The 115,343-nt window shown below is 71.8% G+C and carries 90 protein-coding genes and 2 tRNA genes (1 of these 92 running past the window's edge); 47 read left to right on the top strand and 45 right to left on the bottom strand.

The genetic code is table 11. The features are described 5' to 3' along the window. Positions 1-1,155: the 5' end (the start) of a hypothetical protein gene (locus tag VMR06_RS06960; RefSeq protein ID WP_325374482.1), read on the bottom strand. Its footprint begins 2,094 nt before the window's first position; the window shows 1,155 of its 3,249 coding nt (coding positions 1-1,155); its start codon is at positions 1,153-1,155; its stop codon lies off the left edge, out of view. Positions 1,156-1,187: 32 nt separating this feature from the next. Further along, complete coding sequence (locus tag VMR06_RS06955) at positions 1,188-1,853, bottom strand: hypothetical protein (protein WP_325374480.1); 666 nt, start codon at positions 1,851-1,853, stop codon at positions 1,188-1,190. 550 nt (positions 1,854-2,403) lie between these two features. Between VMR06_RS06955 and VMR06_RS06950 the strand changes: the two genes are divergently transcribed. After that, the gene (locus VMR06_RS06950) at positions 2,404-3,495 is read left to right on the top strand and encodes an ionic transporter y4hA (RefSeq protein WP_325374478.1); all 1,092 of its coding nucleotides are present in this window, start codon (positions 2,404-2,406) and stop codon (positions 3,493-3,495) included. Between the two features lie 98 nt (positions 3,496-3,593). Here the strand turns inward: VMR06_RS06950 and selD are convergent, their stop codons facing one another. The 8 genes from selD to fdnG form a co-directional block, all read right to left on the bottom strand. Next, positions 3,594-4,646, bottom strand: coding sequence for a selenide, water dikinase SelD (gene selD, locus VMR06_RS06945; protein ID WP_325374476.1), 1,053 nt, complete (start codon positions 4,644-4,646; stop codon positions 3,594-3,596). Between the two features lie 151 nt (positions 4,647-4,797). Continuing rightward, positions 4,798-4,893: transfer RNA gene (locus VMR06_RS06940), tRNA-Sec, on the bottom strand. Between the two features lie 27 nt (positions 4,894-4,920). Further along, positions 4,921-6,894, bottom strand: coding sequence for a selenocysteine-specific translation elongation factor (gene selB, locus VMR06_RS06935; RefSeq protein WP_325374473.1), 1,974 nt, complete (start codon positions 6,892-6,894; stop codon positions 4,921-4,923). Continuing rightward, on the bottom strand, positions 6,891-8,300 hold the full coding sequence (selA, locus tag VMR06_RS06930) for an L-seryl-tRNA(Sec) selenium transferase (protein WP_325374471.1): 1,410 nt from the start codon (positions 8,298-8,300) through the stop codon (positions 6,891-6,893). The genes selB and selA overlap by 4 nt, the downstream gene beginning before the upstream one ends. Further along, positions 8,297-9,265: a formate dehydrogenase accessory protein FdhE gene (gene fdhE, locus VMR06_RS06925; RefSeq protein WP_325374469.1), complete on the bottom strand. Its 969-nt coding sequence runs from the start codon at positions 9,263-9,265 to the stop codon at positions 8,297-8,299. The genes selA and fdhE overlap by 4 nt, the downstream gene beginning before the upstream one ends. Before the next feature lie 74 nt (positions 9,266-9,339). Next, positions 9,340-9,984, bottom strand: coding sequence for a formate dehydrogenase subunit gamma (locus VMR06_RS06920; protein WP_325374466.1), 645 nt, complete (start codon positions 9,982-9,984; stop codon positions 9,340-9,342). Continuing rightward, the gene (fdxH, locus tag VMR06_RS06915; protein WP_325374463.1) at positions 9,981-10,883 is read right to left on the bottom strand and encodes a formate dehydrogenase subunit beta; all 903 of its coding nucleotides are present in this window, start codon (positions 10,881-10,883) and stop codon (positions 9,981-9,983) included. The genes VMR06_RS06920 and fdxH overlap by 4 nt, the downstream gene beginning before the upstream one ends. 8 nt (positions 10,884-10,891) lie before the next feature. Next, complete coding sequence (gene fdnG, locus VMR06_RS06910; protein ID WP_325374460.1) at positions 10,892-13,960, bottom strand: formate dehydrogenase-N subunit alpha; 3,069 nt, start codon at positions 13,958-13,960, stop codon at positions 10,892-10,894. A gap of 569 nt (positions 13,961-14,529) precedes the next feature. On the opposite strand from fdnG, the gene VMR06_RS06905 reads away from it, so the two are divergent. Then, on the top strand, positions 14,530-15,234 hold the full coding sequence (locus VMR06_RS06905) for a GIY-YIG nuclease family protein (protein WP_325374458.1): 705 nt from the start codon (positions 14,530-14,532) through the stop codon (positions 15,232-15,234). Positions 15,235-15,241: 7 nt separating this feature from the next. Here VMR06_RS06905 and nadD read toward each other — a convergent pair whose 3' ends face one another. From nadD to leuS, 4 genes are all read right to left on the bottom strand, one after another. After that, positions 15,242-15,886 (bottom strand): nicotinate-nucleotide adenylyltransferase, encoded by a 645-nt coding sequence (gene nadD / locus VMR06_RS06900; RefSeq protein ID WP_325374456.1) that lies wholly within the window; start codon positions 15,884-15,886, stop codon positions 15,242-15,244. Beyond that, positions 15,886-16,908 carry a DNA polymerase III subunit delta gene (holA, locus tag VMR06_RS06895; RefSeq protein ID WP_325374454.1) on the bottom strand — a complete coding sequence of 341 codons (1,023 nt, stop codon included), beginning with the start codon at positions 16,906-16,908 and terminating at the stop codon, positions 15,886-15,888. The genes nadD and holA overlap by 1 nt, the downstream gene beginning before the upstream one ends. Positions 16,909-16,921: 13 nt before the next feature. Beyond that, on the bottom strand, positions 16,922-17,422 hold the full coding sequence (gene lptE / locus VMR06_RS06890; RefSeq protein ID WP_325374452.1) for an LPS assembly lipoprotein LptE: 501 nt from the start codon (positions 17,420-17,422) through the stop codon (positions 16,922-16,924). Positions 17,423-17,711: 289 nt separating this feature from the next. Continuing rightward, complete coding sequence (leuS, locus tag VMR06_RS06885) at positions 17,712-20,423, bottom strand: leucine--tRNA ligase (protein WP_325374450.1); 2,712 nt, start codon at positions 20,421-20,423, stop codon at positions 17,712-17,714. 300 nt (positions 20,424-20,723) lie between these two features. Here leuS and VMR06_RS06880 point away from each other — a divergent pair, with 300 nt between their 5' ends. After that, positions 20,724-22,961, top strand: a complete 2,238-nt coding sequence (locus tag VMR06_RS06880; RefSeq protein ID WP_325374448.1) for a trypsin-like serine peptidase — start codon at positions 20,724-20,726, stop codon at positions 22,959-22,961. Positions 22,962-23,248: 287 nt separating this feature from the next. Further along, on the top strand, positions 23,249-23,764 hold the full coding sequence (locus tag VMR06_RS06875) for a hypothetical protein (RefSeq protein ID WP_325374446.1): 516 nt from the start codon (positions 23,249-23,251) through the stop codon (positions 23,762-23,764). 23 nt (positions 23,765-23,787) lie between these two features. On the opposite strand, the gene rlmH is transcribed toward VMR06_RS06875, so the two are convergent. Both rlmH and rsfS read right to left on the bottom strand, forming a co-directional pair. Continuing rightward, complete coding sequence (rlmH, locus tag VMR06_RS06870; protein WP_325374444.1) at positions 23,788-24,258, bottom strand: 23S rRNA (pseudouridine(1915)-N(3))-methyltransferase RlmH; 471 nt, start codon at positions 24,256-24,258, stop codon at positions 23,788-23,790. Positions 24,259-24,270: 12 nt separating this feature from the next. Further along, on the bottom strand, positions 24,271-24,606 hold the full coding sequence (gene rsfS, locus VMR06_RS06865; RefSeq protein WP_325374663.1) for a ribosome silencing factor: 336 nt from the start codon (positions 24,604-24,606) through the stop codon (positions 24,271-24,273). Between the two features lie 660 nt (positions 24,607-25,266). Here rsfS and VMR06_RS06860 point away from each other — a divergent pair. After that, complete coding sequence (locus VMR06_RS06860; protein WP_325374442.1) at positions 25,267-27,612, top strand: winged helix-turn-helix domain-containing protein; 2,346 nt, start codon at positions 25,267-25,269, stop codon at positions 27,610-27,612. A 124-nt stretch (positions 27,613-27,736) separates the two neighbouring features. On the opposite strand, the gene VMR06_RS06855 is transcribed toward VMR06_RS06860, so the two are convergent. Beyond that, positions 27,737-30,730 carry an Ig-like domain-containing protein gene (locus VMR06_RS06855; RefSeq protein ID WP_325374438.1) on the bottom strand — a complete coding sequence of 998 codons (2,994 nt, stop codon included), beginning with the start codon at positions 30,728-30,730 and terminating at the stop codon, positions 27,737-27,739. A gap of 242 nt (positions 30,731-30,972) precedes the next feature. After that, the gene (locus VMR06_RS06850; protein ID WP_325374436.1) at positions 30,973-31,599 is read right to left on the bottom strand and encodes a response regulator transcription factor; all 627 of its coding nucleotides are present in this window, start codon (positions 31,597-31,599) and stop codon (positions 30,973-30,975) included. A 172-nt stretch (positions 31,600-31,771) separates the two neighbouring features. Here VMR06_RS06850 and VMR06_RS06845 point away from each other — a divergent pair, with 172 nt between their 5' ends. The 5 genes from VMR06_RS06845 (at position 31,772) to VMR06_RS06825 (ending at position 35,090) form a co-directional block, all read left to right on the top strand. Next, complete coding sequence (locus tag VMR06_RS06845) at positions 31,772-32,113, top strand: hypothetical protein (protein WP_325374433.1); 342 nt, start codon at positions 31,772-31,774, stop codon at positions 32,111-32,113. 250 nt (positions 32,114-32,363) lie between these two features. Continuing rightward, on the top strand, positions 32,364-32,801 hold the full coding sequence (locus tag VMR06_RS06840) for an AraC family transcriptional regulator (protein WP_325374431.1): 438 nt from the start codon (positions 32,364-32,366) through the stop codon (positions 32,799-32,801). A gap of 217 nt (positions 32,802-33,018) precedes the next feature. After that, on the top strand, positions 33,019-33,570 hold the full coding sequence (locus tag VMR06_RS06835) for a glutathione peroxidase (RefSeq protein ID WP_325374429.1): 552 nt from the start codon (positions 33,019-33,021) through the stop codon (positions 33,568-33,570). 25 nt (positions 33,571-33,595) lie between these two features. Beyond that, complete coding sequence (locus VMR06_RS06830) at positions 33,596-33,805, top strand: hypothetical protein (protein ID WP_325374427.1); 210 nt, start codon at positions 33,596-33,598, stop codon at positions 33,803-33,805. Between the two features lie 175 nt (positions 33,806-33,980). Further along, positions 33,981-35,090, top strand: coding sequence for an ROK family protein (locus tag VMR06_RS06825; protein WP_325374425.1), 1,110 nt, complete (start codon positions 33,981-33,983; stop codon positions 35,088-35,090). 92 nt (positions 35,091-35,182) lie between these two features. Here VMR06_RS06825 and VMR06_RS06820 read toward each other — a convergent pair whose 3' ends face one another. Both VMR06_RS06820 and VMR06_RS06815 read right to left on the bottom strand, forming a co-directional pair. Next, positions 35,183-37,771, bottom strand: coding sequence for a S9 family peptidase (locus VMR06_RS06820; protein WP_325374423.1), 2,589 nt, complete (start codon positions 37,769-37,771; stop codon positions 35,183-35,185). A gap of 203 nt (positions 37,772-37,974) precedes the next feature. Further along, on the bottom strand, positions 37,975-39,300 hold the full coding sequence (locus tag VMR06_RS06815; RefSeq protein ID WP_325374422.1) for an alginate export family protein: 1,326 nt from the start codon (positions 39,298-39,300) through the stop codon (positions 37,975-37,977). Positions 39,301-39,651: 351 nt separating this feature from the next. On the opposite strand from VMR06_RS06815, the gene VMR06_RS06810 reads away from it, so the two are divergent. The 10 genes from VMR06_RS06810 to VMR06_RS06765 all read left to right on the top strand — a co-directional run bounded on the left by VMR06_RS06810 (position 39,652) and on the right by VMR06_RS06765 (position 51,108). Next, complete coding sequence (locus tag VMR06_RS06810; RefSeq protein WP_325374420.1) at positions 39,652-42,054, top strand: winged helix-turn-helix domain-containing protein; 2,403 nt, start codon at positions 39,652-39,654, stop codon at positions 42,052-42,054. A gap of 146 nt (positions 42,055-42,200) precedes the next feature. Further along, positions 42,201-42,674, top strand: coding sequence for a hypothetical protein (locus VMR06_RS06805; RefSeq protein ID WP_325374418.1), 474 nt, complete (start codon positions 42,201-42,203; stop codon positions 42,672-42,674). Between the two features lie 176 nt (positions 42,675-42,850). Beyond that, entirely contained in the window at positions 42,851-43,507 is a 657-nt protein-coding gene (locus VMR06_RS06800) for a hydrolase (RefSeq protein ID WP_325374416.1), read from the top strand. A 348-nt stretch (positions 43,508-43,855) separates the two neighbouring features. Further along, positions 43,856-45,682: an amidohydrolase gene (locus tag VMR06_RS06795; RefSeq protein ID WP_325374414.1), complete on the top strand. Its 1,827-nt coding sequence runs from the start codon at positions 43,856-43,858 to the stop codon at positions 45,680-45,682. A 13-nt stretch (positions 45,683-45,695) separates the two neighbouring features. Next, entirely contained in the window at positions 45,696-47,342 is a 1,647-nt protein-coding gene (locus VMR06_RS06790) for an MFS transporter (RefSeq protein WP_325374412.1), read from the top strand. Positions 47,343-47,573: 231 nt separating this feature from the next. After that, complete coding sequence (locus VMR06_RS06785) at positions 47,574-47,804, top strand: DUF1427 family protein (protein WP_325374410.1); 231 nt, start codon at positions 47,574-47,576, stop codon at positions 47,802-47,804. Then, complete coding sequence (locus tag VMR06_RS06780) at positions 47,801-47,959, top strand: XapX domain-containing protein (RefSeq protein ID WP_325374408.1); 159 nt, start codon at positions 47,801-47,803, stop codon at positions 47,957-47,959. Before VMR06_RS06785 ends, VMR06_RS06780 begins: the two co-directional genes overlap by 4 nt. Positions 47,960-48,256: 297 nt before the next feature. Then, entirely contained in the window at positions 48,257-49,678 is a 1,422-nt protein-coding gene (locus VMR06_RS06775; RefSeq protein WP_325374406.1) for a bifunctional enoyl-CoA hydratase/phosphate acetyltransferase, read from the top strand. Beyond that, positions 49,675-50,910 (top strand): acetate/propionate family kinase, encoded by a 1,236-nt coding sequence (locus VMR06_RS06770; protein WP_325374404.1) that lies wholly within the window; start codon positions 49,675-49,677, stop codon positions 50,908-50,910. The genes VMR06_RS06775 and VMR06_RS06770 overlap by 4 nt, the downstream gene beginning before the upstream one ends. Positions 50,911-50,913: 3 nt before the next feature. Further along, the gene (locus tag VMR06_RS06765) at positions 50,914-51,108 is read left to right on the top strand and encodes a hypothetical protein (RefSeq protein ID WP_325374402.1); all 195 of its coding nucleotides are present in this window, start codon (positions 50,914-50,916) and stop codon (positions 51,106-51,108) included. 213 nt (positions 51,109-51,321) lie between these two features. Here VMR06_RS06765 and VMR06_RS06760 read toward each other — a convergent pair whose 3' ends face one another. Continuing rightward, on the bottom strand, positions 51,322-52,026 hold the full coding sequence (locus tag VMR06_RS06760; RefSeq protein ID WP_325374400.1) for a pirin family protein: 705 nt from the start codon (positions 52,024-52,026) through the stop codon (positions 51,322-51,324). Positions 52,027-52,174: 148 nt separating this feature from the next. Beyond that, the gene (locus tag VMR06_RS06755; RefSeq protein ID WP_325374398.1) at positions 52,175-52,561 is read right to left on the bottom strand and encodes a lipid A 3-O-deacylase; all 387 of its coding nucleotides are present in this window, start codon (positions 52,559-52,561) and stop codon (positions 52,175-52,177) included. A gap of 404 nt (positions 52,562-52,965) precedes the next feature. Here VMR06_RS06755 and VMR06_RS06750 point away from each other — a divergent pair, with 404 nt between their 5' ends. From VMR06_RS06750 to VMR06_RS06735, 4 genes are all read left to right on the top strand, one after another. Then, positions 52,966-53,652 carry an SDR family oxidoreductase gene (locus tag VMR06_RS06750; RefSeq protein ID WP_325374396.1) on the top strand — a complete coding sequence of 229 codons (687 nt, stop codon included), beginning with the start codon at positions 52,966-52,968 and terminating at the stop codon, positions 53,650-53,652. 243 nt (positions 53,653-53,895) lie between these two features. Next, positions 53,896-54,021 (top strand): type B 50S ribosomal protein L36, encoded by a 126-nt coding sequence (ykgO, locus tag VMR06_RS06745; protein ID WP_017355593.1) that lies wholly within the window; start codon positions 53,896-53,898, stop codon positions 54,019-54,021. 257 nt (positions 54,022-54,278) lie between these two features. After that, complete coding sequence (locus VMR06_RS06740; protein ID WP_325374391.1) at positions 54,279-54,584, top strand: hypothetical protein; 306 nt, start codon at positions 54,279-54,281, stop codon at positions 54,582-54,584. A 2-nt stretch (positions 54,585-54,586) separates the two neighbouring features. Then, positions 54,587-55,639, top strand: a complete 1,053-nt coding sequence (locus tag VMR06_RS06735; protein ID WP_325374389.1) for an agmatine deiminase family protein — start codon at positions 54,587-54,589, stop codon at positions 55,637-55,639. Positions 55,640-55,805: 166 nt separating this feature from the next. Here the strand turns inward: VMR06_RS06735 and VMR06_RS06730 are convergent, their stop codons facing one another. After that, complete coding sequence (locus VMR06_RS06730) at positions 55,806-56,633, bottom strand: universal stress protein (protein WP_325374387.1); 828 nt, start codon at positions 56,631-56,633, stop codon at positions 55,806-55,808. 377 nt (positions 56,634-57,010) lie between these two features. Here VMR06_RS06730 and VMR06_RS06725 point away from each other — a divergent pair, with 377 nt between their 5' ends. After that, positions 57,011-58,777 carry an ATP-binding protein gene (locus VMR06_RS06725; protein ID WP_325374385.1) on the top strand — a complete coding sequence of 589 codons (1,767 nt, stop codon included), beginning with the start codon at positions 57,011-57,013 and terminating at the stop codon, positions 58,775-58,777. Here VMR06_RS06725 and VMR06_RS06720 read toward each other — a convergent pair. The 7 genes from VMR06_RS06720 to VMR06_RS06690 form a co-directional block, all read right to left on the bottom strand. Then, positions 58,707-61,106 (bottom strand): ligand-binding sensor domain-containing protein, encoded by a 2,400-nt coding sequence (locus VMR06_RS06720; RefSeq protein ID WP_325374382.1) that lies wholly within the window; start codon positions 61,104-61,106, stop codon positions 58,707-58,709. The two genes, VMR06_RS06725 and VMR06_RS06720, sit on opposite strands and share 71 nt — an antisense overlap. Then, the gene (recD, locus tag VMR06_RS06715) at positions 61,103-62,839 is read right to left on the bottom strand and encodes an exodeoxyribonuclease V subunit alpha (protein WP_325374380.1); all 1,737 of its coding nucleotides are present in this window, start codon (positions 62,837-62,839) and stop codon (positions 61,103-61,105) included. Before recD ends, VMR06_RS06720 begins: the two co-directional genes overlap by 4 nt. Continuing rightward, on the bottom strand, positions 62,836-66,501 hold the full coding sequence (locus tag VMR06_RS06710; protein ID WP_325374377.1) for a UvrD-helicase domain-containing protein: 3,666 nt from the start codon (positions 66,499-66,501) through the stop codon (positions 62,836-62,838). Before VMR06_RS06710 ends, recD begins: the two co-directional genes overlap by 4 nt. Next, positions 66,498-69,926 carry an exodeoxyribonuclease V subunit gamma gene (gene recC, locus VMR06_RS06705; RefSeq protein WP_325374375.1) on the bottom strand — a complete coding sequence of 1,143 codons (3,429 nt, stop codon included), beginning with the start codon at positions 69,924-69,926 and terminating at the stop codon, positions 66,498-66,500. Before recC ends, VMR06_RS06710 begins: the two co-directional genes overlap by 4 nt. Positions 69,927-70,177: 251 nt before the next feature. Beyond that, entirely contained in the window at positions 70,178-71,059 is an 882-nt protein-coding gene (locus VMR06_RS06700) for an NAD(P)-dependent oxidoreductase (protein WP_325374373.1), read from the bottom strand. A gap of 145 nt (positions 71,060-71,204) precedes the next feature. Beyond that, positions 71,205-71,960, bottom strand: a complete 756-nt coding sequence (locus VMR06_RS06695; protein ID WP_325374661.1) for an SDR family NAD(P)-dependent oxidoreductase — start codon at positions 71,958-71,960, stop codon at positions 71,205-71,207. Between the two features lie 327 nt (positions 71,961-72,287). Continuing rightward, positions 72,288-72,425: a hypothetical protein gene (locus VMR06_RS06690; RefSeq protein WP_325374671.1), complete on the bottom strand. Its 138-nt coding sequence runs from the start codon at positions 72,423-72,425 to the stop codon at positions 72,288-72,290. Between VMR06_RS06690 and VMR06_RS06685 the strand changes: the two genes are divergently transcribed. Continuing rightward, a complete protein-coding gene (locus VMR06_RS06685; RefSeq protein ID WP_325374659.1) occupies positions 72,364-73,137 on the top strand; it encodes an AraC family transcriptional regulator in 774 nt (257 codons plus the stop codon). The two genes, VMR06_RS06690 and VMR06_RS06685, sit on opposite strands and share 62 nt — an antisense overlap. 186 nt (positions 73,138-73,323) lie before the next feature. Here the strand turns inward: VMR06_RS06685 and VMR06_RS06680 are convergent, their stop codons facing one another. Together VMR06_RS06680 and VMR06_RS06675 are read right to left on the bottom strand one after the other, a co-directional pair. Then, a complete protein-coding gene (locus VMR06_RS06680) occupies positions 73,324-76,251 on the bottom strand; it encodes a serine/threonine-protein kinase (RefSeq protein WP_325374372.1) in 2,928 nt (975 codons plus the stop codon). A 46-nt stretch (positions 76,252-76,297) separates the two neighbouring features. Further along, positions 76,298-76,858 (bottom strand): ECF-type sigma factor, encoded by a 561-nt coding sequence (locus VMR06_RS06675; protein ID WP_325374369.1) that lies wholly within the window; start codon positions 76,856-76,858, stop codon positions 76,298-76,300. 123 nt (positions 76,859-76,981) lie between these two features. On the opposite strand from VMR06_RS06675, the gene VMR06_RS06670 reads away from it, so the two are divergent. Beyond that, positions 76,982-79,324: a hypothetical protein gene (locus VMR06_RS06670; RefSeq protein WP_325374367.1), complete on the top strand. Its 2,343-nt coding sequence runs from the start codon at positions 76,982-76,984 to the stop codon at positions 79,322-79,324. 130 nt (positions 79,325-79,454) lie between these two features. Here VMR06_RS06670 and VMR06_RS06665 read toward each other — a convergent pair. Further along, positions 79,455-79,531 (bottom strand) — tRNA-Arg (locus VMR06_RS06665). Between the two features lie 225 nt (positions 79,532-79,756). On the opposite strand from VMR06_RS06665, the gene kbl reads away from it, so the two are divergent. Then, complete coding sequence (gene kbl / locus VMR06_RS06660; protein ID WP_325374365.1) at positions 79,757-80,947, top strand: glycine C-acetyltransferase; 1,191 nt, start codon at positions 79,757-79,759, stop codon at positions 80,945-80,947. An 84-nt stretch (positions 80,948-81,031) separates the two neighbouring features. Here the strand turns inward: kbl and VMR06_RS06655 are convergent, their stop codons facing one another. After that, complete coding sequence (locus tag VMR06_RS06655; protein ID WP_325374363.1) at positions 81,032-82,672, bottom strand: NAD+ synthase; 1,641 nt, start codon at positions 82,670-82,672, stop codon at positions 81,032-81,034. A 108-nt stretch (positions 82,673-82,780) separates the two neighbouring features. Here VMR06_RS06655 and VMR06_RS06650 point away from each other — a divergent pair, with 108 nt between their 5' ends. After that, entirely contained in the window at positions 82,781-84,517 is a 1,737-nt protein-coding gene (locus VMR06_RS06650; protein ID WP_325374361.1) for a hypothetical protein, read from the top strand. 90 nt (positions 84,518-84,607) lie between these two features. Next, a complete protein-coding gene (locus VMR06_RS06645; protein WP_325374359.1) occupies positions 84,608-84,985 on the top strand; it encodes a hypothetical protein in 378 nt (125 codons plus the stop codon). A gap of 8 nt (positions 84,986-84,993) precedes the next feature. Here the strand turns inward: VMR06_RS06645 and VMR06_RS06640 are convergent, their stop codons facing one another. The 3 genes from VMR06_RS06640 to sucC form a co-directional block, all read right to left on the bottom strand. Further along, positions 84,994-87,147 carry a protein kinase domain-containing protein gene (locus VMR06_RS06640; RefSeq protein WP_325374357.1) on the bottom strand — a complete coding sequence of 718 codons (2,154 nt, stop codon included), beginning with the start codon at positions 87,145-87,147 and terminating at the stop codon, positions 84,994-84,996. A 396-nt stretch (positions 87,148-87,543) separates the two neighbouring features. After that, positions 87,544-88,413: a succinate--CoA ligase subunit alpha gene (sucD, locus tag VMR06_RS06635; RefSeq protein WP_325374355.1), complete on the bottom strand. Its 870-nt coding sequence runs from the start codon at positions 88,411-88,413 to the stop codon at positions 87,544-87,546. 14 nt (positions 88,414-88,427) lie between these two features. Then, entirely contained in the window at positions 88,428-89,594 is a 1,167-nt protein-coding gene (gene sucC / locus VMR06_RS06630; protein ID WP_325374351.1) for an ADP-forming succinate--CoA ligase subunit beta, read from the bottom strand. Positions 89,595-89,832: 238 nt separating this feature from the next. On the opposite strand from sucC, the gene VMR06_RS06625 reads away from it, so the two are divergent. Beyond that, positions 89,833-91,434 carry a sensor histidine kinase gene (locus VMR06_RS06625; protein WP_325374349.1) on the top strand — a complete coding sequence of 534 codons (1,602 nt, stop codon included), beginning with the start codon at positions 89,833-89,835 and terminating at the stop codon, positions 91,432-91,434. 161 nt (positions 91,435-91,595) lie between these two features. Beyond that, entirely contained in the window at positions 91,596-92,933 is a 1,338-nt protein-coding gene (pepQ, locus tag VMR06_RS06620) for a Xaa-Pro dipeptidase (protein ID WP_325374347.1), read from the top strand. A gap of 123 nt (positions 92,934-93,056) precedes the next feature. Here pepQ and VMR06_RS06615 read toward each other — a convergent pair whose 3' ends face one another. Beyond that, on the bottom strand, positions 93,057-93,953 hold the full coding sequence (locus tag VMR06_RS06615; RefSeq protein WP_325374343.1) for a DnaJ C-terminal domain-containing protein: 897 nt from the start codon (positions 93,951-93,953) through the stop codon (positions 93,057-93,059). 83 nt (positions 93,954-94,036) lie between these two features. Then, entirely contained in the window at positions 94,037-94,483 is a 447-nt protein-coding gene (locus VMR06_RS06610) for an Hsp20/alpha crystallin family protein (protein ID WP_325374341.1), read from the bottom strand. Positions 94,484-94,658: 175 nt separating this feature from the next. Between VMR06_RS06610 and VMR06_RS06605 the strand changes: the two genes are divergently transcribed. The 4 genes from VMR06_RS06605 to VMR06_RS06590 all read left to right on the top strand — a co-directional run bounded on the left by VMR06_RS06605 (position 94,659) and on the right by VMR06_RS06590 (position 100,305). Continuing rightward, positions 94,659-95,141 carry a peroxiredoxin gene (locus tag VMR06_RS06605; RefSeq protein WP_325374339.1) on the top strand — a complete coding sequence of 161 codons (483 nt, stop codon included), beginning with the start codon at positions 94,659-94,661 and terminating at the stop codon, positions 95,139-95,141. Positions 95,142-95,341: 200 nt separating this feature from the next. Then, positions 95,342-95,986: a TetR/AcrR family transcriptional regulator gene (locus tag VMR06_RS06600; RefSeq protein WP_325374337.1), complete on the top strand. Its 645-nt coding sequence runs from the start codon at positions 95,342-95,344 to the stop codon at positions 95,984-95,986. Then, a complete protein-coding gene (locus VMR06_RS06595; protein WP_325374335.1) occupies positions 95,983-97,131 on the top strand; it encodes an efflux RND transporter periplasmic adaptor subunit in 1,149 nt (382 codons plus the stop codon). Before VMR06_RS06600 ends, VMR06_RS06595 begins: the two co-directional genes overlap by 4 nt. Positions 97,132-97,143: 12 nt before the next feature. Further along, on the top strand, positions 97,144-100,305 hold the full coding sequence (locus tag VMR06_RS06590; protein WP_325374333.1) for an efflux RND transporter permease subunit: 3,162 nt from the start codon (positions 97,144-97,146) through the stop codon (positions 100,303-100,305). Positions 100,306-100,530: 225 nt separating this feature from the next. On the opposite strand, the gene VMR06_RS06585 is transcribed toward VMR06_RS06590, so the two are convergent. Further along, entirely contained in the window at positions 100,531-100,743 is a 213-nt protein-coding gene (locus tag VMR06_RS06585) for a helix-turn-helix transcriptional regulator (RefSeq protein WP_414648078.1), read from the bottom strand. After that, a complete protein-coding gene (locus VMR06_RS06580) occupies positions 100,740-101,360 on the bottom strand; it encodes a hypothetical protein (RefSeq protein ID WP_325374331.1) in 621 nt (206 codons plus the stop codon). Before VMR06_RS06580 ends, VMR06_RS06585 begins: the two co-directional genes overlap by 4 nt. A 171-nt stretch (positions 101,361-101,531) precedes the next feature. Here VMR06_RS06580 and trxA point away from each other — a divergent pair, with 171 nt between their 5' ends. Then, positions 101,532-102,401, top strand: coding sequence for a thioredoxin (trxA, locus tag VMR06_RS06575; RefSeq protein ID WP_414648087.1), 870 nt, complete (start codon positions 101,532-101,534; stop codon positions 102,399-102,401). A 398-nt stretch (positions 102,402-102,799) separates the two neighbouring features. Beyond that, positions 102,800-103,258 (top strand): DUF4442 domain-containing protein, encoded by a 459-nt coding sequence (locus VMR06_RS06570; protein ID WP_325374327.1) that lies wholly within the window; start codon positions 102,800-102,802, stop codon positions 103,256-103,258. A gap of 140 nt (positions 103,259-103,398) precedes the next feature. Here VMR06_RS06570 and VMR06_RS06565 read toward each other — a convergent pair whose 3' ends face one another. After that, entirely contained in the window at positions 103,399-103,986 is a 588-nt protein-coding gene (locus VMR06_RS06565; protein WP_325374325.1) for an AAA family ATPase, read from the bottom strand. Between the two features lie 162 nt (positions 103,987-104,148). Here VMR06_RS06565 and VMR06_RS06560 point away from each other — a divergent pair, with 162 nt between their 5' ends. The 3 genes from VMR06_RS06560 to VMR06_RS06550 all read left to right on the top strand — a co-directional run bounded on the left by VMR06_RS06560 (position 104,149) and on the right by VMR06_RS06550 (position 108,671). Beyond that, positions 104,149-104,937, top strand: coding sequence for a queuosine precursor transporter (locus VMR06_RS06560; protein ID WP_325374322.1), 789 nt, complete (start codon positions 104,149-104,151; stop codon positions 104,935-104,937). Positions 104,938-105,139: 202 nt separating this feature from the next. After that, positions 105,140-107,260, top strand: coding sequence for a M13 family metallopeptidase (locus VMR06_RS06555; protein ID WP_325374320.1), 2,121 nt, complete (start codon positions 105,140-105,142; stop codon positions 107,258-107,260). Positions 107,261-107,396: 136 nt separating this feature from the next. Continuing rightward, on the top strand, positions 107,397-108,671 hold the full coding sequence (locus tag VMR06_RS06550) for a choice-of-anchor tandem repeat NxxGxxAF-containing protein (protein WP_325374318.1): 1,275 nt from the start codon (positions 107,397-107,399) through the stop codon (positions 108,669-108,671). 24 nt (positions 108,672-108,695) lie between these two features. On the opposite strand, the gene VMR06_RS06545 is transcribed toward VMR06_RS06550, so the two are convergent. After that, the gene (locus VMR06_RS06545) at positions 108,696-109,643 is read right to left on the bottom strand and encodes an MBL fold metallo-hydrolase (RefSeq protein ID WP_325374316.1); all 948 of its coding nucleotides are present in this window, start codon (positions 109,641-109,643) and stop codon (positions 108,696-108,698) included. Positions 109,644-109,645: 2 nt separating this feature from the next. Continuing rightward, entirely contained in the window at positions 109,646-111,124 is a 1,479-nt protein-coding gene (locus tag VMR06_RS06540; RefSeq protein ID WP_325374312.1) for a M20 family metallopeptidase, read from the bottom strand. Between the two features lie 315 nt (positions 111,125-111,439). Between VMR06_RS06540 and VMR06_RS06535 the strand changes: the two genes are divergently transcribed. The 5 genes from VMR06_RS06535 (at position 111,440) to VMR06_RS06515 (ending at position 114,543) form a co-directional block, all read left to right on the top strand. Then, positions 111,440-111,760 (top strand): ComEA family DNA-binding protein, encoded by a 321-nt coding sequence (locus tag VMR06_RS06535; protein WP_325374310.1) that lies wholly within the window; start codon positions 111,440-111,442, stop codon positions 111,758-111,760. Positions 111,761-111,956: 196 nt separating this feature from the next. Beyond that, entirely contained in the window at positions 111,957-112,418 is a 462-nt protein-coding gene (locus VMR06_RS06530; RefSeq protein WP_325374308.1) for an SET domain-containing protein, read from the top strand. 12 nt (positions 112,419-112,430) lie between these two features. Further along, positions 112,431-112,955, top strand: a complete 525-nt coding sequence (locus VMR06_RS06525; RefSeq protein ID WP_325374306.1) for a GNAT family N-acetyltransferase — start codon at positions 112,431-112,433, stop codon at positions 112,953-112,955. A 5-nt stretch (positions 112,956-112,960) separates the two neighbouring features. Next, entirely contained in the window at positions 112,961-113,602 is a 642-nt protein-coding gene (locus VMR06_RS06520) for a HutD family protein (RefSeq protein WP_325374304.1), read from the top strand. Beyond that, positions 113,599-114,543 (top strand): 2OG-Fe(II) oxygenase, encoded by a 945-nt coding sequence (locus tag VMR06_RS06515; protein ID WP_325374302.1) that lies wholly within the window; start codon positions 113,599-113,601, stop codon positions 114,541-114,543. The genes VMR06_RS06520 and VMR06_RS06515 overlap by 4 nt, the downstream gene beginning before the upstream one ends. 375 nt (positions 114,544-114,918) lie before the next feature. Here the strand turns inward: VMR06_RS06515 and VMR06_RS06510 are convergent, their stop codons facing one another. Beyond that, on the bottom strand, positions 114,919-115,140 hold the full coding sequence (locus VMR06_RS06510) for a hypothetical protein (RefSeq protein ID WP_325374300.1): 222 nt from the start codon (positions 115,138-115,140) through the stop codon (positions 114,919-114,921). A gap of 96 nt (positions 115,141-115,236) precedes the next feature. On the opposite strand from VMR06_RS06510, the gene VMR06_RS06505 reads away from it, so the two are divergent. Then, positions 115,237-115,343: transposase (locus tag VMR06_RS06505; RefSeq protein ID WP_325374655.1), on the top strand; the 107-nt coding region annotated here is incomplete at its 3' end.

Raw genomic sequence — 115,343 nt, 5'->3', positions numbered from 1 at the left:
GTGGCCGGTCGCGCGATCGTGCAGATGATAGGTCTGGCACAGATTGCAGCCGGCCGAACCGTCCACGTCCTCGTCGCCGGACGCCGTCCACAGATGGTAGTTGGCATCGTGCGGATCGGCGACGCCGGGGCCGTTGAAGTCGGTCGGCAGCATGCTGCTGATCAGCTTGATGTTGGCCTTGACGTAGTTGACCGGCACGTAGGTCGCGTCGAACAGACGGTCGTAGCCGATCGCGACACCCTCGGCGCCGCGGCTGTGGCCGATCCAGACGATGCGCCCGGTGTCCACGTGCCCGACCAGCGCACCACCCGCGATCACGCCGGCGGCCGCCTGGTCGATGAACGCATCGGTGTGGCCGAGCGTCGTGGTCGATGCATTGAACGGTCCGGGTCCGGTGTTGTTCGCGTGGCTCATCACGATGTAGCCGTACGAGGCCAGGTGGTTGCCGATGTGGTCGTACCAGGCGTAGTTGTGGCCGTTGCCGTGCGAGATCACGATCAGCGGCAGCGTGCCCATCGTCGCGATGCCGGTCGGATAGAACAGATCCTCGGCGAGATGGCTGCCGGGAACGCCGTAGGTCGTCCCGACTGCCGGATTGAGACTGTAGGTCACGTGCGTGACCGGCAGCGGACCGGCCGTCGTCGTGTCGTGCACGACGTAGAAGCCCGACTCGTTGTTGCGTCCGTCGATGTAGTCGTTGCCGTTGAGAATGCCGTCCTGGTTGCAGTCGAGGACGACGTCGTAGCCGACGCCGAGATCGGTGCCGGCATTGCCGCTGAGTTCCGATGGCGCGGTGACCGGGTAGGTGTTGACCTGGATCGTCGGTGCGATGAACGTGACCGTCATCGCGCCGCCGAGCGTCACGTCGGTGAGCGCGGGATTGGTATTCCATTGCGTCGTCGTCTTGGCGGCGACGACGTAGATGTCGCAGGTCTGGCCGACGATCGCCGGGAAGCGCGTGGGATCGATCGCGACCTCGACGCCGGTGTTCTGGTTGATCGCCTTGACGTACTCGAAGAACGGGTACTGCGTCAGCGAGCGGCCGGCCAGTTCGGTCTTGGTGACCGCGCCCCAGGATGCCTGTGCCCAGAGCGTGACCAGCGCGACCAGAACGATCGACGCCGTCCTCGGCCGGATTGCGGATATCGTGTTCATTGGTGTCCTCCTTGGTTCCATGTCGACGATGGTCAGTGCTGCGCGATCGGCAGCCGCCACGTATCGGCCAGCGCCCTCTCCTGCGGCGCGTATCGAATCACCACCTCCGCGACGTGATCGCGAAGCAGGCTCGCCAGGTCGTGCGACTGCAGTCGATCGTGCGTGACGCTGCGGACCGTGCTCTCGTCGAACGGCGCGATGCCCGCCTGCTGCGCCTTGGCGCGTTCGCTGCTGATCGTGTCGGCATTGACCCATTCGGGCAGATCGGCAGCGCCGAACCAGACCGGCTCGCGTGCCAGATTGACGTCGCCGGGAATCAGCGCGACGACGAAGCCGGACTCGTAGCCGTGATTGAGGCGCTGCGCGGTCTGACTGCCGGCGTAGAGCACCGGCTCGGCCGCATCGCGCGGATAGACCAGAGCGGGCGCGACCTTGAACACCGCCAGCGTGCCGGATGTCACGCGCGGCCGCTCCTGCCGCCAGTCGAAGACGTAGCCTTCCTGCAGCGTGAACGGCTGGATGTGGACGACATCGGCCACCGCGGCCGGCGTGACGATGTCCTGCACGCGCGGCGGCGCATCGGCTGCTGCCGCCAGTGGCGGCAACGACAGCAGGGCGATCGCCAGCAGGCGCTGCAGCGCCCCTGCCCCGCGGCCGCGCGCCGCGCCTGTTATTCCCTTGTGTTCGTTCTTCAACATGGTGCTTACACTCCTGTGTGCATGTGAACGTCGGTGTGAAACGGGCCTTGCTCGATTCAGTACCTGTCGTCGGGTCACCTCCTGTGTCGATGTCGAAGTCGCGGTATCCGGGTGCTCCTGATTCGGTGCGGGCGTAGGCGATGCCGATACGCCGGAGTCGATACGGGACGAGCCCCGCTGACGGCAGCAGCCGGCAGCGCTGGCTTGGGTCGAGTGAAGATGCGCGCCCCGATGAAAGTTGCCGCGATCGGCGTTCAGGATCGCGCTGCGAAGCGTGGTGCGACGCTGTCACGAGCGCCGCACCGGTACCGTGACGAGCCGCACGTTCCCAGCCGGCAACGGCTCCTGCCGCGGCCATGCCCTCGGCGCTGCGGCGGCGAATCGGGCACTGCGAGGCGGCCCGCCGGCGCCGCTGGCGAGGAAGATCGCGACGGATGCCGGAAGATCGCGCCGGCCGCGAGGTCGAATCCCGGCCACGATCCGGCGACGGGCGTCACGGCCCGCTATGATCCGGGATGGTCGCGCGCCGCGCCTCGATTCCAGGAGTTCCATGAGTCAGCAGATCAGGCACAACCCGCTTTGGACCCTGGCGATTCCGCCGGCCGGACTCGCGGTTCTCGCGCTGTCCTGGATCGCGCCGGGCACTCCCGGCCTCATCGCGCTGATCGTGCTGGGCCTGATCGGCAACGTGGTCGCCTCGGTGCACCACGCCGAGGTCATCGCCCATCGCGTCGGCGAGCCGTTCGGCACCCTGGTGCTGGCGCTCGCGGTCACGATCATCGAGGTGGCGCTGATCGTCTCGATGATGCTGTCCGGCGGCGCCGACGCGGCCGGCCTCGCCCGCGACACGGTCTTCGCGGCGATCATGATCATCCTCAACGGCATCATCGGTGCCAGCCTGCTGGTCGGCGGCCGCCGTCATCGCGTGCAGGGATTCAGGCTCGACGGCATCAATGCCGCACTGGGCGCGTTGACGGTCATCGCGGTATTCACGCTGATCCTGCCCAACTACACCACGAGCGCGGCCGGTCCGGTCTATACGGACAGTCAGCTGATCTTCGTCGCGATCGCGGTCCTGCTGCTGTTCGTCGCGTTTACGCTGTTCCAGACGATCGGCCATCGCGACTACTTCCTGCCGACCGACGAGGACGAGGACGATCCGGACAAGCACGCCGCGCAGCCGACCACGCGCGACGCGCTGACCAGTCTGGCGCTGCTGCTGGTCGCCCTCGTCGCCGTAGTGCTCAGTGCCAAGGCGATCTCGCCGTCGATCGAGGCCGCGCTCGGTGCGGCCGGTGCCCCGGCGGCGACGCTCGGCATCCTGATCGCGGCGATCGTGCTGATGCCCGAGAGCGTCGCGGCGATCCGCGCCGCGCATTCCAATCGCCTGCAGACCAGCCTCAATCTCGCGGTCGGCTCGGCGATCGCCAGCATCGGCCTGACCGTGCCGGTCGTCGCCGTCCTGTCCGTCGTCATGGGCTGGCCGCTCGCGCTCGGCCTCGACATGAAGCAGACCCTGCTGCTGGTGCTGTCGCTGTTCGTCGTGTCGATCTCGCTGCGCACCGGCCGCACCACGGTGCTGCCGGGCGTGGTCCACCTGGTGATCTTCGCTGCGTATCTGTTCCTGAGCTTCGTGCCGTGACGCGGCGGTGTGGCCGCTCACTTGGGCGCGGCTGCGATGCGCCCATGCGCGGCCGCCTCCCGGACTAGCCGCCCTGCCCTCGCTTCGCCCGGCCGGCGTCAGCGCACGCCGACGCGCGCCTCGCCGGCCGCCAGCGACCCGATGACCGCAGCGTCGCCGAAACCGGCGGTCGCGAACGTCGCGAGCACCGCATCGACGGCGTCCGGCGCGCAGGCGACCAGCAGGCCGCCGCTGGTCTGCGGATCGGTCAGGATCGCACGATCGAGCGGCTGCAGCGCATCGGCCAGATCGACGCGGTCGCCGTAGGCGCCCCAGTTGCGCGCCGAGGCGCCGGTCGTCGCGCCGGCCTCGGCCAGGGCCCGCGTCGCCGGCAGCAGCGGAACCCGTGCCATCTCGAGCTGCGCGCCGAGACCGCTGCCGCGGGCGATCTCGAGCAGATGGCCGAGCAGGCCGAAGCCGGTGACGTCGGTCATCGCGTGCACGCCGTCGAGCCGCGCCAGCTCGATGCCGGGCCGGTTGAGCCGCGTCGTGGTCTCGATCAGTGCGTCGTAGCCGGCCGCGTCGAGCAGGCCCTTCTTGAACGCGGCCGAATGGATGCCGACGCCGAGCGGCTTGCCGAGCACGAGCCGGTCGCCGGCTCGCGCCGTCGCATTGCGCCGCACGTCGCGCGGATGCACCCGGCCGATCGCGGCCAGGCCGTAGATCGGCTCGACCGAGTCGATGCTGTGTCCGCCGGCGACCGGGATGCCGGCCTGCGCGCAGACCGCTTCGCCGCCGCGCAGGATCTCGCGGATCGTCGCGGCCGGCAGTACGGCGACCGGCATGCCGACGATCGCCAGCGCGAACAGCGGCGTCGCGCCCATCGCGTACAGATCCGACAGCGCATTGGCCGCGGCGATGCGGCCGAAGTCGAACGGATCGTCGACGATCGGCATGAAGAAGTCGGTCGTCGCGACGATCGCCTGGGAGTCGTCGAGGCGGTAGACCGCCGCATCGTCCGAGGTCTCGCGTCCGACCAGCAGATCGGCGAAGCCGGCCGCCGCCGGCATGTCCTCGAGCAGGCCGGCCAGCACGCCCGGCGCGATCTTGCAGCCGCAACCGCCGCCGTGCGACAGTGAAGTCAGGCGCGGCGTCGTGTCGGTCGTGTTCATGCGCTGGGTGCTCCCGATCGATACGCCACGTTACACCGACGTCCGGCCGTTCGCGAAAGGCACCGGCATGACGCAGCCGCAGGGTCGACCTCTCCGCCGCATCAGGAAGCCCATGGGAAGAAGCAACGGTCAGGGATGACCGCCCGCTAACTGGCGGAAGGCAGCAGGAGTCGAACCTACCCGGGAGCGATCGACGCCCCCAACCGGGTTTGAAGCCCGGCCGCATCACCGGATGCGCATGCCTTCCGGAACTCTCGCGCGGCGGTGCCGGCGGTCAGCGCATCGGCCAGTCGCCGTCGCCGCGCAGCACGTGCGTATCGCGCACGCGGCGAGTGTAGCCAACGCGATCGAAGAACTCCAAGATCTGCACGGTACGCTTGCGGCCGAGCCCGATCGCATCGCGGTAGCGCGCGGCATCGACGCGGCCATCGCGTTCCGCGATCGAGCGCGCGATCGCAGCCAGCTCGTCGACGCGCTCCGGCGTGTAGAACAGGTCGCGCACGATCTGGTGCAGATCGCCGCGCGCGGCACTCTTGCGCAGCGTCTGCCGTACGGCTGCCTCGTCGCTGCCGGTCGCCGCGGCCAGATCGCGGACCCAGGGCGGGTCGAACCGGCCTTCGGCGATCAGCGGGCGCAGGCGTCCGAACAGCTGCGCCTCGTCGTCGCCGAGCGCGACGCGATGTCCGGGCAGACGCAGCCAGGCGCCGGCGTGTTCGATCGCGCCGCCGGCGACCAGCGCATCGACCAGGCTGCGCCACGTGGTCTCGGCCAGCGTCGGCGCGACGCGACGGCGCAGCGATCCCGAACCGAGGCCCGCCTCATCCGGCGCCATCTCGTGTGCGCCCGCCAGTGCCGCGACACTGCGCTGCTGCAGCGCTTCCCAGTGCGAGCTGCCGAAGATCACCGGACCGGATGCGGTCTCCACGCGCACGGCTGCATCGGGCAGTGCGATGCGCGACGAGTCGCAGCCGCAGAGCCGCTCCAGTTGGTCCAATGCAATGCCGTGCGGCGCCTGATCGAGCAGCGGTCCGATGCCGCCGCCGTCGAGCAGTCGCTCGATCGCATCGAGCCAGGCCAGGCGCTCGGAACTGCGGCGCCGGCGCTCGGGCCCTTCCGGGTCGAGCACGCGGCCGCCGCCGATCGTCGTGGCGGCGCGTGCGTCGCGCACGATCAGGCGGTCGCCGGCGGCTGCGCAGACCGGTGCATCGAAGACCAGCTGTACGCGCCCTGCCCCGCCCGGCGGCAGACGATCGCCGTCGAGCAGCACGGCCTCGGCCAGGCGGTGCGCGGTGCCGACGTGCACGTGGAGCGGCGCACGCTGGCGCGACAGCGCCGTTGCATCGGCGAGCAGGCGCAGCCGCACGTCCAGGCGCAGGCTCGGCCGCAGGGCGCGCGGATCGGCCAGCCAGTCGCCGCGCGCGATGCCGTCGCTGGCGACGCCGGCGAGGTTGAGTGCGCAGCGCTGTCCGGCACCGGCCGCGTCGGCTGCGCGCTGCTGCGCATGCAGGCTGCGTACGCGCACCGATTCGCCGGCCGGCATGCGCTGCAGCACGTCGCCGACGCATACGCGGCCCGCATGGACCGTGCCGGCCGCGATCGTGCCGCGGCCGGGCAGCGTGAACACCCGATCGACCGCGAGCCGGAACAGGCCATCCTCCGAGCGGCGCGTGCGCCGTGCCGCAGCCGCATGCAGATGCGCACGCAATGCCGCGACGCCGGCATCGCCGTCCTTGGCCGCATCGAGCGCGAAGATCGGCGCCTCGCGCAAGACGGTCGGCGCCAGCACGGCGCGCACGTCGGCCTCGACCTCGGCGACGCGGGCAGGATCGACGCGATCGATCTTGGTCAACGCGACTGCGCCGTCGTCGACGCCGAGCAGATCGAGGATCGCGAGATGCTCGCGCGTCTGCGGCATCACGCCGTCGTCGGCCGCGATCACCAGCAGCGCGAAATCGATGCCGCCGGTGCCGGCGACCATCGTGTGCACGAGACGCTCGTGGCCGGGCACGTCGACGAAGCCGAGCACCGGATCGGCATCGGTCGCGAGGGGCGTGACCGGCCCCGGACGGTCCGAGTCGGCGTCGGACGACGGCGCCGCTGCGGTTTCGACCGGGACGTAGGCATAGCCGAGCTCGATCGAGATGCCGCGCACCTTCTCCTCCTTGAGGCGGTCGGTGTCGACGCCGGTCAGCGCGCGGACCAGGGTGGTCTTGCCGTGATCGATGTGGCCGGCGGTTCCGACGATCACGGCGTCAGCTGCCTCCATTGCGCGACGAAGCCGGCCTCGTCGCGCTCGGCCAGGCAGCGCAGATCCAGCCATAGCGCCTTGTCGGCGATGCGCCCGAGCACCGGCCGCGGCAACGCGCGCAGCTGTGCTTCGAGCCGCGTGACGCTGGCGCTGCCACGCCGGGCCGGGCGGATCTGCAGGCCGTGGCTCGGCAACTGCTCGACCGGCAGCGCGCCGCTGCCGATCTGGCTGCGCATCGGTACCGCGTCGACCGCGTATGCCGCGCCGAGCGCAGCCTGCACGGCCGGCAGCACCCGCGCGGCCTGCTCGGCGATCGCCTGTGGCGCACGCGTCAGCAGATGCAAGGTCGGCAGTCGTTCGGCCAGCCGCTCCGGAGCGCGATACAGCGCCAGCACGGCCTCGAGCGCGGCCAGCGTCGACTTGCCGGTGCGCAGCGCGCGTTTGAGCGGATTGCGGTCGAGCCGCGCGATCAGATCGCGGCGGCCGGCGACGATGCCGGCCTGCGGGCCGCCGAGCAGCTTGTCGGCGCTGAACGCGACCAGGTCGCCACCGGCGGCGAGCGTCTCGCGTACGGTCGGCTCCTTCGGCAGCCCCCAGCGCGACAGATCGACCAGGCTACCGCTGCCGAGATCGACCGCGAACGGCAGTCCGTGCGCCCGCGCGAGTTCGCCGAGTTCGGCTTCGGGCACGCTCGCGGTGAAACCGGTGATCGCGTAGTTGCTGGCGTGCACCTTCATCAGCAGCGCGCTGCGCGGACCGATCGCGGCGGCGTAGTCGTGCCGGTGCGTGCGGTTGGTCGTGCCGACCTCGACCAGCCGGGCGCCGGCGCTGCGCATCACGTCGGGAATGCGGAACGCGCCGCCGATCTCGACCAGCTCGCCGCGCGAGACGATGACCTCGCGGCGCGCGGCCAGCGTGTTGAGCAGCAGCAGGACCGCCGCCGCATTGTTGTTGACGACGGTGGCCGCCTCGGCGCCGGTGAGCTCGCAGACCAGCGCCGCGACCGCCGCGTCGCGATCGCCGCGGCGGCCGGTGGCCAGATCGAACTCCAGATCGATCGGCTCGGCCGCGGCGCGCGCGGCCGCCTCGACCGCGACGTCCGGCAGCAGGGCGCGGCCGAGATTGGTGTGCAGCACGGTGCCGGTCAGATTGAACACCGCGCGCATCCGCGGCGCGGCGGCGCGATCGAGCGCCTGGCCGATCGCGTCGGCGATCGCCGATGCGGCGATCTCGTCGTGCCGCAGCATGCCGGTGCGTGCGCGCACGCGCAGGCGGTCCAGTTCCGCACGCAGGGCCGCGACCACCGGCGTGCGGCCATGCCGCGCGATCAGCGCGGCGACGGCGGCGTCGCCGAGCAGCCGGTCCAGCGCCGGCAGGTCGCTGGCGGCGGCCGCGCCGGCGCTCATCGCGCCCCGTCCGTGTCGGCCTGCCACAGCAGCGGATGGCCGCTGGCGCGCGCATAGCCGTGTTCGGCCAGCAGCAGGTCCAGCGCGAGACTGGCCAGATCGTCGGCGACCGGATCGACGCCGGGATCCTTCTCCTGATAGACGATCTTGCGATAGCAGCGGCACTGCTCGCAGGTTTCGGCGCGCACCGCCGGGTCGAGCGCACCGGCCGATTCGCCGGTCTCGCCATCGGGCACCAGCGAGCGGTACGCGACGTCCTTGCCGGAGGCGCCGCACTGGCTGCACTGCACGCGCACGAGGTGCCATTCGCAGGCGCACAGCGCGCAATGCAGATAACGGTAGCCGCGATACGGCGCCTGCGCGCGGACGATGCTGGCGACCGGCGGCATGCCGCAGAGCGGGCACAGGCCCGGTACGTCGAGCGGCTGGACTTCGTCGGCGACCAGGCGGCTCGACGCCGCGGTCCAGTGCACCTGCAGGGCCGCCATCAGCAGCGGCGCGGCAGCGGTGTCGACGGCGCCCTCGCGCGCGCCGAGCAGACGGTCGGCCTGCGTCTCGGCCTCGTCTGCCGGCAGCGCGGCGACGCGTTCGCCGAGCCGTGCGACTTCGACCGGGCAGTCCGCGAGCGCCGCGACGGCGCGTCCGATCGCGGCCAGTGCATCACGCCACGCCGGCGCGCGCGGCCAGGCGGCGGCCGCCATCGGCGGCATGCGATGCGTCTGTGCGGCGCTGCGCTGCGCCGGCGTCGGCAGTGCGCCCGGAAACTGCGCGAGCGCGGCGTGCTGGGCGCGCGCCACGGCGGCCTGCAGGCGCAGATAGGCGCCGATCGGCGAGGCTGCGGCCAATGCCTCGAAGCGCTCGGCGCGCTGCGCGAACAGCGTGTCGCGATCGGGCAGGCGGATGCGCGGTATCGAGCGCTGCGCGAGCGTCTCGATCTGGCCGGGCTCGAGGATGCGCGAGGTCATGGCGGCGCCCAACAGGTCGGGGGGCCATCCTCGCTGCAAGCGCCGCCGCCGTCCAGCGCCTGCCGCGCCGCGCCCTACTCGCCCGGATCGCCGCGTGTCGCCGCGCGGAACCAGGCGCGGTGATGCTTCCAGGCCCAGCCGGGGCTGACCGTGCCGCGCGTCATCGCGCGGATCGAGCCCTTGACCCAGATCGCCGCATAGATGTGCACGACGATCGCGCAGATCAGCACGACCGCGCAGAACGCGTGCAGCACCGACGCGAAACGGATCACCTCGATCGGGAAGTAGAACGCGAAGTAGGCGCGCCACATCACGATGCCCGACGCGAGCAGGCCGATCAGGCACAGCACGATCAGATAGAACAGCAGCTTCTGGCCGCCGTTGTAGCGGCCGACCTCGGGCAGGCGGTCCTCGCGGTTGGTCACGACGTCGCCGGCGTTGCGCAGCCAGACCCAGTCGCGCGGCTGCATGCGGTTGTAGCGCCACAGGCCCGCCGCGAGGATCGCGAACGCCAGCGTCATGATCAGGCCGATGAACGGATGCACGATGCGCGTCCACGGGCCGCCGCCGAACAGCGCGGTCAGCCAGAACAGCGAGGGATGGAACAGCGCCAGGCCCGACAGCGCGAGCAGCACGAAGCTGATCGCGACGATCCAGTGGTTGATGCGGGTGCCGGCGCGGTAGCGGACGATGCGCTCCTCGTCGCGGACGCGGTTCATGTCGTCTTCTCCCGTTCGCGGCGTGCGGCGTCCTCGTCGTGCTCGTCGGTCTCGTTCGGGCCGATGCCGATGTAGTGCAGGAAGCCGGCTGCGGCCGTCGCGACGATCGCGAGCAGGCCGAGCGGTTTGGCCACGCCCTTCCAGAGGCCGACCAGCGGACTGATCCGCGGCTGCTCGGGCAGGCCGGCATAGAGCTGCGGCTGGTCGGCATGATGCAGCACGTACATCACATGCGTGCCGCCGACGCCTTCGGGATCGTAGAGACCGGCCTGCTCGTAGCCGCGCGACTTGAGGTCCTCGACGCGCTCGGCCGCGTGCTGGCGCATGTCGTCCTTGGTGCCGAACTCGATCGCGCCGGTCGGACAGGTCTTGACGCAGGCCGGCTCCAGGCCGACCGCGACGCGATCCGAGCACAGCGTGCACTTGTAGGCCTTCTTGTCCTTCTGCGAGATGCGCGGCACGTCGAACGGACAGCCGGTCACGCAGTAGCCGCAGCCGATGCAGTGCTCCTGGTGGAAGTCGACGATGCCGTTGGCGTACTGCACGATCGCGCCCGGTGACGGACAGGCCTTCAGACAACCCGGATCGGCGCAGTGCATGCAGCCGTCCTTGCGGATCAGCCATTCGAGGTCGCCGCCGGCGGTCTCGTGCTCGGTGAAGCGCATCAGCGTCCAGGACTGGTCGCTGAGGTCGGCCGGGTTGTCGTACTGCCCGGTGCAGCTGCCGACCTCGTCGCGCAGGTCGTTCCATTCCATGCACGCCACCTGGCAGGCCTTGCAGCCGATGCACTTGCTGACGTCGATCAGCTTGGCGACCTGGCCGGTGTGCGCGCCGCGCGCCTGCGGCTCGGGCAGCGTGGTGGCCGAGCGCCGGACGATATCGAGCGATTGCAATGCCATGGGGCCTCCTACGCCTTCTCGACGCGGACCAGGAACGACTTGAACTCCGGCGTCTGCGTATTGGCGTCGCCGACGAACGGGGTCAGGGTGTTGGCGAGATAGCCCGGCTTGGCGACGCCGAGGAATCCCCAGTGGATCGGCACGCCGACCTGGTGCACGACGCGCCCCTCGACCGTCAGCGGCCGGATCCGCTTGGTCACCATCGCGACCGCGACGATCTCGCCGCGGTTGGACGACACGCGCACGCGGCTGCCGTTGGCGATGCCGAGCTCGTCGGCCAGTGCCGCGCCGATCTCGACGAACTGTTCGGGCTGCGTGATCGCATTGAGGCGTACGTGCTTGGTCCAGTAGTGGAAGTGCTCGGTCAGGCGATAGGTGGTCGCCACGTGCGGGAACCGGTCCGGCGTGCCGAACGCGGCGCGGTCGTCCCCGAACACGCGCGCGGCCGGATTGTGCAGCGCCTGCGGCTGGTCCGGACTCAGCGGATTGACCGCCAGCGGCGTTTCGAACGGTTCGTAGTGCTCCGGGAACGGTCCCTCGGCCATCGCGCCGCGCGCGAAGAAGCGCGCCACGCCCTCGGGATTCATGATGAACGGCCCCATGCCGCCGGCCGGATTCTCGCCGGCGGCGAAATCCGGGACGTCCGCGCCGCTCCAGGCGCTGCCGTTCCACGCGACCAGCGCGCGCCGCGGGTCGAACGGCTGGCCGGCCACGTCGCAGGACGCACGGTTGTAGAGCACGCGACGGTTCGCCGGCCAGGCGAACGCCCAGTTCAGCGTCTGTCCGATGCCGGTCGGGTCGGCGTTGTCGCGCCGTGCCATCAGATTGCCGGTCGGTCCCCAGGCGCCGCAGAAGATCCAGCAGCCGCTTCGCGTGCTGCCGTCGTCGCGCAGCTCGGCGAATCCGGCCAGCTGCTCGCCGGCCTTGCGGACGATCCGCGCCGGATCCTTCGGGTCGGCCAGGTCCTTGAGCGCGCTGCCGGAGAACTCGCGCGCGAGCTCCTCGGGCGCCGGACTCTCCGGGCGCGCGTACTTCCAGGTCAGGTTGACGATCGGATCGGGGAACGCGCCGCCGTCGGCGCGGTACATCGCGCGCATGCGCACGAACAGGCCGGCCATGATCTCCAGATCGCTGCGCGCCTCGCCGGGCGGCTCGGCGCCCTTCCAGTGCCATTGCAGCCAGCGCGAGGAATTGGTCAGCGAGCCGTCCTCCTCGGCGAAGCAGGTCGTCGGCAGACGGAACACCTCGGTCTGGATCGCGGCCGAATCGACGTCGTGCAGCACGCCGTGGTTCTTCCAGAACTCGCTGGTCTCGGTCGCCAGCGGGTCCATCACGACCAGGTACTTGAGCTTCGAGAACGCCGCGGTCAGCTTGGCCTTGTTCGGCGCGGCCGCGAGCGGATTGAAGCCCTGGCAGATGTAGCCGTTCATCCTGCCCTGATGCATCAGCTCGTAGGCCTGCAGCATGTCGTAGGGCTTGTCGAGCTTGGGCAGGTAGTCGAACGCCCAGCGGTTCTCGGCGGTCGCCGCATCGCCCCACCAGGCTTTCATGAAGCTCACGAAGAACTTGCGGTAGTTCTGCCAGTAGCTGAGCTGGTTCGGCCGCAGCGGCCTGGGCGCGCGTGCGGCGATGTAGGCCTCGAAATCCTGTTCGGCCTGGTTCGGCAGCGTCATGTAGCCGGGCAGCAGGTTCGACATCAGGCCGAGGTCGGTCAGGCCCTGGATGTTGGAGTGGCCGCGCAAGGCGTTCATGCCGCCGCCGGAGACGCCGATGTTGCCGAGCAGCAGCTGCACCATCGCGCCGGTGCGGATCATCTGCGAGCCGATCGAGTGCTGGGTCCAGCCGAGTGCGTACATGATCGTCATCGCGCGCGTCGGCGTCGCGGTCGAGGCGATCATGTCCCAGATCGCCAGCACCTTGTCCTTCGGCGTGCCGCAGACGCGCTCGACCATCTCCGGCGTGTAGCGCGCGTAGTGGCGCTTGAGCAGGCTGTAGACGCAGCGCGGATCGGTCAGCGTCGGATCGGTGCGGACGTAGCCGTCCTCACCGATCGCGTAGTCCCAGCTCGATTTGTCGTAGCTGCGGCGGCCGGCGTCGTAGCCCGAGTACAGACCCTGCTCGAACGCGAACTCGTCCTTCACGATGAACGACAGGTCGGTGTAGTTGACGACGTACTCGCGCTGGATCGCGTCGTTGGTCAGCAGGTGGTTGATCAGGCCGCCGAGGAAGACGATGTCGGTGCCGGTGCGGATCGGCGCGTAGACGTCGGCCACCGAGGCCGAGCGCGTGAAGCGCGGGTCGACCACGATCAGCTTGGCCTTGTTGTGCGCCTTGGCCTCGGTCACCCACTTGAAGCCGCACGGGTGCGCCTCGGCCGCATTGCCGCCCATGATCAGGACCAGGTCGGCATTCTTGATGTCGACCCAGTGATTCGTCATCGCGCCGCGGCCGAACGTCGGGGCAAGACCTGCCACCGTCGGGCCGTGTCAGACACGTGCCTGATTGTCGAATGCGAGCAGGCCGAACGAACGGGCGACCTTGTGCGTGAGATAGCCGACCTCGTTGCTCGAGGCCGAGGCCGCGAGCATGCCGGTGGTCAGCCAGCGGTTGACGGTGAGGCCTTCGGGCGTGGCGGCGACGAAGTTCGCGTCGCGGTCGGCCTTCATCAGCCTGGCGATGCGCTCGAGCGCATCGTCCCAGGAGATGCGCTGCCAGGTGTCGGAGCCCGGCGCGCGGTACTCCGGAAACTTCAGGCGGCTCTCGCTGTGGATGAAGTCGATCAGCGCCGCGCCCTTCGGGCACAGCGTGCCGCGATTGACCGGATGGTCCGGATCGCCTTCGATGTGGAACACGCTCGGCCGCGCGTTCTTGGCGCCGTCGCCGAGGCCGTACATCAGCACGCCGCAGGCGACCGAGCAGTACGGACAGGTGTTGCGGGTTTCGGTCGCGCGGGCCAGCTTGAACTGGCGCACCTCCGCGAGCGCGGGGGCGGGCGAGAAGCCCATGAGCGCCAGGCTGGAACCCACCAGGGTGGTCCCGGTGACTTTCAGGAACTGGCGCCGAGTCAGAGCAGACATGACGTTCTCCTCGATCGCTGGTCGCGGCGCCGCCCGCAGCTGCGGGGAGAACGCCGTACTGGCCTCGGATGACACATCGACGCATCACGCGCGCCGAGTATAGATCAAGTTTCGGCACGGTCCGCTGCCGCCCGCATCGATGTCGCTTTGCAGCAAACGCAGTCGGCGCAGGGCGTGTCGGGCCGCGCGATTTGCGTGCGTGCGTCGCCCTCGTCGGTGGCCTTCCCCGCGCTCGAACCCCTCGATTCGCCTTGCATGACGTGACGATGACCGCGCGCCCGCCCCGTTCAGCGCCGACGCGGGGACGCTGTGGCAGTTTGCGTCTCGCCGCGCGAGACACCTGCCCGGCACCCTGCTCCGACTTTCGCCACCGTCATCGCTCACGCGCCGGACCGGATCACCGCGCCATGTCTTCGTGCTCGCCCGATTCCACCGCCGACCTGCCAGGTGCGTCGCTCGCGCCCGCTCGCGTCGGCCCGGTGCCGGTCGGCGCGATCGGGACGCCGCGTAAGGCGCTCCGCGCCGGCGATTCCTTCACCACGCCGCAACAGGAGAACGACATGCTCGACATGTCAGCCGAACCCCTCGCCGTACCGGCACTCGACGCCGCTGCCGATCCGCAGCTGCACGCGATCGGCGACGGCCTTCCCGAAGCGGACCGGCCGTCGGCGGCCGGCTGGAGGACGCTGCGCAGCGGGCGCTGTTTCGTCTACGTGCTGCCGTGCCGCGAGTCGGACACGATCAAGGTCGGCTACGCGCGCGATCCGCTGGTGCGGCTGCACGCGCTGCATGCGCGCTACTTCGAGTTCTTCGACCTCGACCGCGCGGTGCTCGTCGAGACCGACTACGTGCGCGATGCGCGCGCGATCGAGCGCCGCGTCAAGCAGGCGCTGGCCGATGACGCGGTGATGCCGCCGCTGAGCGTGCGCGAGGCGGCCGGCGGACGTACCGAGTGGTTCGGCGGTGCCTGGTCGCGCGCGGTGTCGCTGCTCGAGCGGGTCTGCGAGGAGGACGGCCATCTGCTGCATCCGCAGCTCTCGGCCTGGCTGCGCGTGCGCTGGTTTCGCGACGCCGCACTCTACGGCTGGTCGCAGCAGGCGCTGCAGCAGATCCGGTTTCTGAGCTTCAACGGTGCGCCCGATGCAGCGGACCGGCTGCGCCGCGAACTCAAGAACGCGCTCGACGCCTGCGACGCGGTCGGGCTGCGTCTCGAAGGCAAGGTGCCCGGTGCGGTGCTCGCCTGGTATCGCGGCGGCGCGCGCGCGCTCGATTGACCGGCCGTCAGTCCGCCGCCGTGCGGTACGGCGCCAGCAATGCCGGATCGGCGAGCACGCGGTCGGGCACGAGGTAGCGCGGTTCGCGTCCTTCGGCCAGCAAGGCGCGGATGCGGCTGGCCGAGAAGTCCAGCGGCGTCACGTCGATCTCGAACACACATCCGGCCGGCGCTTCGCGCAGCGCGGCCGCGGTGTCGACGCGGCGCGGCCGCGTCTCGCGTTCGAGCGCGGCGTCCAGCGCCGCGGTATGGCCCGGCCGCGGCAGCACGCCGACGTGGGCCTGGTCGAACAGCTCGCGCCAGCGGTGCCAGCTGGCCAGCCCCGCGAACGCGTCGGCGCCGACCAGCAGTACCAGCGGCCGCTGCGGACCGATCTCGGCGCGCAGCTCGATCAGCGTATCGATCGACCAGGACGGCCCGGCGCGGTCCAGCTCGCGCGTGTCGAGCCGCAGCCGGTCCTGGCCGGCCAGTGCAGCGGCGAGCAAGGCGACACGCTGCGCCGGCGTCGCGACCGGCTGGGCGCGATGCGGCGGCACGCTCGCCGGCAGCAGGCGCACCTCGGCATCGAGCAGCTCGGCGGCTTCCCAGGCCACGCGTAGATGCGCGTTGTGGACCGGGTCGAAGGTGCCGCCGAGGATCGCCAGCGGGCGCATCAGGCGGCGATCAGCGGCGCGCCCGAGCGCGGCGAGGCGATCGCCGCGATCAGGCGTTCGAGCTCGCGCCAGACCTCGCCGTCGCGGCGGCCCTTGGCGATCGCGTCGATCCTGGCGGCCTGCGCGAGGCAGGCCTCCCAGTGCGCGGCGCGCGCGGACTTCAGCGCGCGCCGGTACAGCGGCTGGCGCGAATCCCAGACCCGTTCGCTGCGGAACGCGGCGGCCAGATTGTCGCCGGCCGCCGACAGGCGCTGCAGCAGGCGCAGCTGGTTGAGGATCCAGCCGAGTAACGGGATCGCGTCCTCGCCTTCCTCGCGCAGGCCGTGCACGATGCGCAAGGCGCGCGCGGCATCGCCGCCGAGTGCGGCGTCGGTCAGGCGGAACGCGTCGTAGCGCGCGTCATCGGCGACGGCGGCCTCGAGCAGGCCGGCGTCGATGCGTCCGTCAGGCGCGAGCAGGGCCAGCTTGTCGACCTCCTGCGCGGCGGCCAGCAGATTGCCCTCGACGCGCTCGGCCAGCAGATCGATCGCATCCGGCGTCGCCTTGAGGCCGCGCGCCGCGAAGCGCGCGCCGATCCAGCCCGGCAGTTCCTCGCGCTTGAGCGGCCAGACCGGCACGAACACGCCGGCGCGCTCGATCGCGGCGACCCAGGCGCCTTCATGCTGCTTGCTCCACTCCTGGCAGGTGATCAGCAGCACCGTATCGGGCGGCGGCGCCTGGCAGTAGGCGGCGATCGCGGCCGCGCCGTCCTTGCCGGGCTTGCCGGTCGGCAGACGCAGATCGATTAGCTTGCGGCTCGCGAACAGCGACAGCGCGCTGCCGGCGCGCGCGAGCTCGTCCCAGTCGAAGCGCGCATCGGCGTCGTAGACCTCGCGCTCGAGATAATCGAGCGCGCGGGCGCGGGCGCGCAGCGCATCGGCGGCCTCGAGCACGAGCAGGTGCTCGCTGCCGGCCAGCAGATAGACCGGCCGCAGATCGGGCTCGCCGAGCGTCTTGCGGAACTGGGCCAGCGTCGCCGACATCGCGGAGCTGCGCTCAGCCGGCGCGGCCGAGCACGTCGAGCCGGCGCAGGATCGCCTGCACCATCTCGCGCTGCAGTTCCTTGGTCAGCAGGTCCTGCTCGGCGGCGACGCCGAGGGCCTGCGAGGCGTCGAACGTGAAATCGCGCGTCAGGTCGACCACCTGCACCGGCAGCAGGCCGCGGCCGGCCGCATCCTCGAGCACGAACTCGACGTGGTAGCGGATCGTGTACTCGGTCGCGCGCGCATTGCCGCCGACCGAGAGCACGTCGGTCGACAGCGCATTGGCGGTGATCCTGAGCACCGAGACGCCGTCTTCGACACGATCGGCGATGGTCGCGCCGGAGCGCGCCAGTGCCTTGGCCAGATCGCGGCCGAGCGGGCTCAGCGGGTCGGCGCCCTGGATGTGGACATGCTGCATGCCGGCCGGGAGCCGGGCCTCGCCGCGCAGCTGGAAGCCGCAGGCGGCGAGCAGGCCTGCGAGGAGAACGAGGCCGAGGACGCGAAGGGTGTTCATGGATGCCGGACGCCGGACCGAGTGCCTGGAAGACGGCAAGGATAGCCGAATCGGCCGCCGCCGCGTCCGCAGCGCCATGCGCGACGAAACCGGGCACGGCGCCTGGCCGCCGTGCGTGCTCGCCGCGACTGCGATCCGGGCGGCTGCGGCTGCCTCCCCAACGGCTTCGCGTGGCGGCAGCCGGCAGGTGAAAACCAGATCCGGCCGACCCGGAGCGAATCGACCGGACCGCACGCCGCGGCAGCGGCGACGCGCGCGGACTGCGCCGAGGCCGGCAGGAGCGGTCTGTTCAGACCACGATGTTGACGATCTTGCCGGGCACGACGATGACCTTCTTCGGCGTCTGCCCATCGATGAAGGCGGCGACGGACGGCTCGGCCAGTGCGGCGCGCTCGGCGTCCTCGCGCGAGGCAGCGGCCGGTATCTCGATCGTGCCGCGCAGCCTGCCGTTGACCTGCACCGCGAGCGTCAGCGCATCGCGGACCAGGGCGGCCGGATCGGCCTGCGGCCACGGCTGGTCGTCGACCAGGGTCGTGGCGTGGCCGAGCGCCTGCCACAGCGCGTGGCAGACGTGCGGCGTGATCGGGTTGAGTAGCAGCACGATCGTCTCGAACGCCTCGTGGCGGACCGCCCTGCCCTGGTCGCTGGCGTCGTCGAACTTCGCCAAGGCGTTCAGCAGCTCCATCAGTGCGGCGATCGCGGTGTTGAACGACTGACGGCGGCCGTAGTCGTCGCCGACCTTGACGATCGTCTCGTGCACCTGGCGCCGCATCGCCTTCTGCGCGGCGTCGAGCGCGGCCGGATCGACCTCGGGATGATCGGGCTGCGCGACGTGCGCATGCAGGTCGCGCCACAGGCGCTTCAAGAACCGCGACATCCCCTCGACGCCAGCCTCGTTCCATTCCAGCGACTGGTCCGGCGGCGCCGCGAACATCGAGAACAGGCGCACCGTGTCGGCGCCGTACTTGCCGACCATCGCCTGCGGATCGACGCCGTTGTTCTTGGACTTGGACATCTTCTCGATGCCGCCGACCAGCACCGGCGCGCCGTCGGACTTCAGCGTCGCGCCGGTGATGCGGCCGCGCTCGTCGCGGCTGACCGCGACATCGGCCGGATTGAACCAGTCGCGGCCGCCGTCGGCGTTCTCGCGGTAGAACGTCTCGGCGATCACCATGCCCTGGCACAGCAGGTTGATCGCCGGCTCGTCGCTGTCGACCAGGCCTTCGTCGCGCAGCAGCTTGTGATAGAAGCGGAAGTACAGCAGGTGCAGGATCGCGTGCTCGATGCCGCCGATGTACTGGTCGACCGGCGTCCAGTAGCGCGCGCGGCCGTCGACCATGTCGGCCGCGCCGGGCGAGGTGTAGCGCGCGTAGTACCAGCTCGACTCCATGAACGTGTCGAAGGTGTCGGTCTCGCGCTCGGCCGGGCCGCCGCAGTTCGGACAGGTGGTCTTGCGCCATTCCGGGTCGGCCTTGATCGGCGACTGCACGCCCGAGAACGCGACGTCCTCCGGCAGCACGACCGGCAGCTGGTCTTCCGGCACCGGCACCGCGTCGCAGTTCGCGCAGTAGACGACCGGGATCGGGCAGCCCCAGTAGCGCTGGCGCGAGACGCCCCAGTCGCGCAGGCGGAAGTTGACGCGGCGCGCGCCGGTGCCGGCCTGCTCGAAGCGCGCGGCCAGGGCCTCGAACGCGCCGCGGAAATCCAGGCCGTCGTACTCGCCGGAGTTGATCAGCGTGCCGTACTCGGTGTACGCGCCGTCGGAGATCACGCTGCGCTCGAACTCGGCCAGCACGTCGAGCTCGCCGGCCGGCTCGACGACGTCGATCGGGCGGCTCTCGCCGAGCGCGGCGCTCATCGGATCGGCATTGCTGCGCGCGTCGCGGCCGAGCTCGGCGATCGCGTCGCGCACGCCGTCGGGCACGATCACGATGCGGATCAGCAAGTCGTACTTGCTCGCGAACTCCCAGTCGCGCTGGTCGTGCGCCGGCACCGCCATGACCGCGCCGGTGCCGTAGTTCATCAGCACGAAGTTGGCGACCCAGACCGGGATCGCCTCGCCGGTGACCGGATGGATCGCGGTGAAGCCGGTGTCGACGCCCTTCTTCTCCTGCGTCTCCAGATCGGCCTCGGCGGTGCCGCCGTGGCGGCATTCCTCGATGAACGCGGCGACCTCAGGGCGCGTCTTCGCCGCCTCGAGCGCCAGCGGATGCTCGGCCGCGACCGACAGGAAGCTCACGCCCATCAGCGTATCGGGCCGCGTCGTGAACACGGTCACCGGTTCGCGGCCCTCGACCGCGAACTGGATCTCCAGGCCCTCGGAGCGGCCGATCCAGTTGCGCTGCATCGTCTTGACCGAGTCCGGCCAGCCCGGCAGCGCGTCGAGGCCGTCGAGCAGCTCCTGCGCGTAGTCGGTGATCTTGAGAAACCACTGCGGGATCTCGCGCTTCTCGACCGGGGCGCCGGAGCGCCAGCCGCGGCCGTCGATGACCTGCTCGTTGGCCAGCACGGTCTGGTCGACCGGATCCCAGTTGACGACCGAGCGCTTGCGGTAGACCAGGCCCTTGCGCATCAGCCGCGTGAACATGCGCTGCTCGTGGACGTAGTAGTCCGGCCGGCAGGTCGCGAACTCGCGCGTCCAGTCGATCGCGTAGCCCATCGTCTTGAACTGGGCACGCATGTGCTCGATGTTCTGGTACGTCCACGCCGCCGGTGCGGTCTTGCGCGCGATCGCGGCGTTCTCGGCCGGCAGGCCGAACGCGTCCCAGCCCATCGGCTGCAGCACGTTGCGCCCCTGCATGCGCTGGAAGCGGCTGATGACGTCGCCGATCGTGTAGTTGCGCACATGGCCCATGTGCAGCGCGCCGGACGGATACGGCAGCATCGACAGGCAGTAGAACGGCTTGCGCGCCGGATCCTCGCTCACTTCGAAGGCGCGGGTATCGGTCCAGTAGCGCTGCGCGGCGGCTTCGACCGCCTGTGGATCGTAGGTTTCTTGCATGATGGGCGAGGTGTTCCGGCGCTCGGCCGGCGATGGCGGGAAAAAGTGCGCCAGCCTAGCGCAGCGCGGCGTCCGCGCCAAATCGCCGCGGCCACGAAGAACGGCCGGCGGCCGTCTGCGCGGAGTGATACCGTCGTCCGCAGCGCGCAGGCCGCGGGGATGCGCGTTCGCGTCCGGTTTCAAAAAAAGGCGCATCGGCATGCCGCTTCGATGCAGCCGTCGACGGGCGGCGCCGGGCTCCGCTGCTCCGATCCGCACTCTCGCAGCGTTGCGCACCATCGATTTCCGCGGAGAGTTCCGATGACACGCACGATCCGTTTCATCGCACGCGGCCTGTTCGGCGCCGTGCTGGCGCTGCCGGTGACGGCGACCGACGCAGGGGCGATTCCGCCGTCGACCGGTCTGCCGACGATCAACTTCTGGCGCGACGCCTGCGAGATGGCTGCGCACGCCGACGATCCGGCCGAGATGCAGCGCGTCATCGACGCGACGGTCTTCATCGTCGAGCCGCGCGCGCTCGGCCTCAATCCGGACGGCAGCTACTACGTGCGCACACGCCCGTTCGTCGATTTCGACGGCATGATCCTGAGCCCCGATTCGCCCTTCTACGGCGAGCAGGCGATCGTCTTCGGCGGCCTGCCGGGACGGTCGGGCTTCCTGGTCGGTCCCGACAGCGTCGTGACGACGCCGCACGGCACCGGCTTCGACCCGACCGGCTACTGCGTGCTGTTCGGCTACGAGAACGGCGCGCTGCCCGACGGCAGCTGCGTGCCGATCGACCCGACCCGCTTTCCGGCCAGCCAGGTCCGCGTGATCGATCGCTACGACAACGCAGGCCTCACGCTCGGCGATTATCTCGTGGCTCATCTGTCCGAGCCGGTGCCGGATCGGCCGTTCCTGCGCGTGCGCCGCAGCGGTCACGCCGAGGTCGGCGACGCGATCACCCTGGTCGGGCATCCGGCCCGCCTGCCGAAGAAGATCGACACCGCCGCGCATGTGATCGGCCTCGCCGGCAACGGCCCGACCGCCTATCTCGACGGCGACGTGCCGCTCGCCTACCCGGTGCATTCGATTGCGTTCAGTTCCGGATCGCCGCTGTACAACCTGTCGCGCCAGTACGTCGAGCTGGCCGTGATGACGGGCTCGTGCGGCGTGTTCCGCCCGGACCAGGGCAGCCTGCCGCAGACCCATACGCTGGTGTCGGACTGCGGGCCGCCCGGCCCGCTGAACTCGCCGATCAAGACCTTCGCGCCGCGGATCGAGCGCATCGTGCTCGAGACGGCGCCGCTGTCGGTCCGCAACATCGGCACGGCCGCGGCCGGCTTCGCGCAGCCGGTCACCACCTATACCCTGGTGGCGCCGTCGCGCAGCGCGTATGCGGCCGCCGCGATCGACTACCGGATCGAGATGGCCGCGCCGGTCATCGGCGAGCCCGATCTGAGCCTGCTGTCCTCGGTGCCGCTCGAAGGCAGTCTCGATGCCGGCACCTCGCTGAGTTTCGACGTCGCGGCGGTCATGCCGCCCGGCCAGGCCTGCGGCGTGTTCGAGCGCGAGTTCGTCGTGCACGATCTCACGCACGGGCTGAGCGATCGCGTCCATCAGACGCTGGAAGTCGCCCAGACCGTGTTCGATGCGGATAGAACGGTGCTCGAGATGGCCGGCATCGAGCAGCCGTACGTGGCGACGCGCACGTTCCAGATCCGCAATCTGCGGCCGGCCAAGGCGTTCATCCGCGTCAGAGCCGATCAGAACTGGGTCACGATCGACGGCGTATCGGGCAGTTCCGGCGGTGCACCGCAGACCGGGCTGACGATCGGCGCGCTGCAATCGGCGACCGTCACGATCGGCCTGGCCGTCTCGGCCAACGGCCTGGCCCTGCATACGGCGCATCAGGCGTCGATCGTCGTATCCGGCGCCGATCCGGCCTGCACGCTGACGCCCGACATCTCCGTGCCGGTCCGCTTCACGCCCGGCACGCTCCAGTTCCGCCAGGCGATCGACGCCACGGTGCCGCCGGCTGCCGCAACCGGCCCGGCGCCGCAGCTGATCGCCTCGATCGAGGTCGACGAGAACTTCTGCGTCGACGAGGTCAAGGCGAGCTACGTCTTCGATCACGAATCCGGTGCGTTCGAGACGGCCGCCTGGCTGGCCGAGAGCCAGTGGGCGCTGCAGCGTCCCGGCAGCGCGGCATGGATGCCGCTATGGGACCGCGATGCGGTGCCGGCCTGCGTGCCGCCGGGCCTGGATGCCCCCGACGACTGGTGCTATCTCTACAACACCAAGGAGCACTGTGATTTCGGCACCCCCGGTCACAACGGCCGCTGCGACACGGTCGCGGTCGGCGATACGCGCCGCCCGCCGCTGCCGGTCTGCACGCCCGGCTCGGGCTGCGAACCGTTCGCCGGGCGCATCGGCAAGCCGGCACGCGGCACCTGGACGATGCGGCTCGGCGATCGCGTGGTCGACGGCGTGTCTTCGCAGCCGCGGATCCGCGGCTGGTCGCTGACGTTCCGCGGCCGCGCCGCCTGCACGAACTGAAGCGGCCACCCGGGCATCGCGCGGAGGCCATCCGCGCGGCGCCGCCGGCCCGTTCCGCACGGTCCCTGCCATCGGACCTGACGCGCAGCGTCTCATGCCGAACGCGCCGGCGATGCGACGGCAGGCAGCGCAGGACGGTCGGGTCGGCGGCGGTTCATGCCGGATGCCGGTACGCGGCGGCATCATCGTCTCGATGCGCGCTTGCATCCGGCGCATTCGCCGGTCGAGCGCGCGCCTCGGTCCGGCGCCTCGCTCGCCGCGCGTATCCGCCATGACCGGAGACCCACATGACCACGAACACCCCGACGCCGTTCGCTTTGTACAAGGCCAATCTCGAACTTGCACTGCGCATCGGCCAGCTGCTCAACGAAAACCGCAAGCAATGGGCGCGCCAGGGCCTGGCCGGCGTCGACCAGGCGGTCGGCCGCACGCTCGACGAATCGGAGCGCGCGCTGGCCGGCGTCGACTGGACGCGCCTGGCCGGGCTGCCGGTCGAGAGCGTCTGGAACACGCTGAACTGGGATGCGCTCAAGCCCGACGTCGGCACGCTGAAGAGCTCGATCGACGAGGTCATCGCGCAGCAGTCGAGCTTCGCGAGCGGTCTGCACGAGGCCGTCGAGGCCTGGCAGCGCCAGTGCGGCGAAGCCGTGCGCGAAGCCGGCGTGGCCCTGCCGACGACGACCGGATTCGAGGATTTCCTGAAGGTCTTCACCGACGCGACGAAGCCGGCATCCGGCGCGGACACGCCGACATCGGGCACCGAGGCCGGCGCGTCGACGAAGCGCTCGACCCGCCGCAGCTGAGAACGCCCGGCGCGGCCGGATCCTCAGGCGCGGTGGTATGGATGTCCGGCCAGCAGCGAGTTGGCCCGGTACAGCTGTTCGACCACCACGAGCCGCACCAGCATGTGCGGCAGCGTCAGCGGGCCGAGCGACCAGGTCTGATGCGCCTGCGCGAGCACGTCCGGCGCGTGGCCGTCCGGTCCGCCGATCAACAGGGCCAGATCGCGACCGCCCATGCGCCAGGCCGCGAGCTGTTCGGCCAGCTGTTCGCTCGTCCACGGCTTGCCGCGGCCGTCGAGCGCGACGCGATGGGCGTCCTTCGGCAGGGCCGCGAGCACTGCGGCGCCTTCTTCGGCGATCGCGCGCTGCGGATCGCGGTTCTTGCCGCGATGGCCGAGCGCGATCTCGACCAGTTCGAGCGGCAGGTCGCGCGAGAGCCGCTTGCGGTAGTCGGCCACGCCCTCGGCGACCCAGCCGGGCATGCGCTCGCCGACCGAGATCAGGCGGGTCCGCACGGGATCGGGCGGTCAGACCGCCGCGGCCGATCCGCTGTCGCCGTCGACCGACCACATGCGCTCGAGCCCGTAGAACTCGCGGGCGCGCGGCAGCATGATGTGGACGACGATGTCGCCGAGGTCGACCAGCACCCACTCGGCCTCGCGCTGGCCTTCGACGCCGAGCGGCGGCAGTCCGGCCTTCTTGGTCTGCTTGATGACCTCGTCGGCGATCGACTTGACGTGACGGCTCGAGGTGCCGCCGGCGACGACGATGATGTCGGCGATCGAGGTGCGGCCGGTCACGTCGATCTCGACGACGTCGCGTGCCTTGAGATCCTCCAGCGCCTTGATGACGATGTCACGCAGGCGCGCGACGACGTCGCTCTCGCGCGCCGGCTTGGGCTGGGTGCGCTGACGCGGCGCCTTCGGTGCGGCGGCCTGCGGCTGGGCCGCCTTGACCGCCTTGGCGGCGCTGCGCTGCGCGGCGCTCCTGCCGGTTGCCGGCCTGGCCGGCGACTTGGCGGCTGCGCCGGCGCCGGACGGACGCCGGACGGCGGTCCTGGCGCTGGTACCCGCGGCTTTCGCCGCCGTCTTCGCCGCCCTGGCCGGTGCGCGGCTCGTGGTCTTGGCGGCCGTTGCCTTCTTGCGCGCAGCTGTCGGCTTGGCCGATGCGACGCCGGTCGCGCGGGGAGTCTTGGCGGGAGCGGCCTTGGGCCGTGGGGTCTTCTTTGCGGTCAAGGGTGAGCCTCGGGCATGGCGCGGCGCCGGAAGTGGCGGGGCGCAGTATAAGGCGATTCGCCGGCCGCACCGCCGCGGCAAGCAGGCCCAGCCGCGCCCGTTCATGCGCCGACGCGGTCATTGCGATCGACGCGGGCTGCCGGTCCGGATCGGCACGCCGGGCCGCGATTGCCCTGCCCGGCGCGCCGACCGCGGGCGACGCGCGATTGTCTGCCCGGAACCGGGCCGGTACGCTGCGCAGCTGATTCACGGCGCTGCGACGCCGATCGGGCGAGAGGCGGACCATCGATGAATCAAGCGGAGTACCGGTTCGGGCCCTACCGCCTGCTGCCGGCCGCGCGCGAACTGTGGCGCGGGGACCGGCTCGACACGCCGGCGCGCCTGGTGTTCGACTGCCTGGCCTACCTCGTCCAGCGGCGCGATCGCGCGGTCGGCCGCGACGAGCTGGTCGCGGCGATCTGGGGACGCGTCGACATCGCCGAGGCCCGCGTCAGCGAGCTGGTCGTGCGCGCGCGCCGCGCGGTCGGCGACGACGGCCAGGCGCAGCGGATCATCCGCACGGTACCGGGCTTCGGCTATCGCTGGATCGCCGAGGTCGCGACGGCGGCTGACGCGGGCGTCGAACCCGCGGCCGCCGGCGGGCGCGATGCGCCGCTCGACGACAGGCCGATACCGCTCGCGGCGCAGCCGCGGCGGTCGCTGCGCCCGAGGGCCGCGCGGGTCGTGATCGCGGCCGCGCTCGCGGCGATCATTGCGCTGCCGCTGTGGCATTGGCAGCGATCCCGCTCAGAGGCGCCGACGCCGGCCGCCGCCGCGGACGCACCGCATGCGATCGTGCTGCCGCTGCGGATCGAGGGTCCCTCGGGCTCGCAGTGGTTGCGTCTGGGCGCGATGGAGCTGATCGCCGAGCGTCTGTCCGACGCGGGCCTGCGCGTGCCGCCGAGCGAGAGCGTACTCGGCCTGACCCGCCTCGACGGCCGGGACGAGCAGGCGGTGCGGATCGCGCTGGAGCGCACGTTCGGCCAGCCGCTGCTGATCGGCGGCAGTGCGATCCGCGCCGGCAGCCAATGGCAGGTCGGCCTCGAAACGACCACGGCCGACGGCGTCCAGCATCGTGTCGAGGCCACCCACCGCGACGCGATCGAAGCGGCACGCCAGGCCGGCGATCTGCTGCTGGCCGCGCTCGGCCGCCTGCCGCCGCCGGCGGCCGACGAGCGCGGCGACGACGAGGAGCGGCTGCGCCAGATCCAGGCCGCTCTGCTGGCCAACCAGCTCGACGTCGCCCAGGCGCTGTTCGATCAGCTCGCGCCCGATCAGGCGCAGCGGCCGGCGATCGCGTATCAGCAGGCCCGGCTGCATCTGCTGACCGGCCGGCATTCGGCCGCGCAGGCCGCGCTCTCGGCCCTGATCGCCGCGCCGGACGTGCGGGCGCTACCGCTGCTGCTCGGCAAGGCGCATACGCTGCGTGCGACGGTGCAGTTCCGCCAGGCCGGCTTCGCCGCGGCCGAGGCGGATTTCGATGCCGCCCTGGTCGCGCTCGGCGATCTCGATGCGCCGGCCGAGCGCGGCATGGCGCTGAGCGGCCGCGGCGCGGCGCGGCTGGCCGCGCGGCGCTTCGACGAGGCCGCGCTCGACCTCGGCCGCGCGCGCATGGAGTTCGAACGGGCCGGCGATGCGTTCGGCCTCGCCCAGACCGATGCCAACTTCGGTCTGCTCGAGAGCCAGCAGGGCCGCATCGAGCAGGCCCTGCCGTATCTGGCCGGCGCCGCCGACCGCTTCGAGTCGCTGGGCGCGGTCGAGCGCCTGCTCTCGGTGCTCGATCCGCTGTTCGACCTGCACGGTCTGCTGCTGCAATGGCCCGACGCGCTGGCGACCAGCGATCGCCAGTGGGCGCTGCGCGAGCGCGTTCGCGACCCCGGGCAGCGGCTGTCGCTGGCGGTCAATCGCAGCACTGCCCTGGCCGCGCTGGGACGCCTGCGCGAGGCCGACCAGGTTCTCGCCGACGCCGCACCGTTGCTGGCCCGAACGCCGCCGACGGCGGCGCGCTACTACCATGCCCAGCGCGCACGGCTGGATCTGACGCTCGGTCGTCCGGCCGCCGCCGCCGCCGCGGCTGATCGTGCGCTCGAGGTCTGGCCGTCCGAGCCGGACGACTGGCTGCGCGGCCAGGTGGTACTGGCGCGTCAGCGTGCGGCGGCGGGCAGCACGCGCTCGGCGCGCCTGGACGCCGAACTCGACGCCGCTGCCGCGCGCGACCCGGATCAGGTCGCGCCGGCGCTGCTGATCGCACTGGCCGAACGCGCCGCCGCGGACGATGCGCCCGGCGAGACCGAGCGGCGCTATGCGCAGGCGCTGGCATCGGCGAGCCGGCGCGGCGTGCCGGTCGATCTGGCCGCTGCGGTGGTCGCGCAGGCCGGCTGGCTGTTGGCGGTCGGCCGCAGCGCCGATGCGGCTGCGCTGGCCGGCCGTGTCGCGCCCTGGGCCGATCGCGATTTCGAGTGTGCCCTGCTGCAGGTCGCGGTGCTGCAGGCGCTCGGCCCGCAACGGACCTGGTCGGCCGCCCTGCGCCGCACCCAGGCACTGGCCGGCGAGCGCGCGATTCCCGCGGCGCTGACGCGCGCACCGGCGGCCTGAAGCTCGGTCCGGCGCCGCGCGCGAGGCGCCTCGGCGGCGCCATCTGGCATCGTCTCCGACACGACGCCGGCGCCACCAGGCGCCGGCGTCTGATCTTCGTGCTGAGGCGCGTCCGCCGCGTGCGCTATTGCGCGTCGAAACCGTTCGCGAACAGCGCGTCGGTGCCGACCGCGAGCGTCACCGGCACCTGCAGCAGCGGCCGCCTGGGATCGTTGCTGGCCACGCACAGGTTCGCCGCATAGGTGCCGGTGGCCAGGCCGCCGGCATCGAATACGACGCGCGCCGAGGACTGCTGGCCGGGCGCGGTGACGCCGCCGACGAGGTCGAAGAACAGCCACGGCACCGAGTCGGGCCGCGCACAGGCACCGCCCGGCCTGGCGATCGCCAGCGCCGCCAGATTCATGAAGGCGTAGCTGTAGTCGAAACGCCCGATCAGCGTCGCCAGGCCGGTCACCGGATCGACCGTGTACATGCCGACCAGAGCCGGCGAGCCATCGGCGTAGCCGGCCAGGTACAGCACGCCGCTGGCGTCGTCGAAGTCCATGCTCTGCTGGTAGTTGGCGTCGAAGCCGATCGATCCGACCGGCCGCGCCGTGCCGCTGGTCTTGTCGATCGCGACGAGCGCGTCGTGGAAGATGTCCAGGCCGAACATCTGACCGTTCGGCGCGATCGCGATGTCGACGATGCACAGCGGCGTGCCGGTGACGATCTCGGCGACCGGCGCATGGACGCCGCTGACCGGATCGAAGGTATTGAGATAGGTGCGCTTGCCGGCCGCCGGATCCGGGTTGTCGCAGGTCGAGGACGTGGCGTACAGCGTGCCGCTGTCCTCGTCCCAGGCCATGCCGGTCCAGTGATGCCCGGCCGGCGGCCGGCTGACCGCGACCTCGGTCAACCGGGCGGTGGCGGTATCGATCGTGGACAGGCACTCCTCGGCCACCGATTCGCACTGGGTGATCACGTACTCGCGGCTGAAGTCGGTGCCGACGAAGTCGCCGGCCAGCGTCTGGTGGGTGACGCCGACGCGGACGAAGCCGGCGGGATGGCGCGCGTCCAGGCCGACCAGCTCGATGTACTGCAGTGCCTCGTTCTTGACGCCGTAGGCCGGCAACTCGAACACCGCCTCGGGCTGCCACGGCGCGGGATTCGGACGCCAGACGCCGGCGCTGCCGGCTGCGGCCGGCGGGGCGCCGAGCGCCGTGCGCGACGGATCGCCGAGCGGCGCGACGTGGCGCGGCGCGGCCGGCAGGCGGGCAGCCGCCGAGGCGCGGTCGAGCGTCCATTCCAGGTCCAGATTGCCGTCGTTGGCGATGCCGAGCGAGCGGATCAGCACCTCGTCGCGCACCGCGTGGACCGCCATCGACTCCGGCGTCGCGCGGATCCGCGGCATGCCGATGCCGAGCGAGGCGGCCGCCTGTGCCCGATAGGACGGTTCGGCCGGCTGCCAGCGGATCGTCTGTCCGCCGAACACGCGCTGCTGTTCGATCGAGTATTCCTGGCGCAGATGGCGCGAGGTATCGATCAGCGCGATCGTCGCCGAGCCGCCGCGGTCGATCAGCAGCGGATCGCCGCCCTCGGTGTCGAACGCGACGTCGTCGTAGTGGAACGTGATCGCGCCGGACTCGTCGAGGATCAGCTGGAAGCCGATGCCGCAGTCCTGCGGCGCGGCCACGCAGCCCAGGCCGAGGAGTTCCTCGAGGGAGTGGTTCTTCTGCCGCCACTCGACGACGAAGCGGCGCGCCGGCGCCTCGCCGACGATCGCATGGCGGATCGAACCGGCCTCGCCGAGCGCATCCCAGTACGGCAGCAGACTGTCGTTGGCGTCCGGCGGCGGCGGGAACCAGTTGTCGCCGCCATACAGCGGGAACGCGCCGCCGCAGGCGTCGGCGCGCGTGACGAACTGCGCCGCGCCGTTGTTGTAGACGCACAGGCCCTCCTGTCCGCCGCCGCCGAAGCTGCGCCCGTACAGCGTGAACGGAAACGGCAGCTGCAACAGCGCCGGGGCGCCGACCGGCGTGCCGCCGGTGCCGAGCTCGATCCGGTCGGTGGGCGCCGCATCGTCGACGCCGTAGGTCGGCAGGGCCGGCAGCGCGGTCCAGCGGAAGGTCGCGGCATTCGCGGCGCCGGCGACGACGACCTTGTTGTAGCGCGCGGTCGCGCCCGGCGCGATCTCCAGCTCGAACAGGACCGACTCGAACGGATCGCCGGGAACCGCCACCGGCACGTCGAAGCCGCTGGCGCTCAGCGAGTGGTAGCGCAGCGTCTGCGCGGTGCGGTTGGTGACCGTGAAACAGTAGTTGACCGGCGTGCCGGCGACCACGTCGAGCGAGGTCGTGCCGGCGCAGGCCGGCGGCGCGTCGGTGCCGAGCGTGACGGCGACCTCGATCGTCGCCGCCTCGACGAGCTGCGCGAGCGGCGCCGAGGTCGAGCCGGCATTGGCGGCGTCGCCGTCGTAGCGCGCGCTGATCGCGTGGCTGCCGGCGGCCAGCGCCGAGGTGGTCAGTTGCGCGCGTGACGCGGCGTCGAGCGCCGCCGTGCCGAGTGCCGTCGTGCCGTCGAAGAAGGTCACCGAGCCGGTCGGCGTCGGGCTGTTGAAGACCGTCGTGCCGACGCTGGCCGTGAACGTCACCGCCTGGCCGGCGATCGCAGGATTGCGGTCGCTGCCGACGCTGGTCGTTGTGGCCGGCCGTTCGATCAGCTGATCGAGCACGGCCGACACCGAGGCGGCATGGGCGGCGTCGCCGGCGTAGCGCACCGTCAGTGCATGACTGCCGGCCGAAAGGCCGGCGCCCATCGTGCCCTGCCCGTCGGGCTCCAGGTCGATCGTGATGATCGGCGTCGCGCCGTCGTAGAACGTGACCTGTCCGCCCGGCACGGTCGTGCCGGAGGCGGCGGTCACGCTCGCGCGATAGAAGACCAGCTGGCCGAACGGGGCCGGATTGGCACTGCTGGTCAGCGTGGTGGCGGTGGCGATGGCACCGGACGGCGCGGCGGCAAACAGTGGGCTGGCCAGCGCGAACAGCAGCGCGGCCAGCACGGCGACCGGCCAGCGGCGGCGCGACGGTCGCGATACGCCGGCGCATGCGGCGGCCGGCGGCGAAACGGAACACTCGATCATCATGGTTTCCCCATAGCGGATACGCGCCTGCCGCGGCCCGGACCGGCCGCGCACCGCCGGTACGTGAAGACCGGCGGGCCGCGACCGCGCTCGGCGCGGCAGACTCGAGGCCACCGTAGCGGCGGCGCTTTTCCGAGACGATCCAAAGCGATGGCAGACCGATGGCAAAGCGATGGCGGACCCGTGCAGGGCGGCATGGCAGCACGATGGCAGGCGCGGCCAGGCGGCGTGCCGGGCGCCGGTCAGATCTCGAAGATGCCGCGCTTGAGCGCGATCGTGACCGCATGAGTGCGGTCGTTGGCGCCGAGCTTGGACAGGATGTTCTTCATGTGCGCCTTGACGGTCTCCTCGGCGATCGCCAGCCGTGCCGCGACGTCCTTGTTCGCATTGCCGGCCGCGACCAGCCGCAGCACCTCGATCTCGCGCTCGGTCAGCGCATCGTCGGCGGCGTGCTCGGCGATGCCGGCGGCGACCGCCTCGGGAATCCGGCGCCGCCCGGCATGCACGCTGCGGATCGTGTCGAGCAGCTCGCGACGCAGCGTGTGCTTGAGCAGGTAGGCGGCGGCACCGGCCTTGAGCGCGCGCAGCGCCTGCACGTCGCCGCCGTGCGTCGTCAGCACGACGATCCGCGCGGCCGGAAACTCGGCACGGATCGCGGCGATCGCCTCGAGGCCGTCGATGCCGGGCATCTGCAGATCCATCAGCGTGACGTCCGGCCGCCAGCGCCGGTAGGCCTCGATCGCCTCGCGGCCGTCGGTCGCCTCGCCGACCAGTTCCAGATCGGCCTGGCCCGCGATCACCGCGGCGATCCCCTCGCGCAGCAGCGGGTGGTCGTCGACGGTCAGGATGCGGATCGGCACGGCGCTCATCGGTGGCTCGGGCAGCGGGTTCGGTGACGCGCCCGGCCACGCTCGGCCCGGCATGCGCGCGCCATTGTAGAACCTGGCGGTCCCTCCAAAGAGGGACCGCCCTGCTCCCCGGCGTCGGGATGTGGCGGCTGCGCCGGCAGCCTAGTGTGGACCGGTGCAGCGGCTCTTCTCCATGTTTCCGCACGGCGCGCCCGGCATCGCGCTGGCGTTGCTGCGGATCGGCGCTGCGGCCGCGGTGCTGACCGGCATCGAGGCCGATGCGGCCTGCTCCTGGGCGACCGCCGGCCGCGCCCTGCTCGCGGCCGGCCTGGTCGCCGGCGTGTCGACGCCGCTGCTGGCCGGGGGCGCTGCGCTGCTGGCGCTGCTCGCGCTGATTCGCGGTGCCGATCCGCTGGCCGCGGGCCTGGGCCTGCTGATCTGCGCCGCGCTGGCGCTGCTCGGGCCCGGTGCCTATTCGCTGGACGCGCTGCGCTACGGCCGCCGGCGCCTGGCGCCGCCGCCGCGGCGTCGCTGAAACCGCCGCCCCCGTGCATCCCTCCATCGGGGGAGTGCCGCGGTGTTCTTTTCGGGGTGGGCGCCCCCATCGGCGCGGCCGATCATGCTTGCCGTGCGGCGCGCCACGCGCAGCGCGTTTCCCAAGACCGCCGCCGCGCGTCGCGGATGGCGCCCGTCCGACCGATCCCGAGGACCTCGCGATGCATACGACCGGCCACCGTCCCAGCGCCTCCAGCCCCTGGACGCCGCCCCTGCCCCGCCCATGCGCGATGGCGCTGGCCGTCCCGGACCCCGGCCCGCCGGGCGACCGGACCGGCACGCCCGGCGCGACGCAGCCGGCCCCCGCGCGCCGGCGCGGCCTCAACCGGCGCGCATTGACGCGGGCGCTGGCCTATATCGAGGCGCATCTGGGCGAGGAGGTCGGTCTCGATGATCTGGCCGGCGCGGCGGCGATCAGCCGCTTCCATTTCGCGCGACTGTTCCGGGCCAGTACCGGCCACAGCCCGATGGCCTTCCTGCTGCGGCTGCGGATCGCCCGCGCCCAGGACATGCTGCGCGCCGGCAACCGGCGCATCGCCGAGATCGCGGCCGCGCTCGGCTTCTTCGACCAGAGCCACTTCGCACGCACGTTCCGGCGTCTGACCGGGCAGTCGCCGCGCGAGTACGCGCGCGACCGCCGGGCGCACGGCGATGCCGAGGCGGCCTGAGCGCCTTGGCCTGCCGCGCCGGCCCGCCTCGGGCAGCCCGACGTCTCGAAAGCCCGGCATCGCCGCGCACCGCCGCCGGCGCGCATGCCGGGGAGATGCTCGAGCTGTCCGGCGTCGAGGCGCCTCGGTCGCGACACGGGCCGAGGCCGTGACGGCGGACGGTCGGCCGCCCGCTCGCGCGCTATGATCGGCGGCCTTCGACTGCCGAGATTTCCCGATGAGCCAGACGCTCTACGACATCCCCTTGCAGCGCATCGACGGCTCGGCCGGGACGCTCGCCGACGTGCGCGGCCAGGTGCTGCTGATCGTCAACGTCGCGTCCAAGTGCGGCCTGACGCCGCAGTACGAAGGGCTCGAGCGGCTGTACCGGACGCATCGCGACCGCGGACTGGCCGTGCTCGGCTTTCCGGCCAACGATTTCGCCGGCCAGGAGCCCGGCAGCGACGATGAGATCGCGCAGTTCTGCTCGACCACGTTCGACGTCAGCTTTCCGCTGTACGCCAAGACCTCGGTCGTCGGCGCCGGTGCGCATCCGCTCTATCGCCGGCTGATCGCCGAGCAGCCGCAGGCGATCGGCGAAGGACCGATGCGCGCGCGGCTGGCCGACTACGGCATCGCGCCGAATCCGCCGCCGCAGGTGCTGTGGAACTTCGAGAAGTTCCTGGTCGGACGCGACGGCGCGGTGATCGCGCGCTTCGCGCCGGACGTCGCCGCCGACGACCCGCGCCTGGGCGACGCGATCGAACGCGCGCTGGCCGCGACCGGCTGAGGCTCGCCGTGCCGCGCCCGCGCGGGTGCTGTCGGTTGCGCGGACGCTGATCGCGCTCGACCAGCCGTGGTCGCTGCCGAGCACGGTCGCGCTGAGCCTGGCGGCGACCGCCTGGTTCTGGCGGGCGCAGGCAACGTGGCTGCGCGCGCGGCGCCGGGCATGGGGTGCAGCCTGGGCGCAGTCAGCTGCGTACCGACCGTCGGCGCCGCCGTCGACGCCGGCATCGGTCGCGTGACGACCGCGTCGGACGCGGCATCCGCGGCGCGCTGAACCGCCCACGGCGATCGCATCCGCGCCCGATGCGCTTCGGTGCGCCGGCGCGCGCTCGAGCCCGACGAACAGTGAAGCGTCGCCGGTGCCGGCCCGATCGTACCGCCGGCATTCACGGCGACGATGCCTATGCTGGCGCCATGCCCCGATCATCGACCGCGACCGAGCGGCGCCGCCCGCTCCCGAATGCCGATGCCGTGCCCGACCACGGCGCCTCGATCCTGCCGGCCGTGCGCGTGACCAGCTACAACCTCGCGCTGCGTGCCGGCGACGGCTATCTCGGCGACCGCGCCAACAAGCGCGCGTTCTACCGTTGCCTGGATCAGTGGCGCGCGGTCGCGCGGCTCGGCGGAGACGATCCTTTCGGCGTCGAGGATTCCTCGGCGCTCGGCCGCAAGGCGCTCGAGCGCGCCTACGACGGCCGCGATGCGCGGCCCGCGGCCACCGTGCAGGGTGCGATCGAGTCGTTCGCGAACGCGCTCGCGGACGTCGCGACGACGTTCCTGGTCAGGGTCTGGCCCGGCGTGCAGCGCATCGCGGTCGGCGGCGGCTTCCGCCGCGGCCGCATCGGCGAGGTCGCGATCGCGCGCACGCAGGCGCTGCTGCGCGCGCGCGGCGTCGAGATCGGCCTGGTGCCGATCGCCGATCATCCGGACGCCGCGGGCCTGCTCGGCGGCGTCCATCTGCTGCCGCAGGCTGCGCTCGCCGAGTCCGACGCCCTGCTCGCGGTCGACATCGGCGGCAGCAATCTGCGTTGCGGCCTGCTGCGGCTGCGCCACGCGAAGGACGACGACGCGCTCGCGCCGCGTCCCAAGCTGGCCGCGCTCGAACGCTGGCGTCATCGCGACGAGCCGGTCGGCCGCGACGCGATGATCGACACGATGGCGCGGATGCTCGAACGGCTGATCGCCGAGGCCGCGCAGCGGCGCTGGCGGCTCGCCCGCCACGTCGTCGTCGGCTGTCCGGGCCAGATCGCCGCCGACGGCGGCATCGGCCGCGGCACGCAGAACCTGCCCGGCGACTGGAGCGCACCGGCGTTCCATCTGCCGAGCGCGCTGCAGCGCCGCCTGCCGCGGATCGGACGGGCGCGGACGCAGGTATTGATGCACAACGATGCGGTCGTACAGGGCCTCAGCCAGCTGCGTCTGATGCGCGACATCGAGCGCTGGGCGATCCTGACGATCGGCACCGGGCTCGGCAATGCCGCGTTCGAGAACGTCGCGGTGGCCACGGCCGCCCGACGCCGCTGAGTGCCGACGTCTCGATCCGGTTCAGCGCACGCCGATCTGTCGCGCGCCCCGAGCCGCCGCAACGCCAGCGACTCGGGGCGGAGCGGCCGCGCTCAGCGCTTCGGTGCTTCGTCCGCCTTCGGTTCCGCTTTCGGTTCCGCTTTCGGTTCCGCCTTCGGTTCCGCCTTGGGGGCGGTCTCCGGATACAGCGCCTGCCACCACTGCGGCTGCTGCTTGAGGCCGCGATCGAACCAGGCCAGGATCGTGTCCCACCACAGATAGCGCTTCTCGCGATCGACGATGTGGTGGTCCTGGCCGGCCACCTCGACCATCTCGACCTCCTTGCCGAGCAGCTTCAGCGCCGTGTACATCGTGCGGCTCTCGCCGGGCGGCACATTGGTGTCGGCGTCGCCGGTCAGCAGCAGCAGCGGCGTGGTGATGCGGTCGGCGTGGTAGATCGGGCTGTGCTCGACATAGAGATCGCGGTTGTTCCACGGGAAGCTGCCGCGGCTGGCGACGCCGCTGTAGCCGTAACCCCACCAGCCCTCGCCCCAGTAGCCGGTCAGATCGCTGATGCCGGCGTGCGCGATCGAGGTCGCGAACAGGTCGGTCCGCGTCGCCAGCAGCATCGTCATGAAGCCGCCGTAGCTGGCGCCGATGTTGCCGACGTGCTTGGGATCGACGAACGGATGCGCGGCCAGGAACGCGCGCGTGCCTTCGATGATGTCGTCGGCGGCGTAGTCACCCCAGGCGTTGACGTGCAGCGCCGAATAGCGCTGCCCGTAGCCGACCGTGCCGCGCGGCTGCAGCACGTAGATCACGTAGCCGTTGGCGGCCCACAGGTGGAACGGATAGCGGCCGGTGAACTGGCGGTTCACCGGCAGCGTGCCGCCGTAGTAGTAGACGATCAGCGGATAGCGCTTGGCCGGATCGAAGTCCGGCGGCAGATAGTAGCGGCCGTCGATGCGGTCGCCGTCGCGGTTGTCGAAGTGCCAGTCGCGGACCTCGCCGAAGCGCGTCCGTGCATAGTCGGTGTCCGCCGAGTCGATCAGCACGCGCGGCCGGTTGCGCGCAAGGTCGACCGCGACCACGCGCTGCGGCGCCGCCGCCCCGGTGCCGGCGGCGACCACGACCGCTGCGCGGCCGGTCGACACCGCATGGCCGTCGACGACGTCCAGGCCGGTCTCGATGCGCTCGAAGCGGCCGCTGCGCAGGTGATGGCGGTACAGCGGCGTGCGGTCGCCCTCGACGACCGCGAGCACGAGATCACCGTCGCCCAGGCGGCTCATCGCGGTGATCGCCGGCGTGAAGTCGCGGCTGACGCTATGCGCGCTGCGGCCGTCGCGGGCGAGCCGGTAGAGCTGGCCGTCGAAGCCGTTGGCCGGCGTGCCGGGCGGCAGCACGCTGCCGTCGCCGATCGGCAGGTCAGGTCCGGTCAGCAGCCAGTAGCCGGCCTCCGGATCGTTGCCGGCGAACAAGGCACCGTCGATCGCGCGCAGCGACAGCACCTCGCGCCGCGTCAGCTCCGGCAGCGAGAGCTCGAACAGCTTGAACAGGCTGTGCGGCGGCTCGGCGTAGTCGATCACGCGCTCGGACAGCAGCAGGCGGCGTCCGGCCGGATCGACGTCGAGCAGGTCGACCGAGGTCTCGCCGGACGTCAGCGGCCGGACCAGGCCGGAGGCGATGTCGACCTGATAGAGCTGGGTATTGTCGCGAAAGCCGGCCCAGCGGTCCTCGAGTCCGCGCAGGCGCTTGAGCTTGGCGTCCTTGGCGTCGAACGGCCGCGTCCACTCGAACAGGATCGAGCCCGAATCCGGATGCCAGCGCCAGCCGTCGATGCGATCGTGCTCGGCCAGCAGCAGCCGCGACGCGTTGCCGTCGGCATCGCGCAGCCACAGCTGCTTGTCCTGTTGCAGCGCCAGCCAGCGCCCGTCGGGACTCCAGGCGGCCGCCGACGGCGCCGCGCCGGTCCACTGCTGGACGATGCGGTTCTCGTGCAGGTCGCGTATCTCGAAACGGCGCAGGTCCACCTTGGCGACCTCGTCGCGCGCGATGAAGCTCAGCGCGACGCGGCGGCCGTCGGGAGAAACCGCGAGCCGGCCGACGGTCTGCGCATTGGTCAGCTGCTGCGCCGAGACCCGGCGCGAAGGCGTCAGCCGTGGCGCGACGCGATCGTGCGCGGCCTTGCCGGCCCAGCGCAGCGCCGGCACCGCGTCGCCGTCGCGGCCGCGATGCAGCAGCCACAGTGCATGGCTGCCGCTCGCCAGATCGAACTCGGCAGCGCCGTCCTTGATCGCCTGCACCTGGCCGTCGCGCCACAGCACCGGCTTGCGCAGTCCGTCGATGCGCAGGCGGCCGCTGACGAAGCGCTCGGCATCGAGATCGATGTTCCACAGCCACAGCGCGTCGCTGCGGTCCAGCGTGCCCGGCGCGACGCGCTGCCAGCGCAGATGCTGCCCGAACGCGTTCACCTCGGTACCGGCGGCCGGCGGACCGCTGCGTGCGAGCTGCATCGCCAGCGCGCGTTCGACCTCCTCGAGCTTGGCGTCGGCGGCGATCGCCGCGGTGGCGACCGGCAGCGGACCGAGCGCGAGCACCTCGGCGATCGGCACTTCGTGCGCTGCCGCCTCCGGCGGCGCAGCGGCCGGGGCAGCGATGGCCAGAACGGGAATCAGCAGCAGGGACAGCAGGAACGGCTTCATGGCACTCCGGCAGCGGGAACGATCGCGGCCGGCGAACTTAGCAGGTTGCCGCGCGGCGGACGCCTGCCGTTCTTCACGGGCGAGCGGCGGCGACGGCGCTCGTGCCTGTGCCGCGGACTCAAGGCCGCGCGATGGCGGACGGATCGATCGGGCGCTCGCTTCTTCAGGCGCCTCCGTTCGCGGCGGCCTCCAGCACGCGCCGATCACAGCCGCATCGTCACCGTCAGCTCGATGAAGTCGATCGCCAGCGGCGGCCCGCTCTCGCGCACGAAACGGCCCGGATCGAAATGCGCGTAGATCGCGGTGATCTCGACGCTCGGTGTCGCCTGCCAGGTCAGGTTCAACGACAGCTCGTTGCCGACGTGCCGCGCCGCCGTGGTGTCGCCGGCGCGCAGCAGGCGCCCGCCCGGCGCGTAGATGCCGTCGCCGCGGCGCAGCCGCCAGTACAGGTCCAGGTCGATTGTCAGGCTGAGGTCCGCACGCGGATGCACGGTCAGGAACGGATGCACGTTGTAGAAGTTGCGCGGGCCGAGCAGCGCCAGCTCCGAGAAGTAGTTGCCGCGCGGGAACAGCGGATTGAAGGTGCCCAGATCGGCGTCGTTGCGATCGTCGTCGCCGCTGGCGACATTGAGGCCGAGGCCGAGGCGCGGCGTGCCGCGCCGGTCGCGCCAGGTGTAGCCGGTATCCGAGGCGAGCGTCCAGGCGCGGATCGCGCCGGTGCCGAAGCGGCCGCCCTGCACGACCGCCTCGGTGTTCCAGTCCCAGCCGGCGCGGCGGCCCGACCAGCGCGCGCCGAGGCTGTGGCGGCGTTCGCGTGCGCTGCCCTGCGCATAGACGGCCGCGTCGGCGGCATAGCCGAGGTAGTACAGGTCCAGCGCGCCGCGGCGATCGCCGGCCGGCCGTGTCGCATAGAGGCCCCACAGCGTCTGCCGTGTGTCGGTGCCGTCGTCGAACGCGCCGGTCCGCGTCCGCACCGGCCGTACCGCGAGCAGATCCCATTGCCAGCCGGCCTGCCGGCCCGACAAGCGCAGACCGTCGAAGCTGCGCCGCACGTTGGGTCCTTCGCGCACGTCGATCAGCCGTGAGGAGCCGAACGCCAGCGACTGGCGGCCGGCGCGCAGCGCGGTGTCGCCCGGCGCGAACTCGGCATAGGCCTGCAACACGTCGAGGAGATTGCGGTCGAGCGGACCGGCCGGCCCGCGCTGGCCGGTCACGTTCGCGCTCGCCAGTTCGCCGGCCAGGCGCAGTGTCCGCGTCGGGCGCCAGTCGGCGTGGACGCGATAGCGCTGCAGGAACAGCGTCTCCTCGCCGCGCCCCTCGTCGCCCCAGACCGGATGGCGCGTCGCCGAAAGCCGCCAGCGCGCCTCGCCGCCGAAGGTGGCGGCCGGCAGATCCTGCAGGGTCGTCGCTGCCGGCTCCGACGGCGAATCGGGACCGGCACCCGGATCCATACCCGCGGCGCCGGCTGCCGCGAACGGCAACGCGAGCAGCAGCGCGACGGCGTGGCGACGGCGCGGATGGTCGGGCATCGGGCCTCCTGAATCGGCAACGCGCGGCCGTACGGCGAGCGCCGCGGCGATGCTAAGCGAGCGGCCCGCGGCCGAACGCGGCGCGGCCGCAATACAGCACGCCGATACCGATACGCCCATCCAGTCCGCGGGGCCGCCGGCACGGCGCTGCGGCGACCGCCGATTCCGGCCCGTGCGCGAATCGTGCGAAGATTCGGCCAGGTGCGCGCCGATCGGGGCGCGCGCCGCCGGGCCGGTCGCTCCGATCGCTCGCGACACGACACGTCCAGATGACCGCCGACCACCATCGCCATCATTCCCAGGCCGTGCCCGGAGGGCAGGCGCACCTGCTCGCGCGCATCTAGGCCTGCCGTGGCGACGCCTTCCGATCAAGCCGACACGCCGCTCGTCGCGGTCCGGCCGCAGCGGGTCCGCAGCGGCGCCTACCGCATCGACCTGGCCGCGCGCGATATCCGCCGCGACACCACGCCGATCGACGTCGAGGCCAAGGTGTTCGACCTGATCGCGCTGCTGATCGCGCATCCGGAACGGGCCCTGAGCAAGCGCGAGATCGGCGATGCGTTGTGGCCGGACCGCGCGGTCACCGACGCGGCGCTGTCGCAACTGCTGCGCAAGGCGCGCCGCGCGCTCGGCGACGACGGCGAGACCCAGGCGCTGATCCGGACCGTGCACGGCCGTGGTCTGCAATGGGTCGGCGCGCTCGAAGCCGACGAGGACACGCTCGCCGCGCCGGCTGCGTCGTCACCGGCCGAGACGGCGCCGGCGTCGCTGCCGGCGCGCCGCGGCCGATGGGGCTGGATCGCGCTGCTCGGCGTGCTGCTCGCGGCCGCCGCCGTGGCCGTCCTGCTCGGCTACGGCACGCGCTCCGAGCCGGCGGCAGCCGCCGCCGGCGCGCCGCTGCGCGTCGTCGTGCTGCCGACCGTCGAGTCCAGCGGCGATCCGGAGCTGGCCTGGGTGCGCAGCGGACTGGCCGGGCTGATCGGCAGCCTGATCGGCGACGGTCGCGCGCTCGAGACCGTGCCGGCGCCCGATCCGGCCGACGCCGGCAGCGCCCCGTCCGCCGACGACCCGGCCGCACTCGCACGCCTGCATGCCGCCTCGGGCGCGACGCATGCGGTATTCACGCAGCTGCGCCAGGTCGGCCCGGTCGCCGAGCTCGACGTTCGCGTAATCGCGCTCGACAGCCGCATCGAGTATCGCGACGTGCTGCGCGGCAGCGCGCCGGCCGCGATCGCGGTCGATGCCGCGGAACGGATCCGCCAGCGCCTGCAGCGGCCGCTGCCGCAGGCCGCGACCGAGGCCGCCGGCGCCGCCGGCATCGGCGATCCGTTCGTCGCCGAAGCCTATGCGCGCGGCATCGACGCGCAGATGCGCGGCGACGCGGCCGCCGCGAAGAAGTATTTCGACATCTGTCTCGATCACGATCCGAACCTGCCCTGGCCGCGCCTGCACCTGGCGACCGCGCAGATCGGCACCGGCGAGACCGAGGCCGGCGTCGCCAACGCCGAGCGCGTACTGGCGGCGGCACGCGAGCGCGGCCAGGTCATGCTGCAGGTGCAGGCGGCGCGCCAGCTCGCCAGCGTCGCGTTCCGGCGCGGCGACGTCGAGGCCGCGGCCGCTGTGCTCGATGCCGCAATCGCCGATCTGCCCGAGCCGCTGCCGCCGCTGGCCCAGATCGACCTGCTGATCGCCTACGGCTCGATCGAGAGCGAGCGCGGCCACTGGCGCGGGTCGCGCACGCGCCTGGAGCAGGCGCTCGGCCAGGCACGCCGGCTCGGCGACCGCCGTCGCGAGGCCAGCGCGCTGTTCAATCTGGCCGTGGTCGACAATGCCGGCGGCGACGCCGAGGCCGCGATCGCCCGGCTGCGCGCGGCGCTCGACGCAGCGCGCGCCGGCGGCGACGGCGCGCTGGAGGCGGCGACCCTGCTCAATCTCGGCGGCGCCGAGCACAATGCCGGGCGCTCGCTGGAGGCCGCCCTGCTGCTGCGGCGCGCGTTGACGCTGGCGCGCGAGCGCACCGACCGCCAGGTCCAGGTGTTCAGCGCGATCCAGCTCGGCTGGGTGCTCGCGGCGTTCGACCGCACCGATACGGCGACGGCTCTGGCCGACGCCGTCCTGCACTACGCCGAGCGCGAGCGCAACGTCTACTGGGAGGCCGAGGCGCTGTGGCTGTCCGCGTCGCTGGCCGCGCGCGACGAGGACTGGCCGCGCGCGCTCGATCGGCTGGCGCGCGCGCAACAAGCCTTCGAGTCGATCGGGCTGCGCCGCAGCGTTGCCCAGGTGCTGGCCGAAACCGTGCAGACCGCCGGCCGCGCCGGCGACGGCGCGCGCGCGCAGGCCGCGGCCGACGCGTACCGGCGCCTCGCCGAGTCCACCGACGACGCCGACCGGCTGGCCGAGCGCCTGCCGCTGATCGAAGCCCAGCTGCGCCGCGCCGGCGGCGACGCGGCCGGTGCCGCCGCCGCGCTCGAGGTATTCCTCGGCGCGCGCGGCAACGATCGCGGCCCGGTCACCCAGGCCGCGGTCTTCGAGCTCGGCCGCTGGCTGATCGAGCTCGGCCGCCCCGAGGACGCGCTGGCGCTGCCGGCGCTCGGTGGCTGGCTGGCCGAGCAGCCGGCCGCCCGTGCGCTGCGCATCCGTGCCCTGCGCGCGGCCGGACGCGAGGCCGACGCGGCCGCCGAGCAGGCGCGTCTGGACGCCGCGGCGCAGGCGCCGCAGCTGGACCTGCCGCCGGAACTGCTGGCGATGCCGTGAGCGCCCGGCCGCCGCGGCCGGCAAAAAAAACGACGCAGATCAAGGCCAAGTCAGAACTTTCGGCCGCTTCGTCACGATCCCGTCAAGCTTGCGCGGCCGCGATCGGCTGCAATCGGGCCTCCGTCATCCACCGCAAGGGCGTCCTCGTGATCCGCAGATTTCTCTTCGTCCTCCTCCTCGCCACGGCCAGCACCGGCGCGCGTGCCGCCGAACTGACCTGGCGCTTCGATCTGCCGCCGGTTGCGAACATGTCGTTCCTGTGGGGCTGGCTCGGCGACGATTTCGGTCCGTTCACCGGCGAGGTCACCTCGACCAAGGTGGTCTTCGTCTACACGACCAAGGGCGATCAGGACGCGGCCGACTTTTACTTCACGTTCGACGTGCCGACCCTGTCGGACCAGACCTGGGTCCACTTCACCGGCAAGGATCTGGGCTGGTCGGGCGCCGGCACGTTCAAGCTGGAATTCGACTCCAAGGACTTCAACGGCGAGATCCGGCCCGGCCGCTTCGGCGCCGAGATGACCGGCGGCGGCGCGTTCACCGACTCCTACATCGAGCTCAAGATCGACGGCGAGCGCGCCGACCCGATCTACTTCGACGGCTTCGACGAAGCGTTCTGACGTCTGCGCGGCCGGCCTCGCTGCGAGGCCGGCCCGGGCGCCGGTCGTACGGCGGTCCGCCGGCGCAGCACGAAGATGCAATCGGACGATCGGCCGGGCCGCTATCGTCGGCAGGGTCCGGGACGGGTGGCAGGTCGCCATGCCGTCCCCCCACCCGACTGCCGACAGGACGCCCGATGCCCATCGCCACCCCGACGCCCGGCCCGCTGCTGCTGACGCCGGCCGACCATACCCTGATCCTGATCGACTACCAGTCGCAGATGGCGTTCGCGACGCGCTCGATCGACATCGTCGAGCTGCGCAACAACGCCGCGCTGGTCGCCAAGGCCGCGGCCGGCTTCGGCGTCTCGACGATCCTGACCACGGTCGCCGAGAAGACCTTCTCCGGCCCGGTGTTTCCGGAGCTGCTCGAGGCGCTGCCGGATGCCGCGGCGCTCGACCGCACCAGCATGAACACCTGGGAGGACGCCGCGGTGATCGAGCGCGTCAATGCGATCGGCAAGGGCCGCATCGTGCTCGGCGGGCTGTGGACCAGCGTGTGCATCGTCGGACCGGCGCTGTCGGCGCTCGACCAGGGCTTCGAGGTCTACGTGATCACCGATGCCTGCGGCGACGTCAGCGACGAGGCGCACGAGCGTGCGGTCGAGCGCATGCTGCAGGCCGGTGCGCGGCCGATCACCAGCCTGCAGTACCTGCTCGAGCTGCAGCGCGACTGGGCGCGCGGCGCCACCTACGACCTGACCACCGGCATCGCGCGCATCCACGGCGGCGGCTACGGCCTCGGCATCGTCTATGCCAAGACGATGTTCGGCGGCGGCGAAGGCGGCCACTGACGTGCAGGCGGCAGGCCGCAGCCGGGCGCGCTCGCTCGCGGCGCCGTGGGGCGGCCCGCGGCTGCCGCCGTTCCGGAACGCCGTCGACGTGCAGCCGCCGCGCGGTCGCGAGCGGTGCGGGCACGCGGCCTGCCGGCATCCGGCCATCGCATCGTGCCGCGGCCGGCGGCATGCGCGGCCGGCGCGGCACCCCGGCGGCGCAAGCGGCGGCCGGTCGCCGAAGACGAAAACGATCCGGTGAACGCACCGTCCGATCCGCGCCGGCGCCGCGCGCTCGAAGGCGCGCTGGCCGGCCTCGCCGCCGCCGTGGCCGGCTGTGCGCCGATTCCGCGTCAAGGAAACCCTGCCATGCCCGCCGATCTGATCGTCCGCAACGCCCGCATCACCACGCTCGACCCTGCGCGCCGCGACGCGGCCGCGCTGGCGGTGCGCGACGGCCAGGTGCTCGCGGTCGGCGGCGAGCACGAGATCATGAAGCTTGCCGGCGCCGCCACGCGCATCGTCGACGCCGATGGCCGCCGCCTGATCCCCGGCCTCAACGACAGCCATACCCATCTGATCCGCGGCGGCCTCAACTACAACCTGGAGCTGCGCTGGGACGGCATGCGCTCGCTGGCCGATGCGATGGCGCTGCTGCGCGCCCAGGTCGCGCGCACGCCGGCGCCGCAGTGGGTGCGCGTCGTCGGCGGCTTCAGCGAGCACCAGTTTGCCGAGAAGCGGCTGCCGACGCTGGCCGAGCTCAATGCGGCCGCACCGGACACGCCGGTGTTCATCCTGCACCTGTACGACCGCGCCCTGCTCAACGCGGCCGCGCTGCGCGCGGTCGGCTATACCAAGGACACGCCCGATCCGCCCGGCGGCCGCATCGAGCGCGACAAGGCCGGCCATCCGACCGGCCTGCTGCTGGCCAGGCCGAACGCGCTGATCCTCTACGCGACGCTGGCCAAGGGACCGCGCCTGCCGCCGGAATACCAGCTCAACTCGACGCGGCAGTTCATGCGCGAGCTCAACCGGCTCGGCATCACCTCGGTGATCGACGCCGGCGGCGGCTTCCAGAACTATCCGGACGACTACGCGATCGTCCGCCAGCTGCACGCCGACGACCAGCTGACCGTGCGCATCGCCTACAACCTGTTCACGCAGAACAAGGGCGGCGAGCGCGAGGACTTCGCGCGCTGGACCGAGCTGCTCGAGCCGCGCCAGGGCGACGACCGCCTGCGCCACAACGGCGCCGGCGAGATGCTGGTATTCTCGGCCGCCGATTTCGAGGACTTCCGCGAGCCGCGCCCGGAGCTGCCGCCCGGGCTCGAACCCGAACTGGACGCGGTCGTGCGCCTGCTCGCGGCCCGGCGCTGGCCGTTCCGCATCCACGCCACCTACGACGAGACGATCGGCCGCGTGCTCGACGTCTACGAGGCGGTCGCGCGCGAGGTGCCGTTCGACGGCCTGCACTGGATCGTCGATCATGCCGAGACGATCTCCGAGCGCAACATCGAGCGCGTGCGCGCGCTCGGCGGAGGCATCGCGATCCAGCACCGCATGGCGTTCCAGGGCGAGTACTTCGCCGAGCGCTATGGGCGGGAAGCGCTGGCGCGCACGCCGCCGATCCGGCGCATGCTCGATCTGGGCGTGCCGGTCGGCGCCGGCACCGATGCCACGCGCGTGGCCAGCTACAACCCCTGGACCGCGCTGCACTGGCTGGTCAGCGGCCGCAGCGTCGGCGGCCTGCCGATGTACGGCGAGGACAACCGGCTCGAGCGCGAGGAAGCGCTGCCGCTGTGGACGCACGGCAGCGCCTGGTTCTCGAGCGAGGAAGACCGCAAGGGCCGCCTCGCGCCGGGCCAGCTCGCCGATTTCGCGCTGCTCTCGTCCGACTACTTCGCGGTGCCCGAAGCGGCGATCGCCGAGATCACCAGCGTGCTGACCGTGGTCGGCGGCCGCATCGTGCACGGGTCCGGTCCGTATTCGGATCTGGCGCCGCCGCTGCCGGTGCCGATGCCGGACTGGTCGCCGGTCGCCGCGTCCGGCGGCTACCGCCACGCCGAGGCGGCCGTCACGCCGGCCGCGGTGCCGTGCCGCGTACACGGTCACGCGCATGCGGCGGTGCATGCCGCGCCGGCCGACGACCCGCGCGGCTTCTGGGGCGCGCTCGGCTGCGCCTGCTTCGCGTTCTGACGGGCCGCCCGCGATGTCGACGCCCGCTCCTTCCGCATCGGCCACGCCCGCGCCCGGCGCCTGGGCGCCGCTCGGCCAGCCGACGTTCCGCGCGCTGTGGCTGGCGATCCTGGCCGGCAATATCGGCACCTGGATGCACGACGTCGCCGCGGCCTGGGTCATGACCGAGCTGACCGGATCGCCGCTGATGGTCGCCGCGGTGCAGGCGGCGACGACGCTGCCGGTCGTGCTGCTGGCGCTGGCCGCCGGCGCGCTCGCCGACATCGTCGACCGCCGCCGCTATCTGATCGTCGCGCAGCTGTGGATGGCCGGCGTGGCCGCCCTGCTCGCGGTACTCGCGCAGGCCGGTCAGGTCGGGCCGTGGACGCTGCTCGCGCTGACGTTCGCGCTCGGCGTCGGCGCGGCGATGGCGATGCCGGCGCAGGCCGCGACCACGCCGGAACTGGTGCCGCGCGCGATGCTGGCGCCGGCGGTGGCGCTCAATTCGGTCGGCATGAACATCGCGCGCTCGATCGGTCCGGCGCTCGGCGGCCTGGTCGTCGCGCGGCTCGGCGCGAGCTGGGCATTCGCCCTGAACGCGGTGTCGTTCGTTGCGGTGCTGGTCGTGCTGTGGCGCTGGCGGCGCACGCCGGCGCCGTCGAAGCTGCCGGCCGAGACCTTCGGCGGCGCGCTGCGCGCCGGTCTGCGCTATGCCGGCCAGGCCACCGCGCTGCGCGCGGTCCTGGTCAAGGCGGCCTGCTTCTTCGTGTTCGCCAGCGCGCTGACCGCGCTGATGCCGGTGATCGTGCGGCGCGATCTGGGCGCCGGTCCCGGCACGTTCGGTCTGCTGCTCGGCTGCGTCGGCATCGGCGCGATCGCCGGCGCGATGCTGCTGCCGCGCCTGCGCGGCCGAGTCGACCGCGACACGCTGGTGCTGGCCGCATCGTTGCTCTATGCGGCCTGCATGCCGGCGGTCGCGACGTTCGAGCATCTGGCCCTGCTCTGTCCGGTCATGCTGCTGGCCGGCGTGGCCTGGATCGCCGTGCTGTCGTCGCTGCAGGTGGCCGCGCAAACCGCGGTGCCGGCCTGGGTCCGCGCCCGCGCGCTGTCGCTGTACATCGTCGTGTTTTCGCTCGGCATGGCCGGCGGCGCGCTGATCTGGGGCGCACTCGCGCAGCGCCACGGCAGCGATCTGGCGCTGTACCTAGCCGCCGCCGGTACCGCGCTGGCGGCGCTGTTCGCGCGGCGCTTCCGGCTCGGCGGTACCGACACGCTCGATCTGGCACCGTCGGCGCACTGGCCCGAGCCGCTGCTGACCGAGCCGGTCGACGGCGAGCGCGGTCCGGTGCTGGTGACGGTCGAGTACCGCATCGATGCGGCCGATCGCGACACCTTCCTGCACGCGATGCGCGAGCTCGGCCGCAGCCGCCGCCGCGACGGCGCCGTGCAATGGGGCGTGCTCGAGGACACCGCGCAGCCCGGCACGCATCTGGAGTATTTCCTGGTGCCGTCCTGGCTCGAGCATCTGCGCCAGCACGCGCGCGTGACCGGCGAGGAGCGGCGCCTGCAGGAAACGCTGCGCGCCCTGCACCGCGGCGACACGGCGCCGGCGGTGCGCCACTTCGTCGCCGGCTCCGCACACGATCTGGCCAAGCCGGGACCAGGCCATGACGACATCTGAGCGCGCGCTGCGCCGCTGCGGATTGTGCATCGGCGATCGGCGGATACGGTCTGGGCGTCCCGCCGGCCGCGTCGCGAAGCGCCTGCCGGCACGGCCCGTTCACCGGCGCTCGACCGCTTCGCGATCGATCGGTTGCATGCTCGACGGCCCCGCATCCGCCGGCTCCGCTGGCGACGAGGCTGCTGGTTCCCTCGACATCACGACGAACTGCTCAGTCGAAGGAGGCCCCCGATGCACGGAAAGCTGCTGATCGGTCTCGCGCTCGGCGTCGCGATCGGCATCGGCTGCCGCGCGCTCGGCATTCCGTCGCCGGCGCCGCCGGCCCTGCTCGGTGCCGTGCTGGTCGTCGCGATGACCAGCGGCTACGTGTTCGCCGATCGCTTCCTGGCGCGCCGCGCGGCACGCCAGACCGAGCATTGCGGCGGACCGACCGGCCTGCCGCGCCAGGTGCCGAAGCGATGATGACCGGCGTGCTCGGTATCGTGCTCGCGCTCGGCATCGGCGTCGGCTGCCGTCTGCTCGACATTCCGCTGCCGGCGCCGCCGAAGCTGACCGGTGCCCTGCTGGTGCTGGCGATGACGGCCGGCTTCCTGCTCGGCGAGCGGCTGCTCGGCTGAGCGGCGGGTCCGCCCGGCGCCACCGGCCGGCCGCCCGAGACGCAGCGTCCAGGCCCGCGGATGCCGATGCCGTCGACGTGCCGAGCCTCCGGCCGGCGGCACCGGCCTCATGAGGGTTGCGACGCCGCCGCACGGCGATGGGGCCTGGCCGGCGCGGCCGGACGGCCGTCGATGCCCGAGCCGGGAGGTGATCGCGATCAAGCGGCGGCGACATCGCGCCGCGTAGACTGCACGGACGGTGCCGTCGGCTGCGCTACGCGCAGACCCGGTGCCGCTTCGTCTTCGCGAGGAGTTCCGATGCCGCCCGATGCCGCCGCCGATCTCAAGATCCTGCGCAACCGCACCTTCGACGAGATCGCGATCGGCGACCGCGCGGCGATCGAGCGTACGCTGACCGTCGAGGACATCCAGCTGTTCGCGCTGATGTCCGGCGACGTCAATCCCAGCCACGTCGATCCGGCGTTCGCGGCGTCGTCGCGCTTCCACGGCGTGATCGCGCACGGCATGTGGAGCGGCGCGCTGATCTCGGCCGTGCTCGGTACCCGCCTGCCCGGTCCCGGCACGGTGTATCTCAGCCAGACGCTGCGCTTCCTCGCGCCGGTCCGCCTCGGCGACCGGCTGACGATCGAGGTGACCGTGACCGCGCGCGATCCGGCGCGCCGCCACGTCACGCTGGCCTGTCGTGCGCACAACCAGGAGTGCACCGCGGTCGTCGACGGCGAGGCGATCGTGCTCGCGCCGGACCAGCGCATCGAGCGACCGCGCACGGCACTGCCGGACATCCGGCTCGACGTCGCCGGACGCGACGGCGTCGAGCGCCTGCTCGCCCACGTCGCGCCGCTCGAGGCGGTGCGCACGGCGGTCGTGCATCCCTGCGACGCGCCGAGCCTGTCGGCCGCCCTGCAGGCGCGCGATGCCGGCCTGATCGTGCCGGTGCTGGTCGCGCCGCGCGCCAGGCTCGAGGCGGTCGCCGCCGAGGCCGGCCTCGACCTGGCCGGCGTCGCGATCGAGGACGTGCCGCACAGCCATGCCGCCGCGGCGCGCGCCGCCGCGATGGCCGGCAGCGGCGAGGTCGAGGCGCTGATGAAAGGCAGCCTGCACACCGACGAGCTGATGGCTGCGGTGGTGCCGGCCGCGGCCGGTCTGCGCACCAAGCGCCGCATCAGCCATTGCTTCGTGATGCAGACGCCGGCCTATCCGCGCCCGTTCATCCTGACCGATGCCGCGGTCAACATCGCGCCGGACCTCGAGCAGAAGGCCGACATCGTGCGCAATGCGATCGAGCTCGCGCACGCGATCGGCGTCGCCGCGCCGCGCGTGGCGATCCTCGCCGCGGTCGAGACCGTCAATGCGGCGATGCCGGCGACGCTCGACGCGGCGGCGCTGTGCAAGATGGCCGACCGTGGCCAGATCGTCGGCGGCGTGCTCGACGGACCGCTGGCGTTCGACAACGCGGTCTCGGCCGCTGCCGCCCAGGTCAAGGGCATCGCCTCGCCGGTCGCCGGCCGCGCCGATGTGCTGGTGGTGCCGGACCTGGAGAGCGGCAACCTGCTCGCCAAGCAGCTGATGTATCTGGGCCAGGCCGCCAGCGCCGGCATCGTGCTCGGCGCGCGGGTGCCGATCGTGCTGACCAGCCGCGCCGATTCGGAAGCTTCGCGGATCGCCTCCTGCGCGATCGCCAAGCTGCTCGCGCACCGCTACCGGGTCAGCCCGCCGTGAGCGCCGCCGACCGCTACGCGACCCAGGGCGATCTGGTCCTGGTGCTCAACTGCGGCTCGTCGAGCATCAAGTTCGCGCTGTTCGACACCGGCCGCTCGCCGCTGCCGCGCGCGCCGGTCTGGAACGGCAAGGTCCAGGGCATCGGCCGCGATCCGACGACCTACGGCGAAACCGGCGTCGCGCCGGCCCCGGTTTCGCTCGATCCGGCGCAGCCGTATCACGCCGCGCTGGCGCTGATCCGCGAGCGCGTCGTCACGCGACTGGCCGGGCGGCGCCTGGCCGCGGTCGCGCACCGCGTCGTGCACGGCGGCAGCCGCTACTTCGCGGCGGTGCGCGTCGACGCCGACGTGCTGGCCGACCTCAGGCGCTACGTGCCGCTGGCGCCGCTGCATCAGCCGTTCGCGCTGGAGGCGATCGAAGCCCTGCTCGAGTCGCGCCCCGATCTGCCGCAGGTCGCCTGCTTCGACACCGCGTTCCATCACACGCTGCCGCAGGTCGAGCAGATGCTGGCGCTGCCGTACGCGGCCTGGGAGCGCGGCCTGCGCCGCTACGGCTTCCACGGACTGTCGTACGAATACCTTGCGACCGCGCTGGCCGAGCGCCATGGCGCGATCGCCGACGGCCGCGTCGTCGCCGCGCATCTGGGCAGCGGCGCCAGCCTGTGCGCGCTGCAGGCACGGCGCAGCGTCGCGACGACGATGGGCTTCTCGGCGCTGGACGGCCTGATGATGGGCACGCGCTGCGGCGCGCTCGATCCGGGCGCGGTGCTCTATCTGATGCAGATCGAGAAGCTCGATGTCGATCAGGTCGCCCACGTGCTCTATCACCAGTCCGGTCTGCTCGGCGTCTCCGGCGTATCGGCCGATCCGCCTGCGCTGTTCCCGCTCGAAGCCCGCACGGATGCGCTCGGCGAACGCGTCCGCGCGGCGCTGGCGCTGTACGTGCGGCGCATCGTGCGCGAGATCGGCGCACTGGTCGCGGTGCTCGGCGGCGTCGACCTGATCGCGTTCAGTGCCGGCATCGGCGAGCACAGCGCCGAGATCCGCCGCCGCGTCTGCCGCGATCTGGCCTGGCTCGGCGTCGAACTCGACGAGGACGCCAATGCGCGCGATGCGGCGACGATCTCGACCGCGGCCAGCCGTGTGCGCGTCGCGGTCGAACCGACCAACGAAGAATGGATCGCGGCGCGCCAGGCGCTCGACGTGCTGGCCGCCGCGGCCGAACCGGAGTGATAGATGACGACCGATCCGAACCTGCCGGCTGGACTGCTGGTGCTGGTACTGCTCATCGTGCCGCTGCTGGCGACCCTCGTGCTCGGCCGGCTGCTGCGCAGGCGCGGCGGCGGCGGCGCGGCCTGGGGCGGCGCGATCTTCCTCGGCCTGTGCCTGGCCGTCGCGCTCTGGGTGCTGCTCGAGAAGACGGCTCTCTAGAGAAGCTTTGCGCGCGGGGCGTGGCGGCGGACGCGGACGTCGTGCCGCGCTGCCGCCCTCTGCGACCGAACGGCGCCGATCGAACCCGGCCGGGAAGCCCGCGGCCTTCTCGATCGACTGCGGACACCGCCGCCGGCGCAGTCCTCCCCGGCAGCGCGAGAACAGGCCGCCTGTGATGGCGCGGCCGGTCCCGCGTATCGGTCCGGCCGCCGCCTACAGTACCGGCAGATCGAACACCAGCACCTCGGCGTCGCGGCCTTCGCCGATCGAGATCAGCGATTCGGCCTGGTAGCGCAGCGCATCGCCGGCGGCCAGGCGATGGCCGTCGACGACGACCTCGCCGCGCGCGACGTGGACGTAGCCGAGCCGTCCTGCGGCGATCGGCAGGCGCGCGGTCTCGGCGCCATCGAACAGACCGGCGTACAGATACGCGTCCTGATGGATCGTCACCGATCCATCGCGGCCGTCCGGACTGACGATCAGGCGCAGCCGGCCGCGCTTGTCGGCGGCGTCGAAATGCTTCTGCTGGTATGACGGCGTCACGCCCTGCTGCGCCGGAATGATCCAGATCTGCAGGAAATGGGTCTGGCCGGCCGGGCTGTAGTTGTACTCCGAGTGCATGACGCCGGTGCCGGCGCTCATGCGCTGCACGTCGCCGGGCACGATGCTGGAGCTGTTGCCCATCGAGTCCTTGTGGCCGAGCGCGCCGTCGAGCACGTAGCTGATGATTTCCATGTCGCGGTGACCGTGCTGGCCGAAGCCGCGGCCGGCCTCGACGCGATCCTCGTTGATCACGCGCAGCGGTCCCCAGTGCACGTGATCCGGATCGTGATAGTCGGCGAACGAGAAGCTGTGCCACGAATCGAGCCAGCCGTGGTCGGCATGGCCGCGCTCGGCGGCGGGACGCAGGGTAATCATGGGGAACCTCCGGATGTGTGCGAGGCGCCTAAGATGATCCTGCGCAAGCGGAAGATAATCGCGCTGCGTCTCGATTGATTGTTTTTTCAGATGAAACAAAAGCGGCGGCGCGTCCGCACGCGCCGCCGCGAAGCCGCCGGGCCGCAGCTCAGAACGTCACGCCGACCATGAACATCGTCTCGCCGAGATTGCGGCCGCCGAAGACGTTGCCGTTGGAGACGTGGCGCACCATCAGGGCGAAGCGGTCGCCCTGCCAGCCGAGCGAGCTGATGAACTGGCCATGGCTGCTGAGCGCCTCGGTCGTGCGGTTGGCATAGCCGAACTGGAACGAGAAGAACGCGCGCTTCCACCAGTCGACCAGGCTGACGCCGGCCGCCGCGACGACGACGTCGCGATCGAGCTGCGGGCGCTCGTCGCGCGCGCCGACCCAGCCGAGCGAGGCGACCGGCCGCCAGGTGAAACGCCCGGTCTGGCGGCGATCGCCGGCGACGTCGACATAGAACGCCGGCGACCAGTAGCGGTCCGACGCGGTCACGCTGGATCCGGCGTAGAGCGTCGTGTCGACGGCGGCAGCGGGGGCCGCGGCCGAGAGAGCGACAAGTGCGGTCGCGAGGACCGGGGCGGCACGGCGCAGCTGCGCTGCGCGGGAGCGTGTGATCGAGACCATCGGGTGACCTTTGCTGTCCGAAGAATGCGTGTGGAGGCCGCCGGCTCCCGCCCGGCACCGCGGCCCGGATGCCGCAGCGATCATGCCCTCCGTCTGGACTGGCAGGCTCGCAACGGCCCAGCGGCTGCGATTGGGGGCGCGCTGCGCAAACCTCAAGCCCCCGGCTGATCCGATTGTGTGCCCGCGCGGGCGCCGGTCGCGGCCGGGTGCCTCGTCCGCCGAGGATGGACGTTCTACACTCGCCGATTCGATCGAACAGCGAGGAACGTCAGATGATGCAGCTCCAAGGCAAGCGGGTCGTGGTCACCGGCGCGTTCGGCGCCCTCGGTGCCGCCGTCGTCGAGGCCGCACGGGCCGCCGGCGCACGCGTGGCCGCGATCGACCGCAGCGCCGAGGCGCCGCCTGCCCTGGCCGCCGCCAGCACCTATGGTGGCGTCGACCTCGGCGACGCCGCGGCCGCCACGGCGGTGTTCGAGCGCGTCGGCACCGCGTTCGGCGGCCTCGACGCGCTGGTCAACATCGCCGGCACGTTCCGCTGGGAGACCGTCGAAGGCGGCAGCCTCGACACCTGGGATCTGCTCTATGCGGTCAACCTGCGCACCGCGGTCGCGGCGAGCCGGGCCGCGCTGCCGCTGCTCGGCGACGGCGGCCGCATCGTCAACATCGGTGCCGCGGCGGCGGCCCGGGCCGGCGCCGGCATGGGCGCCTATGCCGCCTCCAAGGCCGGCGTCGCACGGCTGACCGAGGCGCTCGCCGAGGAGCTCAAGGATCGCGCGATCACCGTCAACGCGGTGCTGCCGAGCATCATCGACACGCCGCAGAACCGCGCCGACATGGCCGATGCCGACTTCGCACGCTGGGTCGCACCGGCCGATCTGGCCGCCGTGATCGTGTTCCTGCTGTCGGACGCGGCGCGCGCGATCACCGGCGCCTCGATCCCGGTGACCGGCCGCGTCTAGGCCCGCGCCCGCGGTCAGGCCGGCCTGCCCGGCCGCGCGCGGCCGGATCGTTCGATCGTTCGCGCGGCACCGGCGGCAGACCGGACGATCCGCGCCAGCGGCCCGGCACCGGCTCCGGGCCTGCGCACCCGGTGGAGCGCGCCGGCGGCCGCCCGACATCCGGCGCGATCGGGCTTTGCATTCAAGGCGTTCCACCGGTATAGTCGCGCGTCTTTTTCGCCAGATGTTTCCGAGGCCATTCCGATGAAAGTGCTGTCGTCTCTCAAGTCCGCCAAGTCGCGGCACCGTGACTGCAAGGTCGTGCGCCGTCGCGGCAAGATCTTCGTGATCTGCAAGAGCAATCCGCGGTTCAAGGCGCGTCAGCGCTGATCGGCCGTCCGCGGCCATGCCGCAGGATTCGACAGGGCCGCGCAAGCGGCCTTCGTCGTTTCTGGGGGCCTGCATCGCGGCGGCGGCGCCACGCGGCCGCAGCGCGTTTCGGATATCGCCGGCCTCGGGGCCGCACCGGTCTCGAAACGGCGCATCGCCGTCATGGAAGTCGCCGCCGGCTTCTGCTACAACGTCCGACGCTGCTGCCCGGTCGTGATCCGCCGGCCCTTTAGACAACCCAATCATGAGGTTGCGCGATGAACTTGAAGTCAATTGTCGGCACGGCGCTGCTGCTGGCGCTGAGCATTCCCGCCCTGCCCGCGGCCCATGCCGAGAGCCTGCTGCTGCAGAACGTCGAGCGTGAGCGCAGCCGCGACCTGCCGCAGCGCGGCCTGTCGATGGCCGAGGTCGAGCGCCGCTACGGCGCACCGCTCGACAAGCTGCCGACCGCCGGCGGCGGCCAGCCGCGGCAGCCGCCGATCAACCGCTGGCGCTACGCCGACTACACGGTCTACTTCGAGCGTGATCGCGTGATCCACGCGGTCGCCAGTCCGGCCTCCTGACGATGACCGGGACGCACCTGCGCCTGCCTGCGGAATGGGAACCGCAGGCAGCGGTCCTGATCGCCTGGCCGCATGCCGGCACCGACTGGGCCGATCGCCTCGCCGAGGTCGAGACCACGTATGTCGCGCTGGCCGCGGCGATCGCGCGCTTCGAGCCGGTCGTGATCTGCGTCGCCGATGCGGCGGTACGCGAACGCGCGGCCGGTCTGCTGGCCGAAGCGGACGTCGACGCCGCGCGCGTGCGCTGGGTCGAGATTCCGTACGACGATACCTGGCTGCGCGACAGCGGACCGATCACGCTGACCGACGGCCGCCGGTTCGTGCTCGACGATTTCCGCTTCACCGGCTGGGGCGGCAAGTTCGAGGCCGGCCGCGACGACCGGCTGGTCGAAGGCCTGATCGCACGCGGCCTGTTCGGCGACGCCGAACACCAGCGCATCGACTGGGCGCTCGAGGGCGGCGCGATCGAATCCGATGGCGCCGGCACCGTGCTGACCACCTGGAACTGCCTGGAGCACCGCCACGGCAGCGGCCGCCGCGACGCGATCGCGGCGACGCTGTGCGAGACGCTCGGCGCCGACCGCGTGCTCGGTCTCGAACACGGCTACCTCGAAGGCGACGATACCGACGCCCACATCGACACGCTGGCGCGGCTCGCGCCGGACGACGCGATCGTCTACCAGGCCTGCGACGACGCCGAGGACAGCCACTACGCGCCGCTGGCGCGCATGGCCGACGAGCTGGTCGCGCTGCGCACCCGCGACGGGCGGCCGTACCGGCTGCATGCGCTGCCGTGGGCACGGCCGATCCTGGACGCCGGCCCCGACGGCGAACGCCGCCTCGCCGCCAGCTATGCCAATTATCTGATCGTCGACGGCGCGGTCCTGGTGCCGGCCTACGGCGATCCGGCCGACGCGGCCGCGGCCGCGATCATCGGTGCCGCGCATCCGGGGCGTACGGTCGTGCCGATCCCGTGCCGGCCGCTGATCTGGCAGAACGGCAGCCTGCACTGCGTGACGATGCAGCTGCCGGCCGGCGTGCTCGCGGCCGGCTGAGAACGGCCGCCGCGCCGGCGCCGGTGGGCTGCGCACGCCGCGCGACGCCCGGATCGGCGCTTTCGATCCGCTCCGATCGGCACACCGCTTCGGTTGCGGCGGCGCGCGTCGCAACAACGCGCCTCGCCACCGGCCGCCTGCGCGGCCGATGGGTGCGACATGCCGTTCAGTGGCGCATCAGCACCGGCATCGGCGCCTGGGCGAGCACCTGCCGCGTCGCGCCGCCGAACGCCCATTCGCTGAAGCGGCTGCGACCGTAGGCGCCCATCACCAGGAAGTCCGCGCCGCACTCGGCGCTCACCGCGAGCAGCGCGGTGCCGGCCTCCTCGTCGTCGGCGTCGACCAGGCGCCGTTGCACGCTCACGCCATGCTGCGCCAGATGTTCGGTCATGCTGAAAGGCGGCTTGAAGCCGGCACCGGTATACAGATCGCGGCGGTCGCCGCAGAGCAGGAATACCTCGTCGGCGCCGCGCAGCAGCGGGATCGCCGCATGGATCGCGCGCGCGGCCTCCGGCGCCCCGTTCCAGGCCAGCGCGATGCGGCGCGGTGCGGTCTCGAAGCGGCCGTCGCCGGGGACGACGATGCACGGCACGCCGACCTGCAGCATCAGCGTGGCCAGCGCCTGCGGCGCGCCCCAGAGCAGCTCCGGATCGCGTTCGACGACGAGCAGATCGTGCCAGTTGCAGATCTGGCCGAGCGTGTCGGGCAGATAGCCTTCGGCGACCTGCCACTGGGTGCGCGTCACGCCGCGCTCGGCCGCCCAGGCCGCGAACGTATCGCGCACCCGCAGCGCGCCCTCCTCCATCGATTGTGCGTGTTCCATCATCGCCGACAGCAGCTCGGGCGAGCCGTACGGCGGCATCATGTACAGCGGCGAGGGATAGACGTAGGCGCCGGTCAGCGAGGCGTCGAGTGCAGCGGCGATCCGCGCGGCGTATTCGACGCTGCCGGTCCAGTTTGCGTAGCGGCTGATGTGGACGAGGATGTCGCGCATGGTCGTTGAGGCCGGGAGTCGGGACGCCGCCACCTTAGCGCCGTACGGCCAGCGCAAGTTGATGCAGGTCAAGCCGATGCGGACGCCGGGCGCGAGCCGGAAACCGCCCTGGCGCGAGCGGACGCGGCAACGGCGTCCGGCACCGTGCGTGCGCCTCTCCGCAGCTGCGGCCGGGATGCGGCGAATGCCTGCGGCGCGTGCCGCAGGCAACCGGGTGGCCGGATGCCGATTCGCCGGAAAGAAGTTCGCCGGCAGCGGCCGTGCGTCGCCGGCCGACCGCGCTCGCGTCGCCAAGACCTGCGCGAATGCACGGTCGCGCCGCGCCATTTCGCGCTAGCGTAGCAGCCCCTTCCGGCGCGCGACTGCACGACACACCCGTGATCTCCTGGGAACGCCTCAACGAATGGCTGCGCGACGTGCCGGTGGACGATCCGGTCGACCGGCGCAATGCGCCGATGCTGCAGCTGGTGCTGGCGGTGCCGGGCGTGCTGCTGCCGCTGATGAGCGCGATCGCACTCGTGCAGACCGGCACGTTCGGAACCAGCCAGGCGACCGGCGTCGCGCTGAGCGGCGTCCTCTGGCTCTGCTTCGGGCTGCTGCGGCAGGGCCGCTTCCGGCTGGCGGCGAGCTTCGCGGTCGCCGTCAGCCTGGTCATGATGGGGCTCAACTACCAGGCCTATGGCCTCAAGGCGCAGCTCGGCCTGCAGGTGACGCATCTGCTGCCGCTGCTGTTCGCGGGCCTGCTGCTCGGCCGCCACGCGATCTGGCGGACGCTGAGCGTGATCGGCGCGATCCTGGCGCTCGGCGCCTGGGTCGATCTGGACCGCGCGACCGACGCGCTCGCGGCGCGGCAGGAGGTGGTCTCGGACCTGCTGTCGGCCGGCCTCGGCTTCATCGTCGTGGCGACGATCCTGGACCGGCTGGTGTCGGCCTCGCGCCGGGCGATCCGGCGCAGCGAGGAACTGGACCTGATCTGCGACGATCTGGAGCGCGAGATCGACGAAAAGGAGCGCTCGCAGGCGCAGCTGCTGCAGTCGCAGCGCATCGAGGTGCTCGGCCGCCTCGCCGGCGGCATCGCGCACGACTTCAACAACCTGCTCGGCGTCATCGCCGGGCACGCCGGCCGTGCCCGCACCACCGCCGATCCGCAGACCTCGGCACGCGCGCTGGAGGGCATCGCGCACGCCACGCGGCGCGGCACGCTGATGGTGCGCCGCCTGCTCGGCCTCGGCCGCAGCGTCGAACGCCGGATCGAGGTGTTCGACGCGGCCGAGGCGATCCGCGCGACCTCGGACCTGCTGCGGCCGCTGTTCGACGTCGGCGTCGCGATCCGGCTGCAGCTGCCGGACCAGCCGCTGCGGGTCCGGCTCGACCGCGAGGAGTTCGAGCTGGCCCTGCTCAACGTGGCGACCAATGCGCGCGATGCGATGCCCGGCGGCGGCACGTTCGAGATCCGCGCGCTGCGGCACGACGATCAGGTCAGGATCGTGCTGTCGGACACCGGCGTCGGCATGAGCGCGGCGGTCGCCGCGCGGATGTTCGAGCCGTTCTTCACGACCAAGCCCGACGACAAGGGCACCGGCATCGGCATGGCCGTGGTCCATCGGCTGATCGACGAGGCCGGCGGACGCATCGGCGTGGACAGCGCACCGGGCCGCGGCACCGTGCTGACGATCGAGCTGCCGGCCGCCGCGGCGGCAGCGCCGCGCGCATCCGGCGAGGGTCCGATGCAGGTGCTGCTGGTCGAGGACGACGTGGCCGCGCGCATCGTGCTGGCCGAAGCGCTCGAAGCGGCCGGGCTCGACGTGACCGCGGTCGGCGCCGTCGAGCCCGCGCTGGCGCAGGCCGGCGCGAGGCGCTTTGCGGCGGTCGTGTCGGACTACCAGCTGCCGGACGGGGACGGCCTGAGCCTGCTGCGCCGGCTGCATGCGCTGCAGCCGGCGCAGCGCCAGATCCTCGTCAGCGGCCGCAGCGACCTGCCGAGCGTCGATCCGCCGGTCTGCGTGCTGCGCAAGCCGTTCACGCCCGACGATCTGCTCGACCGCCTGTTCGAGGCCGAGGCCGGGAACCCGCTCAGCGGGCCGGCGGATCGGACCGGTCCGACGCCCGGCGGCGCAGCCGCGTCAGGCGCGCACGCCGCTTGAGATCGGCGCCGCGCGTGCCGTCCACGACCAGCAGCAGGCTGAGCAGCGTCGTCAGCAGCCAGACCCATGGACGCTGGTACCACGGCGCCGATCGCGCGATCGTCAGCGTCGCCGGCGGCGAGGTCCAGGCACCGCCCTCGCTGCGCGCCTGCACCTCGAAGAGGTGCTCGCCCCACGGGATCGACGGGTAGACGATCGTGCGGTTGCGGCCGGCCTCGATCCAGTCGTCGTTGACGCCGGACAGGCGGAAGCGGAAGCGCGTGCGTTCCGGTGCGCTGAGGTCGACCGCGGTGTAGCCGATCTCGATGTTCTGCGCGGCGGCGCCCAGCTGCAGCCGGCCGGCGACCGGCTGGCTGCGGCCGTCGACCGCGACGCGTTCGACCAGCGCCGCCGGCGCGGCGGCGACGCGATCGCGCGCGCGCGCCGGGTCGAGCACGGCAAATCCCTCGACCAGCGCGAACCAGAGCCGGCCGCGCGGATCGCGATGGCAGGCGCCCTGGGTGCCGCCGTTGATCTCGGCCGGCACCAGGCCGTCGCCGACCGTGTAGCCAACGGTCTCGACCGCCGCGCCGGCCGGTGCGGCGGCGAGCAGCGAGACGCCCCGGTTGCCGCCCATCCACAGGCGCCCCTCGGCGTCGGCGAGCAGACATGAGACGGTATCGTCGAACAGGCCGCTGTCGAGGTCGAAACGTTCGACGCGGCCGCCGCGGATCCGGTTGAGGCCGCCGCCGTAGGTGCCGATCCACAGCGCGCCGTCGGGGCTCTCGTACACCGCGCGCGCGAAGCGGCTGGACAGGCCCTGCTGCGGCGTCCAGCGCTCGAGCACGCGTTTGCCTTCGACGTCGACGCGCAGCACGCCCTGATCGCCGACCACCCAGATCCCGCCGCGGCGCGAGGCGACGATCTGGTTGGCGGCCATGTCCTCGAGCGCGCCGACCGCCTCGCGCGCGAGCACGCGGCCGTCCTCGGCGATGGCGAGCCGGTACGTGTTGCGATCGACCGCGATCCAGTAGCGGCCGTCCGTCGCCTCGTGGATCGCGCGGATCGCCACGCCGTCGGTCCAGGCGGCAATGCGCTCGACGCCGGTGCCGTCGGCGTACAGCCGGCCGAGATAGCCATCGCCGGTGCCGACCCAGATGCGGCCGGCACGATCGCTCGCCAGCGTCGCGGCACATTCGCTGCCGAGCATGGCGGTCAGCGGCAGCGCGTCGACCCGGCCGTCGGCACGCCAATGGCGCAGGCCGCCGCAAGAGAGCGCGAACCACAGGCCGCCCTCGCCGTCGTCGATCACCGCACGCGCCGGAACATTCATCGCCGCGCGCGGATCGGCCATCAGGCCGATCCACGGCTCGCGCAGCCGGAGCAGGCCCTTGTTGTGAGTGCCGATCCACAGATTGCCCTGGTCGTCGAACAGCAGGCTGACCACGACGATGGGCGACAGGCCCTCGACCGCCTGCCAGCGGCCCTGATCGTCCTCGTGCTGCAGTTCGCCGCCGTAGGTGCCGACCCAGAGCCGTCCGTGCGGATCGCGGACCAGTTGGTTGACGCGGGCCACCGCGTGCCGCCGCCAGCTGCGGTCGACCGGATCGAACGCGAACAGCGCGCTGCGCGTGGCGACCCACAGCGTGTCGCCGTCGGCCTTGAGCAGGACGACGTGATCGGTGCCGTCCGGCATCGCCAGCGGCTCGACGCGATCGCCGACGATCGCCGCGAAGCCGACGTGTCCGCCGGCGTAGAGAACGCCGTCGCGTCCCCAGGCCAGATGGTCGTAGCGCGACGGTACCTCGTCCCGCAACGGCGCCGCCTGCAGCGTGTCCGGGTCGATGCGCAGGACGCCGGCGCTGCTCGCCGCCCAGATCCGCCCGTCGGCACCCTCGACGAACGCGCCGACCTGACAGGTGCCGCGGCACGCCGGCAGGCTCCGGAACACGCCGTTCTCGTACACGCTGATGCCGGCGTCCTGGGTGCCGATCCACAGACGGCCGCGCGTATCCTCGTGCAGCGCGAGGATGCGGTCGCTGGCCGGACCGCTGCCGGGTGCGACCTCCGAGGTGGCCGGCCGCAGCTGCGGATCGGCACGGAACACCTTGAACGCGCGCCCGTCGAAACGCGCCAGCCCGCCGTGCGTGGCGATCCACAGATGGCCGTCGCGACGCTGCACGAGCGCGTTGACGCCGCTCTGGGGCAGGCCCTGGTCGCCGCCGTAGTGCTGCACGACCGGCGTATGCGTCGGCGCGACCACCGGCTCCGCCGCCGCGCGCGCATGGATCGGCAGCGCCGCGCCGAACGCGAGCAGGACCGCCATGCAGGGCCGGCGCGCGAGCCTCATGGCGCGCCCAGCCGGTCGCGCAGTCCGCCGTGGCGGACGATCGGCCGGGCCAGCGCGGCACGCACGGCTTCCGGGACCGCCCACAGTTCGGCGGCGGCGCGCGCGCGCGAAACGGCCGTGTAGACCAGTTCGCGGCTCAGCACCGGATGGGCCGGATCGGGCGGCAGCACGACCGCGACCTCGCCGTACTCCGAGCCCTGGCTGCGGTGGATCGTGATCGCCCAGGCGCTCTCGTGCGCCGGCAGCGCCGCCGGCGCATAGCTGCGCAGCGCCGGAGCGCCGTCGCCATCGCCGGCCTCGAACCAGACGCGCGGCCCGTCGGCGCCGTCCAGGACCACGCCGACGTCGCCGTTGTAGAGACCGCTGGCGTCGTCGTTGCGCGTGACGATCAGCGCACGCCCGCGATGCCAGGCCTGTTGCGGGTCGACCCCGTAGCGCGCGCCGAGCCGCCGCGCGATCCGCGCATTGAGGCCGGCCGCACCGAACGGGCCCTCGCGCAATGCGGTCAGCACCTGCGCCGCGCGCAGCGCGGCCAAGGCGTCGGCCGGTTCGGCGTCGGCCGCGAACAGGCGGTCGAACGCATCGCGATGGCGGTCGAGCCAGCGCGCCAGGGCGGCGTCGAGGCCGGCCGCGTCGGCGCAGGGCCGCAGATCGATGCCGTCGCCGCCGCCGGCGAGAATCGCCTCGATACGGTCGGTATCGGCCTCGCGCAGCGCTCGCAGGTCGCGTTGCAGCGGCACGCCGGCACGCCAGACGTGATCGAGCCGCACGACGCGCCCGCCGAGCGCCGCGGCGCTGGCGACGATGTCGGCGAGCACCGAGCCGGCGTCGACCGAGGCGAGCTGGTCCGGATCGCCGAGCAGGATCAGGCGCGCGTCCGGCCGCAGCGCCTCGAACAGCTGGCGCATCAGCGCCAGGTCGATCATCGAGGCCTCGTCGACGACGACGATGTCGGCCAGCAGCGGATCGGCCGCGCCGCGCGCGTAGCCGTTCAGATCGGGCCGGTAGCCGAGCAGACGGTGCACGGTCCGCGCCGGCACGCGGCCGATCGCCTCGAGCGGCGCGGCGAACGCCGAGCCCTCCGGCAGGGTCTGCGCGAGCGCCTGCCGGCCGGCGGCGATCGACTGCGCGAGCCGCCGCGCCGCCTTGCCGGTCGGCGCGGCCAGTGCGATCGACGGCGCCGGCCGGCCGGCCGCGGCGGCCACGCGCAGCAGCATCGCCAGCAGGCGCACGACGGTCGCGGTCTTGCCGGTGCCCGGACCGCCGGTCAGCACGAGCAGACGGCCGTCGACCGCGCGCAGCACCGCCTCGCGCTGGCGCGCGACCGCGGCGCGGTCGGCAGCGGCGAACAGCACGTCGGCCTCGAGCGCAAGCGTCTCGGCCACGGGCGCCGGCTCGGCCGCGCCCGCGCAGCGCAGGGCGATCGCGTCGGCCAGCGCCGCCTCGTGGCGCCAGCAGCGCCACAGATAGAAGCGAGCCTGGCGGTCGAGCACGAACGGCGTCGGCGCGCCGCTGCCGTCGCCGACCCAGTCGGCGGCACGCAGCGCCGCGTATTCCTCGTCGGTGAACGCCGCGCCGAGCGGCGGCTGGTCGAGCCGCGCGCAGGCATGGCCCTGCCCTTCGGCTGCGCTGGCCTCGAGCGCGGCGCGGGCCAGCAGCGCCGAGCCGGTGCGTGCGAGCACCCAGCGCGACAGCGCCTCGTCGATCGCGCGGGCGCCGCGTGCCGGCGTCACGGCGGGGTCTCCGCGCCGGCGAATGCCGCGTCGAGCGCCGCGATCAGGCCGGGCGGCCAGCGCCGGCGCCAGATGCCGCTCGCGCCGTCGAGGCCGGCCGCGCGCACGAACAGGTACCAGCTCTCGCCGAGCTGCCGCTCCGGCGCGTAGCCGCGCAGGCGCTGGCGCAGATAGCGGTGCAGCGCGACCGTGTAGAGCAGCGCCTGCAGGTCGTAGTGGTGCGCATGCATCGCCGCCTCGAGCGCCGCGCCGCGATACGCGGCCAGTCCGCCGCCGAGCCAGTTGGTCTTGTAGTCGAGCACGTGGTAGCGGCCGCCGGCCTCGAAGACCAGGTCGACGAAGCCGGTCAGCATGCCGTTGAGGCGCACGCCGTCGAGCGTCGCCGGCACGACCTCGGCGGCACCGTGCAGCGCGCACAGCGCGCGCAGCCGCGCCAGGCCGACCTGGCGCACCGGCAGCTGGAACTCGAACTCGGCGACGCGTGCCGCGGGGCCGAGCGCGTCCAGGCGCAGGCCGTCGCCGAGATCGGCGCGGCGGACGCGCTCGATCATGCGCCCGGCGGCCTCGATCAGCGCGGCCTGTTCGGCGCCGCCGTCGCCGCGCACGCCGAGCGGACGCAGCGCATCCTCGATCCGCGCGCGCTGCTGCGGCCAGAACGGTCCGGGCGCGGCGTTCTCGAACGCCTCGTGCACGGCATCGCCGAAGCGCGGTCCGCGCAGCGCCGACAGCGCGAGCAGGCGGGCGTCGTCGGCGTCGGGCAACGCGACGCCTTCGAGCGCCGCGTCGCCGGACTCGACGGCCGGCTCGTCGGACGCGCCGGCCGCCTCGGACGGTGCCGCATCGCGCAGCAGGCCGCTGAAGCTGTGCAGCCACAACGGCGGCCGCAGCGCCGGCAACGGCGCCTGGGCCGCGCGCCGGTGACGCGGCGCGGCGGCCGGACGATAGACCGGCATCGGGCCGGCATGCGGCGCGGCCGCGGCGACACCGGGCAGGCTCGCCAGCCGCTCGAGCACGGCGCGTTCGGCGGCGTCGGCTTCCGCCGCCGTCGCGGCCGCCACCACCGGCGCGCCGCCGAGCGCGCTCAGCACCTCGTCGACGAGGCGGCCGAGCGCCGAACGTCCGTGATCCTCGGCAGCGTCGTCGGCAGCGCTCTTCGTGCGGCGGCGCTCGACCCAGTGCACGTGCACGGCCTCGCGCGCGCGCGTCAGCGCGACGTAGAGCAGGCGCAGCCTTTCCTCCTGGTCCTCGCGCATATGCGCCTGGCGATGCGCGGCGTGCCGCTCGGAGCCGAGATCGACGCAGAGACGGCCCTCCGCATCGTGGAACCGCAGCAGCGACGCCGGCGTCGCAGCACTGCGTTCGCGCCAGGCCAGCGGCACGAACACGATCGGGTATTCCAGGCCCTTGCTGGCGTGGATCGTCAGCAGCTGCACGCGCCGCGCATCGCTCTCGACGCGCAGGCGCCGCGCGTCGGCCTCGTCCGGCGCGGCCGCCTCGTCGCGGCGCATCGCGCTGAGCCAGGCGACCAGGGCGTCCAGCCCGTGATGGCGGCGCTCCTGCTCGGCCAGCAGCTCGCCGAGATGGCGCAGATCGGTCAGCACGCGCTCGCCGTCGGCATCGGCCAGCAGATCGGGCGCGCGCGCCGCGATGACCTCGCCGATCACGGCCAGCACGCCGCGGCGGCGCGCACGCTCGCGCCAGACCACGAAGCGCTCGCGTTCGCGTTCGAACGCGGCCGGTTCCCGATCCCAGGCCGCCAGCGCGCGATAGTCGGCGCCGAGCAGGCGCGTCGACAGCGCGCCGCGCACCGCCGCCGCGTCGCCCGGTGTGCAGACCGCATGCAGCAGCAGCACCAGGTCGGCCGCCGCCTCGCCGGCGAAGACGCTGCCGCGGCCGCTGCCGGCGCAGGGCACGCCGCGCCGCTCGAGCCGCTCGCGCAGCGCCGCGACCTCGGCATGCGTGGACAGCAGCACTGCGACGTCGCCCGGCCCGACCGGCCGGCCGTCGATCGCATGGCCGTCGCCGAGCAGTTCGGCGATGCGGTTCGCGCAGTCCTCGAGCGCCAGCGCCTCCAGACGCGCCTGCGCCTCGAGCGGCCGGCCGCGCTCGTCGGCGGCCTCGCCGCGGAAGCGATGGAAGACCAGCGGCGCGGCGACCGGCGCGCCGTGGCGCGTGTAGCGCGCGCCGTCGCTCGGATCGGCCCAGGCGACCGGCTGGTAGCGGACCGGCAGCGCGCCGAAGCCGCCGCCGGTGTGCGCGTAGAACGCATTGAGCGCGCCGACCAGACGGCCGCTGGAGCGGTAGTTGGTCGCCAGCGAGCGGCGCTCGTCGGCGCCGCGCGCGGCGGCCAGATACGCGGCGATGTCGCCGCCGCGGAACGCGTAGATCGCCTGCTTCGGGTCGCCGATCATGATCAGTCCGCCGCGGCGCGTGCCGTCGGCCTCGCGATACAGGCGGTCGAAGATCGCGAACTGGCGCCGGTCGGTGTCCTGGAACTCGTCGACCAGGGCGACCGGAAACGCCGCGAACAGCCGGTCGGCCAGCGCCGTGTCGGCGGCGGCGCCGCACAGCCGCGCGTGGACGCCGTCGATCTGCATCGAGAAGGTCTGCACGCCGCGCCGGCGCACGCGTTCGGCGAGCGCCTGCTCGCAGAACGCGACCGCCTCGGCGCGCAGCGCCGGCAGCGCCTGCGCGCGCGCAGCGAGCAGCGCCTCGGCGGCCGCGGCCAGGCGGCGGATGCACGGCTGCTCCTCGAGCGCGACGCGGCGCGCCTTGTTCTGCCATTTCGCGCAGGCCTCGCCGCAAAGCCGCGCCAGATCCTCGTCGTCGAGCGCGAACAGGGCGCGCCCGGGCCGATCGGCGGCGGCCAGCGCTTCGATCAGCGCGCGGCTGGCCTTCTTGGTGCCGTTCCAGGCAATGGCCTCCGGGTCGGCCAGCAGCATGCGCAGCGGCACGGCGAAACCGTCGGCCTCGTCGAGCGAGGCCAGCACGCCGCGCAGCGCGTCGAGGTCGACCGGCGCCGGCGCCAGCACGCATTCGGGACCGGCTGCGCGCACGCTGGCGACGAGCCGCTTGAAACCGTCGAGGCCGGTCGCGAGCGCCGCCGGCAGCGCCGGATCGTCGGGCGGCGCGGTCAGCACGCGCCGCCGCCAGAAGTCCTCGACGCATTCGCCGATCAGTGCGAGCTCGTCGGCCAGCGGATCGTCGGCGAAGCCGGCGCCGCTCTCCAGCGGATACTCGCGCTGGATGCGCTGGCACAGCGCATGGATCGTCAGGATCGGCGCGCGGTCGAAATCGGCGCGCGCCAGGCGGATCCGGCGCAGACCGGCGCGGGCGTCGGCTTCGTCGCCGATGCGCTCGGCCAGATACGCATGCAGCGGCGAGTCGCCGTCCGCGGCGCGGCCGTCGAGCCGGCATTGCAGCCAGCGCTCGGCCTCGATCAGGCGCAGGCGCAGGCGATCGCGCAGCTCCTGCGCGGCCGCGTCGGTGAACGTCGCGACGATCACCTGCTCGACGCCGAGCGGCCGTTCGAGCAGCACGCGCAGATAGATCAGACCGATCTGATAGGTCTTGCCGGTGCCGGCGCTGGCCTCGATCAGCACGCGGCCGTCGAGCGGCACGCGCTGCCAGTCCAGCGGCGCGAGCGGCGCCGCCGCGCTCATGCGCCCGCCTCCGCAGCATCCGCGCACAACAGCACCGTGCGCTGCGGATCGAGCACGGCGCAGACCGCCTCGACCGCGGCGACGAAGCCGGCATGCAGCGCACTGCCCGGATCGACCGGCGAGGCGCCGCGCGCGAACAGGCCGGCATAGCCGGGCGCGTAGTCGCGCTCGCCGCGCTGCCAGCCGGAGCCGTCGCCGTGCCAGCGCCGCTGCGCGCGCAGCAGCCGTTCGCCCGGCGCGGCGGTCGCATAGGCCCAGGCCGTGCGTGGAAAGAACGGCAGCGGCTGCGTGCGGCGCGCGTCCCAGAGCGCGATCAGGCGCTGCAGTCCGTCTGCGAGCTGCGCCGGCGTCTGCGCCAGCAGCGCCGCCAGCAGCGGCGGCGTGCCGGCACGCGCGGCCCGGACGCCCTCGCCGCCTTCGACGAAGCCGGCCTCGAACGCCGGATCGGCCGTCAGCCGCAGCACGGCCAGGTCGAGGTAGAACGGCAGCAGATCGCGAAAGTCGGCCGGCCGTGCCGGCTGCGCGTCGAACAGCAGCCGCCGGCCGTCGCCGAGCCGATATACGCGCTCGCAGCGTCCGCCGAGACGGCGCCCGTCGCCGAGCGTGAGTTCGACCGCCTGCGCTGCCGCGATCGCCGGCACCTCGCCGAGCAGCGCACGCGCCACGCCGAGTGCCGCTTCGGCTGCCGCCCGTGCACCGGCATACGCGCGTGCACCCGGTGCGCCGGACGGCAGCACGCCGGCGCGGGCCAGCCACGGCGGCGCCTCGGCCGGCACCCGGTCTGCGCCGGCCGCCAGCGCGTCGAGCAGCAGCCGGCGGTCGAAGCGGTCCAGCGGCGCGACGCGCGCTTCGAGCGGCTCGCGATCGTCGAACACATCCGCGTCGGCCGCTTCGAGGCTGATCCCGACCGTCTGCCTCAGCAGGTCGCGCGGCGGATCGCGCCAGTAGCGCGCCAGTGCGGCCAGCGACAGCTCGCCGGTATCGACGGCAGGCGCGGCCGGATAGCGCTGGTCGGGCGCGACGAAGCGGCGCTCGGCCGGGGTGGCCAGCGGCGGCGTCAGATAGCGGCTTTCGTACGAGAACAGCCGCGGATCGTGCAGCGTCCGGCCGTCGGCCGCGCGTTCGTAGTAGCGCGGATCGAACGGCTGCAGCGGATGGACGATGTGCCACGGCCGCTCTGCGCCTTCCGCATCGGCCAGGCCGTGCGCCTCGTCCAGGAACGACAGCAGCTCGGCCAGCGGCGCGGCCGGATTGCGCGGACGGCCGTCGTGCACGCCGATGCCGACATAGCTCAGATGCAGCCGCCGCCGCGCCGCCATCAGCGCCTCGAGGAACAGATAGCGGTCCTCGCTGCGCGCATCGCGGTCGCCGCGGCGCGGCTGCATCGCGATCCGGTTCAGACCGGCCTCGCCGCCGCCGCGCGGAAAATCGCCCTCGTTCAGGCCGAGCAGGCAGACCATGCCGAACGGAATCGAACGCTGCGGCACCAGGCCGCAGAACGTCACGCCGCCGAGCAGGAACGGCTGCCGTTCCGGCACCGCGCGCAGCTGGGCCCGCAGCGCGTCGCGCAGCACGCTCCAGGGCTGCGCGGCGGTCGATCCGGCGGTCCTGGCCTGTTCGCCGAGCGCCTGCACCTGGCGCCGCAGCGCGTCGAGCGCGGCGGCTTCGGCCAGCGCATCGCGATCGGTGCCGGCGCGGTCGATCAGGAACAGCTCGTCGATCGCCTCGACCAGCCGGTCGCAGGCCTCCTCGATCGGCCGCGGCAGCGCCATCGCTGCCTGCAGGCGGCGCAGCAGGCCGAGCAGCCGGTCGAGCTGGCCGAGCGCCTCGACCGCACCGCCGGCGACGCCGGCCAGCGGCAGGATGCGGCCGTCGAGCAGGTGGTCCGGACGGTCGCCGCCGAGCACGAGCCCGGCATACAGCCGGTCGAAGCCGAACTGCCAGGAATGGGCGTCGAGCGCGGCGGCACCGGCGGCGGCCTTGGCCTGCGCGTCGAGTCCCCAGGCGACGTGCGCGCGGCGCAGCCAGTGCTCGATCGCCTGGCGGCCGGCCGCGTCGATCGCGAACCGCCGCGCGATCGCCGGCACGTCGAGCAGGCCCAGCACCTCGCCGGCCGCGAAGCGGCTCTCGGGCAGATCGAGCAGGTCGTCGAACGCGCCGATCAGCGGATGCTGGCTGGCCAGGCCGACGTCGGACAGATGCCACGGCACCTGGGCCGGATCGCTGCGGTAGCGCCCCGGCTCGCCGAACACGGCCGGCAGATACGGCGCATAGACGGCGATGTCCGGCGCCATCACGACGATGTCGCGCGGCGCCAGCGCCGGGTCGTCGGCGAGCGCGCGCAGCAGCGCGTCCTTGAGCACTTCCAGCTCGCGCAGCGGCGTATGGCACAGATGCACGCGCAGGCTGGCATCGGACACGGCCTCGGGCGCGGCTGCGCCGGCGCCGGCCAGCTCCGGCTGCAGGCGGCGGATGCTGGCCTGCAGCCGCTCGAGCAGCGGCGCGTCGTCGACGGCGGCGTCGTCTTCGTCGGCCGCGTCGCGCTCCTCGATCGGGTCGCCCTCGTCGAGCGCGAGACAGAAATCCTGCGCGATGCGGCCGAGCGCGGCCAGCAGCGGATGGCCGACCTCGTAGTACAGCGCCTCGGGCGCCTCGGCCAGGCGCAGCAGATCGCGGCGGCGGCGCAACTCGACCCAGTGCTCGCGGCACGGATCGGGAAAGTACAGGCGGACCTGCGCGTGCTGCGCGTACGCGCGCAGGGCGGCCAGCACGTCCGGCGGCAGATGGCTGACGCCGAACACGTGCAGCGGCGCATCGCCGCCGGCGCCGGCGGCCAGCGCCCGCACCAGCGACCGCGCGCGGCGCGCCCGATGCGGCGTGGCGGCGCCGGCCTGCAGCAGCCGCCACAGCTGCGCCTGCCAGTCGTCCGCGCTGGCCGCCGGCCGGTCCTCCCAGGCCAGCAGCCATTCGGGCCGGTAGATCAGGTACTGCGTGTAGACGCCGGCCAGATGATCGGCCAGCTGGAACCGGCGGCGCGGCTCGTCGCCGCCGTCCAGATAGCGCCGCACCGGCTCGGCATCGAGCGCCGGCAAGGCTTCGAGCAGGCGCCAGCGCAGCACCTCGCGCCGCCAGCGCGCCGCCGACGCGGCATCGCCGCCGAGTGTGTCGGCGGCGACGCGCTCGAGCCACTGCCACGGCAGGATCAGATCGAGGTTGGCGGCGATCCCGTCGCTGCCGTCGGCGAGCGGCCGGCGCGCCAGCTCGCCGAGCAGCCAGCGTTTCAGGCCCGGATGGGCGACCAGCACGGTCTGCGCGCGCAGCGGATCGGCCGGCCGCTGCGCGTCGAGCGTCTGCGCGAGCGTATCGGCGAGCCGCTCGACGCGGCTGCCGCGGTGGATCACCAGGCCGTTGCCGTTGCCACTCATCGCGAAAAGATCCGGTCCCGTACGCCGTGCGGGACGGCCGCGCCGGCCGCGACGATCGGACGGGCCCGCGCCCTGGCGCGCAAGCATCCACGAGCGCGAGGAGCGGTGCAACCGACCGACCCGGCTCGCACCCGACCGCGCATCGCGATACCGGTCTTCCGCTGCGTCGCGCGATCGACGCAGCGTCACGAGGACCGTGCCGGGGCGTTCCCCGCTTCTTCAGCGCCCGAGCGCGCGAACCGCGTCCTGGGTCAGGCCCGCTCGCGTTCGCTGCCTGCCCAGTAGGCCGGTACGTATGAGCAATCGCGGTCGCCCTGCCCGGCGGCGCTGATGGCGTCCAGTACCCAGAGCGTTCGCGAAGCCAGCGGCAAGGTCATCCCCCGCGCCCGGCCCTCGGCGAGCAAGGTTCGAAGGTCCTTGCGCATCGCGTCGACGGCGAACGTGGGCGCGACATTCCGGTCGCCGGCCAGCGTCGCCGCCACCGCTGCGGCATGGGTGCCGAGGATACTCGGCGCACCCGCGGTCTCGCCGAACAAGGACACGAGCCAGGCCGGGTCCTTGCCGAGTTCGCGCACCAGGGCCAGTGCCTCCCCGAAGCTCTGCCAGAACACCAGCAGCGGCAGGTTGACGGCCAGCTTGGTCAGACTTCCGCTGCCGACCGGCCCCATCCGTTCGATCCGACGGCAGAGCATCTGCAGCACCGGACGCGCGCGCTCCAGATCGTCGATCTCGCCGCCGGCCAGGCCCAGGAGCCGGCCGGCACGGGCCGGTCCGATGCTGCCGCCGACCGGACACTCGACGAAGGCGGCGCCCGCACCCATGGCCGCCTCGAACAACGAGACCTGCACCGCCGGACTCAGCGTACTGGTCTCGATGAAGAGTTTGCCGCGCCCCGCGGCGAGCAGTCCCTCGCTGCCGCGATACACGGCCGTCGCGGCACCATCGTCGAACAGCGACGTGAGGACGATGTCGCTGCGTCCGCAAAGCGCATGCAGCGTGTCGGCGACCGGCAGCCCGCTCGCTACGGCCTTCTCGCGGGAGCGATTCCAGACCGTGACCTGCGCGCCCTGCTCGTGAAGACGAGCGGCCATGGCGGCGCCCATCTTGCCCAGTCCTGCCACGCCGATACGCATGACGGTTCTCCTCGATTCGCGTGCTGCAATGAACGACCGGGCCCGATCAGCGCGCGGCCCGGCGCCGCCCCCTCGCGCGAGGCGATCCGATTCAGTAGCGGTCCGCGGCACCTTCCCGCCGGCGAACGCGCGCCGGCCGGCTCGCTCAGATGACCTGACCGCCCGAGACCTCGATGCGCTGACCGGTGACCCAGCGATTGTCCGGGCCGAGCAGGCTGGCGATCATCGGGCCGATGTCGTCGGGCACGCCGACCCGACCCAGCGCGATCATCCCCGCGAACTGCTGGTTGAGCTCGGGCATGTCGCGCACTGCACCGCCCAGGAAGTCGGTTTCGATCGCGCCCGGGGCCACCGTATTGACGGTGATGCCGCGACTGCCCAGTTCCTTGGCCATGCACACGCTGAGAATCTCGACGGCGCCCTTGGCCGCGGCATAGGCGGAGAAGCCCGGATAGGTCACGCGGGTCAATCCCGAGGACAGGTTGACGATACGCCCGCCATCGGCGAGCAGGGGCAGCAGCGCCTGGGTGAGGAAGAACACGCCCTTGACGTGCACGTCGAACAGCGCATCGAACTGCGCCACGGTGGTGTCGGCAAAGGCGGCCAGCTCGCCGTGACCGGCGTTGTTGACGAGATGGTCGAAGGTCGCGCGCCCCCAGACCGTCTCGAGCGCGGCGCCGACGTCCCGGGCGAAGCCGGCGAAGGCCGATACGTCGCTGGTGTCCAGGCGCAGGGCGACGGCCTTGCGGCCCATCGCCTCGATCTGCTCGACGAGCTGACGGGCTTCGGCTTCGCCGTTGCGATAGGTCACGATCACATCGCCGCCGCGGCGGGCGATGCTCGATGCGGTATTGCGGCCGAGGCCGCGATTGGCGCCGGTAACCAGGGAAATGGTGGACATGAGCGTCTCCTGTGAAGGGGGTGTCGGTGGGACGGGAGCAGTATCCGGACGCGCACCGGCCGCGCGTTGCGGATTCCTCTGGACTTCTTGCTCATTCCTCCGTCCCGTTCCGATCGGACGGCGCGCGAGCGACGGGGCGCCGTCCGCCATCGGGGCCGGACCGGGACCGGACCCGCGGAGGAGCGGTCGGATCGAATCGGCGTCATTGCCGGATCCTCCGCATCGCTTGCCTGATCCTCCATAACGGTTTGCGCACCCGCCGGCGCCCGATTACCCTCGGCCGATGAACGATGCGCTGCTCACCGCGGTCCGCCGCTACGCGGACTTTCACGCCGACGCGCAGGGCGTCGCGAGCACGCCGATCGGCGGATTGACGGCGATTCGCGCGGGCGCACCGAGCGAGCTGCAGTACGCGATCTCGCGTCCGCTGGTCGCGCTCGTCGTGCAGGGCAACAAGCGCGTCATGATCGGCAGCGCGACCTTCGATTTCGGCGCGGGCGACTCGCTGCTGATCACGGCCGACGTGCCCACGGTCAGCCAGATCACGCGTGCGGACGCGCGTGCGCCGTATTACGCGCTCGTCGTCGATCTGGACCCTGCCGTGATCGAGACGCTTGCGCTCGAGATGGATGTCGCGCAGGAGGCCGGGGGCGCTCCGCTGCGCGTGGAACCCACCGAAGCCGAGGTCGCCGACGCCGCGCTGCGCCTGATGCGACTGCTCGACCGCCCCGCGGCGATCCCGGTCCTCCAAGTGCAACTGATCCGGGAAATGCACTACTGGCTGCTGGCCGGCCGCCACGGTCCGGCGATTCGCAAGCTGGGCATCGTCGACGGCACCGCCCAGCGCGTCGCGCGTGCCGTGGCCCTGATCCGGTCCGACTACGCGCAGCCGCTGCGGGTCGATCGCCTGGCCGAGGTCGCCGGCATGAGTCCGTCCACGTTTCACCAGCACTTTCGCGCCGTCACCACGCTGTCGCCGTTGCAGTTCCAGAAACAGCTGCGGCTGATCGCGGCCCGGCGGATGATGCTGTCGGAGGGTACCTCGGCCAGCATGGCCGCCTATGCGGTGGGCTACGAGAGCGTGCCGCAGTTCACGCGCGAGTACGGCCGCCTGTTCGGCGCGCCGCCGGTGCGCGACATCCGGGCCTCGCGGACAAAGGTCTACGCCTCGGCCTGATCGGCCGCCGCATCGGGAAACGACGCGGATCGGACGGCGACTCCAGTACCGCGGTGCCGGCGTTCGCTTCCGAACCGGCATTCGCAGCGTGCGCCCGACTTCGATCCGCTGCGTGCCCGCGCGCAACTCGGTCCCGCGGCGCACCGACGCCGGGCCTCGGACTGCCTCGTCGTCGATCCGGCCGGCTCAGGGCCGGCGTGCGTCCTCGATGGCGGCGACTGCGGCGGCAGGCCGCGCGGCGTGCGGCCGCGATGCGCGCGCGCCGCCGACCGACGGGCCGATCGGCGTCCCGGTGGCGCCGCATCGACCCGGCTGGCGCGATGCGGCGACCGGCGGCTCGAGCAGCGCATGCGCGGGCCAGCGCGCGGCGGCGGGCCCGAAGCGGGCCGCTGCCTCGGCAGCACCGCGGCAGTCGGCCTGCCGGGCCAGCGCGACGGCCAGCCAGAGGCCGGCCTCGACCGGCCGCGGGCTGTGCGCGTCCACGCCGCGCCGTTCGGCGGCCTGCAGCGCGGTGCGCAGCCGGCGCGCGGCATCGCCGGCGTCGCCACGCGCGAGTTCGACGCGGGCCAGCGCGGTCTGCCCGCGCAACAGCGTGGGGTGATCGCGGTACGGCGCCGCCGCCAGCGCCGCGGCCGCGTTCTCGTAGGAACGGTCGCAACGCGGATCCTCGACGGATTCCGCGGCCGCACACGCCAGCGCGAGCAGCGTCAGTCCGTAACGATGGACGTGGGGCGGATAGGTCTTCTCGCCGAACTTCTCCACGCCGCTGTGCGCCAGTCCGATCGCCTCGGCCGGCGAGGCGCCGAGCAGCGCGATCTCGGCCCGGATCATGTCGCGATGGCCCTCGGCGCGCTGGCGCGCGAGCTCCGGCAAGGCCGGCAGCAGCGCCTCGGCGCGCTCCAGTTCGCGAACGGCGTCGGCGATCCGCCCGGACTCCAGCGCCAGCTGGGCGCGCCCGCGCGCGGTCAGCGATCGCGCCGAGTCGCTGGCCGGCGTGCGCTCGGCCCAGTACGCGAGGCGATCGAAGGTCCTGCCGGCCGCGGCGAGATCGCCGAGCGCCTGCTCGGTCGCGGCCAGCATCGCCAGCTGGCCGATCAGCAGCCTCGGCGGCGCCTGCAGCCCGATCGCCTCGTGCAAGGCCAGCGCTTCGGCGAAACGCTGCCTCGCCTCGACCAGACGTCCGCCGTTGTACAGGGCCTGCGCGAGGTTGCCGAGCGGATAGGCGCGCTGCAGGTTCTGCGGATCGGCGGCGCGCGCGTCGATCGCCAGCGCGCGCAGGAACTCGTCGGCCGCCTCGTCGAAGCGGCCGGCGGCCTGCAATGCGAATCCGAGATTGTTGTAGCCGCTGCCGGCGCTGCTGCCGCTGTCTCCGTACAAGGCCAGGCGCGCCGCCAGCTCGGCCCGCGCGGTCTGCACGGCCTGCTCGGGCCGGTCCGCCTCGACCTGGAGACGCGCCAGGTTCGCGTACAGCTCGATCAGGTCGTCGGAGGCCGTGCCCTGCCGCTGCAGCGGTTGCCAGGCTTCGCCGAGCAGCGTCTCCGCGCGCGTGAGATCGCCTTCCTCGAGCAAGGACTTGGCGAACGCGAGCGTCGCCCGGATGCGCAGCGGCGAATCGGCCGGCAACGCGGCGGCCGCCAGCGCGTGCGCGTGTTCGGCCAGTTCGCCGCTGCGCCCGGTTTCGGCCAGCGACTCGTGCAGCCGCGAGAACATCAGCAGCAGGTCGATGCGCTGGAGGACGCCGAGGTCGGTGTCGCGCTCGAGCTGGGCGTAGCCCGCGCCGACCAGCTCGCGCAGGCTCGGCGTTCGGCCTTCCGCCACCTGCTGGCGCACCGGCTCGAACATGCCCTCGATGAAGTCGCGCGCGGCGTTCGCGCGTTCGGCTTCGGCACGCGCGTTCGCCGCCTCGATACCGGCTTCGCGCGCGTAGCGGACCGCCAGAGACAGGCTGGCCAGGATCGCGACGATCAGCACGCTGGTCAGCGCGGCACCGCCGCGGTGGCGGCGCACGAACTTGCGCGCGCGGTACCAGCGCGACGGCGGATGCGCGAGCACCGGCTGCTCGGCGAGGTAGCGCTCGACGTCGTCGGCGAACTCGGCCGCCGAGTCATAGCGGCGCTCCGGCGCGTCCGACAGCGCCTTGCGCAGCACGTTGTCGAGCTCGCGGCCGATCGCGATCGCCGGGTGTGGCCCGGCATCAACGGGCGCGAGAGCGGGCCGGCTCGTCGATGCAGCCGGCGGACGTTCGCCGAGCAGCAGCTCGTGCAGCACCACGCCGAGCGAGTAGACGTCGGTCGCGGTCGTCACGGTGCCGCCGGAGAACTGTTCGGGCGCGGCGTAGCCGGGCGTCAGCACGGTCATCTCGGTGCGCACCGCATCGCCGTCATCGGCGAGCAGCTTGGCGATGCCGAAATCGAGCAGCTTCACCTGCTGCTCGGCATCGACCAGGATGTTCGACGGCTTGAGGTCGCGATGCACGATCAGCTGGCGGTGCGCCGCCGCCACCGCGCGGCAGACCACCACGAACAGCGCCAGGCGCTCGCGCAGGCCGCAGGCCTGCGCCGCGACGTAGTCGGTGATCGGCACGCCGTGCACGTACTCCAGGATCAGGTACGGCACGCCAGCGTCGCTGATGCCGCCGTCGATCAGCCGGGTGATGTTCGGATGCGACAGCGACGCCAGCGCCTGCTGCTCGCGGCGAAACAGGCGCTGCTCGAACGGCGACCAGAGCCCGCGCCGCAGCAGCTTCACCGCCGCCTCCTGACGGAACTGGCCGCCTTCGCGCTCGCCGTGGAAGACCACGGCCATGCCGCCTTCACCGATCAGGCGGGTCAGCCGGAACGCGCCGATGCACTGGCCGACCAGTCCGGCCGCGAACGGCGCTTCTTCCAGACCGATGCGCTGCATGTGCTCGTCGGCCGGGCGTTCGAGCGGGCCGTCGCGATCGTCGGCTTCGAGCAGCCGGTGCAGCGCGGCGCGCTCGTCGGCATCGGCCACGTGCGCGTCGACCCAGGCCGCACGGGCCGCGGCCGGCCGTTCGATCGCCTCGTCGAAGATCGCGCGCAGGCGGGCCGCGCGCGCGGGATCGGTGGTCGGCGGACGGTCGGCGGGCGGCATGTCAGCGACAACCCCGTCCGGCGCGCGGATGGGACATGGCCGCGTCTCAGCCGAGCCGCTCGTTGAGGAACGCGCGCGCGAAACGCCAGTCGCGGTGCACGGTGCGGCGGTCGACCTCGAGCAGTTCGGCCACCCGTTCGACCGGCAGGCCGGCGAAGTAGCGCAGTTCGATCACGCGTGCCGCGCGCGCGTGGCTGTGTTCGAGCGCCTGCAGCGATTCCTCGAGCGCCAGCACCTCGTTCGCGCTGTCGACGGCGAGCTGCTCGTCGTGGGTGTCGAGCGTCACCCGCGCCCAGGCGCCGCCGGCGCGCAGGCGCAATCGGTCGCGCGCACGGTTGGCCAGGAGGTGGCGCATCGCGCGCGCGGCGTAGCCGAAGAACTGCGCGGGCGCGTCGAAACGCAGATCGTCGCCGTGCTGCATGCGCAGATACAGCTCGTGCACGAGCGCGGTCGTGTCGAGGGTGGCACCGCCTGCGGCGGCCTTGCGGCTCGCCATCGCCTTGAGCCGCGCATAGACCTCGGTGAACAGCTCGTCGACGCCGCGCGCACCGTCGCCGGCCGCTTGCGCGCCCTGCGCACCGACCGTCTCCGCAGCGGCTTCAGTCATGGCCGCGATACTACTCCGGCCCTGCGGTGCCGGCGAGGTCGGCGAAGGCCGGCGCCGCTGCGGATGTCCCGGATCGCCGCCTTGCAGTGTTCTCCGGATCGACCCCCCAACGAGGCGATCCTCATGCGATTCCCGATTCCCGCGTTCCCGGCCGCCGCGGCGCTGGCACTGCTCGCGCTCGCGACGGCGGCCCCGGCGGCGACGTACTCGGTCGGTCCCGGCGCCACCTGCACGCACGGTACGCTGCAGGCGGCGCTCGACGCCGCCGCGAACAACCCCGGCCCGGACGTCGTGCGCATCGTGCGATCGGCGACGTGGACCGGCATCCAGGTCAGCACGCAGACCGATCAGGACGTGGAGATCCTCGGCGGCTGGCTCGCCTGCACCAGCGCCGCCGCGGACGGCAAGACCACGCTGAGCGGCGCCGGCGGCCAGGCGCGTTCGGTGATCGCGCTGCGCGGCAACGGCCGGTTCATGCTGCGCAACCTCGTCGTCCGCGACGGCGACCAGGCCGGCGACGACGATGGCGGCGGCATCCACTTCATCGGCGGCGGCATCGTCGACATCGCCGACAGCGAGATCGTCGACAACGCGGCCGAAGACGGCGGCGGCGTCTATGCGCAGGGCACCACGGCGCAGGCCGAGCTGATCATCGGCGCCAACGTCACGATCGCCAACAACGCCGCACGCCGTCACGGCGGCGGCGTGGTCGCGCAGAACATCGAGATGACGATGATCGCGCCGAACAGCGTGCTGCTGCTCAATACCGCCGGCGGGCGCGGCGGCGGCCTGCTGGTCGCCAGCGGCTCGTTCGCGTCTTATGCGTACATCGGCTCCCGCGGCGTGCTCGATCTCGGCCCCGTCTACGGCAACCGGGCCGCGATCGGCGGCGGCATCGCGGTACTGGCCGGCGAAGACTCGGGGCGGGATGCCGAGGTACAGGTGTTCAGCACGAACCCGGCCGAGCCCTTGCGCATCCTCGACAATTTCGCCAGCGAGCGCGGCGGCGCCATCGACCTGCAGCCGGACGGCGAGTCCGGAAACAATGCGAGCGCGATCGCCCAGCTGCGTCACGTCGCGATCGAGGGCAACGCAGCGCCGGTCGGCGCCGCGATCAATCTCGGCTACGACCCCTACGGCCCGTTCGGCGCGGACGCGATCGGCGGCCAGGTCCATTTCAACCATCCGCACCCGACCCGGCCGCTACACGCCGCCGCCGCGGCCTGTCCGTTCGGCGCGCCGTGCGGATCGATCCGCTACAACCGCACCCTCAACACCACCGGCGCCGTCGTGCATCTGTCCGAGGACGCCGATTTCGACGGTTCGCGCATCGCGATCGAAGGCAACGAAGCGGGCTGGCTGATCTACCTGTCGGGCGAGGACTGGACCTCCCTGCAGCTCGACAACAGCCTGGTCGCCGGCAACACGGTGCAGCATGCGCTGATCCGCGACGACCAGAACGAGGACGCCGTCTGGCCGCTGGTCGGGCTGCACTACCTGACCGTCGCCGGCAACGGCATCGGCGCCAACGGCGTGCTGTCGATCAACGAGGACATGGCGTTCACGCGCAGCCTCGTCGACCAGCCCGGCAAGGCGATGATCGCGACCGACGTCGGTGCGGTCGGCGGGAACCACGACATCCAGCACGTGATCGCCAATACCAGCACGGTGCCGGGCGGGACGACGCTCGCGCCGCCCCGCTTCGTCGATCCGGCCGGCGGCGACTACCTGCCGCGGGCCGGTTCGCGCGCGGTCGATTTCGCAGCGCCGCTGGCCTCGTTCCCGCAGGATCTGCATTCGCATACGCGCAGCCTCGATCTGCCGGTCAACCCGAACGAGTCCGGTGCGTCCGACGCCGGCGCGCTCGAGCGCGAATACCTGCAGCCGCTGGTGCTGAACGCCGGTTTCGATGCCGATCTGAACCACTGGGAGGCGCTGTCGACCTCGAGCTGGGACGGCACCCAGAACGCCTCCGGTCCGTCCGGCTCGGGATCGGTGCGCGGTACCGCCGCCGCCGACGACGCGCGCGTGGCCGTGCGCCGGCAGTGCATCCACCTGCCCGGCCCGGCCCGCTATGCGCTCAACGGCTGGGGCCGCGCGACCGGCGCGGGGCCGATGGCGCCGCCGCACCGGGTCTGGCTCGACTGGGAGCTGCGCTACAGCACCGGCACCCTCGACGGCTGCACGGACGCGCCGCCCGCGGCGACCGGCTCGCTGCTGCTCGCCAGCGGCAGTACCTGGGCACGGCCGGCGCTACCGGCGATCATCGACGTCACGCCGGCGGTCTGGGGACAGACCACCTCGCTGACCGTCTACCTGGTCGTGCAGAACGGCAGTCCGATCGCCCCCGGCGCCGATGGCGGCACCGGCCCGGAGGCCGTGCTCGGCGGTCCCGACGGCTGGTTCGACGGCGTCACGCTGGAAACCGACTTCGACGATACGATCTTCCGCGACGGCTTCGAGTGACGGCGCGCGCCGCGCGACACCGCTTTGGCCACCGCGCGGCGTGCACGCGATACGGGACCGCCCGCCGGGCTGCCGAAGCACCACAAACGAAAAAGGCCGGCGAGCATGGCTCGTCGGCCTTTTCGTGGATTGGCGCGCCCGGAGAGATTCGAACTCCCGACCACCAAGTTCGTAGCCTGGTACTCTATCCAACTGAGCTACGGGCGCAGGTGACGCGTCCGGCGAGGGATCGGAAGAGCCGCTTGCGCGACCCGCCGCTCGACGGGGCGCGAATTATTCGCTGCGCGCGCCGATTCGTCAACACCTTTCCTGACGGCAGCCCCCGCACGGCAGCGTCATGCCGGCCGCACGTGCGCCGCGCCGGACGCGCGCATGGATCGAAGCGTGCCGATCGCGCACAATCGCGCGTCCTTTTTTCTGCGGGCCTTCGCCATGACCTATTCCGCTCAGCAACGCCTCGAATCGGAACTCGAATCGATCCGCGAACAGGGCCTGTACAAGACCGAGCGCGTGATCGCCACACCGCAGTCGGCGGCGATCCGCACCACCGACGGGCGCGAGGTGCTGAACTTCTGCGCGAACAACTATCTCGGCCTCGCCGACGATCCGCGCATCGTCGAGGCCGCCAAGCGCGCGCTCGACACGCATGGCTTCGGCCTGGCCAGCGTGCGCTTCATCTGCGGCACGCAGGACCTGCACAAGGAGCTGGAGGCGACGATCTCGCGCTACTTCGGCACCGAGGACACGATCCTCTACACCAGCTGCTTCGACGCCAACGGCGGCCTGTTCGAGACCCTGCTCGGCGACGAGGACGCGGTGATCTCCGACGCCCTCAACCACGCCTCGATCATCGACGGCATCCGCCTGTGCAAGGCCGAGCGGCGCCGCTACGCAAACGGCGACATGGCCGAACTCGAGCGCCACCTGGCCGAGACCCAGAGCCGCCGCACGCGCCTGATCGCGACCGACGGCGTGTTCTCGATGGACGGCTTCATCGCCAGGCTCGACGAGATCGTCGCGCTCAAGAAGCGCTACGGCGCCCTGCTGATGGTCGACGATTCGCACGCGACCGGCTTCGTCGGCCCGAGCGGCCGCGGCTCGGCCGAGCTGCACGGCGTCATGAGCGAGGTCGACGTGTTCACCTCGACGCTCGGCAAGGCGCTCGGCGGCGGCTCGGGCGGCTTCACGACTGGCCGCAAGGCGATCATCGACCTGCTGCGCCAGCGCTCGCGGCCGTACCTGTTCTCCAATACGCTGCCGCCGCCGCTGGTCGCCGCCGCGATCGAGGTGTTCCAGATCCTGTCCGCGTCGAGCGAGCTGCGCGACCGCGTCAACGCCAACGCCGCGCATTTCCGCGCGCGCATGAGCGAGGCCGGCTTCGATCTCAAGCCAGGCCAGCACCCGATCGTCCCGGTCATGCTCTACGACGCCAAGCTCGCGCAGCGCTTCGCCGCCGAGCTGCTCGACGAGGGCATCTACGTGATCGGCTTCTTCTTCCCGGTCGTGCCGCAGGGCCAGGCGCGCATCCGCACGCAGATGAGCGCCGCGCACACGCGCGAACAGATCGACCAGGCCGTCGATGCGTTCGTGCGCGTCGGCAAGCGGCTCGGCGTGATCGGCTGATCGCGGTCCGGCCGCGCCGCCCGCAACACGCGAGCGGCGCGCGGATGCGGGGAATCCCGCTTCGACCTGCGGGGCCGCGCGGCGTCAGCCCGGCTCGCGCCAGCCCGAGGTGATCGGATAGCGCCGCTCGCGGCCGAATGCGCGCCGCGAGATCTTCGGGCCCGGTGCGGCCTGGTGGCGCTTCCATTCGTTGATGCGGACCAGGCGCAGCACGTGGTCGACCGTCGCCGGATCGAAGCCCTCCGCGACGATCTCGGCACGCGACTGCTCCTGGTCGACGGTGCGGAACAGGATTGCGTCGAGGATGTCGTACGGCGGCAGCGAGTCCTGGTCGGTCTGGTTGTCGCGCAGCTCGGCCGACGGCGGCCGGTCGATCACCGCCTGCGGGATCACCGGCGCGGCACCGGCGGCGTTGCGCCAGCGCGCCAGCGCGAACACCTCGGTCTTGTACAGGTCCTTGATCGGCGCGTAGCCGCCGCACATGTCGCCGTAGATCGTCGCGTAGCCGACCGCGTACTCGCTCTTGTTGCCGGTCGTCAGCAGCAGGCCGCCGAACTTGTTCGACAGCGCCATCAGCAGCGCGCCGCGGCAGCGCGACTGCAGGTTCTCCTCGGTCAGATCGGCCTCGCGGCCTTCGAACAGCGGGCCGAGCGCCTGCAGGAACCCTTCGAACGGCGCGGCGATCGGCACGGTTTCCAGTCGCACGCCCTGGGCGCGCGCCTGCTGCTCGGCCAGATCGTTGCTCTGCCCGGACGTATAGCGCGACGGCAGCCGCACCGCGGTGACGTTCTCGGCGCCGAGCGCGTCGACCGCGACCGCGAGCACCAGGGCCGAGTCGATGCCGCCGGACAGGCCGATCCAGGCGCTGCGGAATCCGTTCTTGACGCAGTAGTCGCGCGTGCCGCGCACGATCGCGCGCCAGGCCAGCGCGTCGCGGCTCTCGTCGGCGTCGGCCGGCCACAGCACCGGCGTGAAGCGGCGCGAGGCGGCCTCGTAGTCGGCGACCAGCCACAGCGACTCGAACGCGGGCGCGGCCGGATGGATGCGGCCGTCGCCGTCGGCGAGCACCGAAGCCCCGTCGAAGACCACCGCGTCCTGGCCGCCGACGACGTTCAGATACGCCAGTGCCACGCCGGTCTCGGCGACGCGCGTGGCCAGCAGCGCGTCGCGCTGGGCGTGCTTGTCGCGCTCGAACGGCGAGGCGTTCGGCACGAGGACCAGCTGCGCGCCGGCCTGCGCGGTCGACGCCAGCGGCTCGGCGAACCACAGGTCTTCGCAGATCACGACACCGACCGCGATGCCGCCGACTTCGACGACGCAGGCGCCGCCGTCCGGATCGACGTCGAAATAGCGTCGCTCGTCGAACACTGCATAGTTGGGCAGTTCGCGCTTGCGGTAGGTCGTCTCGATACGGCCGTCGCGCAGCACGCTGGCGGCGTTGTAGACCACCGATCCGGCCGTCTGCGGCCAGCCGACCACCGCGACGATGCCCTGCGCGGCCGCGGCGACGGCGCCGATCGCGCGCTCGCATTCGGCGAGGAAGCCGGGCCGCAGCAGCAGATCCTCGGGCGGATAGCCGCTGAGCGCGAGTTCCGGAAACACGACCAGATCGGCGTGATGGCGGTCGCGCGCCTCGGCGATCAGATCGGCAATGCGCGCCGCGTTCGCGGCAACCGCGCCGACCGGGAAATCGAACTGGGCAAGAGCGATGCGGAGCGAGGCCATGCGAATGCGTTCGAGAGACGGAAGCGGCCATGATACCGCCGTGCCGCTTCGGGCTTGCGCTGCCGAACTGCGTATCAGGCTGTGTCCCAGCCAAACGCGGAACCTGCCATGACCACGCCCACCGCCACCCTGAACGGCCCGGCGCGCCTCGCGCTTTCTCTGGCGGCCTGCCTGTGCGCACCGGCGCAGGCCGCCGAGTATTTCATCGTCGGCGAGGTCGACGGCCAGTCGCGCTGCCAGTACGCCTCGATCCAGGCCGCGCTCAACGCCGCCGCCGGCAACGGCCCGGAGCTCGACTACGTCATGGTCGTCAACAACGCGGCCTACACCGGACAGGCGCTGCTGGTCGGCGCGCAGTCGGTGCTGATCGAGGGCGGCTACGCCAGCTGCGACCTCGACGTCGACGAGGCGCAACCGTTCGCCGACCTGGTCGGCAACGGTCATGATCCGGTCGTCAGCGTGGAGCCCTCCACCGCCGGCAACTACGAGGTGCGCCTCAGCAACCTGCGCATCCGCGGCGGCGGCCGCGACGAGGTCAACGGCGGCGGCGTGCGCCTGCGAACCTCGACCAATGCGCACGTCGCGCTGTCGCTGGACCGCAGCGAGATCACCGGCAACCGCGGCCAGGCCGGCGGCGGCCTGCATGCCGAGCGCGCCGGCAGCCCGGCCGGCGGCCTCGGCGTGACGCTCAATCCCGGCACGCGCATCCATGCCAACACCGCGGCCGGCAGCGGTGGCGGCATCAGCCTGTGGGGCGGCAATCTGTTCATCGCGGCCCACGAGGTGCGCATCGACGAGAATCTCGCCGGCGGCGCCGGCGGCGGCATCGCGACCCTGCCGGGCAGCTTCATCGCGGTCGGCAACCCGAACATCGACCTGTGGCCGTCGCGCAAGGACGTCACCGGCGCGCGGATCGAGAACAACCGCGCCGCCACCACCGGCGGCGGCCTCTATCTGTCCGGCGCCGGCACGACGATGGAGGCGCGCGAGCTGATCGTCGACGGCAACCGCGCCGAGTTCAGCGGCGGCGGCATCACGGTCGCCAACGGTGCCGTGCTGACGATGATGCGCGAATCGATGAACGCGTTCGGCTGGTACTGCCCGCGCGACCGCGACTGCACGCGGATCGGCGACAACCAGGTCGCCGACGGCATCACCACCGGCGCCAACGGCGGCGCAGTGGCCGTCTACGGCGATTCGCGCGCGTATCTGATCCAGACCCTGCTGCGCGACAACCGCGCGCAGGACGGCTCGGCGATCCTCGTCGACGGCGCCGGCCTCGTGCACACCGAGGGCACCGTGTTCACCGGTAATCGCTCCTACGACCGGCCCGGCCAGACCGGTGCGCTGATCCGCACGCGCTTCACCTTGCCGAGCGCAGCGCCGGACCTGCGCCTGACGTTCTCCACGTTCGTCGGCAATCAGCGCCTGACCACCGAGGGCAGCCTGCGTCCGGCCATCGATGTCGTCGGCATGCAGGGCACCAGCCTGCAGCTGTTCAGCTCGGCCGTCTTCGATGGCGGCGTGACGATGTACAACGAATGGGGCGCCGACTGCGTGGTCGCAGGCGTGACCGCCGGCTTCACTGCCAACGGCATCATCGCGCGGCCGACCTATACCGACCGCCCGTACGAGCGGATCTTCATCGCGCCGGGCCGCCGCGACTGGCAGCCGCGCTTCGACGCGCCGCTGACCGACGTCTGCGACACGCTCAACGCCAATCCGGAGTATCGCGATCGCGACCTGCGGCCGCGCTGCCGCGACGAGCTCAAGCCCGATCGCTGGGGAACCTGCGACGTCGGCGCCTGGGAGAACGATCAGCTGTTCGCGGCCGAGATGGATTAGTAAGGTTGCCGCTCAGTTGGGGGCATGCTGAGACCAAAACTCAGAGCGTGTTATCTTTTCGGGGCATCTAAATCACCCAGAGATTTAAAGATGGCCTTCGTAACGAAACAATGGCTTAAATATTTTCCACACAGACGAAGAGATCATACAAAAATACCAGCAAGCATAATCTTTTCAGACAATATATTCACCACCCTCCCCGTACAACGGGGCGGCATACGTGTGAATATCAGCGCGACGAATTACGGACATCAAGAACTTATCCTCGACCAATCAGAGGTTAAAAATCTCCTGTCCCACGTATTGCTAAAGCAAAAGCCCTGGGAAATCTGGAACTCCAGCACCCGACTGAGCCAGAAAGAGAAATATGAAATTGCGCTTGCGGTGGCAGCCAATCTTGACGAAAAGATGATCTTAATGCTCATGTCATCTTTAGCCAATCAATTGATAGCTAGCAAAGAAAAATAGAAAAGCAGTCACTGCAAGTCGCGCACCAGCCGAAAACCGACGTCGTCGTAGCCGCGATCGGGCGCAAGCTCGCGCAGCGGCGGTTCGGCGTCGCCCGGCGCGTCGCGCCACGAGGTCCCGGCGACGATGCGCCGCTCGCAGACCGCGCTGGTGGCGTCGACGCCGGCGCAGTCGGCGGTCCATTCGGCGGCATTGCCGGCCAGGTCGTTGAGACCGAGCGCGCTGGCCGCCCGGCTGCCGGCCGGCGCGGTGCCGCGCCGCGTCGCGCAGGCAGCACCGGCGCACGGCGGCGGCGGGGCCGCCTGCCAGGCATGGCGCCATTCGGCGCGCGTCGGCAGCCGATAGGTCTTGCCGGTCTGCGCACTCAGCCAGCGCGCATAGGCGTCGGCGTCGTCGGCACTGAGGCAGACCGCCGGCTCGGCCTCGCCCTGCACGAAGCCCGGATCGCGCCAATCGCGCCGGTCGAGCAGGCGCAGCGGCGAGAGCCGGCTGCGGCAGCGCGTCGCCTTGCGTCCGGTCGCATCCGCGAAGCGCGCGTAGTCGGCGCGGCTGACCTCTTCGCGCATCATCAGCAGCGGCGCCGGCAGCACCGACGCACCGGCACGGCGCGGCACGAAGGCCAGCGCCGGACCGCCGCGGTCGCGTGCGATCGCGCCGGCCTGCAGCAGCGCGGCCGCACGCCGCTGCAGCGCATCCCAGCGCTCGCCGTCGGCGCCGGCTTCGCGCGCGAGCTCGAGCCAGGCCAGGGCGCCGGCACGCTCGTAGGCGCGCACCTCCGATTCGGCGCGCGACAGCATCGCCTGCCGCGCCTGCAGCTGCAGCGCGCGGAACGCCGGCGCCTCGCGCAGCCGCGCCTGGTCGGCGAGCAGCACGGCCTGCCGGTAGCGCTCGCGCGCGCCGTCGAGATCGCCGCTGCGTGCGCGCTCGGCCAGCGGCACGCTGAGCGCGGCCAGTACGGTTTCGAGGCCGGCCTTCGCTTCGCTGTTCTCGGGATCGGCGGTCAGCAGATCCAGATAGGTCTGCGCGGCATTGGCGCCGGCCGGCAGCAGCAGCTGGCCGGCTGCGAGCTGGCGGCGCGCGCGCTCGAGCGCTGCCTCGTAGGCATCCACGCCGGCAACGACGGTGGCGGCACCGGCGGCTGCGCCGATCGCATCGGCATCCGGCGGCGCGCTCGGCGTCGGCACGGCCGTCGCCTCGATGGCGGGCGGTGCCAGCAGCGGCGCGAACACCAGTCCCGGCACGACGATCAGCGCGGCGCCGAACGCGATCAGCAGCAGCGGCCGCCGCCATGCCGCGCCGCCGCGCCAGACGTACCGGAACGGTTGCGGATGCAGGCGCCGCTCGACGCGCTCGAGCGCCCTCAGCATCGCCTGCGCGTTGCGATGGCGCTGCTCGGGCCGCTTGGCCAGCGCGCGGTCGACGAAACCCTGCCAGTGCGCCTTGTCGGCCGGCAGCCGCGGCACCGGATCCTGGGCGTGCATCAGCGCCAGGCCGAGCGCATCGGCGCAGCGGAACGGCAGCTCGCCGGTCAGCAGCTCGTAGGTCAGCACGCCGAGGCTGTACAGATCGGCGCGGCCGTCGACGGGGCCGCCGCGCGCCTGCTCGGGACTCATGTGCGCACTGCTGCCGAGCGCGAAGCCGTCGCTGGTCACGCGCGGCTCGCCGCTGCGGCGCGACAGCGCGATGCCGAAATCGGCCAGCTGCGGCCGGTCGGCGTTGTCGAACAGGACGTTCTCGGCCTTGACGTCGCGGTGCACGATGCCGCGCGCATGCGCATAGTCGAGCGCGCCGAGCAGCACGCGCAGCAGCGCGATCAGGCCGTCCTCGTCGTTGCGGTAGTCGCGCTGGCCGAGATCGCCGCTGGCCAGGTACGGCATCACGTAGTACAGGTCGCCATCGAGCGTGCGGCCGACCTCGTGGATGCCGACGATGCCCGGATGCTCGAGCTTGGCGATCACGCGCGCCTCGTTCTCGAAGCGCACGGCCTGCGCCTCGTCGAGCGTGCTCGACGGACGCATGATCTTGATCGCGACCTGGCGGTCGAGCGACTCCTGCACCGCCAGATAGACCACCGCCATGCCGCCGCGTCCGAGCTGGCTGACGATGCGATAGCCGGAAATGCGCGGGATCGGCGCGCGCCGCGGCGCGGGATCGGAAGGCATAACCGGAATCGAGGTCATCGGGTGCTGCCGGAACGGTCTCGGACGGACGGTCGCTTCGTCGGCGACGTGACGCCGTCAAGGCTACAGCTTAACGCGGCCGCCGTCGTCGGCCGGCGCCGTGCCCGGTGTCGGGCCGCGGACGGCGCCCATGGCGTGCCCAGGCGGCGGCCGGCGCCGCCCAGACGCGTGCCGATGGGGCCTGGAATCGGCTTGCGGTGAAGCGCAGCGCCCAGGTCCGGCCGGCCGGCGATGCCGCGGCGCACGCCGCGGCGGGAGCGGCCCGGCCGGTCTCGCCAGGGACAGCGCCAAAACAAAACCCGCCGCACGCCGGGCAGCACCCGGTATGCGGCGGGTCGTATCGCCGGCGCATCGCGAGGATGCGCCGGCGGCGTGCCTTCAGAGCTTGCCGGCCAGCGTCTTGCCGAGGTCGGCCGGCGACTTGACGGTCGTCACGCCGGCCTTCTCGAGCGCCTCGAACTTGGCCGCGGCCGTGCCCTTGCCGCCGGAGATGATCGCGCCGGCATGGCCCATGCGCTTGCCGGCCGGCGCCGAGGCGCCGGCGATGAACGCGACGACCGGCTTGGTCACGTACTCGCTGATGAACTCGGCCGCCTCTTCCTCGGCGCTGCCGCCGATCTCGCCGACCATGATGATGCCCTCGGTCTGCGGGTCGTCCTGGAACAGCTTCAGGCAGTCGATGAAGTTCAGGCCGTTGATCGGGTCGCCGCCGATGCCGATGCAGGTCGACTGGCCGAGGCCCTCGTTGGTGGTCTGGAACACCGCCTCGTAGGTCAGCGTGCCCGAGCGCGACACGATGCCGACCTTGCCGGGCCGGTGGATGTGGCCGGGCATGATGCCGATCTTGCACTCGCCGGGCGTGATCACGCCCGGGCAGTTCGGGCCGATCAGCACGGTGTCCGGGTACTTCTTGAGCACGTTCTTGACGCGCAGCATGTCCAGTACCGGAATGCCCTCGGTGATCGCGACGATCACGCGGATGCCGGCGTCGGCGGCCTCGAGGATCGCGTCGGCCGCGAACGGCGGCGGCACGAAGATCATCGTCGCGTCGGCGCCGGTCTCGGCGACCGCGTCGGAGACCGTGTCGAAGACCGGCAGCTCGATATGGGTGGTGCCGCCCTTGCCCGGCGTCACGCCGCCGACCAGCTTGGTGCCGTACTCCAGCGCCTGGACGGAGTGGAACGTGCCCTGCTGGCCGGTGAAGCCCTGGGTGATGACCTTGGTGTTCTTGTCGATCAAAACGCTCATCGATTCGTCCTCGCTCAGGCGGCCTTGACCGCGGCTACCGCCTTCTGCGCGGCGTCATTGAGATCGGTGGCCGGCGTGATCTTCAGGCCGGAATTGGAAAGCAGCTCGCGCCCCTTCTCCACGTTGGTGCCTTCCAGGCGTGCGATCACCGGGATCGTCAGGCCCACTTCCTTGACCGCGGCGATGATGCCCTCGGCGATCAGGTCGCAGCGGACGATGCCGCCGAAGATGTTGACGAGGATCGCCTCGACCTTGTCCGAGGACAGGATCAGCTTGAACGCCTCGGTCACGCGCTCCTTAGTCGCGCCGCCGCCGACGTCGAGGAAGTTGGCGGGCTCGGCGCCGGCCAGCTTGATCACGTCCATCGTCGCCATCGCCAGGCCCGCGCCGTTGACCATGCAGCCGATGTTGCCGTCCATCGTCACGTAGTTGAGGTTGTGCCTGACCGCGGCGGCCTCGGCGGCGTCCTCCTGGCTCTCGTCGCGCATCGCGGCCAGATCGGGGTGGCGGAACTCGGCGTTGTCGTCGGAGTTGACCTTGCCGTCGAGCGCGGCCAGCGAGCCGTCGGCGAGGATCGCCAGCGGGTTCAGCTCGACCAGGGCCAGGTCCTTGTCGTTGAACAGCCGGTACAGGCCGGTCATGATCTTGGTCAGCTGGCCGGCCTGCTTGACGTTCAGGCCCATGTCGAACGCGAGGCGGCGCGCGTGGTACGGCTGGATGCCCTCGACGAAGTCGACCTCGATCGTGTGGATGTCCTCGGGCGTGTCGCGCGCGACCTGCTCGATGTCGACGCCGCCCTGGGCCGAGGCGATGAACGAGATCGTCTTGCTGCCGCGGTCGACCAGCACCGACAGATAAAGCTCCTTGGCGATGTCGCCGGCCTCGGTCACCAGCACCAGGTTGACCGGCAGCGCGCGGCCGCCGGACTGGTAGGTCTCCATCGCCGTGCCGAGCATGCCGGCGGCGGCGTTGCGGACGTCATCGACGGTCTTGCAGAACTTGACGCCGCCGGCCTTGCCGCGGCCGCCGGCGTGGATCTGCGCCTTGACCATCCAGGGACCGGCGCCGAGCGCCTGCGCGGCAGCGACGGCCTCATCGGGCGTGGACGCGACCTTGCCGGCCGGAACCGGGATGCCGTACTGGGCGAACAGCTCCTTGGCCTGATACTCGTGGAAATTCATGCATGCACCTGAAAAGGGGGAGTGGACGACACGGGTCGACGCCACCGCCGCGGAGGCGGGAAGCGAGGGAGACGCCGGGGCCGGCGGGCCGAAGATTCAGAAAAACGGCCGCGGAGCGGGCGCGTATTGTGGGCAAACCGCGCCTCGAAATCAAAACGATCGTTCGATCGCCGCGCGCGCCTATACTCGCCGCGGGAAGCCGACGGCGCGCCGCCGGGCGCGGGGACAGATGATCTCGATGGGCGAAACGACGCGGCGCGAGCTGTACTTCTTCAACCTCTACCGGGTCTTCGAGGCGTTCGTGTTCGCCGGCCTGGTGTTCAGCCCGATCGCGGTCGACTGGGTCCAGGTGACCCATCCGCGGCTCGGCCAGGCGGTCGTGCTGGGCTACATCACGCTGTCGCTGGCGCTGCTGGCCGCCACCTCGCGCATGTACGCCAAGCCGGGCTTCTGGATCGGCACGGCACTGTGCCTGGACATCCTGGCCGCCTCGCTGGTCCACGTGTCGCTGGTCGGCGCCAGCACCGCGGTGCCGATCCTGCTGATCGTCAACGTCGGCGCCGCCGCGCTGCTGCTGCCGCTGCGCCAGTCGCTGGTGCTGGCCGCGCTGGCCGCGCTCGGCATCATCGTGCCGCCGATCCTGACCGACACCCTCGGCATCACGCGCGGACGCACCGGCACCGAGGCGGCGCTGTTCGGCGTGGCTTATCTGGCGCTGGCCCTGCTAGGCCACTATCTCGGCCGGCACGTGCGCGAAACCGAGGCCCTGGCCGAGCAGCGCGGCGCGGACCTGCTGAACCTCGAGCAGATCAACGACCTGATCATCCAGCGCATGAAGACCGGCGTGCTGCTGGTCGACGACGCCAACCGGATCCTGCGCATCAACGAATCGGCCTGGCGCCTGATCGGCACGCCGGCGCCGAGCGAGCGCGATCTGGGCAGCGTCGCGGCCGAGCTGTCGCGGCGGCTCTACCACTGGCGCACGTCCGGCCGCACCGACCAGAGCGCGGTCGCGCTGGCCGCCGACGTGCCCGAGGTGATCCCGCGCTTCACGCGGCTGGCGCCGAACGACGACAGCCACGTGCTGATCTTCCTCGACGACACCTCGCTGCTGTCGCGCCGCGCCGAGGAGCTGACGCTGACCTCGCTGGGCCGGCTGTCGGCCTCGATCGCGCACGAGATCCGCAATCCGCTGGCGGCGATCCGCTACTCGGCGCAGCTGCTGGCCGAGTCGCCGGAGCTCAACGAGGAGGACGCGCGCCTGGTCGAGATCATCAACAACCACTGCACGCGCGCCAACGACGTCGTCGAGAACATCCTGCAGCTGTCGCGGCGCGAGCGCTCGCGGCCCGAGAGCATCGACGTCAACGCCTGGGTGCTGGCCTTCGTCGACGACTACCGCCAAGGCAACGACCTCGGCGCCGACCAGCTGCGCGCGATCACGCAGAACCGGCGCATCGAGGCGATGGTCGATCCGCAGCATCTGCAGCAGGTGGTCTGGAACCTCGTGCAGAACGCGCTGCGCTACGGCCGCCAGCCGAGCGAACCGGCGCGCGTGGCCGTCGTCGCGCGGCTGGCGACCGATCGCGGACCGCCGCTGATCGAGGTCATCGACCGCGGACCGGGCATCCCGCCGCGCGTGGCCGCGCAGATCTTCGAGCCGTTCTACACGACGCACGAGTTCGGCACGGGCCTGGGCCTGTACCTGGCCAAGCAGATGACCGAGTCGAGCCAGGCCACGCTCGAGTACGTGCCGGTGGCCGGCGGCGGCGCCTGCTTCCGGATCACGCTGAGTCCGGTCGCGACGCTGGCCACGCGCAGCGGCGCGCGGCCGGCCTGAACCGTACACCGGTCCGCCGGCGCAGCCTTGCGACCGCCGCGGCGAGGCGCCGCCGCCGGCCCACGCGCTGCTGACGCCGGCGGCGCGCTGCGGCCTCGCGGACTGGCCGCGACGGCCGCGCAGGCGGCACAATCGGGCGTTCCCTCGCACGCAGCCCCGCCATGTCCGATCCCTCGACCGACCTCAATACGCTGTACCCGGCCCATCTGGCGACGCTGCAGGCGCGGAGCGACCGGGCGCTCGAGCGCGGCGGCTTCGACCATCTGGTCGTGCCGGCCGGCATGGCGCACTATCAGTTCCTCGACGACCGCGACTATCCGTTCGCCGTCAACCCGCATTTCAAGCACTGGCTGCCGGTCACGCGCGCGCCGGGCTCCTGGCTGGTCTACACGCCGGGGCGCCGGCCGCGTCTGATCTACCTGCAGCCGCGCGACTACTGGCACGTCGTGCCGGAGGCGCCGGCCGGCTACTGGGTCGACGCGTTCGACATCACGATCATCCGCGAGCCGGCGCAGGCGCGCGCGTTGCTGCCGGCCGATCCGGCACGCTGCGCGATCATCGGCGAGCCGAACGCGGCGCTGGACGGCTTCGCGCCGAACAATCCGCAGGCGGTCATCGACTACCTGCACTACCACCGCGCCTACAAGACGCCGTACGAGCTGGCGCTGATGCGCGTGGCGAGCCGGCTCGGCGCCCGCGGACACCGCGCGGCCGAGGCGGCATTCCGCGACGGCGCCTCGGAGTTCGCGATCCATTGCGCCTATCTGGCCGCGACCCAGCTCGCCGAGCACGAGCTGCCGTACGGCAACATCATCGCGCTGAACGAGCACGCCGCGGTGCTGCACTACACCGACCTGGACCGCGTGCCGCCGACCCGCCCGCATGCGTTCCTGATCGACGCCGGCGCGAGCTTCCATGGCTATGCCAGCGACATCACGCGGACCTGGGCGGCCGAGCGCGACGGCGAGTTCCAGGCCCTGATCGACGCGGTCGACGCGGCGCAGCGCGGCTTCTGCGCGAAGGTGCGGCCCGGCCAGAGCTATCCGCAGCTGCACCTGCACGCGCACCACGTGCTCGGCGGCATCCTGCGCGATCATGGCTTCGTACGGATGAGCGCCGAGGCGGCGGTCGAGGCCGGCGTGACCGGGGTCTTCTTCCCGCACGGCCTCGGTCACGGCATCGGCCTGCAGGTGCACGACGTCGCCGGCTTCGCCGCCGACGAGGCCGGCGCGGCGATCGCCAAGCCGGCCGGCCATCCGTATCTGCGCCTGACGCGCACGCTGGCGCCCGGCATGGTCACGACGATCGAGCCGGGGCTCTACTTCATCGACCTGCTGCTGGCCGAGCTGAAGACGCGGCCGGAAGCCCGCGACATCGACTGGGCGCGTGTCGACGCGTTCCGCCGCTACGGCGGCATCCGCATCGAGGACGACGTGGTCTGCACCGACGGCGCTCCTGAGAACCTCACGCGCGAGGCGTTCGCGGCGCTCGACCACTGAGATCGACGGCAGCGCGCGACCGCTCAGGCCGCAGCGCGAGCCTGTCCGTTCCGGCGCATCGCGGGGCGCGCGCTATCGGCTCACCGCGGCGGCCCGGGACGCCGCGACCGCTCCGCAACGGCCTCAGCCGCGCGGCTTGAATGCCGCAAACGCCTCGGCCAGGCGCTCGTACAGCGCGCGCTGCTCGTCGGTCTCGGCCGGCGGTGCATGCACCTCGAGCACGACGATCTGGTCGCCGGGCGGATCGCCGGGCCAGCCGCGGCCACGCAGGCGCAGCTTGCGTCCGGAGTCCGAGCCGGGCGGCACGCGCAGCTCGACCTGGCCGTCGAGCGTCGGCACCGGGATCGTCGCGCCGAGCGCGGCCTCCCACGGCGTCAGCGCCAGCGTGTGCACGACGTTGCGGCCTTCGAGACGGAACCGGCCGTCGCTGCGCAGGCCGATCTCGAGCAGCAGGTCGCCGGGCGGGCCGCCGTTCTGGCCCGGACTGCCCTGGCGGCCCAGCCGGATCTGCTGGCCCGGCTGGATGCCGGCCGGAATCTTGACCTCGAGCGTGCGCTCGCCCTGGAGGCCGTCGCGCAGCGTGATGCGCTCGCGGCCGCCGCGCACGGCGGTCTCCAGGTCGATCGCGATCTGCGCGTGCAGGTCGCGGCCGCGGCGCGCGGCGCTGCGCGGCCCGCCGCCCATGCGGCCGCCGAACAGCGATTCGAAGAAGTCGCTGAAGCCGGCGCCCTCGAAACCGGACGGATCGAAGTCGCCGTGCTGCTGCCAGTTCGGCGGCGGCCGGAATTCGTCGCCGGCGCGATAGCCGCCGGCGCGCAACTGGTCGTAGGCGGCGCGGCGCTCGGCATCTTTGAGCGCCTCGTAGGCCTCGTTGACCGACTTGAACTTCTCTTCCGCGTCGGCCTCCTTGCTGACGTCCGGGTGGTACTTGCGGGCGAGCCGCCGGTACGCCGACTTGATCTCGGCGTCCTTCGCATCGGGCTTGACCCCGAGGATCTCGTAGTAATCCTTGAATTGCATGCGCTCTATCTTGCCCCACAAATGAGAAGGCCCGCGACGGAGCGGGTCCGTCGCGGGCCGGTCGCAACTGCCCCGCTACGGGATCAGCTGTTGATGGTAATCCGGCGCGGGGTCGTTTCCGGCTTCTTCGGAATCGAAATCTCCAGCACGCCGTGCTTGCCCTGCGCGGTGATGCCGTCGGCATCGGCACTGTCGGGCAGCGCGAAGCGGCGGTAGAAGACCCCGTGCGAGCGCTCCACGCGCGTGAACTTGGCGCCCTCCTCCTTGCTCTCGGCGGTGCGCTCGCCGCGCAGCGACAGGATGCCCTTGTCCATGTTGATCTCGATCGACTGCGGGTCCACGCCCGGCACGTCGGCCAGGATCACGAAGCGCTTGTCCTCTTCCTTGATGTCCACGCGCGGCGCCCACTGGCTGGTGACGACGTTGGACTGGTCGCCTTCCTCGGCGTTGAAGAAGCGCTCGAACGCCTGGCGGAATTCCTGCTGCAGGTCGTTGCGGACGTTCCAGGGCGAATGACGGATGATGCTCATGGCGATGACCTCGAAGTTGGGGGCGGCAGCGACGCCGCGATGGCTCGGTACGTAGGGACCGGCGATGCGGTTTCAAGTCGGCGGCGAATCGCGGCAGCGGCCGCTGCGGCTATGATCAGCGTCCATTCAACTACCGGCCGGCCCTGCCGGCCGCGCACGCATCAGGAGCGGCGATGTGACCATCCAGACCGGCCAGGCGATTCCGGCGGCCAGCGTGAGCCTGATCGATGCGGACGGTCCGCGACCGGTCCGTACCGATGCCCTGTTCGCCGACCGCCGCATCGTGCTGTTTTCGGTACCCGGCGCCTTCACGCCGACCTGCTCCTCGCGCCACCTGCCCGGCTACGTCAAGCTGCTGCCCGAATTCCGCGCCCGCGGCGTCGAGGTGGCGTGCATGGCGGTCAACGATGCCTACGTCATGCAGGCCTGGGCCGCGACCCAGGGCGTGCCGCCGGATCTGCTGATGCTGGCCGACGGCAACGGCGAGTTCACGCGCGCGCTCGGCCTGGAGCTCGATGCCAGCGCCTACGGCATGGGCCTGCGCAGCCGCCGCTTCGCGCTGTACGCCGTCGACGGGATCGTCCGCATGCTGCAGGTCGAGGCGCCGGGCGAGTTCGCGGTCTCGAGCGCCGAGGCAATGCTGGCCGCGCTGGACTGACCCGCGACGTCCGCGCCGGTCCGAGCATTCCGCGCACGTCGGGTTCCGGCCGCCGGCGCTGCCGCGCCGGCTTCGCCGCGGCCTGGTCACGCCGGTACCGCCGCGCCGCTGAAAGCATCCGCGCACCGATCGCACTTGCGTTCCGGCCGCAGATCACTAGACTACGCCCCATTATTGAACTAGACGGTATAGTCCACGCGATGGAGCCGACCCCGACGCCCGCGCCCGCTGCGCGCCAGGACCGCGTGCGCGATGCCGTTCGCGGCGCCGCCCAGGCGCTCTGGCTCGAACGCGGCTACCAGACCAGCATGGACGACGTCGCGCGACGCGCCGGCTGCTCGAAACAGACCGTCTACGCGCACTTCGGCAGCAAGGCCGACCTGTTCCGCTGCGTGATCGAGGACCTGCTGGCGCCGATCACCGCACGGCTCGAACCGGCCGGCGATCTGCGCAGCACGCTGACCGCGTTCGCGCGCGAACACGCCGAACTGCTCGCCGCGCCGCAGACGCAGGCGCGGCGGCGGATCCTGATCGCCGAGGCGCCACGCTACCCGGACATCGCCCAGGGCCTCTATCGCGGCGGCCTGGCGCATCTGATCGATCGCCTCGCCGACGTGCTCGGCGAGGCGATGCAGCGCGGCGCCCTGCGCGAGGGCGACGCGGACACTGCCGCCGAGCTGTTCCTCGGCCTGTGCATCGGCGTGGAGTCCGAGCGCCATCTGTTCGGCACGACGCGGCGACGCACCGCCGGCGAGCGCGATGCCTGGGCCAGCACCGCCGTCGATGCGTTCCTGCGCGCCTACGCCCCTCATTCCCCGTCTTCACCTTCCAGGAAGCAGTCATGAACCGCATCCCCCGCATGCTCGCGCTGGCCCTGACCTGTTCGGCCCTGATCGCCTGCCAGAAGAGCGAGCCGCCCGCGGCCGCGCCGCCACCGGAGGTCGGCGTGATCCAGGCGCAGGCGCAGGCCGTGCCGCTGACGCGCGACCTGGTCGGCCGGCTCTCGCCGTTCCGCAGCGCCGACGTGCGCGCGCGCGTGGCCGGCGTCCTGGTCAAGCGCGTCTATGCCGAGGGCAGCGACGTCGAAGAAGGCGACGTGCTGTTCGAGATCGATCCGGCGCCGCTCAAGGCCGCGCTGGCCTCGGCGCAGGCGGCACTGTCGCAGGCCCAGGCCGCGGCGACCAATGCCAAGGCGACCGCGAAGCGCGCGCGCGATCTGATCGGCAAGCACTACGTATCGCAGTCGGATCTCGACAACGCCGAGGCCGCCGAGCGCACCACCGCGGCCCAGGTGCAGCAGGCACGCGCCGCCGTGCAGACCGCGCAGATCAACCTCGGCTACGCGACCGTGCGCGCGCCGATCGCCGGCCGCGCCGGCCAGCAGCAGGTCACCGAGGGCGCCCTGGTCGGCCAGGGCACCGCGACGCTGCTGACGACGATCGACCAGCTCGATCCGGTCTACGCCAACTTCACGCTGAGCGTCGCCGACCTCGACCAGCTGCGCCAGTCCGCGGCGGCCGGCTCGATCACGCTGCTTGAGCCGAACAAGGCCGAGGTGACGCTGACGCGCCAGGACGGCACGCCGACCGGCAAGACCGGCGTGCTCGACTTCTCCGACGTCACCGTCGATCCGGCCACCGGCAGCGTCGCGCTGCGCGCGCAGATCGCCAATCCGGACCGCACGCTGCTGCCGGGCATGTACGTCACCGCGAGCCTGTCGCTCGGCCAGATCAACCGCGCATTCCTGATTCCGCAGTCGGTCCTGCAGCGCGACGCGCAGGGCGCCTACGTGCTGGTCGTCGGCGAAGGCGACAAGGTCGAGCGGCGTGCGGTCAAGGCCGACACGCTGCGCAAGGACGCCTGGATCGTCACCGACGGCATCCAAGACGGCGAGCGCCTGGTCGCCAGCGGCGTACAGAAGGCACGGCCGGGCCAGCCGGTCCGGCCGGTACCGGCCGAGACGGCCGGCACCCAGCCGGCTCAAGGCTGAGGACGCACGCTCATGGCACAGTTCTTCATCAACCGCCCGGTCTTCGCCTGGGTGGTCGCGATCCTGATCTCGCTCGCCGGCGTGCTGTCGATCTACAGCCTCGGCGTGGAGTCCTATCCGACGATCGCGCCGCCGCAGGTCACGATCACCGCCAACTACGCCGGCGCCAGCGCCGACACGGTCGAGCAGACCGTGACCCAGGTGATCGAGCAGCAGCTGACCGGCATCGACAACCTGCTCTACTTCAGCTCGCAGTCCAGCTCGAACGGGCGCGTGCAGATCACCGTCACGTTCCAGACCGGCACCGACCCCGACACCGCCCAGGTGCAGGTGCAGAACAAGGTCGCGCAGGCCGAGCCGCGCCTGCCGGCCGAGGTGACCCAGCAGGGCGTGGTCGTCGCCAAGGCCGCCGCCGGCTTCCTGATGGTGGTCGGCCTGCGCGCCGACGACGGCGGCATCGACCGCAACGGCCTCAACGACATCGTCGCCTCGCGCGTGCTCGACCAGATCTCGCGCATCAACGGCGTCGGCGCGACCCAGCAGTTCGGCTCCGAATACGCGATGCGCATCTGGGTCGATCCGGTCAAGCTGCAGGGCTACGGGCTCTCGGCCAGTCAGCTGACCGCGGCGATCCGCGCGCAGAACGTGCAGTTCGCCGCCGGCGCGATCGGCGCGCAGCCGGCGCTGCCGAGCCAGGAGTTCATGGCGACGATCTCGGCCGACAGCCGCTTCACGCAGCCCGAGCAGTTCGAGAACATCATCGTGCGCGCCAACAGCGACGGCACGACGGTGCGTCTGCGCGACGTCGCGCGCGTGGAGTTCGGCGCGTTCACGTTCGGCTTCGACACCCAGTACAACGGCAAGCCGCTGGCCGCGTTCGCGATCCAGCTGCTGCCGGGCGCCAACGCGCTGCAGGTGGCCGATGCGGTGCGCAAGCGCATGGACGAACTCTCGGCGAGCTTCCCGGCCGGCGTGGTCTGGTTCACGCCGTACGACTCGACGACCTTCGTCAACATCTCGATCAACGAAGTCGTGCACACGCTGATCGAGGCGATCGTGCTGGTCTTCCTGGTCATGCTGATCTTCCTGCAGAACTTCCGCGCGACGATCATCCCGACCCTGGTCATTCCGGTCGCGCTGCTCGGCACCTTCGTCGGCATGCTCGCGCTCGGCTTCACGATCAACCAGCTCAGCCTGTTCGGCATGGTGCTGGCGATCGGCATCATCGTCGACGACGCGATCGTCGTGATCGAGAACGTCGAGCGCATCATGAGCGAGGAAGGCCTGTCGCCGAAGGAGGCCACGCGCAAGGCGATGGGCCAGATCTCCGGCGCGATCATCGCGATCACCGTGGTACTGGCCGCCGTGTTCGTGCCCTCGGCGATGCAGTCCGGCGCGGCCGGCGAGATCTACCGGCAGTTCGCGCTGACGATCGCGGTGTCGATGGGCTTCTCGGCCCTGCTCGCGCTGTCGCTGACGCCGGCGCTGTGCGCGAGCTTCCTGAAGCCCACCCACGGCAAGCCGAACCTCGTGTTCCGGCAGTTCAACCGCTTCTTCGACTGGATGACCCACACCTACGTCGGCCACATCGCCTCGGCGGTGCGCCACGCGCCGCGCTGGATGGTGCTGTTCGTCGCACTCAGCGTCTGCGCCGGCTTCCTGTTCACGAAGCTGCCGACCGGCTTCCTGCCCGAGGAGGACCAGGGCTACGCGCTGGCGATCGTGCAGCTGCCGCCGGGCTCGACGATGGCGCGCAACCAGGGCGTGATGGGCCAGATCCGCGAGCGCCTCGAGAAGAATCCGGCGTTCGAGGGCTTCATGCAGATCTCCGGCTTCAGCTTCCTCGGCCTCGGCGAGAACGTCGGCATGGGCTTCATCCGACTCAAGGACTGGAGCGAGCGCGACATCACCGCGACCGAGTTCATCGGTCAGGCCAACGGCGCGCTGTCGGACATCAAGGGCGCGCAGATCTTCGTCGTCAACCTGCCGACCGTGCAGGGCCTGGGCCAGTTCGGCGGTTTCGACCTGTTCCTGCAGGACCGTTCGGGCCTGGGCTACCAGCGCCTCGTCGAGGCGCGCAACCAGCTGCTCGGCAAGGCCAACGCGCCCGACTCGGGCCTGGCCGCGGTCCGTCCGAACGGCCTGGAGGATGCGCCGCAGATCAAGATGACGGTCGACCGCACGCAGGCCGAGGCGCTGGGCCTGTCGGTCAGCGACGTCTACGCCTCGCTGCAGACCTTCCTGGCGCCCAACTACGTCAACGACTTTTTCTACCAGGGCCGCGTCAAGCGCGTCGTGGTCCAGGCCGATGCGCAGTTCCGCAGCTCGCCCGAGGCGCTCAAGCAGTTCTACACGCCCTCGACGCTGCCCGCGAGCACGCTCGGCACGACCGCCGCCAACGGCCAGCTGATGATTCCGCTGTCGAGCGTCGTCAACACCGAGTGGACCAGTTCCTCGCCGTCGCTGATCCGCTTCAACGGCTACTCGGCGATCGAGATCGTCGGCAATCCGGCGCCGGGCAGCAGCTCCGGCGATGCGATGGACCGGATGCGCGCCCTGATCGACGAGCTGCCCGACGGCATCGGCTTCGACTGGGCCGGCATGTCCTATCAGGAGATCCTGTCCGGCAACCAGCAGACGATGCTCTACATCCTGTCGCTGGTCGTGGTGTTCCTGTGCCTGGCCGCGCTCTACGAGAGCTGGTCGATTCCGACCTCGGTGCTGCTGGTCGTGCCGCTCGGCGTGCTCGGCTGCATCGTCGCGACCTGGCTGCGCGGCCTGCCCAACGACATCTACTTCAAGATCGGCCTGATCACCGTGGTCGGCCTGGCCGCGAAGAACGCGATCCTGATCGTCGAGTTCGCGGTCGAGCAGCAGCAGGCCGGCAAGACGCTGCGCGAAGGCGTCATCGAGGCGGCGCGCCTGCGCCTGCGTCCGATCCTGATGACCTCGCTGGCGTTCATCCTCGGCGTGCTGCCGCTGGCGCTGTCGAGCGGCGCCGGCGCCAACTCGCGCCACTCGATCGGCACCGGCGTGATCGGCGGCATGCTGTTCGCGACGTTCCTCGGCGTGCTGCTGATCCCGATCTTCTACGTGATCGTGCGGCGTCTGCTCGGCGACCGGCTCGACGGCGACGGCGGCAAGCCGCCGCAGCGGATCGAGACCGCGCACTGACGAAACGGCCTGCTGCCGCATGCGATCCAGGGACGGATCGCGCGGCCGGACCGATCCGGTCGATCAGGCCCGGGACGCTCGGCCGCAAGCTGCGCGTGATCGGGGCAGCGCGGCCGGTCCGGGCTGCGGCACGGCGAGGCGAGCATCGCCTCGGGAGGCGATCGGCGCTGCGGGCACGAGGGCAGCGCACGCGCGCCGTTGTCGCGCGTGCGCCAGGCCGGGCGCTCAACCCTTCCAGAAGAACACCTCGCCGATCTCCCTGCCGAACGCCTGCGCGATCCGGAACGCCAGCTCCAGCGACGGCGCATAGCGGCCAGCCTCGAGCGCGATGACGGTCTGGCGCGTGATGCCGACGCGCTCGGCGAGCGCGCCCTGGGTCATCTCGCCGGCGTCGAAGCGCAGCCGGCGGATGTGGTTGCCGACCGGCGTCGCGTTCACGCCCGGTCGCGCCGGTACTGCCACAGCGCGGCGACATGACCGGCGAACGCGGCGGCGACCAGCGCGAACATCAACAAGCTGGCGACCGCGATCGGGCTGGCCCAGCCCAGCCGCGCCGGCGGCGTCAGGCCCAGCGTGACCGCGATCGCGATCACCGCCAGTGCCAGCACGACATGCGAGGCGGCATCGGCCGCGTGCGCGACCGCGCGGTCGCGCTCGTCCTCCTGCACGCCGGCACCGGGCCGCCGCCGCGCGACCGATGCCAGGATCAGCCAGCCGACCAGCAGCATCGCGACCGGCCGGCCGATGCCGTCGAGTTCGGCGATCGTGCGCGCAGCGGCGAACGCGCCGGCGTGCGCCAGCATCAGCGCGCCGACCGCACCGGTGAAGACCAGGGCGACCCAGCGCCCCTGCTCGCCCGGCGCACGCGCCGAGCCTCCGTCGTCCGGGATGCGGCCGGACAGCCACAGGCCGGCGGCCGCCGCCGCGAGCAGCACGCCGGCGCCGATCGAGCCGGTATCGATGCCGTGCCAGCGCGACGGAATCGCGACCAGCAGCCAGAGGCCGAGCGCAGCCGGCGCGAGCAGCCAGAACAGCCCAGAAGGGACACGATGCATAGGTCAAACCTGCATGACATGATGTAATGTATACATTACGTATTGTCCGCTCCAAGCGTCAATCCGGCGGGCCGGCGATGCTTGATATCCTTCCGCCCGTCCCGACCTCTTGCGCTCGCTCTCACCGTCGCGGCCGCTGCCGCGCCGAACCAGGAATCCGCCGTGTCCGCATTGCCCGCTACTGATTCGCCGTACGTATTCGACGCCACCACCGAGACCTTCGAGACCGAGGTGCTGCAGGCCTCGCTGGAGCAGCCGGTCCTGGTCGACTTCTGGGCCGAGTGGTGCGGGCCGTGCAAGTCGCTCGGTCCGCTGCTCGAGAAGGTCGTGGCGAGCTATCACGGCGCGGTGCGGCTGGCCAAGGTCGACGTCGACAAGGAGCAGCAGCTTGCGGCGATGTTCGGCGTGCGCAGCATTCCGACCGTGGTCCTGGTCAACCAGGGCCAGCTGGTCGACGGCTTTGCCGGCGCGCTGCCCGAGAGCGAGCTGCGCGAGTTCCTGTCGCGTCACGTGCAGCCGGCCGAGCCGGCCGACGAGGCGCCGGGCGAGACCGCTGCCGTCCCGCCCGAGCCGGCCGCCGATGCGGTCGCGCGGCTGCGCGGCGAGATCGCCGCCGATCCCGACAAGGCCGAGCTCCGGCTCGACCTCGCGGTCGCGCTGATGCGCAACGGCGAGGCGGCGGCGGCCGAAGCCGAGCTCGACGCGCTGCCGGCGAACCTGGCGACCGACGACCGTGCGCGCCGTCTGCGCGGCCAGCTCGAATTCGCGCGTCTGCTGGCCGACGCAGCGCCGACCGACGAGCTGCGCTTGCGCCTGGCCCGCGACGAGAACGATCACGCCGCGCGCGAGCAGCTCGGCATTCGCCTGCTCGCCGAAGGCGAAGCCGCGGCCGGTCTGGACCAGTTCCTGACGATCCTCAAGGCCGACCGCGACTGGAACGAAGGCCGCGCCAAGAAGCGCCTGATCGCCGCGTTCTCGATCCTCGACGACGAAGAACTGGTCGGCACCTACCGCCGGCGCATGTCCTCGCTGCTGTTCTGACCGACACGGCGGCTGCGAACTGCCGCGCGACCGACGATCGGGGCCGGCGCGGCCGGCCTCGATCGTGCCGGCCGATGTGCCGGTGCGGCACATTCGCTCGACCGCAACGGCGTGACGCCCCGCCGTACGCCGGCGCCCCGGGCTGCGCCGCCGGGTGCCGCCCGGTGAATCGATCTGCGCAGCGCGCTCGCCGTTGCAGCGCCTTGCCACGCCTCGGCAGGCGGACGCGGCCCGCACGCAGACCGACCGACGAATGCCGGACGGTTCGCCGCGGCGGCCATCGCGACCGCCGACGCGGCCTGCTCGGTGCCGGCGCGCACGATCCGGGCTTTCGTTTTTCGACGCGGCGCTGCACGCTAACGGCCCCCACCCTACGCCACCGTACTGACGGCCGCCCGATGAAGCCCTCGCGCCTGCGTCACATCATGAATCTCTGGCCGCCGTTCCTGTTCTCGGGCATCCGCGTGCTCGAGCTCGGTGCCGACTGGCGCAGCGCGCGCGTCGCCCTGCGACGGCGCTGGTACAACGGCAACTACGTCGGCGTGCATTTCGGCGGCAGCCTGTTCGCGATGACCGATCCGTTCTGGATGCTGCTGCTGATGCACTGCCTCGGCCGCGACTACACCGTCTGGGACAAGGCCGCCGAGATCGAATTCGTCGCGCCGGGCCGCGAGACCGTCTACGCCGAGTTCCGCATCGACGAAATCCTGCTCGATGCGATCCGCGCGCAGACCGGCAGCGGCGACAAGTATCTGCACTGGCTGCCGGTCGAGGTCCGCACCGCGAACGGCGAGCTGGTGGCGCGCGTGCGCAAGCAGGTCTACGTCAAGCGCAAGCGCGGACCGGCGAGCGCCTGACCGGAACGCACGCGTCGCGGGTGCGGTCTGTGGACGCGCCTGCCGCTGCACGGTGGTGACTGCGCACGGCGAGCCGCGCGCCGGCGCGCACCAGGCCGTGCCGGTCGATCGGCGGACGCACGATCGGTCGAGGGATCCGCTCAGGTCTGCTCGCCCTGCAGTCGCGCCGCGACCAGCCGGACCGCCTCGCGGCACATCGCCGAGGCCGGCTGTTCGGCGTCGATGCGCAGCGCATCGGCCGGCGGCGGCTGTGCGCGCTGGCGGACCTCGTCGACGAGGTCGGGCGTGCGGTCGGCGGCGCGATGGCGATTGGCGGCGAGGTCGCGCTGGACGCGCTCGCGCGCGCGCTCTGGCGAGCAGTCCACCCACAGCGGCACCATCGCGAAGCCGAACGGCCGGACCGCCTCGACGATGCGCTCGTAGTCGGCCCGCGCCGAGAACGTCATGCCGTCGAGCACGCTCGACACGCCGAGCATGCAGTTGATCTCCAGCGCCTGCACGACGCCGCGGAACGCCGCGCGCTTCTCCAGGAAGCTGTAGCTGCAGCGCGGGAACATCGCCGCGCGGATCGCGTCGCGGCAGATCCGGCGCAGCCGCAGATGGTCTTCGAGTGCGCGCGCGATCGTGCTCTTGCCGGCGCCGGGCAGGCCGATCAGCGCGACGACGATCTGCGCCGCGGCCGCTTCGGCGGCAATCGGTGCGGCAGGCTCGGCGGGCGGCGTATCCACGCGGCGAGCGTATCGGTTCGCGAAGCGCGCGTCAGCAGGCGCGGCGGCGCGTCGTTCACGGGTGCCGCGCGCCGCCCTATACTCGGCGGCGCCCGCGACGCCGCAGGGGGCTGGCCGCGGCCGTGCCGCCTGCGCATCGCCCTGCCCCGCGCTGGAGATCCGATGCTTCCGTTCTTCCGATCGGCCGATCGCGACAGCCGGCGCGCCGGCCTGCTGCTCCTGGTGCTGTCGGGCTTCTTCGTCGCCAATGCGCTGATCGCCGAGTTCGTCGGCGTCAAGATCTTCGCGCTCGAGGACACGCTCGGCCTCGCGCCGCTGGACTGGAACCTGTTCGGCCAGACCGGCTCGCTGAACTTCACGGCCGGCGTGCTGCTGTGGCCGATCGTGTTCGTGATGACCGACATCATCAACGAGTACTTCGGGCGGCGCGGCGTGCGTCTGATCTCGTGGCTGACGGTCGTGCTGATCGTCTACGGATTCGCGTTCGCATACGCCGCGATCCATCTGGCGCCGGCGTCGTGGTGGGTCGGCGCCGGCCGCAACCAGGGCGTGGACGACCTGCAGACCGCGTTCGCGGCGATCTTCGGCCAGGGCCTGTGGACGATCGCCGGCTCGGTCACGGCGTTCCTGATCGGCCAGCTGATCGACGTGTCGATCTTCCACGCGATCCGCCGCCGTACCGGAGACCGCCACATCTGGCTGCGCGCGACCGGTTCGACCCTGGTCTCGCAGTTCATCGACAGCTTCGTCGTGCTCTACATCGCCTTCGTACTCGGCCCGCAGCAGTGGCCGATCGGCCTGTTCCTGGCGGTCGGCACCGTCAACTACCTCTACAAGTTCGTCGCCGCGCTGGCGCTGACGCCGCTGATCTATGCGGCGCGCCGCGGACTGGACGCCTGGCTCGGCCGCGATCTGGCCGCGCGCCTCAAGCGCGAGGCCGCCGAGGACTGAGCGCCGGCGCGACCGCGCGATGACCGCTTCGCGCACCGCGCTGCGTTCCCCTGACGGTTCCGCCTACGGCCTCGCGCCGGCATCGGCGGATGCGGCCGGCATCGTCACCACGGCGGCCGACGCCCCGCCAGTGACCTCTGGCACAGACCTGTGCGAGCCCGCGCCCTTAAGGTGCGCGCCATTTGACGACGGAAACCCCCTCATGCACGTGACACCGCGCAAGACCTTGCCGCTGACCATCGGCCTGGTGCTGACGATCGCCGGCTGCGCCCAGCAGCACGACGCGCCGGCCCCGGGCGCCACGCCGGCACCCACGCCGGCTGCGCCGGCGAGCGCACCCGCCGCATCCGCCGCACCCGCCGCTCACGTCGCGTTCGACGTCGCCGAGATCGACCCGGCGATCGGCGCCTGCACCGATCTGGACGGCCACGTCAACGCCAAGTGGGTCGCCGCCAATCCGGTGCCGGCCGATCGCACGCGCTGGGGCGCGTTCGACGTGCTGCGCGAGGAGAGCCTCAACACCCAGCGCAGCATCGTCGAGGACGCCGAACGCGGCGCCGACGCGGCGGCGGCCGGCTCGATCGAGCAGAAGATCGGCTGGTTCTGGCGCTCCGGCATGGATGAGGCGGCCGTCGAGAAGGCCGGCTACGAGCCGATCAAGCCCGAGCTCGCGAAGATCGATGCGCTGGCCTCGCGCGAGGATCTGGTCGCATACCTGATCGACAGCTTCGATCGCGGCGTCGCCAGCGTGTTCGCGTTCGGCGCCGAGACCGACTACAAGAACTCCTCGCGCCGCATCGCCTACGCGTTCCAGGGCGGCCTCGGCCTGCCGACGCGCGACTACTACGACAAGGACGAGCACGCCGCGCTGCGCGAGGCGTACCTCGCCTACGTCGCCAAGCTGCTCGAGCTGACCGGCACGCCGGCCGCGGCCGCGGCCGAGCAGGCCAAGGCCGTGCTCGCGTTCGAGACCGCGCTGGCCAAGGCCTCGTTCGCGCCGGTGGAACTGCGCAAGGCCGAAAACCAATACCATTTCGTCAGCATCGCCGAAGCCAACCAGATCACGCCGCATTTCGACTGGAACGCGTTCTTCAAGGCACAGAACGCCAACGTCAGCGACGGCTTCTCGCTGTCGCAGCCGAAGTTCTTCGCGGCGTTCGACCAGGCGCTGGCCAAGACGCCGATCGCGGCCTGGCAGGCCTATCTGCGCTTCCACGCGATCGACGGCGCCGCGCCATACCTGTCGCAGGCGTTCCAGCAGGAAAGCTACGCGTTCAACGACAAGACGCTGAACGGCCAGAAGCAGATCGAGCCGCGCTGGAAGCGCGTGCTCGGCACGATCAACGGCAAGATCGGCATGGCGCTCGGCGAGCTCTACGTCGCGCGCGCGTTCCCGCCCGAGTCCAAGGCGCGCGCGCAGGACCTGATCGACAACATGCAGGCCGCGCTGAAGATGCGCATCGAGAACCTGGACTGGATGAGCGACACGACCAAGGCCAAGGCGCTCGAGAAGTGGGCGAGCTTCCTGCCGAAGATCGGCTATCCGGAGCAATGGCGCGACTGGTCGGGCCTGACCGTCGTACCGGACGACTACTTCGCCAACGTGCTGGCCGCCACGCGCTTCAACCACGCCTACGACGTGGCGCGCATCGGCACGCCGACCGACCGTCTGGAGTGGAGCATGACGCCGCAGACCGTCAACGCCTACTACAACCCCACCGACAACACGATCAACTTCCCGGCCGCGATCCTGCAGCCGCCGTTCTTCGACGCCAAGGCCGACGACGCGATCAACTACGGCGGCATCGGCGCGGTGATCGGCCATGAGGCCACGCACGGCTTCGACGACGAGGGCAGCCAGTTCGACGCCAAGGGCAACAACGCCAACTGGTGGACCGATGCCGACCGCAAGGCCTTCGAGGCGCGCACCGACGTGCTGGTCAAGCAGTTCGACGCCTACCAGCCGCTGCCCGGCAAGCACGTCAACGGCCAGCTCACGCTTGGCGAGAACATCGCCGACCTCGGCGGCCTCAGCATCGCCTACGACGCGCTGCACGCGGCGCTCGCCGAGCATCCCGAGCGCAACGTGCAGATCGACGGCTACACGCCGGACCAGCGCTTCTTCCTGAGCTGGGCGCGCATCTGGCGCGGTAGCATCCTGCCGCAGCGCCTGGAGGTGCAGCTCAACACCGATCCGCACTCGCCGACGGTCTATCGGGCGATCGGCGCACCGTCGAATCTCGACGCGTTCGCGAAGGCGTTCGACTGCAAGCCGGGCGATGCGATGGTGCGCAGCGGCGAGGCGCAGGTGAAGATCTGGTGAAGCCCCGGCACGCGGGTGCGGCTGCCGCCGCGCCTGCGTGCCGCCGGCGTTGCCTCGCGGCGTTCGACGTCGTAGGGTGTCGCTCCCCGCCGTGCCCGGCGCGCGGCGCGGACGTCCCCTGCAACCGAGACGACTCATGCGCCTTGATCCGCTCGCCGGCGGTCTGCTGACCGCCCTCCTCGCTTCGGCACCGCTGCACGCCGCGCTGCCGACCTATGCCGCCCCGCAGCTGCAGGCGCGCACCAATCTGATCGTCAACGACGAGGGCTGGAACCTGCCGCCCGGCTCCTCGTTCAACAGCATCACCGCCTCGATCAACGAGGCCGGCACCGTCGCATTCCCGGTGCAGGTGGTGCCGATCGACGGCAACCTGTCCAATACCGGCGTCGGCATCTGGTCCGGCGCCAACGGCGTCGGCGGCATCGTGCAGACGCACCAGGCACCGGCCGAATTCATCTCCGACCGCGTCGGCATCAACCGCGACGGCAAGATCGTCTACTACACGCACGGCGACGCCTACCGGCTGTGGATCTACGACCCGCTGGCCGCGGCGTCCGCGCCGGTCAACACGCTGCCGATCACGCCGAGCTCGTTCAACGGCCAGACGATCAACGCCGACGGCGTGGTCGGCTACCGCGCCGGCCTGCCGGGCGGTTCGGGTCTGGCCTCGACCGGCGCCGGCAGCTCGCTGCTGCACATCGTCGACAACGGCATCGATCCGGGCAGCCCGTACTCGTACATCTACACGCCGTCGATGAACGACGCGCGGCGCATCGCCGCCAAGGTCAGCGTCGGCCCGCCCGGCAACTTCAACAAGGACGAGATCCGCGTATTCGATACCGGCGGCGCCTACGAGACGATGGCGGTCGACACCGATACCGATCCGGGCTCGCCGTTCGTCGCGTTCGACAACACGGTCGCGATGAACCTGACCGGCGAGGTCGCCGTCGTCGTGCGCCTGGCCGCCGGCAATCAGCGCGCGGTCTACCGCTTGACGCCGACCGGCAGCGGGGTACAGGCCACCGAGATCGCACGCGTCGATCCGTCCGGTCCGATTCTCGAGCTCGACGCGTTCGCGCCGGTCATCAACGTGCACGGCATGGTCGCGTTCCGTGCGCGCGATGCGCAGGGACAGGCGGTCTACGTCGGCGACGGCCAGACCCTGCTGCGCGTGGCCGGCAAGGGCGATCGCGTGCAGACCGACCTCGGCACCGGCCAGATCGGCCAGCACGACAGCAGCCCGGTCTTCAGCGGCGCGCCCGGGATCAACGACAACGGCGACATCGTCTTCGTCGCCGGCCTGCACCCGGACGGCGACAACCAGACCGAATGGGGCAGCGGCGTCTTCGTCGCGCGCGCGGCCGCCGGGGACGGCATCTTCAGCGACGGCTTCGACGGCGAACTGCCGTGATCGCCGCGGCCGCCGGCCGGGCGCTCAGCCGCCGGCGGCCGCCGCGCGCTCGCGGTCGAGCCATACCTCCAGTCCCTGCGCATTGAGCTCCAGGTCCATCGCGAGCAGCTCGCGCATCTGCGTCTGCGTGAGCGCGCTGCCGTGGGCGACCGCGCGCGGCAGGTACAGCGCGGCCAGATCCTCGACGATGCGTACGTGGCGGTCCGGCGCATCGGCACGCGCCTGCGCGATCGCGACCATCGCGTCGATCTGCTCGATCAGGTCGCGGCCGAGCCGCGCGACGTCCTCGACGCGGCTGTAGTGGGTCAGGTACATCGCCTCCGGCGCCAGCGCGAGCAGGCGCGCGATCGAGGCCTTGAGCGCCGGCGGATCGAACTGCACCGGCGTGGTCGTCGGCACGATGAACGCGCCGCGCGCACTGTCGAACTCGCGATACGACAGGCCGAAGGTATCGCCGGTGAACGCGCTGCGGCTGCGCGCATCCCAGACGCACAGGTGATGGTAGGCATGGCCGGGCGTGTCCAGGCATAGCAGCGGCCGTCCGGCGAGGTCGACGACGTGGCCGTCGGCAGCCTCGACGACGCGCGCCGCCGGCACCGGGACCAGATCGCCGTAGGTGCGCCGCACCTCGTCCTCGCCGTAGACGGCCGAGGCGCCGGCGACGAGCTTGGCCGGATCGATCATGTGGCGCGCGCCGCGCGGATGCACGACCAGCCGCGCGTTCGGCAACTGCTCGAGCAGCGCGCCGGCGCCGCCGGCGTGGTCCAGATGCACGTGGGTCAGGATTACCCAGTCGACGGCGTCCGGCGCCAGTCCGTCGGCCGTCAGCGCATCGAGCAGCGCCGGCACCGAGTGGTTGGTGCCGACATCGACGAACGCGGCGCGGCCGCGCTCGACGATCAGATGGCTGGCGTCGAAACGCGGCCGGAAGAAGCCGGTGTCGATCGCGAAGACGCCATGCGGATGATCCATGCTCAGCAGCAGCCGTCGCCGCCCTTGACCGTGTGCGCGCCGCTGGCCGCCACGCCGCGGGTCAGGCCCTGCTCGCTGGCGCGATAGTGATCGGCGACGACCTGCGCGACCGCCGCGCTGACGCGCTTGCCGGTCGGGATGTGCAGGAACTCGTTCGGTCCGTGCGCATTGGAGTGCGGACCGAGCACGCCGGTGATCAGGAACTGCGCGCCCGGAAACTTCTCGCCGAGCATGCCCATGAACGGGATCGAGCCGCCCTCGCCCATGTAGGCCGGCGGCGGACCGAAGAACGTGCGCGAGGCGGTGTCGACCGACTGCTCGAGCCAGGGCGCCAGCGCAGGCGCGTTCCAGCCGCTGCCGGCCTTTTCCAGATCGAACGTCACCTTGGCGCCGTACGGCGGGTCGTTCTCGAGCAGGCGCTTGAGGAACTCGCCGGCCTTGATCGCGTCCAGCGTCGGCGGCAGCCGCAGCGACAGCTTGACCGCGGTGAACGGGCGCAGCACGTTGCCGGCCGAATCGAGCGCCGGAATGCCGCCGGCGCCAGTCACCGACAGCGCCGGGCGCCAGGTTCGGTTGAGCACCAGCTCGCCGAGATCCTCGCTCATCGGCCGCATGCCGTCGACGAACGGAAACTTCGAATAGACGTCGGTGCCGAGCACCTCGGCGGCGTGCGCGGCCTGCTCGCGGCGCTGTTCGGGCACCTCGACGTAGAGCTCCTTCGGCACGATCGCGCCGCTGGTCTCGTCCTCGAGCCGCGACAGCACCTGGCGCAGGATGCGGAAGCTCGAGGCGACCACGCCCGAGGCATCGCCGGAGTGCACGCCTTCCTCGAGCACCTTGACCGTGAGGTTGCCGCCGGTCATGCCGCGCAGCGAGGTGGTCAGCCACATCTGCTCGTAGTTGCCGCAGCCCGAGTCGAGGCAGACGATCAGCGACGGCTTGCCGATGCGCTCGGCCAGGTGGTCGACGTAGTACGGCAGGTCGTAGCTGCCCGATTCCTCGCAGGCCTCGATCATCACGACGCAGCGCGCGTGCGGGATCTGCTGCGCCTGCAGTGCGAGGATCGCCGCCAGCGAGCCGAAGATCGCGTAGCCGTCGTCGGCGCCGCCGCGGCCGTAGAGCTTGTCGCCCTCGATGACCGGCTTCCACGGGCCCAGATGCTCGGCCCAGCCGGTCATCTCCGGCTGCTTGTCGAGGTGGCCGTAGAGCAGCACGCAGTCCTCGCCCTGGCCCGGGATCTCGATGAAGATCAGCGGCGTGCGGCCCGGCAGGCGCACCACCTCCAGCTGCATGCCCGGGATCGGCTGCGCGCGCGCCCACGCTTCCATCAGCGCGACCGCGCGGTCCATGTGGCCGTGCTCGGCCCACTGCGCGTCGAACATCGGCGACTTGTTCGGGATCTTGATGTACTCGACCAGCTGCGGAACGATCTGCTCGTCCCACAGCGCGCCGACGTAGCGGCTGATTTCGCGCGTGTCCATGGAGGCTCCGTTGCGAGGAAACGCGCATTCTAGCGCGCCACCCGCGATGCCGCCCGCGCATGCCGACGATCGCGCGGCAGTGCCGCGGCCGCGCGTTGCCTGGCGGCGATCGCGGTGCGAAATCTCCTACCGGATGCCGGAAATGTCGCACGCCCGATGCCGGCGCTCGCGGACGCCGGGACGCGCGATAACGCCGACGCGGCCGGCGCGTGCCGCCGCTAACGTGTCTCCACCGCAGATGGCCGGCGCGACCGCCCCCGCTGCGGCAACCGAAGGCCGCCGGTCGCGGCCATCACTGGAGACAAGGAGCATCCCATGAAAGCGATCCACACGATCCGTCACGCGCTCGGCGCGCTCGCACTCGGCGTCGCACTGGCGTTCCCGACGCTGGCCGGCGCGGTCGACATCAACAGCGCCGATGCCCAGACCCTCGCCGAGGAACTCAACGGCGTGGGCCTGGCCAAGGCCGAGGCGATCGTCGCCTACCGCGACGCGAACGGTCCGTTCGCGAGCGCCGAGGATCTGACCAAGGTCAAGGGCATCGGCCTGGCGACGATCGAGAAGAACCGCGACACGATCCAGGTCGGCGCCGGCGGCAAGTCCAAGCCCGCCCGCGCGGTCGCCAAGAGCGACTGAGCCGGTCCGGCGCCCGTGCCGTGTCGGGCGGCACGGGCGCCATCGGCGAGGAGGAACGTCCAGACGGCACGCGCCGTTCGTTCGCAACCGCCATCGGTCACGATCTTTCGCGTGCCGCGCCGCGCGGCGTCCGGCCCGGGGCACCGGCGCGACAGCGGTGCTAGACTGCGCACCCGCCGAGGGCGGTGGTGCGCGCATGATTCTCCCCAGCTATCACATCGGCCCGTCGTCGATCGCGGGCGCAGGCCAGGGCTTGTTCGTCGACGAGCCGGTCGCGCGTGGACGGCTGCTGGTCGCCCCGGACGCGATCGATCGCGTGCACCGCTTCGAGGACATCCTCGCGCATCCGGACGCGGCACGGCTGCTGCCGGCCACGGTGCGCTGGTTCGAGGACCGCTACACGGTCTCGACCGACTGGCCCGACGAGTGCTACGTCAATCATGCGTTCGAGCCCACCGGCCTGTGGCATCTGGGTTTCATCTTCGCGGCTGCGGACCTGTCCGCCGGCAGCGAAATCACCGTCGACTACCGGCACCTGCTCGCCCCTGGGCAGGAAGAGGATTTCCGCGATGCGCGGACCGGTCAGCCGATCGTCGGCTATACCTGGCAGGAAAGCCTGGCCACCTCCACGCGAGAGCTCGCTGCGCTGCTGACCTGACCGGCGTCGACCATGATCGCTATACCCGTTCTCGAGACCGAGCGCCTGCGGCTGACCGCGCTCGGCAACCACCATTTCGAAACCTACGCGGCGATGCTGGCCGACGAGTCGAGCACGCGCTTCATCGGCGACGGCCTGCCGCTGGACCGCATGAACGCCTGGCGCTCGATGGCGATGCTGCTCGGCCACTGGATGCTGCGCGGCTACGGCATGTGGGCGGTCGAGCTGCGCGAGACCGGTCGGTTCGTCGGCCGCGTCGGCCTGCACAATCCTGACGGCTGGCCCGACGTCGAGCTCGGCTGGATGCTGGCGCCGGAACATCGTCATCAGGGCTACGCGACCGAGGCCGCCACGCGCGTGCTGCGCCACGCTTTCGATACGATGGGCCTTTCGCGCGTGATCAGCCTGATCCGCGTCGAGAACAGCGCGTCGGAGCGCGTCGCGCGCCGCCTCGGCGGCCGCCAGAACACGACGATCGACTTCCTCGGCAAGGCCACCCTGGTCTATACCTACTATCCGTCCGAAACCGACGGCTGAGTACGATGAACGCGAAGGATTCGCACCAGTTGCAGCGGCTGCGCGCGTCGGACTACCGGCGCCTGCGCTGGAAGAACGACGGCGGCTGGACCACCGAGATCGCGCTGCACGAGGACACCGCCGGCCTGCTCTGGCGCGTCAGCATCGCGACGATCGAGCGCGACGGTCCGTTCTCGCATTTCCCCGGCATCGACCGCGTGCTGATGCTGCTCGACGGCAGCGGCATCGAGCTCGACATCGACGCCCTGCCCGCGCAGCGCCTGTCGCGGCGTTTCGCGCAGGTCGCATTCCCGGGCGAGGCCGCGGTCGATTGCCGGCTGCTGGCCGGCCCGACGCGCGACTTCAACGTGATGACGCGGCGCGGCGCGATCCGCGCCGAGGTCCATGCGCGCCCGCTGGTCGATGCGATGCTGCTGCACGGTGCACCCGGCGACACCTGGCTGGTCCACGTCCACGCCGGTGCGGTGACTGCAGAGCGCGGCGGCGAACGCCTCGACGCTGCGCTCGGCGACACGCTGCGGATCGATTTCGGCGCGGACGCTGCACAGCGCACGATCCTGACCGGCGCCGGCGAGGTCGTGCTGGTGCGCCTCGGCTCGACCGACGTCTCAGCCCCCTCTTCGATACCCGATAGCCTGCCGCCATGAATCTTCGTGCCGACGACCTGATCGCTCCCGACGTACTGGCCGACGCGCAGCGCCATGCCGCCGCGTTCGCGCGCCGCGAGCCGTTCCGCCACCTCGTCATCGACGGCTTCTTCAGCGACATCTACGCGCGCCACCTGCTCGAGCAGTTTCCGGACTTCGCGCGCGGCAATGCGCGCAACGAGGCCGGCGAACTGGGAGCCAAGTCGACGGTCGAGCGGATCCGCGACCTCGGACCGGCCTACCTGGCGCTGGACGATCTGATCCAGACGCGTCCGTTCCTCGACTGGGTCGGCCGCGTGACCGGCATCGGCGATCTGCTCTACGACCCGTGGTATTTCGGCGGCGGCACGCACGAGAACCGCACCGGCCAGGATCTGGATCCGCACATCGACTTCAACCGCCACCCGGTGGAACCGTGGCATCGCCGGCTGAACCTGATCGTCTACCTCAATCCGCTCTGGGACGACGCCTGGGGCGGCAGCCTCGAACTGCATTCGGATCCGCGCTCGGACGAGGATCGCGTGACCACGATCACGCCGGCGTTCAACCGCTGCGTGATCTTCGAGACGACCGAATGGAGCTGGCACGGCTTTCCGCGCATCGAGATTCCCGCCGAACATGGCGACCTCAGCCGGCGCTCGATCGCGCTGTACTTCTATACGCGCGACCGGCCGGCCGAGGAACTGGCCGGCACGCACTCGACGATCTACGTCGACCGCCCGCTGCCGGCCCACATCCGTGCCGGCCGCACGCTCGACGAGGCCGACCTGCAGACGCTGCGCGTGCTGCTCAAGCGCCGCGACCAGCACAATCAGCGTCTGTATCGCGACCTCGCCAGCCTGACCGAACAGCTCGAACAGGCCAAGGCGGCGATCGAAAACGGCCGCATGAGCCGCTGGAGCTACCTCGCACGGCGCATCCTGGCACGACTCAAGAGCTGAGCCGGCCCGCGGCGGCGCTCGTGGGTACGGCGCCGCCGCGGTCCGCCGTCGTTTCTTCGCCCGGTCATTCCGGATCGAAGTCGCTCGAGAAGATCCAGTCGGCATCGGGCGCGAATACGGGGTACAGCCGAGATACGTGTAAAAATGCCCCACAGAATCCGAAAACCCCCATCGCTTCATGAAGTTGCCGGATAAAATTTTCTCGAACTGCTGGCGCTGCGCGAGCGGCAACTATCCAGTACGATTGCCAGGTCAGCGTATAAGCGGATGGGCGCGAGCCGAGCGTTGACCCCGCCCTTCGGGGTCTCGACCCACGTGTCGGGATAGCCAAGAGGTCCGTATAAGAAGGCCCGCCGACGTGGGCCTTCGTTTTTCTCAGCGCCGCTTCCGCGGCGCGGCCTGGTCGGCCGATGTGGTTTCAGGCGTTCGCGCTTGTACCTCGGCCAGCGCCCGATCGAGCCGTGCCTCCGCGACACGAGCGCGATCCTCGGCCGCGGCGATCTGACTTGCAGCCGCGGAGAGCTGGCCGTTGGCGCTGGCGAGATCGATCGCCAGGCGCTGGCTCTCGTCACGCGCGCGCTGCAGCGCGTCGCTCAACGCGGCCTCTCGATCGCGCTGCAGGTGCTGACCTGAGACGAATCGTGTAGCCATGCGGATGGTGAGTTCTCTACCCTCAACAGGCAAGGAGAACTCATGAAGAAGCGTTTCACCGACGAGCAGATCATCTCGATCCTTCGCGAGGCCGAGGCCGGCGCGATGCCGATCAAGGCCCTGTGCAAGAAGCACAACATCACAGAGCA

The sequence above is a fragment of the Dokdonella sp. genome (genome assembly GCF_035511235.1).
GTDB lineage: Bacteria > Pseudomonadota > Gammaproteobacteria > Xanthomonadales > Rhodanobacteraceae > Dokdonella.
The sequence above is the reverse complement of the archived record's forward strand: the minus strand, read 5'-3'. Positions and strand labels throughout refer to the sequence as shown.

Coding starts and splice junctions, on each gene's coding strand:
- VMR06_RS06955 (WP_325374480.1), bottom strand. CDS start 1,853: ATGTTGAAGAACGAACACAAGGGAATAACAGGCGCGGCGCGCGGCCGC.
- VMR06_RS06950 (WP_325374478.1), top strand. CDS start 2,404: ATGAGTCAGCAGATCAGGCACAACCCGCTTTGGACCCTGGCGATTCCG.
- selD (WP_325374476.1), bottom strand. CDS start 4,646: ATGAACACGACCGACACGACGCCGCGCCTGACTTCACTGTCGCACGGC.
- selA (WP_325374471.1), bottom strand. CDS start 8,300: ATGAGCGCCGGCGCGGCCGCCGCCAGCGACCTGCCGGCGCTGGACCGG.
- fdhE (WP_325374469.1), bottom strand. CDS start 9,265: ATGACCTCGCGCATCCTCGAGCCCGGCCAGATCGAGACGCTCGCGCAG.
- VMR06_RS06920 (WP_325374466.1), bottom strand. CDS start 9,984: ATGAACCGCGTCCGCGACGAGGAGCGCATCGTCCGCTACCGCGCCGGC.
- fdxH (WP_325374463.1), bottom strand. CDS start 10,883: ATGGCATTGCAATCGCTCGATATCGTCCGGCGCTCGGCCACCACGCTG.
- VMR06_RS06905 (WP_325374458.1), top strand. CDS start 14,530: ATGTCAGCCGAACCCCTCGCCGTACCGGCACTCGACGCCGCTGCCGAT.
- nadD (WP_325374456.1), bottom strand. CDS start 15,886: ATGCGCCCGCTGGCGATCCTCGGCGGCACCTTCGACCCGGTCCACAAC.
- holA (WP_325374454.1), bottom strand. CDS start 16,908: ATGTCGGCGACGCTGGCCCAGTTCCGCAAGACGCTCGGCGAGCCCGAT.
- lptE (WP_325374452.1), bottom strand. CDS start 17,422: ATGAACACCCTTCGCGTCCTCGGCCTCGTTCTCCTCGCAGGCCTGCTC.
- leuS (WP_325374450.1), bottom strand. CDS start 20,423: ATGCAAGAAACCTACGATCCACAGGCGGTCGAAGCCGCCGCGCAGCGC.
- VMR06_RS06880 (WP_325374448.1), top strand. CDS start 20,724: ATGACACGCACGATCCGTTTCATCGCACGCGGCCTGTTCGGCGCCGTG.
- VMR06_RS06875 (WP_325374446.1), top strand. CDS start 23,249: ATGACCACGAACACCCCGACGCCGTTCGCTTTGTACAAGGCCAATCTC.
- VMR06_RS06860 (WP_325374442.1), top strand. CDS start 25,267: ATGAATCAAGCGGAGTACCGGTTCGGGCCCTACCGCCTGCTGCCGGCC.
- VMR06_RS06855 (WP_325374438.1), bottom strand. CDS start 30,730: ATGATCGAGTGTTCCGTTTCGCCGCCGGCCGCCGCATGCGCCGGCGTA.
- VMR06_RS06850 (WP_325374436.1), bottom strand. CDS start 31,599: ATGAGCGCCGTGCCGATCCGCATCCTGACCGTCGACGACCACCCGCTG.
- VMR06_RS06845 (WP_325374433.1), top strand. CDS start 31,772: ATGTTTCCGCACGGCGCGCCCGGCATCGCGCTGGCGTTGCTGCGGATC.
- VMR06_RS06840 (WP_325374431.1), top strand. CDS start 32,364: ATGGCGCTGGCCGTCCCGGACCCCGGCCCGCCGGGCGACCGGACCGGC.
- VMR06_RS06835 (WP_325374429.1), top strand. CDS start 33,019: ATGAGCCAGACGCTCTACGACATCCCCTTGCAGCGCATCGACGGCTCG.
- VMR06_RS06825 (WP_325374425.1), top strand. CDS start 33,981: ATGCCCCGATCATCGACCGCGACCGAGCGGCGCCGCCCGCTCCCGAAT.
- VMR06_RS06820 (WP_325374423.1), bottom strand. CDS start 37,771: ATGAAGCCGTTCCTGCTGTCCCTGCTGCTGATTCCCGTTCTGGCCATC.
- VMR06_RS06815 (WP_325374422.1), bottom strand. CDS start 39,300: ATGCCCGACCATCCGCGCCGTCGCCACGCCGTCGCGCTGCTGCTCGCG.
- VMR06_RS06800 (WP_325374416.1), top strand. CDS start 42,851: ATGCCCATCGCCACCCCGACGCCCGGCCCGCTGCTGCTGACGCCGGCC.
- VMR06_RS06795 (WP_325374414.1), top strand. CDS start 43,856: ATGCCCGCCGATCTGATCGTCCGCAACGCCCGCATCACCACGCTCGAC.
- VMR06_RS06790 (WP_325374412.1), top strand. CDS start 45,696: ATGTCGACGCCCGCTCCTTCCGCATCGGCCACGCCCGCGCCCGGCGCC.
- VMR06_RS06785 (WP_325374410.1), top strand. CDS start 47,574: ATGCACGGAAAGCTGCTGATCGGTCTCGCGCTCGGCGTCGCGATCGGC.
- VMR06_RS06780 (WP_325374408.1), top strand. CDS start 47,801: ATGATGACCGGCGTGCTCGGTATCGTGCTCGCGCTCGGCATCGGCGTC.
- VMR06_RS06775 (WP_325374406.1), top strand. CDS start 48,257: ATGCCGCCCGATGCCGCCGCCGATCTCAAGATCCTGCGCAACCGCACC.
- VMR06_RS06765 (WP_325374402.1), top strand. CDS start 50,914: ATGACGACCGATCCGAACCTGCCGGCTGGACTGCTGGTGCTGGTACTG.
- VMR06_RS06760 (WP_325374400.1), bottom strand. CDS start 52,026: ATGATTACCCTGCGTCCCGCCGCCGAGCGCGGCCATGCCGACCACGGC.
- VMR06_RS06750 (WP_325374396.1), top strand. CDS start 52,966: ATGATGCAGCTCCAAGGCAAGCGGGTCGTGGTCACCGGCGCGTTCGGC.
- ykgO (WP_017355593.1), top strand. CDS start 53,896: ATGAAAGTGCTGTCGTCTCTCAAGTCCGCCAAGTCGCGGCACCGTGAC.
- VMR06_RS06740 (WP_325374391.1), top strand. CDS start 54,279: ATGAACTTGAAGTCAATTGTCGGCACGGCGCTGCTGCTGGCGCTGAGC.
- VMR06_RS06735 (WP_325374389.1), top strand. CDS start 54,587: ATGACCGGGACGCACCTGCGCCTGCCTGCGGAATGGGAACCGCAGGCA.
- VMR06_RS06730 (WP_325374387.1), bottom strand. CDS start 56,633: ATGCGCGACATCCTCGTCCACATCAGCCGCTACGCAAACTGGACCGGC.
- VMR06_RS06720 (WP_325374382.1), bottom strand. CDS start 61,106: ATGAGGCTCGCGCGCCGGCCCTGCATGGCGGTCCTGCTCGCGTTCGGC.
- VMR06_RS06710 (WP_325374377.1), bottom strand. CDS start 66,501: ATGAGCGCGGCGGCGCCGCTCGCGCCGCTGGACTGGCAGCGCGTGCCG.
- recC (WP_325374375.1), bottom strand. CDS start 69,926: ATGAGTGGCAACGGCAACGGCCTGGTGATCCACCGCGGCAGCCGCGTC.
- VMR06_RS06700 (WP_325374373.1), bottom strand. CDS start 71,059: ATGCGTATCGGCGTGGCAGGACTGGGCAAGATGGGCGCCGCCATGGCC.
- VMR06_RS06695 (WP_325374661.1), bottom strand. CDS start 71,960: ATGTCCACCATTTCCCTGGTTACCGGCGCCAATCGCGGCCTCGGCCGC.
- VMR06_RS06690 (WP_325374671.1), bottom strand. CDS start 72,425: ATGACGCGCTTGTTGCCCTGCACGACGAGCGCGACCAGCGGACGCGAG.
- VMR06_RS06680 (WP_325374372.1), bottom strand. CDS start 76,251: ATGCCGCCCGCCGACCGTCCGCCGACCACCGATCCCGCGCGCGCGGCC.
- VMR06_RS06675 (WP_325374369.1), bottom strand. CDS start 76,858: ATGACTGAAGCCGCTGCGGAGACGGTCGGTGCGCAGGGCGCGCAAGCG.
- VMR06_RS06670 (WP_325374367.1), top strand. CDS start 76,982: ATGCGATTCCCGATTCCCGCGTTCCCGGCCGCCGCGGCGCTGGCACTG.
- kbl (WP_325374365.1), top strand. CDS start 79,757: ATGACCTATTCCGCTCAGCAACGCCTCGAATCGGAACTCGAATCGATC.
- VMR06_RS06655 (WP_325374363.1), bottom strand. CDS start 82,672: ATGGCCTCGCTCCGCATCGCTCTTGCCCAGTTCGATTTCCCGGTCGGC.
- VMR06_RS06650 (WP_325374361.1), top strand. CDS start 82,781: ATGACCACGCCCACCGCCACCCTGAACGGCCCGGCGCGCCTCGCGCTT.
- VMR06_RS06645 (WP_325374359.1), top strand. CDS start 84,608: ATGGCCTTCGTAACGAAACAATGGCTTAAATATTTTCCACACAGACGA.
- VMR06_RS06640 (WP_325374357.1), bottom strand. CDS start 87,147: ATGCCTTCCGATCCCGCGCCGCGGCGCGCGCCGATCCCGCGCATTTCC.
- sucD (WP_325374355.1), bottom strand. CDS start 88,413: ATGAGCGTTTTGATCGACAAGAACACCAAGGTCATCACCCAGGGCTTC.
- sucC (WP_325374351.1), bottom strand. CDS start 89,594: ATGAATTTCCACGAGTATCAGGCCAAGGAGCTGTTCGCCCAGTACGGC.
- VMR06_RS06625 (WP_325374349.1), top strand. CDS start 89,833: ATGGGCGAAACGACGCGGCGCGAGCTGTACTTCTTCAACCTCTACCGG.
- pepQ (WP_325374347.1), top strand. CDS start 91,596: ATGTCCGATCCCTCGACCGACCTCAATACGCTGTACCCGGCCCATCTG.
- VMR06_RS06615 (WP_325374343.1), bottom strand. CDS start 93,953: ATGCAATTCAAGGATTACTACGAGATCCTCGGGGTCAAGCCCGATGCG.
- VMR06_RS06610 (WP_325374341.1), bottom strand. CDS start 94,483: ATGAGCATCATCCGTCATTCGCCCTGGAACGTCCGCAACGACCTGCAG.
- VMR06_RS06600 (WP_325374337.1), top strand. CDS start 95,342: ATGGAGCCGACCCCGACGCCCGCGCCCGCTGCGCGCCAGGACCGCGTG.
- VMR06_RS06595 (WP_325374335.1), top strand. CDS start 95,983: ATGAACCGCATCCCCCGCATGCTCGCGCTGGCCCTGACCTGTTCGGCC.
- VMR06_RS06590 (WP_325374333.1), top strand. CDS start 97,144: ATGGCACAGTTCTTCATCAACCGCCCGGTCTTCGCCTGGGTGGTCGCG.
- VMR06_RS06580 (WP_325374331.1), bottom strand. CDS start 101,360: ATGCATCGTGTCCCTTCTGGGCTGTTCTGGCTGCTCGCGCCGGCTGCG.
- VMR06_RS06570 (WP_325374327.1), top strand. CDS start 102,800: ATGAAGCCCTCGCGCCTGCGTCACATCATGAATCTCTGGCCGCCGTTC.
- VMR06_RS06560 (WP_325374322.1), top strand. CDS start 104,149: ATGCTTCCGTTCTTCCGATCGGCCGATCGCGACAGCCGGCGCGCCGGC.
- VMR06_RS06555 (WP_325374320.1), top strand. CDS start 105,140: ATGCACGTGACACCGCGCAAGACCTTGCCGCTGACCATCGGCCTGGTG.
- VMR06_RS06550 (WP_325374318.1), top strand. CDS start 107,397: ATGCGCCTTGATCCGCTCGCCGGCGGTCTGCTGACCGCCCTCCTCGCT.
- VMR06_RS06545 (WP_325374316.1), bottom strand. CDS start 109,643: ATGGATCATCCGCATGGCGTCTTCGCGATCGACACCGGCTTCTTCCGG.
- VMR06_RS06540 (WP_325374312.1), bottom strand. CDS start 111,124: ATGGACACGCGCGAAATCAGCCGCTACGTCGGCGCGCTGTGGGACGAG.
- VMR06_RS06535 (WP_325374310.1), top strand. CDS start 111,440: ATGAAAGCGATCCACACGATCCGTCACGCGCTCGGCGCGCTCGCACTC.
- VMR06_RS06530 (WP_325374308.1), top strand. CDS start 111,957: ATGATTCTCCCCAGCTATCACATCGGCCCGTCGTCGATCGCGGGCGCA.
- VMR06_RS06525 (WP_325374306.1), top strand. CDS start 112,431: ATGATCGCTATACCCGTTCTCGAGACCGAGCGCCTGCGGCTGACCGCG.
- VMR06_RS06520 (WP_325374304.1), top strand. CDS start 112,961: ATGAACGCGAAGGATTCGCACCAGTTGCAGCGGCTGCGCGCGTCGGAC.
- VMR06_RS06515 (WP_325374302.1), top strand. CDS start 113,599: ATGAATCTTCGTGCCGACGACCTGATCGCTCCCGACGTACTGGCCGAC.